Origin of the sequence: Falsiroseomonas bella (assembly GCF_003173615.1) — a bacterium.
Lineage (GTDB): Bacteria > Pseudomonadota > Alphaproteobacteria > Acetobacterales > Acetobacteraceae > Falsiroseomonas > Falsiroseomonas bella.
The window spans coordinates 1-115,343 of record NZ_QGNA01000003.1 but is presented as its reverse complement, the minus strand read 5'-3'; the positions used below and the strand labels follow the sequence as shown (position 1 = coordinate 115,343).

The following is a 115,343-nucleotide window of genomic DNA, read 5'->3' as shown; positions in this document are numbered from 1 at the left end:
GGTGAAGGCATGCGCCTTGCAGGATGGCCGGCATGACCATTGAGGCCGACCTGCCGCTCGACCGCGCCAGCCTGCACCGCGCCTATGCCGCCGGCCGGTTGCGACCCGCTGACGTCGTCGCGCTGATCCATCGCCGGATCGCCGCGGTCGACGATCCCGGAATCTTCCTGCACCTGATCCCGGAGGGCCGCGCGCGCGCCGCGGCGGAGGTGCTGCCCGCCTTCGATCCCGCGCGATACCCGCTCTGGGGCCTGCCAGTCGCGGTGAAGGACAACATCGACATCGCCGGCTTGCCGACCACCGTCGCCTGCCCCGGCTTCGCCTAAATGGCGCGCCACACCGCCCCCGCGGCGCAGCGCCTGCTCGATGCGGGCGCGGTGCTGATCGGCAAGACCAATCTCGACCAGTTCGCAACCGGGCTGGTGGGCGTCCGCACGCCCTACCCCGTGCCGCGCAACGCCTTCGATCCCACGCGCGTGCCCGGCGGATCGAGCAGCGGCTCCGCCGTCGCCGTCGCGCAGGGGCTGGCCACGCTTTCGCTCGGCACCGACACGGCGGGATCGGGCCGCGTGCCGGCGGCGCTGAACGGGCTGGTCGGGCTGAAGCCGTCGCTCGGCGTGGTCTCCACGCGCGGCGTCGTGCCGGCCTGCCGAAGCCTGGACTGCATCTCGGTCTTCGCGCGCAGCGTCGCCGATGCCTGGGCCGGCTTCGCCGCCATCGCCGCCGAGGATCCCGAGGACGCCTTCAGCCGCCCGATCGCCTGGCAGGAAATGGACGCCGCCACGCCGCCGCGCCGCATCGGCGTGCCGCTGGTGCCGGAGCTGGACGACGCGGCGGGGCGCGCCGCCTGGGATGCCGCCTGCGCGCGCCTGGCCGCGCTCGGCGTGGTTCTGGAACCGCTGGACCTCGGCGATTTCCATGCGACGGCGCGGCTGCTCTATGACGGCCCCTGGGTCGCCGAGCGCGCCGCCGCCGTCGGCGATTTCTGCGCCGCGGAGCCCGACGCGGTGCACCCGGTGACGCGCGGCATCCTGGCCGGCGCCGCACGCTTCTCGGCGGTGGACGCCTTCCGCGGCCTGTACGAGCTGGCGGAGATGCGGCGCCGCACGGCGCCCGTCTGGCAGCGCGTGGAGGCGCTGGCCGTGCCCTCCGTCCCGTGCTTCCCGACGCTGGCGGAGCTGGAGGCCGATCCGCTCGGGCCGAATGCGCGGCTCGGCGCCTACACCAACTTCGTGAACCTGCTCGACCTGGCGGCGCTGGCCGTGCCGGGGCCGATGCGGCCGGATGGGCTGCCGGCGGGGATCACGCTGATCGGCCCGCGCGGCAGCGATGCGAGCCTCGCCGCGCTGGGCGCGCGCTTCCAGGCATGACGGGCGGCATGGACGAAGCCATCGAGATCGCCGTCGTCGGCGCGCATCTGTCGGGGCTGGCGCTGAACCACGAGCTGACCGGCCGCGGCGGCGTGCTGCGGCGCGCGGTGGCCACGCAGCCCTGCTACCGCTTCTTCGCCCTCGCCGGCGGCCCGCCACGCCGGCCCGGCCTGCTGCGCGTGGCACCGAGCGCCGGGCACGCCATCGCCGCTGAGGTCTGGGCGTTGCCGCCGGACGGCTTCGGTCGCTTTGTGGCCGGCATTCCCGCGCCGCTCTGCATCGGCACGCTGCTGCTGGCGGATGGCAGCACGCCGAAAGGCTTCCTGGTGGAGCCGGAGGGGCTGGCGGGCGCCGAGGAGATCAGCCGCTTCGGCGGCTGGCGCGCCTTTCTTGATTCGCGGGCCGGCGCATGACCCGCGGCGCCGGAGTCAGGTGACCAGGCCGAGGCGGCGCGCGGCGATGGCGACGCAGCGCTCGAAGACCTGCAGGCTATCGAAGGGCAGGTCCTGGCCGGCTTCCGGCAGCAGGATCGGATGACCGCCGCTCTCGATCGCGCCCGGAATCATCAGGTTGTCGGGCAGGCCGAAACCCTCGACCGAAAGGCCCGGGATCGGGTCCGGCACGCGCGCCACCTGCGCCGCGCTGCGCTCGGCGAATGGCGTCGCGCTGTTGGAATATCCGAAGATCGGCCGGCCGCGGCCGAGGAACCAGCCGACCTCGATCAGCGTGCCGGCATCGGCGCTGGCGCCGCGGAAGGGCGTGAGGTTGGCGATCACCAGGTCCGCGCGCTCCATCATCTCGATGTCCTTGGCGTAGATGGCGCGCCAGGCGTGATGTGCCTCGAGCTCCGCGAGGCTGGCGATGTCCTCGTTCAGCGGCGGCAGGGCGGTGATGCCATGCGCAGCGCAGATCGCCGCCTTGCGGGCGGCATGGGCCTGGGCGTTCGGCAGGAAGACATCGGGACCGGCGAGATAGGCGATGGGCATGGCCGCATCTTCACCACCGCAAGGGCGGCACGCGCAAGGCGCGGTTTTCCCTTCGGGGTCGGAAGGGCATCTGCCAATCTGGCCGCGATGAGGAGTTCCGCGTGAAGCCCGCCCCCTTCGACTGGCACGCCCCGGAAAGCGTGGCGGAGGCGCTGGCGCTGAAGGCCCGGCACGGAGAGGATGCGCGCTTCCTGGCGGGCGGGCAGAGCCTGGTGCCGGCGATGAACTTTCGCATCGCCCAGCCGGCGGTGCTGGTGGACCTCAACCGCGTGGCGGGGCTGGACGCGATCGCTGTGGGCGCGGACGGGTCGCTCACCATCGGCGCGATGGCGCGCAACGCCGCCATCGAGCGGCATGCCGGTGCGGTGAAGAGCCATCCGATCCTGGCCGAGGCGCTGCATGAGGTGGCGCATCCGCAGGTGCGCAACCGCGGCACGCTGGGCGGCAACCTCAGCCATGCCGACCCGGCTTCCGAGATGCCGGCGGTGATGTTGGCGCTGGCGGCGCGCTTCCTGATCCGCAGCGCGCGCGGCGAACGGCAGGTTGCGGCGGCGGAGTTCTTCCTGGGTCCGCTGACCACCGCATTGGAACTGGACGAGATGCTGGCCGAGATCCGCCTGCCTCCCCTGCCGCCGCGCAGCGGCACCGCCTGGCTCGAGATCGCGCGGCGGCGCGGCGAATACGCGATGATGGGCGTGGCGGCGGTGGTGACGCGGGATGCAGCCGGCATTTGCACCGCGGTGCGCCTCGCCTGCTGCAGCGCCGGGCCGACGCCGATGGCGGCGCCGAAAGCCGCGGCGTCCCTGGTCGGGACGAAGCTGACCGATGCGGACCTGGCGCAAGCGGCTGCGCTGTTGAAGCAGGAGATCGCGCCGACCGGCAGCGTGCAGGCCAGCCCCGCCTATCAGCGCCACCTGGCGGGCGTCATCGCTGCGCGTGCGCTGGCGACGGCGTGGGAGCGCGCGGCATGAGGCGACGCGTCACGCTCTCCATCAACGGCGATGCCGTCACGCGGGAAGTGGAGCCGCGGCTGCTTCTCTCGGACTTCATCCGGCATGAGGCCGGGCTGACCGGCACGCATGTCGGCTGCGAGCACGGCGTCTGTGGCGCCTGCACGATACGGCTGGACGGCGCGCCGGTGCGGTCCTGCCTGATCTTCGCGGTGCAGGCGGAAGGCCATGAGGTGCGGACGGTGGAAAGCCTCGGCACGCCCGATGCGCTCTCCGTGCTGCAGCAGGCCTTCCGGGACGCGCATGGGCTGCAATGCGGCTACTGCACGCCGGGAATTCTTATGACGATGACCGCCTTCCTGGAGGAGAACCCGGACCCCGGCGAGGAGGCGGTGCGTCACGCGCTTTCGGGCAACCTCTGCCGCTGCACGGGCTACCAGCACATCGTGGACGCGGTGCTGCTGGCGGCAAAGCGCCTGCGGGAAACGGCGTGATGGAAACGCGCCAGATCGGCCGGCCGCTGACGCGCAACGAGGACCCGCGGCTGCTGACCGGCCGGGCATTGTTCGTGGACGATGTGGAACTGCCGGGGATGCTGCACGCCGCCTTCCTGCGCAGCCCGCATGCGCGCGCGGCGATCCGCTCCATCGACACGGACGCCGCGAAGGCGCGCGCCGGCGTGGTCGCGGTGATCACCGCGGAGGACCTCGGCGAGTACTGGCAGCCCGGGCCTCTGTTGGTGCCGCCGCCGCCCATCAAGGGCATGGTCTTCCGCCAGCGCTGCCAGGTGCCGCTCGCCAAGGGCGAGGTGCGGCATGTGGGCGAGCCGGTGGTGATGGTCGTCGCCGAAAGCCGCTACGTCGCGGAGGATGCGGTCGGCGACATCGTGGTCGAGTACGAGCCCCTGCCGCCGGTGATCGGGCTAGAAGCGGCCCTGTCGTCGGACAGCCCACGCGTGCATGCCGACCTGCCGGACAACATCGCCGCCGATGTCCACCAGGCCAAGGGCGACTATGCCGCGGCGCGCGCGAAGGCCGCGCACCTCATCCGCCGCCGCTTCACGTATGACCGCGGCGCGTCGAACCCGATGGAAACGCGGGGCATCGTCGCGCAATGGGACCACAAGGCGGAGAAGCTGACGGTCTGGGACACAACCCAGGCGCCGGTCTTCATCCGCAACGGGCTGGCCGCGATGCTCGGCCTGTCGGAGCGCCAGGTGCGCGTGGTCGCGCCCTTCATTGGCGGCGGCTTCGGGCCGAAGATGATGATGTTCTACCCCGAGGAAGTGCTGGTGCCCTGGATGGCGCTGCGCCTCGACCGGCCGGTGAAATGGATCGAGGATCGGCTCGAGCATTTCACGGCCACGACGCAGGAGCGCAGCCAGGTCCATGATTGCGAGCTGGCGCTGGATGCACGCGGAAAAATCCTCGGCGTGCGCGACGACTTCCTGATGGATACCGGCGCCTACAATCCCTATGGGCTGACGGTGCCGCTCAACAGCCAGTGCACGCTGCTGAACTGCTACGACGTGCCAGCTTATGACAGCCGATTCCGCGCGATCTACACGAACCGCACGCTGGTCACGCCCTATCGCGGCGCAGGACGGCAGCACGGCATCTTCGTGATGGAGCGCATGCTGGATGCTGCGGCGCGCGAACTGGGCCTCGACCGCGCGGAGATCCGGCGGCGCAACCTCATCCCCGCGGACGCCTTCCCCTACCACAACGAGCTCATCTACCAGGATTTCGCACCGCTGACCTATGACAGCGGCAACTACGCGCCGATCCTCGACAAGGCGCTGCACGCCATCGGCTACGCGGAATTCGCGGCGGAGAAGGCGAAGGCGCGTGCGGAAGGCCGGCATCTCGGCCTCGGTGTCGTCTGCTATGTCGAGGGTACGGGCATAGGCCCCTATGAGGGCGCCAAGGTACGCGTGCAGGCGAGCGGCAAGGTGACACTCGCCACTGGGGTCGGCACGCAGGGCCAGGGGCACTTCACCTCCTTTGCGCAGGTGGTCGCGGAACAACTGGGCGTGGATGTGCGCGACGTGGAGGTGACCACCGGCGACACCGACGTGTTCGACTGGGGCGCCGGCACCTTCGCCAGCCGCGGCGCGGTGGTCACCGGAAGCGCCGCGCATGGCGCCGCGGTGGAGGTGCGCACAAAAATCCTCAAGACGGCGGCCGAGCATTTCGAATGCGCCGAGGCCGATTTGGTGCTGGCGGACGGCGCGGTCTCGATCGCCGGCGTGCCGGAGAACAGGATCACGCTCGGCGAGCTGGCGCGGCTGGCAAACCCGATGCGCGGGGCGGTAAAGCCCGGGACAGTCCCTGGACTGGAGGCGACCTCCTATTTCGGGCCGCAGATGGGCGCGACCGCGGCCGGGGCGCATGCCATGGTCATCGAGATCGACGCGCAGACGATGCGGCCGACGATCCTGCGCTATGTCGTCGTGCATGATTGCGGCACGGTGCTGAACCCGCTGATCCTCTCCGGCCAGATCCAGGGCGGCGTCGCGCAGGGCATCGGCAACGCCTTCTTCGAGGAGCTGGTCTGGACGGATGACGGCCAGCTGCTGAACGCCTCGCTCGCCGACTACCTGCTGCCCACCGCCCTTGACGTGCCGCGGATGGACGTGCTGCACACCGAGACGCCCTCCCCGCTCAATCCGCTCGGCACCAAGGGCGCGGGAGAAGGCGGCGCGATTCCGGTGGGTGCGCTCTTCGCCCAGGCGATCGAGGATGCGCTGGACCTGCCGGCGCGCGGCATCGAAGTTTCCGAGATCCCGCTTTCGCCGTCGCGGCTGTGGGAGATCTGCAACCCGTCAGGCTGAACGCGCGAAGACGCAGACCAGCCCGCCGCCCGGCGGGCCCTGGTGTTCCGCGCCGCCGCTGACGAAGACGCGACCGTCGCCGGCCACCGCCGCGACGATCGCGCCCAACGCGCCGCGAAGGTGGCGCTGGGCGTCGATGTCCGTGTCGCCGAGCATGGTGTGGCGATGCCCGCGTATCGCTCCAGTCTTGTCGGGCTCGCCTTTCGCGATCACGCCGAGCACCTCGCCCGGCGCCGCGGCGAAGGCGGCCTGCACGCCGGCGAGGTCCAGCAGGTCCGCCATGGGCGCGACGCCGGCGACGATGCCCTCCGCCCAGCCATCGGCATGGCCGAACACCACCACCTCGTTGCAGGTCACCTCGACGCCGGAGGAGATCGAGACGCGGTTAGAGTAAAGTGAGAGGTCCGTCAGCAGCGCGGCCTCCGTCGCGTGGTCGGCCGGGATGTCGCCGAGCGCCACGCCGGCGCCGACCGCCGCCGCGGCGCGCGACAGCGCCATCAGGAGTTTTGCGTCCGTGCTGCGCGCGTCGGGATCGGGCGCCTGCGGTGCGGGCGCCTTCACCTGCACCAGCGCCACGTCCTCGGCGCGCGCGATCCCGGCATCGGCCATGGCAGCGCGCACGGCGGCGACTACCGCCTCGATCTGCGCGACGCGGCCGATCTCGCGCGCGGGCGTCACTGGCGAGAAGGCAGTGCCCAGCGCGAGGCCGCGTCCCGCCGCGGCTTCGTCGGAAACGCTGAAGACCATGTAGTGCGGGCTGAGCGCGCCCTCCGTCCCGCCCGACAGCACGCAGGGGATGCGCGCCGCCAGCGCCGCCGGCGTCTCACCGGTCTGCGACGCCAGCAACAGCATCAGCGTCTGGGTGAAGAAGCCGCGGGTGAAGTCGTTGAGCCCGCCATTGCCCTCGGTCTTGCCGATCACCGCGCGGATCTCGCCCGCGCGGACCTCGCCGCGCGCGATCAGCGCTTCCAGCGCCGAAAGATCGCCCGGATGGGCCATGGAAAGGCGATGGATGGCGAGGCGCGGCATGGCGCTAGCATAATGCGCCGCATGAGGATCGGCATCATCGGCACCGGCGTCGCCGGCAGCCTTCTGGCGGAGGCGCTGCTGGACGCGCCCGGCATGTCCGTCACGGCCTATGAACGGGTCGCGCGCGGCGAGCATGCCGAGGCCGGCACGGGGCTGAATGTCGGGCCGAACGCGCTGAAGGCGCTGCGCCTGCACAGGCCGGTCAGGCATGCGGCGCTGCGCGAGGCCTCCCTGCCCTGGCGGCGCTGGTTCGTGGACCTGACGGACGGCACGCGCCTGCTCGACCTCGACCTGCTGGACCTGGCCGAGGAGCCCGGCATGCGCATCCGCTGGTCGGAACTCTACCGCCTGCTGCGCGCGCCGGTGGCAGGCTGCACGCGCAGCGGGCACACGCTGGAAGCGCTGGAGGAGGATGCGGCGGGCCGGCTGGTGCCGGTGTTCCGCACCGCTTCGGGCCTGGTGCGCGACGGCGGCTTCGACCTGCTGGTCGGCGCCGATGGCCGCTACAGCCGCCTGCGCGCGCTCACCTGCGGCGAGCCGGAGGGCACGCTGCTCGGCGTGTGCATCTGGCGGCTGTTGGTCACCGAGGCCGCCGAGTGTCCCTATGACGATTACGGCCAGTGGTTTCGGGGCAATGCGCGGCTGTTGTCCTTTCGCGTGCCGGGCGGCGCCGTCTACATCGCCGGCACCTTCCCGCTCGGCCCTGATGCGCAGGTGACCGAGGCGATGAAGACCGAGGCAGCGCAGCGCGCGCTGTTCACGCCGCAGGATGCGCCGCCCTGCCCCGCTGTCGCCTGGATGCTCGACAAGGTCACGGCGCATCTGCCGGAGATCCACTGGGCGCGGTCCGCCACCGTGCCGCTGCTGCGCCACGATCCGACCGGGCGCGCGCTGTTCCTCGGAGATGCGGCGCAGGCGATGGTGCCGACCCTCGGCCAGGGTGCGACGCAGGCAGTGGAATGCGGCGTCGTGGCTGGGACGGTGCTGCGGCGCGGCGGAAGCGTGCGTGAGATTGCCGCGCGGCGCGACCCGCGCGTCGCCTTCGTGCGCGATTTCTCGCTGGAAGCGTCGGACACGCTTGTTTCCGGCACCGACGCGGTCGCGGGCGCACGCGCCAAGGCGTCGCCCGCCTTCCTTGCGAAGCTGCGACGGACCTACACCGACATCGCCTGAGCCGGCCGGGGGCTGGCCTTCGCCGCCCGGACGGGGCCATGCTGCCGCCACTCGCAAGACGGGAGGACGGCATGACCTGGCCGGCGGCCATCGCGGACGAGGCGGAACTCGAGGACGTCATGACGCGCCCGGACGCGGCGCTGCGGGAAGACCTCGCCGCCGTGCCGGGCGACCTGCTGGTGCTGGGCGCCGCGGGCAAGATGGGCCCGACGCTCTGTCGCCTGGCGAAACGCGCCGATCCCGCGCGCCGCGTCATCGCCGTCGCGCGCTGGTCCGAGCCCGGCCTGCGGGAGCGGATGGAATCCTGGGGTATCGAGTGCCTGAGCGCCGACCTGACCGACCGCGCCGCGCTGGCCGCGCTGCCGGACGCGCCGAACGTGATCTTCATGGCCGCCCGGAAATTCGGCTCGACCGGCAACGAGGCGCTGACCTGGGCGATGAACGTGTTGCTGCCGGGCATGGTGGCGGAACGCTACGCAGCGTCGCGCATCGTCTTTTTCTCCACCGGCAACGTGCTGCCGCTGGTGCCGGTGAACGGCCCGATGCCGGATGAGAGCACGACGCCCGCGCCGGTCGGCGAGTATGCCGCAAGCTGCCTGGGGCGGGAGCGGGTGTTCCAGCATGCCGGCGCGGCGCGCGGCACGCGCTGCTTCGGGATCCGCCTGAACTACGCGATCGACCTGCGCTACGGCGTGCTGCACGACGTCGCGACCAAGGTGCTGAACGGCACGCCGGTGCCGCTGGCGATGGGCCACGCGAACGTGATCTGGCAGGGCGACGCCAATGCCTGGACGCTGCGCGCGCTGCGCCACGCCGATGCGGCCTGCCCGATCATGAACGTGACGGGGCCGGAGACGGTCTCCATCCGCTGGCTCGCCTCGCGCTTCGGCGCGCTGATGGGGCGCGATCCGGTGTTTGCAGGCACGGAGGCGCCGGAGGCGCTGTTGTCCAACGCCGCCTGGGCCTTCGCGCTGTTCGGCTATCCACGCGTGCCGCTGGACCGGCTGGTGCAATGGGTGGCCGACTGGGTCTCGCGCGGCGGCCGGGCGCTCGGCAAGCCGACGAAGTTCGAAGTGCGCGACGGGAGGTTCTGACCATGCCGCTTCGCTGGGAGGATTGGCCCACCGGCATCGCCGAACGGCTGCGCGCCGGCTGCGTGATCCCGGCGCATCCGCTGGCGCTGACTGCGGAGCGCAAGCTGGATCCGCGGCGCCAGAAGGCGCTGTCGCGCTACTACCTGGATGCGGGCAGCGGCGGGCTTGCGGTGGGCGTGCACACGACGCAATTCGCCATCCGCGATGTGGGCCTCTACGAGCCGGTGCTGACGATCGCGGCGGAGGCGGCGTCCGAGCAGGCGACGACGCCGATCCTCGTCGCCGGCGTGGTCGGCCGCACGGAGCAGGCGGTGCGGGAGGCGCGGATCGCGCGCGGCCTTGGCTACCACGCCGTGCTGCTGTCGCTGGCTGCCTGGAAGGGCGCGTCGGAGGACGAGTTGGTCGCGCATTGCGCGGCTGTGGCGGCGGAGATGCCGCTCTTCGGCTTCTACCTGCAGCCCGCGGTCGGCGGGCTGCCGCTGCCCGCCAGCTTCTGGCGGCGCTTCGCCGGCATCCCGAACGCCGTCGCCATCAAGATCGCGCCCTTCAACCGCTACGCCACGCTGGACGTGCTGCGCGGCGTGCAGGATGCCTGCGCCGCGGATCGCATCGCGCTCTACACCGGCAATGACGACCACATCGTCGCCGACCTGCTGACGCCCTTCGACCTTGGCGGCGACAAGCCCTTGCGCATCGTCGGCGGGCTGCTCGGCCACTGGTCGGTCTGGACGCGCGCGGCGGTGGAACTGCACCGGCGCTGCCAGGCGGTCGGCGCGGGACCGATCCCGGCCGACCTGCTCGCGCTGGATGCGCAGGTGACGGAGATGAACGCGGCGGTCTTCGACGTCGCGCATGCTTTCCACGGCGTCATCGCCGGCTGCCACGAGATCCTGCGCCGCCAGGGCCTGCTGGACGGCATCTGGTGCCTCGATCCGCACGAAACCCTGTCGCCCGGCCAGGCGGAACTGCTGAGCGCGGTCGCCGCGCGCTATCCGCACCTGACCGACGACGCCTTCGTGCGCGACAATCTGGCGCGCTGGCTGGCCTGAGCGTGCGCACAACCTTCCGCCTTGGCGACGTCACCATCCATCGCCTCGTCGAATCCGAGCCCGCCGCCGGCCTGCGCGACATCCTCGCTTTCTTCCCCAACCTGACGCCGGAGCTGCTGGCGGAGAACCGGGACTGGCTGCGCCCCGATGCGCTCGACGAGAAGGACCGGGTCAAGCTCTGCATGCAGTCCCATGTGGTGCGCACGCCGCATCACACCGTGCTGGTGGACAGCTGCCTGGGCAATGACAAGGAGCGGCCGCTGCATCCGCAATGGCACCGCAAGCGCGACACCGCCTTCATGGATGCGCTGGCGGCGGCAGGGCTCCGCGTGGAGGACATCGACGTGGTGATGTGCACGCATCTGCACATCGATCATGTCGGCTGGAATACGCGGCTGGAGAACGGACGCTGGGTGCCGACCTTCCCGAATGCGCGCTACCTGTTCTCCGAGAAGGAGCTCGCCTTCTGGACGGAGCGCAACGCGGAGGCGGAAATCCCCTGGATCGTGGACAGCGTGCTGCCCATCGTCGCCGCCGGTCGGGCGCAGCCCGTCGCCAGCGACCACGCGCTGGACGACCATCTGCGCCTGCTGCCGACGCCCGGGCACACCATCGATCATTTCGCCGTGGAGCTTGGGCGCGGGCGCGCCGCGGGAGTGATCACCGGCGACCTGATCCATTCGCCGCTGCAGGCGCGCTACCCGCATCTGCGCATGATGCTGGACAACGACCCGGAGCAGGCGGTGACAACGCGCCGGAACTTCCTGGAGCGTGTCTGCGACACCGACACGCTCTGCTGCTTCGTGCATTTCCCCTCGCCCTCCACCGGCTACGTGCGCCGGTGGGGCGAGGGCTTTCGGTGCGAGCCCGCCGCGTAGGGGCTATCGCGCCGCAGCCAGGATGCGTCGGGCGCGGCGCAGGATCGGCTCGTCCACCATGCGCCCATCCACTTCGAAGCTGCCGCGGCCTTCGCGCTCGGCCTCCTCGGCCGCCGCGATCTGGCGGCGCGCCAGGTCGAGTTCCTTCTCGGTCGGCGCGAAGCCTTCGTTCAGCAGCGGCACCACGCCCGGATGGATGCAGGTGGCGCCGCCAAAGCCCGCGCGGCGGGACCGCGCGATCACATCGCGCAGCTTCTCGTGGTCGCGGAAATCCGCGATGGAGCCGAGGGTGCCGAGCGGCGTGACGCCGGCTGCCGCCGCCGCGATCACCATGCGGCGCTTGATCAGCGCGATCACCTCGTCATCGGCGGTGCAGCCCATCTCCGCCGCCAGATCCTCCGCGCCGCAGAGCAACGCGGCGACGCGGGACGATGCAGCGGCGATCTCCTCCATTCGCGCCACGGCCGCCGCCGTTTCGATCAGCGGCAGGATGGCGGCGCGGGGCGTGCCGCCTTCCAGCTCGTCCAGCAGCTCCGCGACCAGCCGGACATGGCCGGCATCCATCGCCTTGGTCACCAGGATGCCGTCGGCGCCGCAGGCCACCGCGGCCTCCACGTCGCGCACGGCGAGCCGCAGCGGGCGGTTGATGCGCACCAGCACCGCGGCGGGGCCTTCCCGGCAGATGCGCATGGCGTCGGCGAGCCCCTCGCGCGCCGCGTCCTTCTGCGCGACCGGCACGCTGTCCTCGAGGTCGAGGATGATCGCGTCCGCCCCCGCGCCGGGCGCCTTGGCGACGAAGCGCGGCACATTCGCCGGAACATAGAGCAAGGACCGCCAGGTCGCGGCGCGCATCGCACTCATCCTCAGTTCGCCGTCACGCCGGCGGCGCGGATCAGCTCGGTCCAGCGCGTGACCTCGGACTGGATCAGCTGGCCGAAGGCTTCCGGCGTGCCGGGCGTCGGCTCCGCGCCGTCCTGGCGCAGCCGCTCGGAGACGGCCGGGGTGTTCAGGCTCGCGTTGATCTCGGCATTCAGCCTCGCGATGATCGGCGCGGGCGTGCCGGCCGGCGCGGCGATCCCGTACCAGGGCACGGCTTCGAAGCCAGGCGCGACCGTCTCCGCGGCAGTGGGGAGGCCGGGCAGGCTGTCCACGCGCTGCGCACTGGACAGGCCGAGGGCACGCAGCCGGTTCTCGCGCACCAGCGGCATCACGGTGGGCGCACCACCCCAGGTCACGTCCACATGGCCCGCGACGAGGTCGTTCAGCGCGGGCGCCAGGCCGCGATAGGGGATGTGCTCCAGTTCCAGTCCGGTCGCGTGCAGGAAGGCGAGCATCACCGTGTGGCCGGCGCTGCCATTGCCCGCCGTGCCGTAGCGCAGCTTGCCAGGATTGGCCTTCGCATAGGCGACGAATGACTGCATGTCCTGGAAGGGCATGCGCGGGTTCACCACCAGCACGTTCGGCGTCGTCGCGATCATCGCCACCGGCGCGAAGTCGCGCACAGGGTGATAGGGCAGGCGCGGATACATCGGCACGTTCACCGCCAGCGTGCCGATATGGCCGAGCAGCAGCGTGTATCCGTCGGCCGGCGACTTCGCGACGTGGTCCGTGCCGATGGCACCGCCTGCGCCGGCGCGGTTCTCCACCACCACCGGCTGCCCGAGCCGCGGCGCGAGCTGGTCGGCCATGGCGCGGCCGAGCGTGTCGTTCGCGGCACCCGGCGGGAAGGGCACGATCAGGCGGATCGGCCGGCTCGGCCAGGCATCCTGCGCGCGTAGCGCGAAGGGGGTGAGCGTCGCCGCCGCGGCGGCGAGAAGCGTGCGCCGGTTCATGCTGCGCTCTCCTTCCCCAGGATGCGCGCGCGCTCCGCGGCGTCGTAGCCGAGCTCGGCCAGGATTTCCTCGCCATGCTCGCCCTGGCGCGGCGCCAGGCGCGATGGCGGCAGGCCGGAGCCCGAATAGCGATTGGCGTGACGCAGCCCAAGCATCCAATCCTCCCCGTCTTCCCTGGTCAGCGTGCCCGATCCGCGCAGCTGCGGATCGTCCAGCAGGCTGGTGAGCGTGTGATACGGCATGGCCGGCACGTCGTGGCGGCGCAGCAGCTCCACCCATTCGGCGGTGGTGCGCTCCTGCAGCGCCTGCGCGCGCAGGCCGAAGTAGTCCTTTACATGCGCAAGCCGTGCGGGAACGTCCTTGAAGCGCGGATCGTCCTTCAGCTCCGGCCGCCCGATCGCCTCGAAGAAGCCGCGCGCCTGCGCATCCGTGTTGGCGGAGACGCAGATGTAGCCGTCCTTCGTCCTCATCGGGCGCGCATCGGGCGTCATGATCCGCGGATCGCCCATCGTGCCCTCCGGGTCGAAGGTGCGCTGGCCGAGGTGTTCCGACAGCACGAAGGCGGCCGCGTTCTCGAACATCGGAACCTCGATCGCCTGCCCTTCCCCGCTGCGTTCCCGCGCGACCAGCGCGGCGCAGATCGCCTGGGCGGCAATGATGCCGACGATGTGGTCGGTCAGCACGAAGGGCGCGAAGCGCGGCTCGCCCAGCATCGCCTCGTTGCAGGCCGCGACGCCCGAGAGGCCCTGGATGATAGTGTCGTAGGCCGGTGCGCCGTCGTAGGGGCCGCCGGTTGCGAAGCCGGCGATGGTACAATGCACGAGCTTCGGGTTGATCGCCGACAGCGCCTCCCACGTCAGGCCCAGCGACTTCAGCGCGCGCGGGCGCATGTTGCTGACGAAGACGTCGCTCGTCGCGGCGAGGCGCAGCATCACCTCCCGCCCCTGCGGCGACTTCAGGTCCAGCATGATGGAGCGCTTGTTGCGGTTGAAATGCGTGAATTTCGGCGACATGCCCGGCTTGCCGGCCGGCGCCTTGCCGCCGAGCTTGCGCATCAGGTCGCCTTCCGGCGGCTCCACCTTGATCACGTCGGCGCCCTGCTCGGCCAGCAGCAGGGTCGAGGTGGGGCCGACGATGACGCCGGTGGCGTCCAGCACGCGAATGCCGGCGAGCGGCCCCTTCCCGCTCACGCCAGCTCTCCGGGCTCGCTCGCCGCCTCGGCCTGCGCCGTCACGCGGCCCGTCTCGTTCATCGCCCAGAGCGAGAGGCGGCCATCCTCCTCCTTCCGGCAGCGCAGCTCGCCCTGGCGGTTGACGAAGAAGGGATTCACGTTGCGGACCGAGAAGCGGCCGATGCGCCCGCCCGGCAGGTTGCGGCGCGCCATCTCGTGCAGGAACAACGCGTGCAGCCCGCCATTCACGACGAGGTCGGGATAGCCTTCCTCGCCCTTGGTGTAGGGCGCGTCGTAGTGGATGCGGTGCGCGTTGTAGGTCAGCGCGGAGTAGCGGAAGAGCGTCGTGGTCTGCGGCGCATAGGCCTGCCGCTCATGCGGCTCCGGCAGTTCGGGCGGCGCTTCGGCCTTGGGCGGTGCGCCGGCGCCGGGCTTCGCCTCCTCGCGGTAGACGATGTCGTGCAGCTCGGTCAGCACCGGCTGTCCATCCATCTCCACCACATGGTCCACGCGCACGAAGACCATCTGGCCGGTGCGCCCGACCTTCGGCGTGATCGCGGCGATGGTGGAAACACGGCGGATCTCCGCGCCGATCCGGATCGGCGCCAGGTAGCGCATGCGGCGCCCGGCGAACATGCGGCGCGGCAGCGGCACCGGCGGGAGGAAGTCGCCCTTGCGCGGATGCCCGTCCGGCCCGAGCTGCGATTGCCGCGCGATGGGCGCGAAGAACACGGCGTGCCAGCCCTCCGGCAGCGCATCGCCGCGGCGGTAGCCCATCGGGTCGAGGTCGAGCAGAGCGGCCAGGCGACGGACGATAGGCAGCGCCACTTCGTCCTCCAGCACTTCCTGGCGGCCGATCCAGCCGGCCATGGCGCTCGTGTCGAGCGTCGTATCGGGCATCGCGTTTCCTCCGTTGGCGCGCAGTCTCGGCCCGGCGTTCCGCGCGCGTCAAATGCAATGAGGTGACCGCGCGATGCATCCCATGCATCATGGCGCCGCCCATGTATCTCGACCTGCCCGGCCTCGAGGCCTTCATCGCCGTCGCCGAGCTCGGCTCCTTCCGCCGTGCCGCGAGCCGGCTCGGACTCAGCCAGCCGGCCCTGACGCGGCGGTTGCAGCGGCTGGAGGCAGTGGCGGGCACCGAGCTGCTGGACCGCCGCACCCAGCCCATCCGCCTCACCGCCGCCGGCACGGCGCTGCTGCCGGAAGCGCAGGATGCGATCGGGCGGCTGCGGGCGGCGATGCGGCGCGCCGTGGACCCGGACCGCGGCCAGCGCGTGGAGATCGGCTGCCTGCCGACGCTCGCCGTGCGCCATCTCGGCCCGCTGCTCGTCGCGCACCGCCAGCGCTGGCCGGAGGCCGAGGTGGTGGTGCATGAAAGCTCCGCCACCGAGATCCGCGCCATGCTCGACGCGAACCGCGTGGATTTCGCGCTCGCCGCGATCGGCGCTGAGCGCTGGAACGTCGAGCGCATCCCGCTTTTCGAGGAGCCCTTCTTCCTGGTGATGCGGGCCGATCATCGCCTGGCGCGGCGGGATTCCGTCGCCTGGTCGGACCTGCGCGGGGAGCCGGCCGTCTCCACCCACACGCCGAGCGAGAACCGCCGCCTGGTCGAGGCCGCGCTGACCGAGGCGCGGGTCAATGCCGATTGGCGGGTCGAGGTGCGGCACCTCGCGACCGCCGTCGCGATGGCGGCCGCGGGCGTCGGCGTCACCCCCCTGCCCGCCTCCGCCCTGCCGGAGCCCCTGCCGCCGGGCCTCGCCGCGGTGCGGCTGGTGCGCCCCGCGCTCACGCGGCGCGTCGGCCTCCTCACCCCGCGCGAGCGCCAGCTTTCGCCCTCGGCGCGACAGCTGATGGCGGAGATCGCCGCGCGGCTGCGCCGCGGCGGGGAGGAAGCGAAGCCGCTGAAAGGCCGCCGGTCTTTACGCCCCGCCGCGCCGCCGCGATGATCCGCTCCCGGCCAGTCCAGGAAGCCAGCCCCGATGCCTCTCGATCACACCGCCAAGGGCGTCTACGTCATCGCGCCCACGCCCTTCCACCCGGATGGCCGCGTGGACGAGGCCAGCACCGACCGCATGACGGATTTCTTCCTGCAGTCGGGCTGCGACGGCATGACCATACTCGGCGTGATGGGGGAGGCGCCGAAGCTCGACGGCGCCGAATCGCTGGAGATCAGCCGGCGCATCATCCGCCGCGCGGGCAAGGCGGGCATCATCGTCGGCGTCACCGCGCCCGGCTTCGCCGCGATGCGCGCGCTGGCGCATGGCGTGATGGAGGCGGGTGCCGCGGGCGTGATGATCGCGCCGCCGAGCCATCTCCGCCATGACGAGGCGATCGTCGGCTATTTCCACCAGGCGGTGGAGGCGATCGGCACCGACATCCCCTGGGTGCTGCAGGACTACCCGCAGCTGTTCCAGGTGCAGATGACGCCGGGCATCATCCGCCGCATCGTCACCGAGCTTCCCTCCTGCGTCATGTTGAAGCACGAGGACTGGCCGGGGCTCGAGAAGATCAGCGCGCTGCGGAAGTTCCAGGCCGAGGGTTCGATGCGACCGATCAGCATCCTGTGCGGCAATGGCGGCATCTTCCTCGATTTCGAGATGGAGCGCGGCGCGGACGGCGCCATGACCGGCTACGCCTTCCCGGACATGCTGGTGGAGCTGGTGCGCCTGGCGCAGGCCGGGGAGCGCGACCGCGCGCATGACCTGTTCGACGCGCATCTGCCGCTGATCCGCTACGAGTTGCAGCCGGGCGTCGGGCTCGCCGTGCGGAAATACGTGCTGATGCGCCGCGGTGTCCTCGCCTCCGACGCGCAGCGCCGCCCCGGCGCGGCCATGTCGGCCAAGGCGCGGGACGAGGTGGAATATCTGCTGGCGCGCCTGGGGCGCCACGATCCGCGGGCGCGGCTCTCGCCGCCGGCCTAGCACGGCGCTTGCCGGCGCGCCGCCGGCTCCGGCTATGATCGCGCGGCGGCGCGGCGGCCATGCCGCCAGCCCGCCGCGCCCGAGGAGACGTCGTGACAACGGAAGTCCATCCCGCCGCGCCGCACCACCTGCCCTTCTTCCTGCCGGGGCCGGACGGGTCCGATCCGCTGCTGATCGTAGCGGGGCTGACGCTGATCGCCGCCATCGTCGCCTTCGGCCTGATCTTCCTGCGCCTGCACACCCTGCCGGAACGGATGGCGCATCGCGGCCAGAAGCTGCAGTTCGAGATCGTCGCGGTGCTCGGCCTGCTCGCGCTGTTCACGCATATCCACGCCTTCTGGGTGGCCGGCCTGCTGCTGGCGCTGATCGACATCCCGGACTTCACCGGGCCGATGCGGCGCATCGCCGGATCGACGGAGAAGATCGCCGGCTTCCCGCCGGGCGCGGGGGACACGACCGAGGGACCGCCGCGGTCGCGTGGGCCAGCCCATCCCTCCGACGACGAAACGGCGCGCCGGCATGCCGCGCATCACGGCCAGGACGCCTGAACGATGCTGGAACTGCTGATCTGCGCGTTGTTCACCCTGGTTCCCGACTACCTCTACCGCCGCTTCGTGCAGGGCAAGCGGATCGGGCGGGAGATCACGCTGTTCTCCGTCTGGTTCGAGTTGCGCTGGGGGATCGTCACCTGCCTGCTGCTCACCGTGGGGCTGATCACGGCTGTCTTCTACTTCCACCCTGCGACCACCTATGTCAGCGCGGTCTATCGCAGCGTGCCGATCCTGCCCGAGACGGTCGGGCGCGTGGCCGATGTGCATGTGCGCGGCAGCGAGAGCGTGAAGGCGGGCCAGCCCCTCTTCACGCTGGACGACCGGTCCCAACGGACGGCGGTGGAGCGGGCGCAGCGCGAGGTCGCGGAGGTTGACGCAAACTTCGCCCTGGCGCGCGCCGACCTCGCCAACGCCGAGGCGCGCATGCTGGAAGCGCAATGGAACCTGCAGCAGGCCATCGACGAATTCGAGACGAAGTCGGAGCTCGCCCAGCGCGACGTGGTGGCCCGGCGCGAGGCGGAGCGCCTGCAGGTGCTGGTGCGCACGCGCGAAGCCGGCGTCGCCGCGGCGGAAGCCTCGAAGCAGGCCGTGGAGGCGCGCATCGCCGAGCAGTTGCCGGCGCAGCGCGCCAGCGCGCAGGCCGCGCTCGCCCAGGCGCAGGCCGAACTCGACAAGACGGTGGTGCGCGCCGGCATCGACGGCCGCGTCGAGCAGTTCCTGCTGCAGGTCGGCGACCTGGTGAACCCGATGCTGCGCCCCGCCGGCGTCCTGGTGCCGGAGAACCACGGGGCGACGCGGCAGGTGCTGGCTGCCGGCTTCGGCCAGATCGAGGCGCAGGTGATGCGGCCAGGGATGCTGGCGGAGGCGACCTGCGCATCCCGGCCCTGGGTCGTGATCCCCATGGTGGTCACGCATGTGCAGGGCTTCATCGCCGCGGGCCAGTTGCGCAGCACCGACCAGCTGCTGGACCTGCAGCACTTCGTTCGCCAGCCCGGCACCGTGCTGACCGTGCTGGAACCGCTTTACGAGAATGGGTTGGACGGCGTGCTGCCGGGCAGCAGTTGCATCGCCAATGCCTATACCTCGAACCATGAGGCGCTGCAGGATCCGAACCTGTCCGCCGGACGCTGGCTGGCGCTGCACGCCATCGACACGATCGGGTTCGTGCATGCCCTGCTGCTGCGGATCCAGACCGTGATGCTGCCGTTCAGGGCGCTGGTGCTCGGCAGCAGTCATTGACGCCGGTCGCCACCGGGCCGCAGGACGGGAAGAGGAACGCCATGGCCACCACCGAAGCTGCCGTGATCCACGCCGCGCGCGACCTGCGCGTGGAGGCTGTGGAGCTTGCCGAACCCGGGCCGGGCGAGGTGATGGTGGCGATCGGTGCCGGCGGGATCTGCGGCTCCGACCTGCATTACTGGCTTGATGGCGGCTTCGGCACCGTGCGCCTGCGCCAGCCGATGGTCCTTGGCCATGAGATCGCCGGAACCGTCGCCGCGCTCGGCGCCGGCGTCGAAGGCCTGCGCGAGGGCGACCGGGTGGCCGTGAACCCTTCCAGCCCCTGCGGCGCCTGCGAATACTGCGCGCGGGGCGAGCCGCAGCATTGCCTCGACATGCGCTTCTTCGGCAGCGCGATGCGGATGCCGCACGTCCAGGGCGGCTTCCGGCGGCACCTGGTCTGCGCGGCGCGGCAATGCGTGAAGATCGGCGACACCGTCTCGATCGGAGAGGCGGCGATGAGCGAGCCGCTGGCCGTCGCCCTGCACGCCGTGGCGCAGGCCGGCGAGGTCCGCGGCAAGCGCGTGCTCATCACCGGCTTCGGCCCGATCGGCGGCGTGGTGCTGCTGGCCGCGCGCCATGCGGGCGCGGCCTGGGTGACGGTGACCGAGGTGGTGGAGGAGCCGCTTGCCTTCGCGAGGCGCCTCGGCGCGGATGCGGCGGTGAATGTCGCCGCCGACCGCGCCGCCCTGGCGGCCGAGGAGGCCGACAAGGGCCGCTTCGACCTGGCTTTCGAATGCAGCGGAAACCCGCGTGCCCTGGCCCAGGCGATCGCCTGCGTGCGCCCCCGCGGCACCATCGTGCAGGTGGGCATCGGCGGCGCCTTCGACGTGCCGATGAACACGGTGGTCGCAAAGGAGCTCCGCCTGGCCGGCAGCTTCCGGTTCCACCCGGAATTCGAGATCGCCGCCGGCTTGATCTCACGGCGCGAGATCGATGTGCGGCCGCTGATCACGGCGACGCGCCCCCTGGCACAGGCGGAGGCCGCCTTCGCGCTGGCGGCCGACAGAAGGGCCGCGATGAAGGTGCAGCTCAGCTTCGGCTGACGGCAGTCGCTTCCGAACAAAGACTGACACAGTGTAAATCTTTGTTCCCGCGCACGGGCGGCGCTGCAGGACACGCTGGCCTTCGCATGCCGATATCTGCTACGGCATGCCGTTGGTCACAGCCGTCGAGGACCATGCTCCAGCTCGCCGCCATTCCGAGCATCCCGCACCTGCCCCGTCTGCGGACGGTGCTGTGTGACGTGCTGGGCGTGCCGCATGCGAAGGCGTCGCTGGACCTGGATCTCGCCGAGGCCCTCGCCTGCGACGAGCATGACCGGCACGAGGTCGTGGTCGCGATGGACGTCCATTACGGCATCGCGGTCCGTGACGACGAGGTGGAAGCCTGCGAGACCATCGCGGACATCCTGCGCCTGGTCGCCGCGAAGCACGCCCAGGAACGCCGCCTCTACAACTGACCCCGCTCAGGCGAAGCGCTCGGCCGCGAAGGGCGCGAAGTCCAGGTTGCCCGGCCGCCCCAGGATGGCCGGCGCGAGCGCCTGCGCCGTCGGCGCCGCGCCGGTCAGGCCGAGATGGCCGTGGCCGAAGGCGAGCCAAAGCCCCGCGATCCGCCGCGCCGGCCCGATCACCGGCACGGAATCCGGCAGGCAGGGCCGATGGCCCATCCAGAAGCCGGCCGCGCCGTCGCGCCGCGCCTGGGGGAACACCGCGGCGAGGTCGTCGTAGAGCAGCTTCGCCCGCGCCTCGTTCGGCGCGGCCTCAAGGCCACCGAACTCCACCGTGCCCGCGACGCGCAGCGCGCCTTCCATCGGCGTGATGAACACCTTGCGGTCGGCTGGCACCACCGGCCGCCCGATGGAAAGGCCGGCATCCGGCAGGTTCACGTGGTACCCGCGCTGGCTTTCCAGCGGGATGCGGTAGCCGAGCGGGGCCAGCAGCCGCACCGACCAGGCGCCCGCCGCCACCACGACCGCCTCGGCGGGATGCCGCCGAGCCTCACCCTCCGCGCCGGTCACCCGCCCCTCGGCGACGGTCAGCGCGCGGATGCGGTCGCGCCGGATCTCGCCGCCGGCCTGCAGGAACGCCGCCGCGACGGCCTGCGCGTAGCGATGCGGAGAGGCGCACCAGGCATGGTCGGGCAGGAAGACGCCGACCTGGTAGGCCGGGGCGACCTCCGGCTCCAGTGCCAGGACGCCGGCGCGGTCCAGCACCTCCACCCGCGCGCCATGGGCACGCCGCAGGTCCCAGGCGGCGGTGTCCTTCCGAAGCTGTTCCGGGCTGCGATAGAGGTAGAGATTGCCGGTCGGGCGGATCAGCTCGGGCACGCCGATCTCCGCCGCGAGGGCCAGATGCTGCTCCGTCGCCAGGCGCAGCAGGGAATCGAGCGCCGCGGCGGCCCGCGCGACCGCCGCCGGCCGCGCCGCGGCGACGAAGCGCAGCAGCCAGGGTGCGGCGCGCAGCCAGTAGGCGGCCGGGACATGCAGCGGCGCCGCGGGGTCGAGCAGCATGCGCGGCACCTGCTTCAGCAGCCCCGGCATGGCCAGCGGCGCCACCGAGCTGGCGCTGATCGCGCCCGCATTGCCGAAGCTCGCCCCACCCTCGCCGGGCGGCTCGGGGTCCACCAGCACCACCTGCGCGCCTTCGCGCCGCAGGCGGAAGGCGAGCGCAAGGCCGACGATGCCGGCGCCGATGACGAGGACGCTGCGCGGCGTGGCGGATATCGGATCGCCCTCGGTCATCCTGTCCGCATCCCGTCCCCCGCAGCGCCGAACCGCATCCGCGCATAACGCCGCGCCGGGGAGCGATCCGTCAACGCCGGGAGGGCGGAGGAGGACCGCTCAGCCGCGCCGCAAGCCGCTCGGGTAGAGCCTGCCGCCGGGGCTGCGCATCGCTTCAAGCACGAAGCCGCGCGGCAGCGCGATGGCCTCGGCGGCGGGCGGCGAGTCCGCCGCGGCGTCCCAAGCCTCGCGCAGGGCGCGGCCTTCCACGCCCTCCGCAGCGACCCCCAGCAGGTGCAGCACGGTCGGTGCGATGTCGGTCAGGTCGCAGGGCGCCTGAGCCACCGCACCGCGGCGCAGCGCACCGCCCTGCATAACCAGCACGGTGGCAAGTTCCGCCCGATGCAGCCCGCCATGCATCCCGCCGCCTTCCGGCACGTCCGGCGCGTCGAAGGGGGCGTGGCCGGGCAGGCCCCATTCGTCGTCCTCCTCCGAGCCCGCGAAGGTCACGACCAGGTCGGCGCTCCGGGCGTGCCCGCTGCCGAGCAGGGCGAGCGGCAGCGCCGCCCCGGCCGGCAGGATGGCCGGGTCCCGCGCCAGCAGCGGCCCGCACCAGGGCTGCGCCGCCAGCCATTCGGCGAGCTGCGGGGCCAGCGCCGGGTCGCGCAGCCAGAGCCCGGGCGCGGCCGCCGGGGCGACGACGATGTCGGTCCCCTCCCCCATGCCCGTCCCGGCGCGGAAGCCCGCCCGGTTCAGCTCCGCCCGCAGCGAGAGCTTGCCGCGGCCGGTGACATGGCCGTGGTCGGACAGCACCAGGATGGCGATCTCCGCCGCGTCGGGCTGGGCGTCACGCCAGGCCACGACCTGCCCGACGATGCGGTCCGCCTCGCGCAGCGCCCCCTGCGCATGGGCGCAGCCGAGCCCGCCCCAGTGGAAGGAGACATCGGGCTCCGACAGCCAGACCAGCGTGACGTCGGGGCGAAGCTCCGCCAGCACGTGCTCGAGCAGCACCCGCGCGGCATGGCGCAGGCGCGGGATGTTCGGCACGGCATGCGGCGGCGTCGGGCCGAAGCGCGCGCGCATGGCTGCGGCGGCGGCGCCTTCCTCCTCCTCGACATTCCAGCGGAACAGCCCGAGCCGCTCCGCGGCCGGATGCAGCAGTCGGGCGGCGCCCGCCGTGCCGGCGCTGACCAGGGCGAAGCTGCGGCCGGCCGCGGCCAGGCGTTCGCCGAGGCTCGGGCGGAGCAGCGGCGATTCCCGCCCCTGGGCCATCGCCAGCACATCCTCGACGAGCTTGGTGCGCAGCAGCCGCTCGGGCGCCGCGGCGGCGTCATAGAGCGTGTTCGCCACCATGCCGTGCCCGCCAGGCCGGCAGCCGGTGATGAGGGAGGGCGTGGCGACGCGCGTCTCCGACGGGAAGACGCTGCGCGCATTGGCGAAGCGCACGCCTTCCGCGGCCAGCGCGTGCAGATGCGGGGTCGCATCCGGCGAGACCATGTCGGGCCGCAGCCCGTCCAGCGCGAGCATCACGATGCGTGCCATGGGGCGTCCCTCAGCGCAGGGTGGGGTCCAGCCGGTCGCGCAGCCAGTCGCCGATCAGCGAGACGGAGAGCGTGGTCAGGACGATGGTGACCGCGGGCGCGAGCAGGATCCAGGGGGCCCGGGTGAGATACTCGCGCCCGTAGCCCACCATGGAGCCGAGCGAGGTCTCGGGCGGCTGCACGCCGAGGCCGAGGAAGCTGAGCCCGCTCTCCAGCAGGATGATCTCGGGGAAGGCGAGCGTCATGGAGACGATCAGCGTGGAGGCGATGTTGGGCAGGACGTGCCGCCCGTAGAGCCGCCAGGGCGAGGCGCCGAGCTGGCGCACCGCCGCGGCATATCCCTGCGCCCCCGCGCTCAGCGCCAGGCCGCGCGCGATGCGGGCATAGCGCTCCCAGGCATGCAGGCCCAGCAGGCAGACCAGCAGCACCATCGAATTGCCGAAGAAGGCCAGCACCGACAGGGCCAGGATCAGGAAGGGCAGCGAGGCCGAGAAATCCACCAGCGCGAGCACGGCCTGCTCCACCAGGCCGCGGAAATGCGCGGCGAGGAAGCCGAGCGTCGTGCCCACCACCGCGCCGATGATCGTGGCGCCGAAGGCGATCAGCAGGCTCGTGCGGATCGAGTAGATCAACCGCGCCAGCACGTCGCGCCCGAGTTCGTCGGTGCCGAGCGGATGCAGCCAGGTGCCGCCGAAGCCGATCGGCGGCGAAAGGCGGTTGCGCAGGTCGAGCGCGGTGTAGGCATAGGGGCTGATCAGGTCCGCGAGCAGCGCGACGGCGAGCATCAGCGCGAGCCAGCAGAAGCCGAAGACCACCAGCGGCGGTGGGCCGGGCCGGCGGGTGCGCGGCGGGGCGGCGGCGACGGGCAGCGGCGCTTCCGGCATCTCAGGCCCCCGCCCTGCGCGGCGCGCTGCGCAGCCGCGGATCGAGCAGGCCATAGAGCAGGTCCACCACCAGGTTCGCGCAGACCATCGTCGTCGCCACCAGCAGCAGGATGCACTGCACCACCGCGAGGTCGCGGTTCGCCACGGCGACCACCAGCAGCCGCCCGACGCCGGGCCAGGAGAAGACGCTCTCCACCACCACCGCGCCGGCGATCAGCGATCCGACCATGAAGCCGATGATCGTCACCGTCGGGATCGCCGCGTTGGGCAGGGCATGGCGCGTCACCACCGCGCGCCACGGCACGCCCTTCGCGCTTGCGGTGCGGATATAGGGCTGGCCCAGCACCTCCAGCATCGCGCTGCGGGTGAAGCGCGCCAGCACCGCCGCGCCGCCGAGGCCAAGCGTGATCACCGGCAGGATCGCGTGCCGCCACCCCTCCTGCCCGCCCGAGGGCAGCCAGCCCAGCTGCACCGCGAAGACAAGCACCAGCAGCAGGCCGAGCACGAAGGAGGGCACGGTGAAACCCGCCACCGCCACCACCATCACGATGCGGTCGGCGAGGGAGTTGCGATGCAGCGCCGCGTAGATGCCCGCCGGGATGCCGAGGCCGATCTTGATCAGCAGCGCGGGCAGCGTGAGCGCAAGCGTCGCCGGAATGCGCTCCGTCACCAGCACGAGGGCGTCGCGCCCGTCGCGCATGGAACGGCCGAGGTCGCCCGAGAGGATCGCGCCGAAATAGTGGAAGTACTGCACCCAGACCGGCTGATCGAGGCCCCACGCCGTGCGGAAGGCGTCCACCGCCTCCGGTGGCGCATCGGCGCCCATGATGATCTGCGCCGGGTCGCCCGAAAGGCGCAGCACGACGAAGGCGAAGGTGACGACCATCGCGATGGTCAGCGCCGCGCGACCGATGCGGCCAAGCAGGAAACGGAGCATGTCAGGCCGCCTTCGCCAGGATGCCTTGGCCCGGCGCCGCCTCGCCCTGCGCGACGTGGCAGGCGACCAGCCGGCCATCCGGCCGCGGCTTCAGCACGGGCGCCTCCCGCGCGCAGAGCGCGCTCGCCACCGGGCAGCGCGGATGGAAGGCGCAGCCGGAAGGACGGTCCGCCGGGTTCGGCGGGTCGCCCTGCAGCACCATCCGCTGCCCGGCCCTGCCGGGATGCGGGATGGCCGAGACCAGCGCCCGCGAATAGGGATGCGCCGGGTCGTGCAGCACCGCATCCGGCTCCCCCTCCTCCACGATCTGGCCGAGATACATCACCGCCACGCGGTGGCTCACCTGGCGCACGGCGCGGAGGTCGTGGCTGACGAAGAGAACGCCCATGCCGAACTGCGCCTGCAGGTCCACCAGCAGGTTCATCACCTGCGCCTGGATCGAGACGTCGAGCGCGCTGATCGGCTCGTCACAGACCAGCAGCGCGGGTTCGGTCGCGAGCGCGCGCGCCAGCACCGCGCGCTGGCGCTGGCCACCGGAGAGCTCATGCGGGTATCGCATCGCCTGGTCGGCGCGCAGTCCGACGGCGCCGAGCAGCGCTTCGACCCGTGCGGCGCGCTCCGCCTTGCCGCCGATGCCGTGGATCTCGAGCGGCTCTGCGATCTGGGCGCCGACCGGCAGCCGGCGGTCGAGCGCGCCGAGCGGATCCTGGAAGACCATCTGCATGCGCGCGCGCTGCGCCCGCCAGGCCGCGCTGCCGGGCGACGGAAGCGGCTTGCCCTCGAAGGCGACGCTGCCGGCATCCGGCGCTTCCATGCCGAGCACGAGCCGCCCGGTGGTGGACTTGCCGCAGCCGGACTCCCCGACGAGGCCGAGCGTGCGCCCGCGCTCGACGGTCAAGGATACGCCGGCCACGGCGCGCACCTCCACGCTGCGCCCGAAGGCGCCGCGCCGCATCGCATAGCGGCGGACCAGGCCTTCCGCCCGCAGCAGCGGCGCCGCCTCCCTCATTCCGCTGCCTCGGCCAGCAGCGGGGCGACGGTTGCGCGGATGCAGGCGGCGCGATGACCGGTCGCCAGCATGGCATCCGACGGAACAGCACCGTCGCAGGGCCCGATGCGATGCGGGCAGCGCGGGGCGAAGGCGCAGCCGGGCGGCATCGCCCAGGGCTCCGGCACGCCGCCGGGAATGGCGGAGAGACGCCGGCGCGGCCCGTCCATCGGCGGCAAAGCGCCCAGCAGGCCGCGCGTGTAGGGATGCGCCGGCGCCGCGAAGAGCCGCGCCGTCGGCGCCTCCTCCACGATGCGGCCGGCATACATCACGCAGACGCGCTCGCAGGTCTCGGCGACCACGCCGAGATCGTGGCTGATCAGCACCAGCGCCATCCCCGTCTCTCGCCGCAGCTGCTGCAGCAGCGCGAGGATCTGCGCCTGGATCGTGACGTCGAGCGCGGTGGTCGGCTCGTCCGCCACCAGCAGCTCCGGCCGTCCGGCGAGCGCGATGGCGATCATCACGCGCTGGTTCTGTCCGCCGGACAGCTCGTGCGGATAGGCGTCCAGACGGCGCCCCGCATCCGGGATGCCGACCTGGTCGAGCAGGCGCCTCGCCTCCGACCGCGCCGCCCCGCCGGTGATGCCCCTGTGCAGCGCCAGCGCCTCCGTGATCTGCCGGCCGATGCGGTGCACCGGGTTCAGGCTGCTGGCCGGATCCTGGAAGATCATCGCGACGCGTCCGCCCCGCACCTTCTCCAGCGTCGTGGCCGGCGCACCAAGCAGTTCCGTCTCGCCGAGCCGCACCTGACCCGCGATCGCGGCGCGCGCGGGCAGGAGGCCGAGCGCGGCGAGCCAGGTGACGGACTTGCCGCAGCCTGATTCACCGACCAGCCCGACCGCCTCGCCGGGCGCGACATCGAGGTCGATGCCGCGCAGCGCAGGCTGGCCATCGAAGGCGACCCGCAGACCGCGGATCGCGACGAGCGGCGCGCCCGTGACGACGCCGGCAGGCACGTCTCAGGCCCCCCAGTTGCGGCTGCGGAAATCCATAACGAAGGACTGCACCGGCTGCCAGGCGAGGTCGCGGCGCTTCGCGGTGAGGTTCACCGACTGGTGCAGCACGGTGTAGGCGGGGTCCTCGCGCTCCGCGATCTCCAGCAGGCGCCGGAACACCACGCCCCGCCGCGCCCGGTCGGTGGAAGTGTCGAGCTCCTGCGAGAGACGCCCGAACTCGTCGTTGCGCCACTCCCCGATCTGCCATTGCTGGCCCTGCGGCCCATGCTGGCTGGTGATGGAGGCGGAGGGATCGTTGAAGCTTGCGCTGTTCGACCAGTCCCGCACGCCGCGCTGCCCTTCGCGCGAGAGGACCTGCGGGAAGTTCTCCCGCATCTCGATCTGCACGTTGAGCCCCGCCTGGCGCCAGCCCTCCAACAGGATCTGCGCGGTGGCGACCTGGTTGGTGTAGTAGTTGTTCAGCAAGCGATACGGGATCGGCTCGCCGCGATACCCGGCCTCGCGCAGCAGGCGCCGCGCCTCCGCCGGATCGTGGCGCGGCGGCTCCCAGTCGCGCTGGTACATCGCTCCGTAGAACTCGAACTGCAAGCCCCGCGGCACGACGGTGCGGCCGCCCCACAGCGCCTCCACGATCGCCTGGCGGTCGATCGCATGGGTGAAGGCCCGGCGCACCAGCGGATTGGCGAGCTGCGGATGGTTCTTGTCGAACACCGTCAGGCGGTGGTTCATGATCGTCCCGCCGACCACCTGGTGGCGGGGGTTGCGCTCCACCGTGCCGATCTGGTCCGGCGGCATGTCGCAGGCGAAGTCGGCCTCGCCGGTCAGGAGCATGTTGATGCGGGAGGCGACTTCGGGCACCTCGACGAAACGCAGCCGCGCGATCGGCGGACGGCCGCCCCAGTACTCGTCGAAGGCTTCAAGCACCAACACCTGGTCGGGGCGGAACTCCGCCACGCGATAGGGGCCGGTCCCCACGGGCCGCCGCGCCCAGTCGAGCCAGGTCGGCGCCGCCTCGAAGGCGGCGCGGCTGACGATCATGCCGACGTTGCGGCTGATCCGCCCCTCCAGCGTCACGTCGGGGACGCGGTTGACGAAGCGCACCCGGCGCGCATCCACGACCTCGATCTTCTCGAAAGCCGGGAAGGTGCGGCGCGCGACAGCGAGGACTTCGGGCGGCGGCGTGCGGCCCTGGGTGCGGCCCGGCACCGTGCCGAACAGGTTGCGCGCCTGCTCGACCGTGAGGTTCCAGCCCATGCGCTCCGGGCCGAAGGAGAAGGCGACGTCCTCGGCGGTCATCACCCGCCCGTCATGGAAGCGCACGCCGTCGCGCAGCGTCAGCTCCACCGTGCGATCGTCGATGCGCCGCCAGCTCTCGGCCAGCGCGGGCTTGAGGCCGAGATCGCCGGACCAGCTCTGCTCGATCAGCGTCTCGCCATAGCTGTTCCAGGTGCGGCTGCCGACATTGGACTGCTCGCGCAGCGTCTCCAGGGTGTTGGTGTTGGCGACCTTCTGCACCGCGATGGTGATCGTCGGGCGCTGGTCAGACGTGGACGTCCCCTGGGCGACCGCGAAGCGGGGCAGGACGAGCGCGGCCGTTGCGCCGAAGGCAGCGCGGCGGGACAGGGAAATCATCGCCTCAGGCCCCCCAGTTGCCGGCGCGGAAATCCATGGCGAAGGCAGGGCTCGCCTTCCACGGCGTGTCGCGCCGCTTCGCGGTGAAGGTCGCGTTCTGGTGCAGCACGGTGAAGGCCGGATCCTCGCGCTCCGCGATCTCCAGCATGCGCCGGAACACCACGCGCCGCCGGGCGCGGTCGGTGCTGGTCTCCAGCTCGACCGAGAGGCGGTTCATCTCCTCATTGGTCCACTCGCCCACCTGCTGCTGCTGCCCGTTCGGGCCGTGCTGGTTGACGATGGAGGAAACCGGGTCATTGAAGGGCGCGCTGTTCGACCAGTCGCGGATCGCGCGCGGCGTCTCGCGGGAGAAGATCTGCGCCCAGTTCTCCACCATCTGGATCTGCACGTTCAGGCCAGCCTGCCGCCACATCTCGACCAGGATCTGCGCGGTCCCGACCTGGTTGGTGTAGTAGTTGTTCAGCAGGCGGTACGGGATCGGGTCGCCGCGGTAGCCGGCCTCCCGCAGCAGCCGCCGCGCCTCCGCCACGTCGTAGCGCGGCACGGACCAGTCGCTGACGAACATCTCGCCGTAGTAGTCCCACTGCAGCCCCTTCGGCACCACGGTGCGCCCGGCCCAGAGGCTGTCCACGATCGCCTGCCGGTCGATCGCATGCGTCAGCGCGCGGCGCACGCGCGCGTCGCGCAGCGTCGGGTGGTGCTTGTCGAACACCGTCAGGCGGTGGTTCAGGATGGTGCCGCCCTGCACCTCGAAGGCCCGGTTGCGCTCGATGCCGGTGATCTGGTCGGGCGGGATGTCGCAGGCGAAGGTGTATTCGCCGGAGAGCAGCCCGTTGATGCGGGAAGCGACCTCCGGCACCTCGACGAAGCGGATCTGGCGCAGCGGCGGGCGCCCGCCCCAGTACTGGTCATGCGCCGCCAGCGTCAGCGAGACATCGGGGCGGAACTCGGCGACCATGTAGGGGCCGGTGGTGATCGGCTTGCGCGCCCAGTCGAGCCAGGTCGCCGCCTCCTCGAAGCCGCGACGGGAATGGATGTCGCTGCCGTAGCGCGCGAGGCGCCCTTCCATCGTCACGTCCGGCGTGCGGTTGACGAAGCGGACCGTGTATTTGTCCACCGCCTCCACCCGCTCAAGCGCCGGCCAGTTGCGGCGGGCAACGGCGATGACCTCGGGCGGCAGCTCCTTGCCCTGCATGCCCTGACCCGGAATGCGCGTGAACAGGGTGCCGGAAGCGGGCGCGCCCTCGCCGGTGCCGAACATGCGCTCGCGGCCGAAGGAGAAGACGACGTCCTCGGCCGTCATCTCGTCGCCGTTGTGGAAGCGCACGCCCTGGCGGAGCGTCAGCTCCACGGTGCGGTCATCCAGGCGGCGCCATTCGGTGGCGAGACCCGGCACGCTCTCCAGCTTGCCCAGCCAGTTGCGACCGATCAGCCCCTCCCACATGGCAGTGTAGAAGACGCGCTCGCCGACATTGGACTGCTCGCGCAGCACCTCGAGCGTGTTGGAGTTCACCACCTTCTGCACGGCGACGGTGATGGCGGGGCGCTGGTCGGCCTGCGCGATGGCGAAGCGCGGCAGCGCGGCGAGGGCGGGCGTGGCGAGCAGCAGGCGGCGACGGATCATCGACGACATCCTCGTGCTGGGAGAAGCGATCTATTCGGCGGCGCGCGGCATGGCGGGCGGGGCGGCGACGCCCCGCTCCTCCAGGCCCTGCGGCGTCGCGCGGAAATGCGTCAGCGTGCGCTCGGCATGGCGCATGCGGTGCGACAGCGCCTTCTGCGCGTAGTCCTTCACCAGGCCGGCATGAGCCGTGTCCTCGGCCAGGTTCTCGAAGCCGTGGGGATCGCGCTGCAGGTCGAAGAACAGCGGCGGCAACGCGGCGAAGTGCACGTATTTGTAGCGCGCGTCCTGCACCACGCAGAGCGCGCTGTCGTCCATCCCGAGGCCGAGCTCGCCTTCCGGCCTGGAATAGTGCACGTCGCGGAAGTCGTATTCGTAGAAGAGGTGGTCGCGCCACCCTTGCGGCTCGGGCCCGTCAAGCAGCGGCAGGATGGAGCGCCCGTCGCAGGCGCGCGGGATGCTGCCGCCCAGCGCCTCGAGGATGGTCGGCATCACGTCCACGCTCTCTGTGAAGGCAGTCTCCACCGCGCCGGCCCGGTCGTTGCGGCCCGCATCCTTCACCACCAGCGGGATGCGAAAGCTCTCGTCGTGGTAGCCGACCTTGCCGAGCAGCCAATGGTCGCCGAGCTGCTCGCCATGGTCCGATGTGAAGACGATCATCGTGTCGTCCCACTGGCCGTTCTCGTCGAGCCAGGCGAAGACGCGGCCAAGGCAGTCGTCGATCTCCGTGATCAGCCCCGCATAGGTGGCGCGCATCTGGCGGATCGCGCCTTCCTGCAGCGCCGTCGCCGCGCCGCCCGCGCCGTGGAAGAAGCTGCCCTGGCTGATGCCGCGCAGGTAGAAGCGCAGCAACGGATGCTGCGCCGCTTCCTCCTCCCACCGGGCACGGCGGATGGGCGCGGGCATGTCGGAAGGCGCATACATCGCGTGATAGGGCGCAGGCGCGATGAAGGGCGGATGCGGGCGGTAGTAGCCGAGATGCAGGAACCAGGGCTTGCCGTTGCGCCCCTTCAGGTAGGTCAGCGCACGCTCGGTGAAGAAGGTGCTGTCGCTGAGTTCGGCAGGGATGCGGCAGGGACGGTCGGTCACGCCCGGCACCGCGTCCTCGCCTTCCGGCAGCCAGATGTCCTCGCGCCGCGGCGGCAGGGTGTAGCCCTGATGCGCGAGCCATCCGAAGTAGCCGTCCATGTTCGGCTCGAAGGCGCCGACGCTGCGGAAGCCGTCCATCAGGTCGCCGAGCGTGGTGAAGCGCGGATCGCGCGGCCCGCTGGTGCGCGGATCGGGCGTGGTGGTGGTGTAGCCGATCAGCGCGGGATCATAGCCGATCAGCCGCAGCTGCTTGCCGAGATTGGTGTGCCGCGCATCGAGCGGCACGGTGTTCTGCACGGCTCGGTGGTTCATCAGATAGAGGCCCGTCAGCAGGCTTGCCCGCGCCGGGCCGCAGGGCACCGCCGTGGTGACGTGATTGCGGAACGTCACGCCCTCTCGACAGAGCCGATCGAGGTTCGGCGTCTTGAGGAATCCGGCACCGAGATGCGGCACGAAGTCCGCGCGCCACTGGTCCACCACGATGAGCAACACGTTGCGGCGCTGCGGCATCCCAAGCTCCTCTACAGGGCGCCATGGGATTAGCCGCGGATGGCGACAGTCAGGTGACGATGGCGACGCGCTTCCATGACAAGCGCCGCAGCGAGCAAGGATTGCATGGACGACTTGCCGTCTTGTCCGGATCGCCGTTGCACACGGTCAGGAGGCTGCGCCGCAAGGCGCAGGTCCTGGGGCGGGAGGCCTCGCCTTGCGGAGGTGACTCGGGGCAGGCATCGTCCGATCCGGATGACGGCGGACTCGCGCACCGCCGCCTCCGACAAGACGGGTCAGCGCGCGATCACCACCTCCCTGGCCGGCGAAGAGGCAATACGATGCGCTACGATTTCGTCCCGATGCCGCACCGCAAGCCCCTGCGCTGGCCGAACGGCGCGCGCATCGCGATGCTGATCACCACCAACCTGGAGTATTGGGATCAGGTGAAGGACACGGACAAGCCCTTCTATCCGGGCGGTCCTTCCATCATCACCGACATGCTGCCGGGCAATGTCTACGACAACCCGAACTGGACCTGGCGCGAATACGGCCACCGCGTCGGCGTCTGGCGCATGTTCGAGACCTTCGAGCGCGCGGGCGTGCCGACCAGTTGCACGATGAACGCCAAGATGGGCCTGGAACGCCGCGCCGTGGTGCAGCACGCCGTGGATCGCGGCTGGGAGATCGTGGCGCACAACTACGTGCAGACGGACCTGCTCAGCAACTACCAGTTCGACATCGAGGGCGAGCGGCAGGTGATCCGCGAGACGCTGAAGGTGTATCGCGAGGTCGTCGGCAAGCCGGCGAAGGGCTGGCTCTCCTGCTCCCTGCGCTCCACGCCCAACACGCCGGACATCCTGGCCGAGGAAGGGCTGACCTTCTTCACCGACCTGCTGAACGACGACCAGCCCTACCTGATGCATTGCGAGGGCGGGCGGAGGATGGTCTCGATCCCCTACACCTCGGAGGTGAACGACTTCACCGTCTTCCTGCGCCAGGGCAAGGACGTGAACGGCGCCTTCTCGGTGTTCAAGGAACAGTTCGACGAGCTCTACCGGGAAGGCGCGAGCAGCGGGCGGCTGATGAACATCGGCCTGCATCCGCATGTCATCGGCCAGCCCTTCCGCATCCGCGCGCTGCGCGACTTCGTGGACTACGCCAAGACTTTTCGCGATGTGTGGTGGACGACGCGGGAGGAGATCGCGGCGTGGTACCTGGAGCACCACGCCGAGCATATCGGCTGACCTACGCTTTCAGCGTGTAGGCGTCCCCGTCGCGCGCGACCTGCCACAGGCGGCGGCCGCGCGCGTGATGCGGCACCAATGCAAGGCCGTCGGCAGCGGCCTCCTCCAGCAGCGCCAGGCGCGTCGCGACCGCGTCCGTGGGATCGGAGCAGAAGCGCGAGACCAGCCGCGGCGCCAGCAACTGCATCGGATGATGCACGGCGTCCGCCGCGATCAGCGCCGGGCGCTTCGCTCCCTCCAGCAGGATACCCACCTGTCCCGGCGTATGCCCCGGCAGGTGGCGGAAGCGCAGGCCGGGAACGGGCACGTGATCGAGCGGCACGCGATCGAGCAGCCCGGCCTCGGCCAGCGGCAGGACGCTGTCCTCGAAGCTGCCATGGTTTGCCGGCGCGGTGGCGTTGCGCGCTTCCCAATGGGCGTATTCGACCTCGGGCACGACATGCCGCGCCTTCGGGAAGGTCGGCACCCAGCGCCACTCCACCTTCCGCGTTGCCCAGCCGACATGGTCCGCATGCAGATGCGTGAACAGCAGCATATCCACATCCTCCGGCGCGACGCCGAGGCGATGGAGGAAATCGGTGTTGCGCCGATGCCAGGAGGCGCGGGCCGGTCGCTCCTTCCCGTCGCCGATGCCGCCATCCACCAGGATCACGCGGCCGGCATGCTCGATCACGAAGACCTGCACGCGCAGGAGGATGCTGTCGCGCGCCGGATCGACCCCGAGCGGATCGAGCGCAGCAGCGCGGTGCAGCAGCGCGGGATCGGCGCCCGGGAAGAGCAGGTCGCGCGGCAGTTCGAACGGATCCTCGTCCGCCACGCCGCGCAGCGTCATGCCGCCGAGATCGAGTGCCCAGTCGCTCACGGCATGTACGCCCCGCCATTCACCCAGAGCACCTGGCCCGTCATGTAGGCGCTGTCCGGGCCGAGCAGGAACAGCGTCGGACCCACCACGTCGTCAGGTAGCGCGATGCGCTTCAACGGGATCATCGCCGCATAGGCGGCCATGTCGAGGCGCAGCGGCTGGTCCTCCTTCGACCGGCCGGTGCCGCCGCGCAGGAAGGCGGTGTCCACGGCGCCCGGCCCGACGGCATTCACGCGGACCACGGGCGCCGCCTCCAGCGCCAGCGTCTTGGTCATGGAGACCATGGCCGCCTTGCAGGCCGCATAGGGCCCGTAGCCGGGCCGCGTGAAGGCGGCGAGGCCGGAGACCATCAGCACCATGGCCGGCGCCTCGCCCTTCGCCAGCAGCGGCAGCGCCGCGCGGGCGGAGAGGAAGGCGGTGCGCAGGTTGCCGGTGACCACCTCGTCCCAAAGCGCCGGCTCCACCTCGTCCAGCCGCTGCATGGGCGAGGCGAAGCCGGCGAGGTTCACGAAGCCGTCCAGCGCATCGCCCAGTTGCGCGAAGGCCGCGGCGACGGAGCGCTCGTCGCTGCCCTCGATGGGTATCGCGCGCACGCCCGCCGGAACCGGATGGCGTGCGAGGGAAGCCGGCAGGTCCAGCACGCTGACCTGCCAGCCCTCCCGCAGCGCGCGCGCGACCAGCGCCCGCCCGATGCCGCCGGCGCCACCCAGGACGGCAAGGTGCCTCACGAGCAGGCGTCGGCCGGGAACTGGTCGAACAACGCCCAGGCCTGGCCCTTGATCTCGACGATGAAGCCCGGCAACTCGGCGTCACGCGCGGCGTCGAAGCAGGTGTTCTCGCCGGTCACGCCGGTGAAGCGGATGCCGCGCAGCGCGTCGCGGATCGCGGTGCGCTCGGCCGCGAGTCGCGCGGGATCCCCGGTGACTTGCGCCCGCTCGATCGCCTGCTTGAGCAGGTAGGTCGCGTCATAGGCCTGCGCGTCGCTGTGATGCGGGATCTTCTTCTGCGCGAGGCCGCGGCGTGCGTTCTCCTCCCTGTACTTCGTGGTGAAGGCGCGCGTGGCGTCGTTGCGGTCCCACCAGAAGCCGGCGACGATCAGCATCCCCTCGCCTTCCGGCCCGAACAGCTCGACCGAGTTCGGATCGGCGAAGATCTGGCTGCCGATCACGCGGCCCCGAAAGCCCTGGCGGCGCAGCTCACGCAAGACCTTGCCGGCGCCGTCCGGCGTCGCGGCGAGCGCCACCACATCCGGCCCGCGCTGCAGCACCTGCGTCACCTGCGGCGCGACGTCGAAGGTGCGGTACTGGAAGGAGACAGGCTCGCCGAAGGCGATGTTCCGCTCGCGCAGCAGGCCGGGATAGAACTGCGTCGCGGTGATGGCCGAGACGCGCTCGTCCGAGATGTAGATGATCTCCGCCTTGCTCGCCGGGATGTTCTTGCGCTGCAGCGAGGTCAGCAGCCGGCCGAACTGCTTGCCCTCGTCCTCGGTCATCCGCCAGGCATAGGTGTTGTTGCCGGTCAGCCCGGGCGCGGAGGAGGAGGTCGAGACCTGCACGATCCCGAGCCGCTCGCCCACCGGGAAAGCCACCGCCGCCTCCCCGGAGGAGAACGGGCCGATCACCGCCAGCGCGTTGTCGTCGCGTGCGAATTTCTGCACCGCCGTCGCGGCCTGCCGCGGGTCGGAGCCGGTGTCGAACTTCACCAGCCGGATGGGACGGCCGGTGATGCCGCCAGCCCCGTTGATCTCCGCCACGGCAATGTCCACCGCGGTCTCGGTCGCCTCGCCCGGCGACTTCAGCGGGCCGGACTTCACCATGCTCAGCCCCAGCACGAAGTCCCGCGCCTGCGCATGCAGGGCGGGCGCGGCGACGATGCCGGCCGCTGCGGCCAAGAGTGTCCTGCGCTTCATTCCCGTGTCTCCCTCGTCCCCGTTCAGTGGCCGCCGAGATAGGCCGCGGCCAGCGCGTCGTTGTTCGCCAGCTTCTCCGCCGGACCGTCCAGCACCACCCGGCCCAGCTCCATCACATAGCCGCGCGAGGCGGCGCGCAATGCCATGCGCGTGTTCTGCTCGACCAGCAGGATCGCGAGGCCTTCGCGGTTCAGCTCCCCGATCAGCCCGAACAGCCGGGAGACCAGCAGCGGCGAGAGGCCGAGCGAGGGTTCGTCCAGCATCATCAGCTTCGGCCGCGCCAGCAGCGCGCGTGAGATGGCGAGCATCTGCTGCTCCCCGCCCGAGAGCACGCTGGCCGGCATGTCCCGCCGCGCGGCCAGGTTCGGGAAGCGGTCGTAGATCGCGTCGATGTCGCGCCCGACCTCGGCGTCGCGCCGGCAATAGGCGCCCATCAGCAGGTTCTCGCGCACGCTGAGGCTGACCAGGATCTGTCGGCCTTCCGGCACCAGCACCAGCCCCTGCCGCACCCGGTCCGGCGCGGCCAGCGCCGTGATGTCCTGCCCGGCCAGCCAGATGCGGCCGGCCGCGGGCCGCACCGCGCCGGCGAGCGCCTTGAGCAGCGACGACTTGCCTGCGCCATTGGCGCCGAGCACGGTCACCACCTCGCCCGGCGCGACGGAAAGCGAGACGCCACGCACCGCATGGGTGCGGCCGTAGCGGACTTCGAGATCGGCGACGTCAAGCAGCATCCGCCGCCTCCGCGCCCAGATAGGCCTCCCGCACCGTGGTGTCGGCACGCGCGCCGGCCATGCTCCCCTCGAAGATCTTCCGCCCGAAATTCAGCACCACGACGCGGTCGCAGACCTCGTTGACGAAGCCCATGTCGTGCTCGACCACCAGCAGCGTGGTGCCGGCAGCGGCGATCTCGCGCAGGAAGCGGGCGAGCTCGGCGGTCTCGGCCGGGTTGAGCCCGGCCGCGGGCTCGTCCAGCATCAGCAGCTTCGGCCGCGCCGCCAGCGCGCGCACCACCTCGATCTTCTTGCGGATGCCGTAGGGCAGGTTCGCCACAACCTCGCCGGGATCGATGTCGAGCCCCGCCGCCGCCAGCAGTTCCTCCGCCTCGCGCCGCCAGCGGCCGCGCGGCATCCAGGCGATCGGCGTCAGCAACGCGCCGAGCCCGGCGGCGCGCGCATGCTGGCCGAGCATCACATTCTCCACCGCCGAGAGATGCGGCATCAGCCGGATGTTCTGGAAGGACCGCGCGATGCCGGCGCGCACCCGCGCCCGCGGCGGCAGGCGGGAGATCGGCTGGCCGTCCAGCCGGATCTCGCCGGCGTCGATCGGATAGACGCCGGAGATAAGGTTGAAGACGGTCGTCTTGCCCGCGCCGTTGGGCCCGATCAGCCCGAGCCGCCCGCCGCGCGGCAGGTCGAAACCGACATCCTGCACCACCGTCAGCCCGCCGAAGGCCTTGGTGACGCCCGACAGGGCGAGCAGCGGCTCAGCCGGCATCGGGCGCCGGCCTCCGTCGGGAGAACAAGCGGTCCACCAGGCTCCGCGTCACGATGCCCTCGGGGCGGAACATCATCATCGCCACGATGATCGCGCCGAACACCACGTAGCGCCAGGAACCGCCGACGCGCAGCAGCTCCGGCACCAGGGTGAAGAAGGTCGCGCCGACCAGCGGCCCCCAGGCGGTCTGCGTGCCGCCGATCAGCACGAAGAGCAGCACGTAGATGGACAGCAGCGGATTGAAATACTGCGCCTCCACGAAGGAGAAATGGTGCGCGTAGAGGCCGCCGGCGAGGCCCGTCAGGCCGGCACCGATGGCGAAGGCGCCCACCTGCATCGCGCGCGCCGGCACGCCCATCAGTGTGGAGACCAGCTCGTCGTCGTGCAGCGCGCGCAGCGCCAGGCCGAAGCGCGTCGCCATCAGCCAGAAGGCCAGCAGCGTGGTGCCTGCCGCGGCCAGCAGCAGCACGGGCAGGTCCACATATTCCGTCACCACCAGCCCCATCGCGCCGCCGAGCGCCGGCTGCGTCAGGATGACGCCGGTGACGACCTGCGCGAAGGCGAAGGTCGCCAGCACCATGTAGACGCCGCGCGTGCGCAGCACCGGGAAGGCGATGGCGATGCCGACGCAGGCGGTTATCGCCACGGCGGCCGGCACGGTCTGCGCCGGCGTCCAGCCCAGCTGCTCGCCGAGCACGGCGGCCGCATGCGCGCCGATCGCCATGAAGCCCGCGCCGCCCAGGTTCAGCTGGCCGGCGGCCGCGGTGATGAAGATGCCGTAGGCGAAGATGATGTTGATCGCGAGGATCGCGAGGATGCCGGCCCAGTACCCCGACATCAGAGCTTCCCCTTGCCGATGCGGGAGGCGCCGAACAGACCCTGCGGCCGCAGGATCAGCACCGCCAGCAGCACGCCCCAGACCGCCACCTGCGCTGCGTCGCCGCCGAAGAAATGGATGCCGAGCGTCTCCAGCAGCCCCACCAGCAGCCCGCCCGCGATGGCGCCCCAGATCGAGCCCAGCCCGCCCAGCACCATCCCCGCGATCGCCTTGGTGCCGACATGCTCGCCCATGAAGGGCGAGACGTCGCTGTAGTTCACCACGAAGAGCGCCCCGGCCACGCCGCAGAGCAGGCCGGAGAGCAGGAACACGATCGGCACGATCCGCGCCACCTCCACGCCCAGCAGCGTCGCCGTGTCGGGGCTTTCGGCGATGGAGCGCAGCGCGCGGCCGGTGCGCGTCGATTGCAGCAGCCAGGAAAGCCAGAACACCACGCCGAGCGACAGCAGCAGCGAGGCCAGCTGCGGCAGCCCGACCACCAGCGGGCCGAGATGCAGGTCCAGCCGGAAGCGCACCGGGAAGCTCTGCGCCTCGGAGCCCAGGAAGATCAGCACCAGGTGCTCGAAGATCAGCAGGAAGCCGAGCGAGGAGACCAGCGGGATGGCGTGCTCCGTCGCGTCGCCGTGCCGGGTCTTGAGGTAGCGGAAGGTGAAGCGCTCGACGATCAGCGAGGCCAGGATCGCCACCGCCACGCCGCCCAGCAGCGCCGGCGCCCAATGCAGGCCGGGCGAGAGCCCGAAGGGCAGCCCCCAGCGCGAAAGCCCCCAGGCCACCATACCAGTCAGCATGAACAGCGTGGGGATGGTGAAGTTGAGGAAGTTCAGCACGCCGATGGTCAGCGTGAAGGCGACGGCGACGGCGACATAGATGCCGCCCAGCATCAGCCCGGACACCACCTGCTGCGCCAGGGTGCTGCCGCCGGGCAGCACCGCCAGCAGCGCGACCGCCGCGATGCCGGCCAGCGCCACGCCGATGCTGGTCAGCAGGGGATGGCGCGACGACACCGATGCGCTCATCGGCGGATCCTGCGGCGCAAGCGGCCGCGCAACGGATGAGGCACTCGCGGCACCGGCTTCTCCCGCGGCTCGCAACCGCGTGAGTCATACCAGCCCATCGAGGAAGCACAACCGACGGCGCGCTGCGCCCGCTGGCCCCGGAACTCCGCCACGAGGCCGCATCGCATGGCGATGCCCGACATCGTCCCGCCGGCATGCCGCCGCTGATCGCCCCGATCGCCAGGAACCCGTCCCGGCAGGCGTCAGGGCGAGCGGCAGGCGCTCAGGGTGCGCCGATGCCGAAGAAGCGCCGCGCCTCCGCATGGAAGGGCAGCGGCAGCGGGCCGCGCGCGGTCTCGCGACGGATCATCAACGCCGCCGGGCCGCCGGTGCCGGCCACCCCCTGCCCTTCGAACAGCTTCGCCAGCAGCGCACCGACCTCGGCGGGCGTCGGTGCATCCGCCGCGACCAGGGCGGCGGGCGTCGCCACCGTGCGGATCGGCTCGCCCTGGCCTGGATAGGTGCCCGCCGCGATGGCGAGGCGCAGCAGCGGAGCCTCAGGCCCGGTCAGCCGCGCCACCGCATCCTCCTCCAGCGGCAGGAAGCGCAGCGGCACCTTCTCCGAAAGGCGCAGAACGGCCTGGGCGGGCGCAAGGCTGGCCGTAATCGCGGCGGCGATCCGGCCGCCGGCCATGGCTTCGGCGACCTCCTCCGGCATCAGCACGACGCGCGGCGTGCCTGCCGGGTCGAGGCCATGCGCCAGCAGCACCGCCTCCGCCGTCACGCGCGCGCCCGACCCTACGGCGCCGACGCCGACAGGTCGCCCGCGCAGCGAGGCCATGTCCCGCAATGGCGAAATCGCGGGGACGACGACATGGACCGCTTCCGGGTAAAGCGCCGCCAGCGCCCGCAGCCCCGGCAGCGCCGGGATCTCCCATTGCGGCGCACCGCCGCGCAGCGCCTGCAGCGCGACATCCGCCTGTGCGATCGCCACCACCGCGGTGCCCTCCGCCAGCAGCCGCAGGTTCTCGACGCTGCCCGCCGAGGGCAGCGCGACCACCTGGCCAAGCCCCACCCCGGGCGGCAGGCGCGCAATGGCGTCGGCCAGGCGCGCATACTCCGATCCGCTGGCGCCGCCGGCCAGCGGCAGCCCCTGCCGGAGCCGCGCCTGCCGCGCCTCGATGTTGCGCCACGCCTGCGCCAGTTCCTGCTCGATCACCGGGGCGATGGGGCCGCCGGCAGCCTGCTGCCCGGCCGTGAGCGCCGTCTCGATCGCGGAGAGCAGACGCTCGGCGCGCGCGCCCTGCCCCTGGAAGGCCGTGACCGGCGTCTCCTCGGGCGCCGCGGCGAGAGGGACCCAGCGCCCACCCTCCTCCCGCAGCCGAAGCGCGCCGTTGACGCGCAGCACGTCGCCCGCGCGGTTGCCGTCGCGATTGGCGCCCGAAATGGCCCGCGGCCCGGCGCCGAGCGCGGCCGCGAGCGCCTGCAGGTTGCGCCCGTCCCAGGCGCCGAAACCGTGGTCGCGTGTCAGCCGCAGCCGTGCCGCGAAATAGGCGATGCGCGCGCCGCTCGCAGGATCCGGTGCCTGGCCCATGCGGCGGAAGACGGTGACCTCGAGCAGGCCGGGGCCGGCGGCCTCGGCGATCCGGGCCTCGACCATCGCACGCAGCGCGTCCGTCTCGGGCAGCGCATGGGCCGGCGGCGCTGCAACGAGCAGCGCGAGGAGCAGCAAAAGCCGTCGCAGCATGGCGCTTACTCCCCGAAGACCGGCAACGTGATGGCGCCGGTGAGCACGAGGGCATTGGCGAGGTCGATGAAGAAGGCGCCGGTCAGGGGCACGACCAGGAAGGCCACGGGCGCCGGTCCGTAGCGGTTCGCGACCGCCTGCATGTTGGCGATCGCGGTCGCCGTCGCGCCCATCGAGAAGCCGACGAAGCCGGCGGTCGCCACCGCCGCCTCGTAGTCGCGCCCCATCACCCGATACACGACCAGCGTCGCGAACAGCACCGCGAAGGCCGCCTGCGCCGCCACGATGGCCATCAGCGGCCCGGCCAGCGCGGCAAGCTCCCACAGCCGGATCGTCGCCATCGTGAGGGCGAGGAACAGCGCGAGCGCCGTGCTGCCCACCAGGTCGATCGAGACGTCGGACATCGGCAGGCGCAGCGCCGGCGCAACCAGGTTGCGCACCACCACGCCGACGAAGAGGCACCACAGGAAGTCCGGCAGCGCCACTGGCAGGCCCTGCGTCAGCGTGGCGAGGCGGCCGCCGAGCAGCAGGCAGAACAGCACGAGGCAGGTGGTGACGATCACCCCTTCCGTCGTGGCAGCGTCGGACTTGACCTCGGTGGTCCCGGAGGCGCGCTCCACGAGCGGCATCTGGCCGCGCAGGAGATATTGCGCCACCGGCCCGCCGACGACGCCGCCCAGCACCAGCCCGATCGTCGCCGAGGCCATGGCCAGCCCCATCACGCCGGCCAGGCTGTGCGTATCCTCGAAGATGCGGGCATAGGCCGCGCCGGTGCCGTGCCCGCCGACCAGCGTGACGGAGCCGCCGATGAGGCCGATGAGCGGGTGCTGGTCGAGCAGGATCGCGAGGCCGGTCCCCACCGCGTTCTGCAGCATCAGGAACGGCACGACGCAGCCCAGGAAGAGCGCGAGCTTCGGGCCGCCCTTGCGCAGCCGCCCGAGATCCGCGGAAAGCCCGACGGTCGCGAAGAAGGCCAGCAGAAGCGGCGGGCGCAGCGTCGCCGATGTCTCGACGACGAGGCCCGACCAGGCATGCGCGGCGGCCGCAAGCAGGGCGAAGGCGAGGCCCCCCGAGATAGGCTGCGGGATGTTGTAGCGCGCCAGCGGCGCAATTCCGGCATTGAGGAAGCGCCCTGCCAGCAGAATCGCCGCGGCGAGCGCGAGCGTTCCCGTCGAATCGAGCGTCATCGGCAGGCACCTCCGCCGCGCATCATGCAGCACGGCCCCTGCAGTCCGCCACCCGGCCTGCGTCCTGCGCAAGCCGGCGAGAGCGCGACCTCCGCCACCGCCCCGAAGCGCGCGGCGTCACGCGATGACGACGATCTCGCGGCCTGTCCAGCCGGTGGCGCCGGTGAGGTCGGCGATGAGCTCCGCCGAAGCACCGTCGCTGCCATCCGCGTCCCACCAGAGCAGCCTGGCATCGGTCTCGAACACGAACTGCCCGATACCGTGGCCCGATGTGGCGAGCCCGGTTGCGTTCGCGACGTAGCGACCCGCCTCGACCAGATCCATGCCCGCAGCCAGCCCTCCGCCGAAGCCCGCGGCGGACACCTCGATCGTGTCTTCCCACCGCCTGTAGCCGGCGATGGTGTCGCCACCCTCGGCGGCGAGGCCGTACCGGAAGATATCGAACCCCCTGCCGCCGCTCAGCCAGTCGCGCCCTTCGCCACCCAGCAAGGTGTCATCGCCTGCGCCACCCGAGAGGCTGTCGCTCCCATCCTCCCCGGCGAGACGGTTGTCCGCAGCGTTGCCGGCGAGGGTATTGTCCAGCGCATTGCCGGTGCCGTCGATCGCCGCGGTGCCGGTCAGCCGCAGCCCCTCGATCTCGGCGTCAAGCACGTAGCTGATGCCGGCGGCGACGCTGTCCATGCCCTCCGCGGGCTGCTCGACCACGAGGTCGCCGGCGTCATCGACCAGGTAGGTGTCGTCGCCCTCGCCGCCCGCCATGCTATCCGCACCGGGGCCGCCCACCAGCCAGTCGTTGCCTGCACCACCGCGGAGGGTGTCGTTCCCGGCGCCACCCGCAAGCGTGTCGTTCCCCTCCTCCCCGGCAAGCAGGTTGCCGGCCGCATTGCCTGCCAGAATGTTGCCCAGCGTGTTGCCGGTGCCATCAATCGCGGCGCTGCCGAGCAGAGTGAGCCTCTCGACCTCGAGGCCCAGCACATGGCTCACGCTAGCCCTGACGGTGTCGGTGCCGTCCGCCGCGTGCTCGACCACGGCGTCGCCGAGATCATCGACGATGTAGACATCATCGTCGGCACCGCCCAGCAGACTGTCGGCGCCGGCGCCCCCGACCATCCGGTCGCCGCCGCCGCCTCCCACCAGCGTGTCACTGCCTGCGCCGCCGGACATCGTGTCGTTGCCCGCCTCACCTGCGAGCAGGTTGGCGGCGACATTGCCGGTCAGGACGTTGTCCAGCGCGTTGCCGGTGCCGTCGACCGCGCCCGTGCCGATCAGCACCAGCCTCTCGACCTCGCCACCCAGCATGTAGCTGATGCTGGTGGCGGCGGTGTCGATGCCTTCAGCGGCGTGTTCGACCACGACATCGCCGGCATCGTCGATGAAATAGGTGTCGTTGCCGGCGCCGCCCTCCAGGCTGTCGGCGCCGGTGCCGCCATCAAGGCGATCATCGCCCTCGCCACCGAGGGCAAGGTCGTCGCCTGCACCGCCGCGGAGCAGGTCATTGCCAGCCCCGCCGACGAGGGTGTCGCCGCCCTGGACGCCGCGCAGCTCATCCGCGCCGTCACCGCCCTCGAGGACATCGTCGCCACCGCGGCCGATCAGGAGGTCGGCGCCATCGGTTCCAAGCAGCGTGTCCGCCCGCCCCGTCCCTGTCTGCGTGTCCTTCCCGTCAAGGACAGCGACCGTGATCGTCATCGAAGTCTCGAGGTCGCCATCCGAAGCGGCGACGATCACCTGGTAGTTGTTGTCCGATTCCTTGTCGGCTGGGGCTTCGAAGTCCGGGCTTCTGAGGAAGGCCAGCGCGCCGCTCGACTCGTCGATGACGAAAAGCCCCGCATCGTCGCCACCGACGATGCGATAGGCGATCGCGTCCAGCTCCACGTCACGCGCCGCCACGACAACCACGGCCGTGGTGTTCTCCACGGCTTCGACCTGCGCGGTGGCGGGCGAGAGGATCACAGGCGCATCGTTCACAGGCTGGATCACCAGCGTCGCCTCGGCCAGCACCTGGACGGTGCCGTCGCTGGCCGCGATCTCGAGCAGCAACGAGCCGCTGAAGTCGGCCGGCGGGGTGCCCGCCAACGTCCTCGTCGCACGATCGTAGCTCAGCCACCCAGGCAGAGGCGCGCCGCCCGGAGAGCGGAATTCGACGAGCACCGCGTCCCCGTCAGGATCGGTCACGAACCCTGCCGGTAAGGTGATCGAGACGGGTTCGTCCTCGCTGCCGGTCAGCACCTGCGGCACGGTGATCACCGGAGCGTCGTTCAGTGCCTCGACGGAGACGTTGACGCGGGCGACGTCGGCGATGCCGCCCGAATCCTTCAGCTCGTAGTCGAACCAAGCCTCGCCGCTGAAATGCCGCGCCGGCGTCAGGATGATCTGTCCGTCCCCCGACAACTCGACGGCCACGTTCTGGCTGCCGAGAATGCGCGTCAGGGTCCCCGCCTGGCGGTCGACATCGAAGTCGTTCCCGGTCAGCACGGTGACGAAGGTGGTAAGGACCTCGTTCTCCCGGATGGTGAGCGCATCATCGACGGCGGTCGGAGCGTCGCTCACCGGGAGGACCTCGACGGTGACCGTCGTCGGAACGGCGAAGCCGGTCTCGTTCGTCAGCGCGTAGCGAAGCGTCAATGTGCCGAAGAAGTCCGCGGCCGGCGCGACGCGATAGCGGCCGTTGTCCAGCAACGTGACGCCGGCCCCGGTGAGGCCGAGGAAGCGGACATCCGATCCGACCGGGATGTCGTCATTCGCCATCAGCGCCGCGGGATCGATGTCGATGAAGCCGTCCTCGAGCACCTCGAAGCCGGCATCGGAGACGGCGACCGGCACTTCGAATTCCGGGAAGACCAGCACCGAGACATAGCCGGTGCTGGTCGCGCCCAGATCGTCGGTGACGCGATAGTGGAAGCCGCCATCCCCGAAATAGCCCGGCCGGCCCAGGAACACGGCAGTGTTGCCGTCGCGAGCGACCGTGCCGTTGTCGCCGTCGAACACCTCGACGATCCGGAAGGCGTCGCCCTCGACGTCGCGGTCGTTGAACAGCATGTCGGCGAAGTCGATGACGAGCGGCGTGTCCTGCTCGCCGAAGAACAGCCCGTCCGGGTTCGCGATCGGCGCGTCATTCACCGCCGCGATGTCGAAGCGGATTGTGCCGCTCGTGCTCAGGCGGCCATCGGTGATGACATAGCGGAATTCGCGCGGCCCATTGATGTTTTCGTCCGGCACGAACTGGTAGCGGTTGTCGGGCAGCTCGAGGATCCGCGCGTCGGCGATGGACGACTGGATGGAGACGAACCGGATCGCGTCGCCATCCAGGTCGCTGTCATTGGCGAGCAGATCGGCGATGGTGAACTCGAAGGGCTCGTCCTCGACGGTCGCGAAGACGTCGGTGGCGGCGTTCGGCCTGCGGTTCGTGCTGCGAACGATGACATCCACGAGCCCCTGGCTGACGCCGTGCCGATCGTCCGTCACCTCGTAGCGGAAGCCCGCCAGCCCGTCGAAATCTGGCGTCGGAACGAAGGTGATCTGCCCACCCTCGAAGGAGACCGACCCGTTGACGGGCTGCAGCACGCCGAGGAAGCGGATGGGATCACCGTCGACATCGCTGTCGTTCGCGATCAGCGTCGCCGGGTCGATCACCAGCACGCCGTCTTCTCGCATTTCGACGGTATCGGTGACAGCGAGCGGTGGGTCGAGGAGCGACAGCACCTCAAGCTCCAGCCCGACCTGCACCGGACCCTCGCGGTTGTCCGTAAGGGTGTAGAGCAGCGTCTCGGTGCCGGCGAATCCGGCCTCTGGCGTGTAGGTCGCGCCGGCTCCGTCATTGCCGTCCAGCGACAGATGGCGGACCTGTTCCCGCGTGGTCACCCCGTACCTGCTGGTGAAGCGGATGGCGAAGTCAGCGAGCACGTCGAGCGGGACGGTCGCGGTGATCGCGCCCGTCACCTCGTCAAGCACCATCCAGCCTGGCAGGGCGGAGCCATCCGCCAAGGTTGCACCCCAGGCCCCTCCCGGAACGGGCTCGAACCCTTCGGGCGGGCCAATCACCACGGACGACAACTCGATCTCAAGGACGCCATGGCTCGGCGGGGCGATCGCCAGCACCCGCATCGGGTCGCCGTCATCGTCCCGGTCGTTGTCGACCAGTGTCGCGATGCGGAAGGACGTCGACCCGTTCTCGAACAGCTCGAAGCGATCCGCGACGCCGCGTGGAAGCTCGCGCTGCGGCGCCACATTGAAGACGATGATCGCGGGCTCCGCCGACCTGCCCCCCTTCTCGTCAGCGGCGTCGTAGATGAATGCGACCGAGCCGTTGAAGTCCACCGGCGTGGTCAGGTCGATGCGCTCAGGCAGGTCGGCAACCGCGAAACCGTCCGCCTCGTCGTCCACCACGAAGGTCTGGTCCACCACCGCCTCGGTGATGATCCACATCGCCGGCAGGCCATCCCCTGCGACGGCAATGCGCACCGGCACGGCGCCGACATAGCTCGACGGCGGCATGCCGGTGAAGCTCAAGCTCTCCGGGTCGAAGCCCAGCCAGCTATCGAGCGGTGCCCCGCTTTCGCGCGTAGCGACAAGGGAGCTCGCACCCGAGAGGTCGATGCCAAAAAGTCCCTGCGCGTCGAGCAGCGCGTCGTTGGCGAGAATGGCGTTGATCGCCGGATCCAGCGGCGCACTGGGATCGATCAGGAACTCGACGGTGAAGCCGCGCTGGGTTGCCCGGTAGACATGCTCAGGCAGGTCCGCCGCGCGGTCGGGAGTGAACGTGACCTGGATGCGGACCGGGTCCGCGTCCGCATCGGGCTCGAAACCGGTCAGGAAGAAGCTGCGGGTGGCGGCATCGAAGCCGAGCCACTCGGGCAGCGGACGCCCGCCGACCCGCGCCGCGGCGAAGCTGCCCTGCGAGATGTCGAAGGTGGCAACCCCGTCCCCGTCATCATCGAGCGTCCAGACATAGGGCTGCCGAAGCGTGAAGCCGCCAAGCACGACATCGGCGACCGAGAGCCCTGCCGCAAGCTCGGCCGCGTCGTCCGGGCCAAAGGCGAAGCGGAAGGGGTGCACCGCGCCGTTGGATGGATCATGGAGGAAGACCGCGACATCGACCGGCGTCGTCACCTCCTCCGGCACGGCGCCGCCGAACGTCAATGTCTCGGCATCGAAACTCAGCCAGTCCGGCAGCGCGCGGTTGTTCCCCGCCTTCGCCTCGACCATGTAGTCGGACGAGAGGAAACGGGTCGTCACAACGCCGAGCAGCTCGGTGTTCTCGAAGAAGATCACGTCACCGTCGACGTCGAGATCGTTGCCGAAGGCTTCGGCCGGGATGACGTATTGCGGTCCGTCCTCGAGGCCGCGCACCACGTCGTTCCGCAGCACCGGCCCGCTGTTGCGCGGCAGGATCGTGAGGTGAACGACGGCTGTGTCGGTTCCGCCGCGCCCGTCGCTCACCGTGTACTCGAAGCTTGCCGCGCCGTTGTAGTCCGGCTTCGCCGCAAACTCGATCATGCCATCCGCGTTGACACGGACCTTGCCGTTGACGGCAAAGCGATAGACATCGACGAAGCTCAGCGGATCGCCGTCGGGATCGGTATCGTTGAGGATCAGGCCGGCAGGATCGATGACAATGGTCTCGTCCTGCAACATCCGCAGGCCGTAGTCGTCACGTGCATCCGGCGGCAGGTTCTGCGGCCGTACGCGTATGCCGAAGGACAGGGTCGCCTCCGCACCGCGGGCATCGATCACATCGAAGGCGATCGAGGCGTCGCCCAGCGCGAACGGCGTGAAGGCGATCGTGCCAGTCGCCGCGTCGAAAGCTTCCACGCCGTTGTCGGAGGCGTTGCCGTCCGCCGCGAGGTGCAGGCCGACGAACTCGAAGGCGTCGCCCTCCACGTCGTAAACCTTCGCCATCAGCTGATCGACGGTGAAGGTTGTCGTCTCCTCGAGCTTGACCACCGCGCGACCACTCGTGATGCGGGGCGCATCGTTGACCGGGGCGAAGTAGATCTCGACATCCGCCGTGCTCGTCGCCCCGGAGGCGTCGGCGAGGGTGTAGCGGAAGCCGGCGAAACCGAAATGGTCGGGCCGCGACAGAAGCTCGATGTATTGGCCGTCAAACCTCCACGTCGCGTCCGTCGCCTCGCCCTCGTAATCCTCGTTCTTGTAGGGGCGAAGCGGTGCGCCCGCCGCATTCGTCAGCGGCGCGGCGCTGATGATCCGAAGGCCTTCCTGCTCGCGGTCGCCATCCACGTCGTAGTCGTTCGCAAGCAGGTTCTCGAGGCGGATCCGGAGCGGCACATCCTCGAGCCCGTAGACGAGCGGATCGTCAACCGCGACGGGGGCGTCATTGACGGGTGCGAGGTTCACCTCGACCCGTGCCGTCGACTCACGGCCGAGGGGATCGCGCACCGTGTAGCTGAAGAAGGCATCGCCGTAGTGGTCCTGGCTGCCCTGGAAGGCGATCCTTCCATCTTCGGCGATCCAGACGGTGCCGGAGCGCGGCTGCTGGACAGAGACGAGAACGAGCTCGTCAGTACCGGCCTCGGCGTCGTTGCGGATCAACTCCGCCGGATCGATCAGCGCGACCTCGTCCTCGACCCCCAGCCGGAAGATGTCGTCGAGCGCGTTGAAGCGGCCGATCCGCAGCCGATCCTCGATGTCGGCCCTGCTCCACGATGTCCCATCGGCGAAGGCGATGAACTCGATGCCGGACTCTTCGCCCAGGAAGTGGTGAGCTACCGTGACGGTGTCGATGAGGAATCCGTCGTCGCGCTCGATCTCCACGAAGAGATCGTCGCCGATCCGCAGCAGCGACACATCCTTGGCCGCGATCCCAGCGCCCAGCACCAGGCGGTCGATATCGGCGGCATCGCCCGTCTCCGCGATCCGGTCTTCCGCGCTGTCGAAGCCGAAGCGGTAGTCGTCGGAACCGAAGCCGCCCTGCAGAAGGTCGGCACCGAAGCCGCCCTCGAACGCCTCGTCGGCCGCCGACCCGATCAGGGTGTCCTCGAACGCCGATCCGATGAGCATCTCGATCGATGTCAGCGCGTCGCCCAACGCCTCGCCGGCGAGCCCACGCCCGAGAGCCAGGTCCACCTTCACGGCTTCCTCGGCCCGCGCATAGTCGGCCGCATCGGCTCCGCCACGGCCGTCGAGGATATCGGCGCCGCGGCTGCCGCGAAGACGGTTGTCGCCGTCGTCACCAAGTAGCGTGTCCGCGTGATAGCTCGCTTGGACAATGTCAATGCCGCTCAGGGTGTCGCCTTCCGCATCGCCGCCCCCGGCCGTGCCAGCCGCGATGTCAATGGCGATACCGTCGCTCGAGAGCGTGTAGTCGGCGATGTCCGTGCCGTCGCCGCCGATGAGCTGATCCGCACCGCGCCCGCCCGACAACACGTCGTCGCCCGTTCCGCCTATCAGCGTGTCGTCGCCGCGCTCGCCGGAGAGGGTATTGGCGTGCCCGTCGCCCTCGAGGAGATCGTCGAAGGCACTGCCGACAAGGTTCTCGACGTTCGAGAGGATGTCGCCCTCGGCCCAGCCGCCGGCCGCACTGCGGGCGGCAAGCGAAATCTGCACCGCATCATCGGAAGAGAAGAAACTTGCCGTATCGCTCCCGTCGCCACCGTCCAGAAGGTCCGCGCCCGCCCCGCCATCAAGGAGGTCGTTCCCCGACCCGCCGGCGAGCGTATCGCCGCCGCCGCGCCCTTCGAGCTCATCGTTGCCGCCGAGGCCAGCGAGACTGTTACCCGCGTCGTCTCCGCCGAGCGAGTCGCTGAACAGCGTACCCTCCAGACCCTCGACGCCCGCATAGACATCGCCCTGGGCGAAGCCACCTTGGCCGACAAGCGTCTGGAGATCGGCCCGCACCCCGACATTTGACCCTGCGAAGCGAACGAGGTCGAAGCCGTCGCCGCCGCGGATATCGTCGCCGCCGTCGCCGGCATCGATGGTGTCGTCGCCGTTGCCAGCCTCGATGCGGTCGTCCCCGGTCCCGGTCTCGATCAGGTCGTCGCCGTCCCTGGCGACCACCCAGTCATCGCGCCGATAGCCGCGGATCGTCTCGTCACGCTGGTTACCTTCGATGTAGTCGACAAGCGGCGTGCCCGAGAGCTCGTCCCCATAGTAGTCGGCCACAGTCGCGTAGGCGAAGCCGACATCCTCCAGGCCTTCGTCATCGGCGATGCGATACTCGATCGTGACCGGGCCGGTGAATCCGGGCAGGAAACGGGCGACGAGGAACTCCTCCCCGCGGAAGGCCACGATCTCGAATGAGCCGACCTCCACGCGATGACCCTGCGCAAGCTCCGCAGGATCGAGGATCGCATCCACGCTGACGAAAGTGGGGCGTGGCCGGTCGGGGTCGTCGAGGTCGGCGTCGCGCACACCATCGCCGTCGGTGTCCGCCTGCTCGATGTCGAAGTCGTTGAACACCAGGTCGGCGACGCGAATGACCAGCGGAATGTCGAAAGGGGTGACGAAGCCCGGATCATCAACAACCGTCGGATCGTCGTTCGACGGCACAATGACGAGATCGATGAAGCCCTCGGCGGTGCCGTCGGCACCATCGGAAATGATATAGACGAAGCCCGAACTGAAGGTCGCGTCGATGTTCGGGGAGAACAGCAAGTCGCCGTTTGCGTCGAGCTCGATCGTCCCGTTGACCGGCCCTGCCGCGGCGCCGCCGAACTTGAATACATCTCCAAGACCGTTGAGGCTGCGCCACCCGATGACCCGGAGCTCGTCGCCATCCGCGTCGGTGTCGTTACCAAGCAACGTCGAGAGACGGAGCGTCACCGGAATGTCCTCGGGAACGAGGAACTGATCGGCAACGGCGATCGGCGCCTCGTTCTCGTTGCCCGCGAAGAACAGCGTCACGAGAGCGCCGTCGACGAGCCCCTCCGGGTCGGTGATGGAGTAGCCGAACGTCGCTTCGCCGGAGAAATCCTGGTCCGGCGTGAAGATGATCCTGTCGTCCACGATCGCGATGTCGCCATGGACGGCGCCGGTCGCATTCTCGAAGGTGACGGCGAAGCCCTCGACGTCGCTGTCGTTCTTGAGCAACTCTGCGATGGGGATCTCGATCGGAACATCCTCGACGCCGCGGAGAAAATAGAAATCCTCGTCGCCATAGTGATCATTCCGGGCGTTCGGACGGTCGTTGACCGGCTGATAGATGATGCTCGCCACCGCGGTGTCACTGCCGCCCTGGCCATCGTCGACGCGATACTGGAAGCTCGCCACGCCGTTGAAGTTGGCCGTGGGCTCAAAGAGAACCGTCTGGTTGTCGAGCAGCCGCACGGCACCACCTACGGCAAGCCGCGCATCCGTCAGCACGAGGTCGTCACCATCTATGTCGATGTCGTTGGCGACCAGCCTGGACAGGCTGAGGACGATCGGGTTGTCCTCCATGATCGGGTCGCCGGCCTCGGTCAGTTCGAATCGGTCATCATTCGCCACCGGTGCATCATTGACAGGGCGCACCACCACCGTCGCGGTGGCGAAGGCCGAGACCGCCCCGGCTTCGTCGATCACGGCGTAGGTGAAGCTGCCCTCGCCGAAGAACTCGCCGCGCGGCGCGACGACGATGTTTCCTGCCGCATTGATCGACACGAGGATCTGGGCCGAGGACTGCACCTCATGCAGCGTCAGACGATCACCGTCGACATCATCGTCGTTGGCGATGAGAATTCCCGGGTTCACCGTGATCGCGACATTCTCGTCCGTGACGAGGCCACGGTCGTTCCGCGCAATAGGCACGTCATTGACCGGCGTGACAGTGAGATGGACTGTCGCCTCGGCCCGGCCGCCTTCCGGTGTGTTCGCGGCATAGCTGAAGCGCGCGGGGCCGACATAGTCCGCATCGGGCGTGAAGCCGATGTCACCGTCGCTCGATAGCGAGACGGTCCCGCCAACCGCCCCGAACACCTGCCCGACGATCATGCGATCGCCGTCAATGTCGTTGGAGAGGAGCCGCTCGACGCGGATGCTCGTGAAGTCATCCTCGGCGACAAGGAAGCCGTCGTCGTCGCGCGCTTCCGCGATCGGCCGGACATTGACGTAGACGGACGCCTCGGCAAAGGCGTTGCGATCGTCGGTGATACGATAGGTGAACGCGGTTGCGCCGGTGAAGCCTTCGCCCGGCGTGAAGACGATGTTGCCCGATGTGTCCAGAACCGCGGTGCCGTTCGGGCTGCCATCGACCGCGACGATCCGCAGGCTGTCATCGTCGGCATCGAAGTCGTTGCGCAGCACGTCGGATGCAAGCACCGTCAGCGCGCTGCCGGTGACGACCGAGTAGTAGCCATCGTCCCGCGCAATCGCGGGGCTGTTGTCGAGGAGCGCCAGGATGGTCTCGCGCGTCCACGCGGTGCCGCCGGCGAACAGGTAGGTCTCGATCGAGCGCGCATCGCCGGCGAGCGCGTCAACGACCGTCAGGCTGTCAGCCTCGTTCCCGGCGAAGCGGATGACGACGGTGTCGCTGCCACGGAAGAGCCGGCTGACGGTGGCATCGGCGGCATCGAGCCCGACAAACTCGACGATGTCCACCTCATGCGCACCAAGGCCACTGTCCTCGATGCGGTCGTGACCGTCCCCGGCCGAGAAGACGAAGCGATCCGCGCCGGCGAAGCCGGATGCGAAGTCGTTGCCACCCGACAGGTCGACCAGGTCCGCACCATCGAAGCCATAGATATTGTCGTCGCCCAGCCCCTCGATGTCCTCGATCGCCCTGGCACGCATGGCCGAGCGGTCCCAGGATGTGCCATCGGCGAAGTGGATGATCAGGCTGTCCTGCGCCGAACCGGGGCCGCCAAGCGCCCCGACCAGCAGCAGCCGGTCTCCGCCCTCCGCGAAGGTCACGACGAGATCCAGACTGTTCGGACCGCCGCGCACTGCGGAAGCCACGTCCGCAACGGTGTAGTCGGCAAGCGCGATGACGCTATGGCCGGTGCCGCGCGCGTCGATCCGGTCATCGCCGTCGCCGCGGGCGTAGCGGAAGAGATCATCGCCGCCTCCGCCGACGATCAGGTCGTCGCCCGGCCCGCCGGCCAGGGTTTCGGCGCCGGCCGAACCGAAGATCACGTCGTCGCCGCTGCTCACCTGCGCATCGACGAGCAGGTCGGCGATGTCGGCCGTGCTCAGGATCATATCGCCGAGGACGAACTCCTCGATCCCCCGGCCGTGGATGTCCAGGGCGTCTACGACAATGATCTGGTCGCGACTGCCGGCGAAGCCGATTGCGACGTCGGTGCTCTCTCGGCCGAGGCGCGTGACGACAAGGTCCGCCGCGCCATAGCCCGAAATCACCAGCCGATCGAGGAGCGAGGTCGCGCTGTCGCGAATGATGTCGCGACCGTCACCGGCAGCGAACCGGTACTCGTCTGAGCCGCCGCCGCCCGACATGCGATCGTCACCGAGCCCGCCGGCCAATGTCTGCGGACCGTCATCGCCAAACAGGAAGTCGTCGAGCGCCGTGGGGACGCGCAGCAGCAGGTCTGCCACGCCCCACTCGGTGCCGTCCGCGAACCGCAGGACCTCGATCCGGCCGCCTGTGAGCGCGTCCTCGATCCGTATCCGGTCGCCGTCGCCGCCGATGTGCAGTATGATCGCGCTGCCGTCGCTGCTCTGCGCGACGCGTATGTCCCCGGGCAAGATCCCGGCGGCCAGCAGAAGCACGTCGGCGCTGCCGCTGACATCCACAATGCGGTCCTGATCGTCGCCGGGCGCGAAGCGATAGATGTCGTCGCCGAGCCCACCCTCGAGCAGATCAACCCCGGCGCCGCCAGCCAGGTCATCGTCGCCGCCCTTGCCGAGCAGGCGGTCGTCGCCGACGAGGCCCGTGAGCGTCTCCGGCCCATCGGTGCCGTGGATCACATCGTCACCGGCGCTTGCGGCCAGCGCCATCGCGACAAGTGTCGCCGTGGCCCAGACCTCGCCACCATCGAACCGCACCTCGCGGATCGCCATCGCCGGATCGGCGCTCCAGCCGAGGTCGATGCGGTCGCCGGTGCCCGACAGTTCGAGCACCACCGTCTCGCGCCCGCGGACCACGCCAAGATCGGCAGGGGCGATGCCGGCGCCCAGGATGATGACGTTCGCGCCCTCCGTGTCGGCAATCACGTCCTGGCCGTCGCCGCGACGGAACACATAGGCATCGTCCCCGCCTGCGCCGCGCAGCAGATCGTCTCCGGTTCCCCCGAGGATCGTGTCGGCGCCGCTGGTCCCGGTCAGTTCGTCATTGCCGCCCAGCCCATCGATCGTGTTGCCGGCGAGGATCGCGAGCACGTCATCGTCATCGCTTCCGGCCATCGCCCGTTCGAAGAGCTTGGCGCGGTCCAAACTGGCGCCGTCAGCGAAAAGGATCGTCTCGATCCCGTCCGCCGATGCCTCCGCCGCGCCGATCAAGCGAATGCGGGTCGATCCCTCCGCGACACGAAGCTCGAGATCGCCTCCGCGCTGAATGACAGCGATGTCCTGGGCGGCGATGCCGGCCGCGAACTCGATGCGATCTCTGCCGCCCTCGTCGGAGAGCGCGTCGTGACCGTCATTCGCCCCGAACACGTAGATGTCGTTCTGGCCCCCGCCAGCCAGGACATCGTCGCCCGCGCCGCCCGAGAAGATGTCCGCGCCAGCAAACTCGGCATCCGCGTCGCCGCCTATCAGCGTGTCGTTGCCCGGACCGCCCGAGAGGATGTCGTTGCCGGCGCCGCCGGTGATGCTGTCGTGGCCGGCCTCGCCGGCAATGCGGTCGTCACCGAAGCCGCCCGAGATGAGGTCGTCGTCGGCGCCCCCCGCCAACGTGTCGCTTCCGCCGAAGCTGTTGATCGTGTCGTCGCCGCCATTGCCGAAGATCAGGTCGTGAAGCGGCTCCCCGGAAATGGCGTTGCCGTCCTCGCCGTCGCGGATGGGAGAGGAGTCGAGCTCAAGCTCGACGCCGCCGAAATTCGCGGGAACAAGCGCGTCCGCATCGACGCCGACAAGGCGCAGGACGGCGCGCCCGATCCCGGCCTCGTCGTACAGCACGACATCCGTGTCGGCTCCCGACTGGCGGAGCTGCAGGCGGCCACTGACGAACGGGTTCGGCGTGCTGGCGAAGAGGCGGATGATGTCACCCGCCTCGCCGGGGACGAAGTCGGTGATCACGTCCATCGCAATCACATCGGCGATCGCGAAGGTCGGCAGGTAGCGGTAGGTATCGCGGCCCATGCCGCCCGTCATGGGGTCGGTGCTTCCGTCCGCGGCGATATCACCGAAGACATCGTCGCCGCCACCGCCGAGCAGGGTGTCCGCGCCGTCGCCGCCCGTGATGAAGTCGGCAAGATCGCTGCCGAGAAGGACGTTGTCGTCGGCATCGCCGGAAAGGACCTGGCCGTCGATGCCGATGTCGGGCTGCACCAGCGCCTGCACTTCGGCAAGCGTCAGCATGGTGCCGCTCGCTGCGATGACGAACTGCTCGACCCTGCCCGCCTCCCCCGCGGCGAAGGCGCCGGTCACGACGATCCGGTCAGTGCTGCCGCTGAACCGGATGGTGAGGTCGCCCCCGTCGGGACCGGTCCTGCTGAAGCGCAGGGTTTCCGGATCAAAGCCCTCAATCCGCAGCGTGTCGGTCGCGGCGTCTCCAAGGTCGCTTATGGTGTCGAGGCCGTCCCCTGCAACGAAGACATAGGTGTCGGGGCCTGCGCCACCCACCAGCATGTCATTGCCGGTGCCGCCGCGAAGCTCATCCCCGCCAGCACCGCCATCGAGGCTGTCGGCGTCGGCGCCGCCATCAAGGCTGTCGCTGCCGCCGAGCGCGGTGAGCGTGTCACTCCCGCCGAGACCGACGAGCTGATCTCCGCTGTCCGTGCCAGCATAGGCATCGTCGCCGGGCGTGCCGGCGGTCGAGCGGCGCAGCAGCTCCGCCGCGTCCCAGACGGTGCCGTCCGCGAAGCTGACACTTTCGATCGTGCCGCCGCCAGTCACGGCATTGGCGATGGTCAGGCGATCCTCAACGCCGTCGAAGCGCAGTTCAAGCGCGGTGCCGATCTTGCGGACGAAGACGGCATCCGCGGACAGGCCGGTGGCGAACTCGATCGTATCGACACCGCCGCTGTCCTGGATCAGATCCTGCCCGTCGCCCGGCGCAAATCGATAGACGTCGTTCCCGGCCTCGCCGGCGAGCGTGTCGATGCCGCCGCCGCCGGAGAGCACGTCCTCGCCCGCGCCTCCGAGCAGCGAGTCATTGCCGCTCTGCCCGTGGAGGGTGTCGTTGCCCGCGAAGCCGCCGAGCACATCGTCGCCACGCGCACCTTCGAGGTCTTCGTCGAGACCCGTGCCGAAGATCACATCGGCTCCGTCGCTGGCGCGCTGGGAGATCGCAACCAGCTCGGCAAAGCTCAGCACGCTTGCGTCGGCGAGGCGCAGCGCCTCGATCACCGTGCCGGTCTCGGTGAGCGCGCGGACCAGGCGGATGCGGTCCTCCGTGCCGGCGAGCCGGATGACAAGGTCGAGATCGTTCGTCTGGCTCACCCAGACATCGCCGGCAGCGATCCCCTCACCAAGCACGATGGCATCGGTGCCGCCGAGGTCGGTAATCGCGTCCTGCCCGTCGCCAAGGGCGAAGCGATAGGTGTCGTTGCCGGACACGTCGCTGATCTGGTCGATCCCGGATCCGCCGGCGATGTCGTCGTCGCCCGCGCCGCCGATGATCGTGTCCGCGCCCGTCCCGCCGTCCACGGTGTCGTTGCCGCCTTGGGCGTCGATGGAATCGTCGCCGACGCCGCCGGCGATGTCGTTCGACAGCACGCTGCCGATGAGCGTCTGATCGTCGCCGGCACCCGCTGCCGCCAGCGTGACCAGGTCCGCATGGGCCAGCACTGTGCCGTCCGCGAACCGGATCTCCTCTACGACCGCGGCAGCGCCCGACAGCACGCCGGCAAGGATGATGCGATCCTCGCCATCGCCGATACGCAGCACGAGGTCATTGCCTCGCGCGCTGACCGCCAGCTCTCCAACAAGGATGCCGGAAGCGAGTTCGACAGCGTCCGATCCGCCGCTGTCTGAAACCACGGCGCTGACCTGACCCACGGCAAAGCGGAAGATGTCGTTCCCCAGGCCGCCGACCAGGCTGTCTCCACCGGTGCCGCCGTCGAAGGTGTCATTCCCCTCGCCGCCCAGCAGGCTGTCGGAGCCGGCACCGCCCGTCAGGCTGTCATTGCCGCCGCGTCCATCAAGGGTGTCATCGCCGCCCGCCGCATCGACGGTGTCCCCGCTTTCGCCGCCGTACAGCAGCTGTGCCGCATCGGTCCCGACATTTGCGCGGGCGAAGAGATCCGCCGGACTCCAGGATGTGCCGTCCTCGAACAGGATCTGCTCGATCACGTTCAAGGCGATGCCGATCGCGCCGAGCACCTCGATGCGGTCCTCGCCCGCGCCGATGCGCAGGATGACGTCGCTGCCGCCCCGCAGCGTGACCGTCACATCGCCGGGCGCGATGCCCGCGGCGAAGACGATCCGATCGCTGCCGCCTCGGTCGGTGATCCGGTCGTCGCCGTCGCCCGGCGCGAAGCCGTAGGTGTCGTCGCCCTCCGCGTCGGTGAACATGTCACGGCCTGCGCCGCCGGCATACAGGTCGGGCCCGGCCCCGCCATCGAGCGTGTCATGGCCCGCATCGCCGAGCAGCTGGTCGGCACCATCAGCCCCTTGGAGGCTGTCGGACCCAGCACCGCCCCTCAGGGTGTCGTTGCCGGAACTGCCGGACAGGGTGTCGTTGCCAGTTCCGCCCGGCAGCGAGTCGGGGCCTACCCCGCCGCCGACCAGGTCTCCGTCATTCGCCGCCATCGCAAGGAGCTGCGCATGGCTCAGCGTGCTGCCATCCGCGAAGCGCAGCGTCTCGATGCGGTTGTTGGCGTTGGTGATCGTGCCGGCGATCCGGATCGTGTCCTCGCCGCCGACGAAGCTCACGATCAGGTCCGTGTCGGTCGCCCGCACCCGCAGGTCGTCGCGGCTGATCCCCTCCCCGAATTCCAGCACATCCGCCGGCGATTCATTCGACCAGCCATTGTCCGAGACAATGTCCTGCCCGAAGCCGACCGCGAAGCGATACAGGTCGCTCCGATCCCCACCGCTCAGCGAATCCGCGCCCGTCCCGCCCGTCAGCGTGTCCGCGCCGTCATTGCCGAAGATCGTGTCGGTGCCCGCCCCGCCATCGAGGCTGTTCGCATCGTAGCTGCCGAACAGCCGCTGGTCGGCCGCGCTCGGCGCCCAGGCCATCGCCACAAGCTCCGCATGGCTCAGCGTGCTGCCATCCGCGAAGCGCAGCGTCTCGATCCGGTTGTTGGCGTTGGTGATCGTGCCGGCGATCCGGATCGTGTCCTCGCTGCCCACGAAGCTCACGATCAGGTCCGTGTCGGTCGCCCGCACCCGCAGGTCGTCGCGGCTGATCCCCTCCCCGAACTCCACCACATCCGCCGGCGATTCATTCGACCAGCCATTGTCCGAGACAACGTCCTGACCGAAGCCGACCGCGAAGCGATACAGGTCGCTCCGGTCCCCGCCGCTCAGCGAATCCGCGCCCGTCCCGCCCGTCAGCGTGTCCGCGCCGTCATTGCCAAGGAGCGTGTCGGTCCCCGCGCCGCCATCGAGGCTGTTCGCATCGTAGCTGCCGAACAGGCGCTGGTCCGCCGCGCTCGGCGCCCAGGCCATCGCCGCCAGCTCCGCATGGCTCAGCGTGCTGCCATCGACGAAGCGCAGCGTCTCGATGCGGTTGTTCGCGTTGGTGATCGTGCCGGCGATCCGGATCGTGTCCTCGCTGCCCACGAAGCTCACGATCAGGTCCGTGTCGGTCGCCCGAACCCGCAGGTCGTCGCGGCTGATCCCCTCCCCGAACTCCAGCACATCCGCCGGCGATTCATTCGACCAGCCATTGTCCGAGACAACGTCCTGACCGAAGCCGACCGCGAAGCGATACAGGTCGCTCCGGTCCCCGCCGCTCAGCGAGTCCGCGCCCGTCCCGCCCGTCAGCGTGTCCGCGCCGTCATTGCCAAGGAGCGTGTCGGTCCCGGCCCCGCCATCGAGGCCGTTCGCATCGTAGCTGCCGAACAGCCGCTGGTCCGCCGCGCTCGGCGCCCAGGCCATCGCCACCAGCTCCGCATGGCTCACCGTGCTGCCATCCGCGAAGCGCAGCGTCTCGATGCGGTTGTTCGCGTTGGTGATCGTGCCGGCGATCCGGATCGTGTCCTCGCCGCCGACGAAGCTCACGATCAGGTCCGTGTCTGTCGCCCGCACCCGCAGGTCGTCGCGGCTGATCCCCTCCCCGAATTCCAGCACATCCGCCGGCGATTCATTCGACCAGCCATTGTCCGAGACAACGTCCTGCCCGAAGCCGACCGCGAAGCGATACAGGTCGCTCCGATCCCCACCGCTCAGCGAATCCGCGCCCGTCCCGCCCGTCAGCGTGTCCGCGCCGTCATTGCCAAGGAGCGTGTCGGTGCCCGCGCCGCCATCGAGGCTGTTCGCATCGTAGCTGCCGAACAGCCGCTGGTCGGCCGCGCTCGGCGCCCAGGCCATCGCCACCAGCTCCGCATGGCTCACCGTGCTGCCATCCGCGAAGCGCAGCGTCTCGATGCGGTTGTTGGCGTTGGTGATCGTGCCGGCGATCCGGATCGTGTCCTCGCTGCCCACGAAGCTCACGATCAGGTCCGTGTCCGTCGCCCGAACCCGCAGGTCGTCGCGGCTGATCCCCTCCCCGAACTCCACCACATCCGCCGGTGATTCATTCGACCAGCCATTGTCCGAGACAACGTCCTGCCCGAAGCCGACCGCGAAGCGATACAGGTCGCTCCGGTCCCCGCCGCTCAGCGAATCCGCGCCCGTCCCGCCCGTCAGCGTGTCCGCGCCGTCATTGCCAAGGAGCGTGTCGGTGCCCCAACCCCCGACGAGGGACTCGGCCGCAGCCGTGCCGGGGATCGTCTGCGCGATCGCCGCGGAGAAAGGCGCTCCACTGAAGTTGCCGAGCGAAAGCGCGGAAAGACTCACGCCCTGCAGCCGGATCAGCAGGCGCCCCGCATCGAAGCTGTAGACGCCCTCGTCCATGAAGTAGACGTAGGTGTCGGCACCCTCCTGCCGCGCGACGACCTCGCCGGACAGCCCCTCGGCAAGGCGGATGTCGAGCCTGTCGCCGAGATCGCCGATCTCGAAGCCGGTGATCGTGACAAGGCGCGCCGCATCGTTGACGAGAGGCACGAAGAACTCGAAGGTATCGACTTCGCCCGGCGTGCCGGTCAGCGTGCGCGGCTGGCTGTCAGAGCCGACCCCGCTGCTGCCGCCGCCCTCGCCGCCGCCTTCCTCGCCCACGCCGCCGGCATGCTGGCGGGCGAACAGCGGATCGGTGAAGGGATCGGCATCCGGCACGCTCGGGTGGAGCAGCCGCTGCGCCTCCTGCTCCGTAACGAGCAGCCCGGCCAGGTCGCTCGCGGTCAGCGTCGTCCCGTCGCTGAAGGCGAAGCTCTCGATCGGCACGAAGGTGAAGGCGAACTGATCCCGCACCAGAACCTGGTCGTCGCTGCCGATGAAGCGCAGCAGCAGATCGTTGCCGGTTCGAATAGCAACGATCGCCGCGGCCTCGATCCCCGCGCCGAACCGGAGCGTGTCGTTGGAGAAGGCGAAGCCGCCGGCCTCGACGATCTCGTCGCGTCCGCCTCCCGCTTCGAAGACGTAGATCGTGTTGCCGCGCCCACCGGCGAGTCGGTCATTGCCCGCGTCACCGTGGAGCACCGCGTCGAAGGCGAGCTGGGTGCCGAAATCGATGCTGTCGTCGCCGGCCCCGCCGGCCCCGGCCCGCGCAAGAATCTCGGCGAGAGACCAGGCGGTGCCGTTCGCGAAGAGGAACTCCTCGATCCGTGCGTCGCGCCCTGTCGCGACGAACATGTCGCGGATGGTGATGCGGTCATCCCCGCCGCCGACACCGATCACGAGGTCCCGCGGACCGGCGGACAGGATCCGGATGTCGGCCGGCGCGATGCCGGCGGCAAAGCGGACCCGATCAACGACGCCGTCCGTGGCGAGCTCGACATCGGCGATCGTGTCCTGCCCATCGCCGAGCGCAAAGAAGTAAGTGTCGCCGCCACTGTGGCCCTGGAGCAGGTCGTGCCCGCGCCCACCGGTGAGGATGTCCGCGCCACGACCGGTCTCGAGCCAGTCATTTCCGTCGAGACCGAACACCTCGGTGCCCGCCCCGCCCCCCGTCACCGTGGCTGCCGCGGGCACGATCACATGGTCATCGCCGCTGGTCGCCGGGATCGCCCGCGAGATCGCGGCAATCGAGAGCGTGCGCCCGTCAGCAAAGGCCAGCGTGCCGACGATCGCATCCGGATCGCCCGTCGGATCCACCAGCGCCAGCCGGTCGTCCCCGCCGGCGATCGTCAGGATGAGGTTCCCCTCCGCATCGCGCTTGAAGGCGACGTCCTCCAGGGCGATGCCAATGCCGAAGCGAATCACGCCGAAGCCGTCGGCGGCGCCGCGCGTCTCGATGCGGTCCTGCCCGTCGCCGCGCGCGAAGGCGTAGACGTCGTTGCCGACGCCGTCGATGACCCGGTCGTTCCCGAAGCCCGGACGATAGGCCTCGTCTCCGCCCGTACCGATCAGGAGGTCATCCAGGTCCGAGCCCACCGCATTGACGAGGTCGAGCAGCGTGTCCCGCGTCCAGGTCGTGCCGTTGGAGAACTCGACGGCATCGATCGCGGCATTGCGGATGATCAGCGCGTCGTCGCTGTCGGTGAATGTCAGCAGCAGGTCGTCGCGCCCCGCGGCCAGCCGCTCGACCCGGACCTCGTCCGGCCGGTACCCGATCAGCTGAAGACGATCGAGGCCCTGCTCGTCCTCGATGACGTCCTGGCCGTCGCCGCGCGTGAAGCGGTAGAGGTCGTTGCCGCGCGCACCACGCAGCTGGTCGTCGCCGCGACCGCCCTCCAGCGTATCGGCCCGGTCGCTGCCGCGTGCCACGTCGTCCCCGGCGCCAAGCTGCGCGTCGATCCACGCCTGGACGAGTTCCGCCACGCCCCATGACACGCCATCGCCAAACGCGATCGTTGGCACCGCGCCTGAACCGAGCGCGCCGGCAATCACCAGCTGATCGCCGCCCAGGAAGGTGACGACGAGATCATCGCTCGCGCCATCGGCGAGCCGGGTCTTGACGGTGTTGCTCGGGGCGTCCGGCGCGAGAATGGTGGCGGTGGTCGCGCCGGCGCCCATCTCGAACCGATCGATCCCATCCCCGGTCCTGACGACGACCACGCTGCCCTGGGACAGCGTGACAAGGTCGTGCTGGGCGCCGGGCACCAGGTTCAGTCCCGCCACGAAGTCGCCGGTGTCGAGGATATCCTGGCCAGCATTCGAGCGGGCCGAGCGGATGATCTCGCGCACCGCCGCAATGGACAGGGTCGTGCCGTCCTCGAAGACGAACGCCTCGACCGCCCTTGCGCGATAGCCGCCGATCACGGCGATACGCTCTCCGGTGCCGGCGAGGGTCGCGAGGAGATCGCCGCCGATCGCCTCGAAGGTCACGAGCTCCGCGGTGACACCCGGACCGAACACCAGGCGGTCGCTGCCACCAGTGTCGACGACGCTGTCGGTACCGTCGCCGTAGCCGAAGCGGTAGGTATCGTCACCGCCGCCGCCGACAAGCGCGTCCGATCCGCCGCCGCCCCAGATCGTGTCGTTTCGCCCATCCAGCCCGAGGAGCTGCTCGTCACCGGTCCCGCCGGTCAGCATCCGGTCGATGATCTCGTCCAGCGTCAGGACCGTGGCGTCAGCGAAGCGGAAGGCCTCGACACCGGTGCCAGCGAGACCGCCAACGATGGTGAGTACGTCCGCGCCGTTGCCGAGATCGATGACGAGGTCGTCGCCGTCGCGCCCGATCCTCATCACGTCGCGCGTGACCGTGGCCCCGAACTGGACCATGTCGATCACGCCCGTCGCATCGGGGCGCTCGATGATCCTGTCGAAATCGTAGTCGGCGCCGAAGGCGTAGATGTCCGCCAGGTTGCCGCCGATGAGGGTGTCGTCGCCCTGGCGCCCGTCGAGGGTGTTGGGCCTGTCGAGACCACCGGTGATGACGTTGTCGCCGCGGTTTCCGCCTTCGATCTGCAGCGCCTCCTCGACGTCGGAGATCAGCAGGAAGCCGCCATCGGCGAACTCGAAGCGCTCGACGCCGCTGTCGGTGTCGAGGAACTGGTTCCGGATGCGCAGGGTGTCGACGCGGTCGGCCACCGAGACGACGAGGTCGTTCCCGTCCCGGGTGAAGGCGACGTTGTCCTGCGTGATGTCGTCCCCGAAGCGGACGACGTCGTCCTTGGGCACGATGATGCCGCGCCGGTCGCTCCAGGCGGCGCGGGCACGCACGTCGCTGATCGTGTCCTGGCCGTAGCCGACGTCGAACAGGTAGGTGTCGCCCCCATCCTTGCCGACGAGAAGGTCGTCGCCACCGCGGCTGTCGAGCGTCTCGGCGAAGTGCGACCCGATGATGGTCTCGCCGGCATTGGTGCCGACGAGGTCGATGTCCTCCGGATTGAAGTCGGTATAGACCAGCGTCCGGTCGCCGAACTGGAACAGCTCGACCGCGTGCTGCTGCTGGCCCTCCCGCACATACTGGTTCTCGAGCACGATGCGGTCGCCCGTGCCGCGGATCGTCATGATGAGGTCGAGCGCGGTCCGGAAGAACTCGATATCGCCCGAGAGCAGGTTTTGGAACTCGATCCGGTCGTCGCCTTCCGTGTCGAAGACGGTGTCCGTCCCGTAGCCGGCTGAGAAGACGTAGGTGTCGCTCGCGCTCATACCTTCGAGACGGTCGTTGCCGGCGCCGCCGTCGATCCGGTCGGCGATCGTCTCGAAGCCGTAGATAGTGTCGTCGGCATCCGTCCTGGCGATGTCGACGTAGTGCTGCAGCAGCTTCAGGTGGTTCCAGACGGTGCCGTCCGCGAATTCGATCGTCTCGATCAGGTTCAAGTAGCCGACGAGGAGGATCTCCTCGAGGAAGTCTGTCAGCACCAGCTGGTCGTCGGTGCCGGCGACCTGCAGGCGCAGGGTGTCGCTGCTGCCGTCGCGGAGGAACTCGATGTCGGTCCAGCGCAGGTCGTCCGTCAGCTTCAGGATGTCGAGCTTCGGACCGAACAGCGAGGAACTGAAGTCGCTGTCCAGCACGACATCCGATCCGTAGTCGCGCCCGTAGACATAGGTGTCGACGCCCTCGCGGCCTGTCAGGAAGTCGTCGCCCCGGCCGCCATCCAGGGTGTTGTCGTTGAGCATGCCGTAGATCGCGTCGTCGCCGTCCGTCCTGGCATTGGCGATCACGCGCTCCACGATTGTCGCGTAGTCGAGCGTCGAGCCCTTCTCGAAGATGATCTTCTCGATCAGGTTGGGCGCGATGAAGTCCAGCCCGTCATCGGCGCCGATCAGCTCGCTGAAGGCGCCGAGGTTCAGGCGCACGCCGCCGAACTGCCCGACGAGCTCGAGGCTGTCGCCGGTCGGGTTGCCCTCCGCGTCGAGGATGGTGATGACGAGGTTCTCGCTGGCGCCGTCGCGTGTCAGCCGGACGGTGTCCTCTGTGATGTCCCCGCGGAACATCAGGAAGTCCATGCCGGCCTGGATCGGGCCGAAGGAGAAGTTGCCGAGGTCGTCGATCACGTCCCGACCGTCGCCGGGCTGGTAGATGTAGGTGTCGCCGCCGGCGCCGCCGCTGAGATAGTCGTTCCCGCGCCCGCTGAAGAAGATGTCGCCCGAGCCCGAGCCGTAATGGGCGTCCGCCTCGTCCATGGCGGCGCGTTCGAAATCGACCACCGCGAAGGCCATGCGGTAGCGGTTCCAGACCACGCCGTCCGCGAAAACGATGTCGTCCACGCCGGTCTGCAGGCGCGTGCCGTTGTCCAGGATGGGGTTCAGCTCGCCGAGGAACTGGTCGACGATGCGAATGAAGTGCGCGCCGGAATCATAGAAGAGGATCAGGTCCTCGCCGTCGCGCACCGCCCTTACCTGATCCGAGTCGATCAGGGCGAAGCGGAGCTGATCCGTGTCGCCGAGATCGAGGTCGTAGATGTGGTCGTCGCCGCTGTCGGCGCCCACGTAGTAGATGTCCGCCTGGACGTCGCGATTGAATTCCTGCGCCCCGGGCTCATAGCTGCCGATGACCGTCTGGTCGCCTTCCGACAGCACGAAGAAGTTCGCGCCTTCGTGGCCCCGCACGACCGTGTCGGTCGGCTGGTGCTCGACGATCTTGCGCTCCTCGATGCCGAAGGCATTCGCGATGGCGGGCAGGTCGAGATCGACGGGAACGCTCTCGTAGGCCGCCAGCAGCATCTGGAACACGAAGGGCTGGTCGACGCCGAGCTTCGTGTCGAAGATGTAGTCGGGATCGCGCGGGCTGTAGTCGGGATAGACCTGGGAGAGGATGAGCGCCCAGGCGGAGAAGTAATCCTGCACCGCGTCATCCTGGTTCGTCAGCGGTGCGCCCTCGAAGATCGCCTGGAACATCGGGGCGAGCTCATGCTCACCGGTCGGGCGGTACTTGTCGGCATCCACGTCGTAGGTCAGTTCGCGCGCGAATTCGGAAAGCCCGCCCTGCAGCGCCATGCGCACCGCGAGGCGGCTGGCGGCGAGCAGGTACTGCGTCATCGAGACGCCCACCATCTCGATCATCGGCTCGATGACCGACCGGTACTCCTCCGTCGACTGAGAATAGCTCCCGCCCTCGACGACGCGGTAGTCGATGAGGCCGGTCGCGCCGTCGAGCGTCGCGGTCAGCATCGCCGGCTGGAAATCGAGGCCGGCGAGGCTGGTGGCAAAATGGAACTGGCCGGGGGTCAGGAGCTCGACGCGATAGGTGCTGTCGTCGCTCGTACCGACCTCGTCCAGCGTGTCGAAGTCGAGCGCGTAGTTGCGCAGGTTGAACTCGCGGGAATCGCCGGTCTTGAACTGAAGCTCCAGCGCGCGATCCAGGTTGCGCGCCCAGACATGGAAGCTGCCGTCCGGGTCGGTGACCTCGACCGAGTAATCAACCGTGATGCCGTCAGTGATGCGGACCGCGATGACATCAACGGGGAGATCGGCGTACGGATTGAATCCGATCTCCTCGGTGCGCCATTCCTGCCCGGCGGCGCGCGTTTGGGCGAGGATGTCGGCGACCGTCGGGGCAGGGATCGTGTTGCCGTCCGCGTCGAGGATGGCGCGACCGCTGGCCAGGCGCCAGCTGCCATCCGTATCCCGGATGCCGTAGTCGTCGATCACCGCGCGGCCATCGGCGACATGCATGAGATAGGGTGCCGGCTCGCGAAACTGCAACGCGCTGCCGCGGCTGGCCGGCGACCAGGCCTGCTCGAGCTGCCAGTGCTGTCCGCTGGCAGCGGCCTGCCCCAGCACCTGCTCGAGGGTCGGGCGGGCGATGGCGTTGCCCTCCGCGTCCCGGATCGGCGCACCGCTCGCGAGCGTCCAGAACCCGCCTGCCATGTCCTCGACGTAGATGCCGCGATCCGCCAGGGTCACCGTGCCGTCGTCCGCATGCGCGAGCAGCACTGGCATCAGTTCGCGCGTCGTCTCCAGCGTCTGGCCCCAGTAGGACAGGACCGGACCCGCCTGCTTGCGGAGCTGGAGGAAGTCAGGCTCGGTCATCGTCGCGGCCGCGTCGGCCAGGATCTCACCGAGCTCGATGTCGTTCGCGGCGGCCACGGCGAGGTTGGTGACGGAACCGATGCCCTTGGCGTCGATCTTCAGGTTGGCCTGCCATGGCGCCCGGCCCGCCTCGCCAGCGAAGCGGCTGTAGCTTTCGACCGTCTCGAAGATCGCCTCGTACATGCGGCGCGTGGCACCGCTGGCGAGTTCGATCTCGCTCGTGCCGATCAGCCGCGCGCCCTGGGGGGTGACGATGTCGAGCCCCTGGGCGTCCAGGCGGATCGACACGATGCCAAGGGAGTCGAGGGGCAGCAACTCGCCCGCATCCGTGATGCCGTCGCCGTTCCGGTCTCGCCAGACGAGCAGCTCCGACCAGATCGCATCGGCCGCCGAGATCCGCCCGTCGCCGTTGCCGCCGTTCTCGGCGGCATCATGCCGCGCGAGGTGCTGGTAGCCGCCCTCGAACTGGTTGCCGAACATCTCGCCGATGTTGTCGATGCGATCGTTGGCGTTGAGATCGCGGACGAGGAAGCCGTCGTCGCGCGAGACCCAGCCCGTGAGTGTCGAGAACAGGTCGTTGTCGAAGTCGAAGAAGACCTGGCCGTCATCGACGGCACGCGTCTCCAGCCCGTCGCCATCGAGGTCGATGACCAGCGGGTCTGCGCCGGCGGCCCAATGCATGTTCTTGGCAAGGCGCACGGCCGCGCCAGCCAGCCATGCGGCCGAATCGACAAGCGCGATCTTCTCGTAGACCTGCAGCACCATGCCGATCGCCGGCGTCAGCTTGATCAGCTCCGCGGCCGCGCCGAGGCCGCCCATGATCACGCCGAAGATGCTGGGGAAGTTGAACAGCATCCCGAAGCTGCCGGTGTCGTTGGCAAGGCTCCGCGTGAAGGTGCTGAGGCCGCTCAGCTCGTCGAAGAACAGCCCATCGCCCAGGCCGAAATTGCCGGCCTCGAAGTCGAAGTTCCGGATCACCTGCACGCCGGTCAGGGAGCTCCGGCCATCGCCGAAATCCTGCTGGGTGGGCAGCGCCTGGTCGCCTGTCGCAAGACGGAACAGCAGGTCGGTCTGGTTTATGATCGCCATCTTGACCCGGCCGTTCTGGTCGGCCGTTTCGGTCACCAGGTAGACGATGTTGGGCAGCCAGGTGTCGAAGTAGGTCTTCAGCAGTCCGAAGGTGGAGCCCATGACCGCGACGGAGAAGAAGCTGAAGCCGCTCTGGATCGCGCCGGATATCGCGCCGGTGGGCCCGGCGAGCGCCCAGGCGACGGATGTCGCGCTTGCATCGCCGCCGGTCAGCGGCACCCCGTAGAAGGACAGGATGTCGTTCTTCTGCGGGTCGAGGATGGTCGTGCCGGGTGCGAACCAGAAATGGTCCGCGTTCTCGCTGGTGTCGGGAACGGCGGTGACGGTTCCGTTCTCGTCGACGAGCGTGCCGTTGACGAGGTCGCCGTAGAGTTGCCCCCCCTCGCTGGCGTTGATGATCACGTCGCGGCCGAGACCGCCCGCGGTGACGACCGCCTGCCCGTCCGTGACGATGATGATGTCGTTGCCTTCGCCCGCGTCGAGGGTGAGGTCGCCATCGGGGACGTTGGTGACGTAGAAGACGTCGTCGCCCTTGTTGCCCTTGATCTCGCCGCTGCCGGAATGGCTGCCGTCGTCGCTGCTGTCGAGGACGAAGCGGTCGTCCTTGTCGGTCAGCTCGACGTTGTCGACGCCCTTGAACCGGACCTTGTCGCTGGGGACAAGGAACTCTTCGGCCAGCAGGAGGCCGTTCACCGCCAGGGGCTGGCCGGCGTAGAGAAGGCTGGTGGCGCCATACAGCAAGCCGGAGCCCGGGATCGCGGTCTGGATGTAGCCATTGCGGTAGAAGACGCCCTGGTCCTCGAAGAACAGCAGGTCGCGCGTGCCGAAGCGGAGGGTGTCGCCGTCGCCGCCGGCGCCGGTCGGCCCGCCGAGGTCGATGACGAGCGGATCACGGAACAGGTCGAATTGGTTCTCCTTGCGGATCAGGACATCGTCGGCGCCGTCGCCGAGCCGCAGCTCCTCCACGCCGAAGACGATGTCGTCGAGCGAATCGCCGCCGGAATTCACCCCCTGGACCTGCACCTGCACGGTGTTCTGGTCGATCAGGCCGAAGCCCTCGTCGGCGATGTCCGGGGAGATGATGATGGTCAGCACGTTGCCGACCGCGCTGCCCTCGTAGGTCAGCGTGTCGTTGCCATCGCCGCCGATCAGCAGGTTCCTGCCGCCGCCGCCGGTGATCGTGTCGGCCCCGGTGCCGGCGTTGATCAAGTCGATGCCGTCGCCGGCATCGATGCTGTCGGCGCCGCCCGAGCCGAAGATCAGGTCGTTGCCGGTCGTGCCGAGGATCGTCTCGTCCAGCGTCCCGCCGACGAACAGGTCCACGCTGGCGGCGTTGCCGGTGCCGGTGGCGGGCCCGTAGCTGCGCTCGGGCAGCATGATTGAGGTGACGTCGTCGCGCGTCCGCATGTGGTAGCGGTCGAAGATGTCGGCGGTGTCGGCCTGCCAGCCGACCTTGGCGATGTCATCGAGCGTGCGCAGCCCGGTCCAGCGCAGCAGCGTGTCGGCCCAGTCTTCGTCGGTCTGGGCGAAGTAGGTGTCGCGGAACTTCTGGATGTTGAGGGGCTTGATGCCCGGCCCCAGCAGGTCTTCCCAGAGATGCGTCGACGCGTCGAGGGCGAGGATCTGCTCGTCGTCCGAGAGGTCCAGGATGCCGCGCCTGGCTTCGGCGTTGCCCTCGATGTCCCTTATCGCCAGCGCCCCGGCGAACTGCACGAGGAGGTCGGCCAGGGTCTGCTTGACGTCCTTGAACACCTGGATCCCGGCAAGTCCGATGCTCACCTCGAACTGGACGTATTGGCCGAAGAAGGTGGCCGGACTTCCGCCCACGACGGCGCCGAGCTGATCCGCGTCGCCGAACATCGACCAGATCGCCGTGTCGCCAAAGGGTCGCTCTCCGCTGTCGAGCGCCGAGTAGGCGATGGCGGACTGCAGGACAGTGGCGAAGGCGCCGGTCGGCCCGACCAGGCTCGCCGGAATCGTGAGCGTGTCGGCGATGGCTGCGTCGAAATACGCGTTCCAGAGCTGTTTGCCGATCGGCTGCCAGTCGGTGCGGGCATTGTCCCGTGCCCAGATCAGGTCGACCAGCAGCGCCATCGAGTGCAGCGTCACCGGGCTGCGCAGACCGCCGAAGGATGGGATGCTGCCGGCGAGCGAAAGCCGCAGCGCGCTCAGCACCTCGCCCTCGGTGGACAAGACGCTGATTCCGGCGTCCGAGGCGGGCCAGCGATCCTGGCCCTGGAAGTAGCGATCCAGCAGCGTCTGGTCGAACTGCGCCTGCACGTAGAGGCTGAGAAGCGCCGCGCTGTACGGCATGTGGTCGAACAGCAGCCCGCCGCGATTGTAGGTCTCGGCCACCAGGCCAGCGAGGCCGCCACCCAAGGAGTGGCCGGTGGTGGAGATGCTTGCGGCGCGCAGGTCCGCCCCGGGCCCGGCCGCCGCGATGTACAGGTCGAGGGCAAGCGCGGCTTGTCCTGCGGTGCCGCCGGCGAAGACGCTCCAGCCGTTGACGATGTCACGCCAGCCGGCCGAGCCGAGGCCGTCCGGATCGGACGAGAAGTCGAAATTCGTGCCACGGTAGGAGATCGCGATATCGGTGCCGATCGAGGTCGCGCTGCTGTCGTACGCGACGCCGTGGAATCCCTGGCTCTTCCACGTGTCGAAGATCGCGTCCGTCAGGCCGAGGTCGGTGTCCCGCGACAGGATCCGCGCGTCGCCGATATGGGTCCCGCTGAGCTTAACGACCTGTTCGTAGTCCCTGTTGTAAGTATCCAGGGCCAGGATGGCGAGATACAGGTCGCGACCGATGGCCATGTACGAACGCCTCCCTGTACCGGCACGCCAGCGCAGCTGCCGGCAAGGCGGCCGCGCATCGATGCTCGGACGGTCGCGACCGACGGGTCGCTCACCGATACGCCCGCCGGCGAAAGCGGACGTTGCGTATCAAACCCCAGATCGCGACTGTAATTGTTCGTGACCGGACCGGTCAACGAAGCTCTGGAACAGTCGGCGAACGCACCGGCTTGACATCCCTGACCAGCCAGCGTCACCGTCCCCAGGCATCCGATCCTGTGGCGCGCAGAGGCCGTCGACGGGCTTCATGACCGTCCTGTCGCGTCTCGCCGCCACGCAGCCGTACGGGCAACGCCGATGAACGCGGGCACGAACGATTCCGCCGAGGGCTCCGCTGCCGCCGGCGCCGCGGCGGCGCAGCAGCTGGACCCTGAGGTGGCGCGCAAGATCGCCCAGGTGCGGTCGGCCGTGCGCGAGAACTTCGGCAAGGCGGTGATGGCGATGATGATGCTGCCGCGCTACCGCTCGCAGATGCTGGCCGACCTGCAGCACCTCGTGCTCGACCCGATGCTGCGCGACCGCCTGGCCATCGCCTACCCGCCGAAATCCGACGCGGCGCCCGCACCCGACATGGCCGGCTTCGCGATATGGGCGAGCGTGTCCGAAGAGGTCGATGCGCGCATCCGCGAGCAGGTGAAGGCCGGCGTCTTCCCAGTCCGGCTGAAGGGCGAGGACTGGACCAGCGGCCCGATCAACTGGCTGCTCGACGTCGTCGCGACCGACAAGGCCACCACGGCCGCGGTGATCGCCAGCTTCCGTCAGGTGGCGAAGTCGGGCGAACTGCGGCTCCATCCGCTGATCACGCGGCTGGTCGAACCCGAGCTCCTGGAAAAGATGGGGGCGCGCAAGACCGAACCTGCCGCCCAGCCCGGCTGAGCTCCCTCGCGGCGGCGGAGCGGCGGGCGGCCCGCCAGCGGCTCGGTGCGCCGGCGCGACATGCACAGCATAATCGTTTACCGCGCGGCGCGCGCCGTCGGCTGCTCGCTGGGGACCGATCCCTCGTCCCCGACCAGCCGCACAAGGTAGGATGCGTGGTCCGAAAGGGCCGCGACCTGCTCGCTCGTCTCACGCTCGTTCATCGCGATGTAGCCGGCGAGGTCGGCGGCGGAGGCGGCATCAACCATCGGGTGATGCCCCGCAGGCCGCAGCCCCTGGCCCCACATCACCTGCAGCCAGCTCGGCACGTCGAAGAGCTCCATGTTCTGCCGCACGATCCGGCCAGAGGTGCGGAACATCTCCAGCTTTTCCTGCAGGCTGTCGGGGATCGCCATGGCCCGGCAGTAGCGCCAGAACTCCGAACCGTCTCGCTCCGTGACGTGGTAGTGCAGGATCAGGAAGTCGCGCACGGCGGTGAATTCCCAGTCGAGCTGCCGGTTGAACTCCCGTACCAGCACCGGGTCGCATTGCGGATCCGGGAAGAGCGACAGAAGCCGCGCGATGCCAGCCTGAATCAGGTGGATGCTGGTCGATTCGAGAGGCTCCAGAAAGCCGCTGGCAAGCCCCAGCGCGATGCAGTTCTTCTTCCAGATCTCCCGGCGCTTGCCGGTGAGGAAGCTCAAGGGCCGCGGATCGGCGAGCCGATCGCCGGGCAGGTTCGCCAGCAGCACGCGATGCGCTTCGTCGTCGCTGGTGAAGCTGCTGGAATAGACATGTCCGTTGCCCGTGCGATGACGCAGCGGGATATGCCACTGCCAGCCTGCCTCGCGCGCCGTCGAGCGCGTGTAGGGTTCGAGCTTGCCATCGCCGGTGGAAGGCACGGCCAGGGCGCGGTCGCATGGCAGCCAGTGCGACCAGTCCTCGAACCCGGACGCCAGAGCCTGTTCGATGATCAGCCCGCGGAAGCCCGAGCAGTCGATGAAGAGGTCGCCTTCGAGCTGTCCGCCATCGGCCAGGTCGAGCCCGCGGACGAAGCCGCTCTCGCTGTCGAGGCGGACATTGACGATCTTCCCTTCGCGCCGGATCACGCCGCGTGCCTCGGCGTAGCGGCGCAGGAACGCCGCGTAGCGCGTCGCGTCGAAATGATAGGCCGAGGCAGGCAGTCGCGCCGCGAATCCACCGGCGGGCACGCCGAACCGGTTCTCCCGCGCCGCCATGGTGTTCGGGCTGAACCGGTCGAGGGGCAGCGTGCCGCCTTCCCGACGGTAGCGCAGCCAGTAATGGTGGAACGGCACCAGGCCGATGGCCCGGCCGACCTCGCCGAAGCCGTGGAAGTAGCGCATGCCGTCGCGCCGCCAGCCGACGAACTCGATGCCGAGCTTGAACGTGCCCATGGTCTCGCGCAGGAAGGCGCGCTCGTCGAGGCCAAGGCCCGCGTTGAACAGCCGGATCTGCGGGATTGTCGCCTCGCCGACACCGACGATCCCGATCTCTTCCGATTCGACGAGGCTGACCGACAGGCGCGTGCCGAAATACTGCGACAGCGCCGCCGCAGCCATCCAGCCGGCCGAGCCGCCGCCGGCAATCACCACCCGCATCGCTTCACGCATCGCTATCCGCTCGCTTGACCAGGCCGTGCCGCAGGGGCGCGCGAGGCATGGCATGAAGCTTGCGCCGTCGAAGCGAACTCGACAACCTTGCCCGTCATGGCCTTCGCGATCGCGCCGTCCCTCACGATCGACGTCGTTCCCGTGGGAGCGTCGGGTGAGCCGGTGCTGGTGATCGACGACGTGGCGGAGGGCGCCGCGGCGTTGCGCGGCGCCGCCTGCGCCGTACGGCCGTGGCAGGCGATGCCGCCGGGCAGCTTCCCGGGCCTCCGCGCCGGTCTGCCGGCGGCCTATGCCCGGGCTCTGATCGCGCGCCTGCACAATCCCATCGTGAACAGGCTGCTCGGCGGCGGCACGATGAAGGTCGTGCGCTTCGAGTGCAGCTTCTCGATGGTGACGCTATCGCCTGCCGAGCTCACGCCGCTGCAGCGCGTGCCGCATATCGATGTCGCGCGGCCGGACAGGGTGGCAATCATGCACTTCCTGTGCGGAGCGCCATTCGGCGGCACCGCGTTCTATCGCCAGGTCGAAACCGGCCTCGAACAGGTCGGCCCGGAGACGCGCGAACGCTACATCGCCGCCCGCACTGCGGGGCTGGCGAGGCTGCGGCCCGAAGATGGATACCCCGGCGCCGACGTCCCCGGGTATGCCCGCACCGCGGCGATCGCCGCCCGGTTCAACCGCGTGCTCGCCTACCGGAGCTGCACCCTCCACAGCGGCGTGATCGAGGACACGTCGCTGCTGTCGCCAGACCCGGCTCGAGGCCGACTGGTCGCCACCTTCTTCGTGGACTACGCCCCGGCTTGAGGTCGGTGGATGCGCGTGAGCCGAAGCCGCGGGTGCCCGGCACCTACGTCGGCTTCACGCCGGCATCCCGCACCACGCGCTTCCACTTCTCCACGTCGTCCCGCAGGAAGCGCGCGAACTCGGCGGGGCCGCCGCCGCCGGGCTCGGCGCCGAGCTCCGTCATGCGCTGCCGGACGGCGGGCAGAGCCAAGGCGGCGCCGGCCGTCTGCGCCAGCTTCGCCACCGCCGCCTCCGGCGTGCGCCCTGGCGCCATCAGCCCGACCCAGGAGGTGGCCTCGTAGCCCGGCAGCACCTCGGCGATCGCCGGCACTTCGGGCGCAAGCGAGGAACGTCCGGCGCTGGTGACGCCGAGCGCCCGCAATGCGCCACGCTGCACATGCGGCCACACCGTCGTCATGTTGTCGAACATCATGCTGACGCGGCCGGCGAGCAGATCGGTCACAGCGGGCGCGCTGCCGCGATAGGGCACATGAGTCATCTGCGTGCCGGTCATCAGCTTGAACAGCTCGCCCGCCAGGTGGATCGAGGACCCGATGCCGCTGCTCGCGAAGGTCAGCTGATCGGGGCGCGCGCGCAGCAGCGCGATCAACTCCTGCACGGTGCGCGCCGGAACGTCCGGATAGACCACCAGCATGTTCGGAAAGCTCGCAACCAGCACGACGGGCGCGAAGTCGGTGAGCGTGTCGTAGCCGACATCGGGGCGCACCGCCGGCAGCACGGAGTTCACGCTGGCCGTGCCCATCAGGATCGTGTGGCCGTCCGGCGTCGCGCGGGCCACGGCTGTTGCGCCGATCGCGCCGGTGGCGCCTGCGCGGTTCTCCACGATGACGGGCTGGCCGAGGTCCCGCGCCATGGGTTCGGTCAGCAGCCGCGCCATCAGATCCGTCGCGCCGCCCGGCGGGAACGGAACCACGATCTGCACCTGCCGGCTGGGGAAGGCCCCTTGCGCAGAGGCGGGAGCGGGCAGGATCCCGGCGACCACTGGCGCCAGCAGCGCGGCACGGCGCGTCAGTGCGTTCTTCATCGCGTTTCCTCTCCCAGACCGAAGTAGCGCTCGGCATTGCGGTGCAGGACCTTGGCGAGGATCTCCTCTTCGAAGCCCATGCGCTGCCAGTCCTCGATCAGCTTCGCGTGGCGCAGGACCGGGAAGTCGCAGCCGAACATGACGCGATCCTGCAGCCAAGTGGCGATCGCCTTGCGCAACTCCGGGCTGTAGCGGCGCGGCCCCCAGCCATGCAGCTCATAAGACACATTCGGCTTGTGCAGCAGCACGGCCAGCATCTCGTCCTGCCATGGCCAGGCCGGACGAGCCGCGAGGATCCGCAGTCCGGGATAGCGCGCCGCAACATGGTCGATGTGCCGCGGATGCCCGTTGTCGAGCTCGATACCGTCGCCGCCCGGCAGGCCCTGGCCGATGCCGGTCAGGCCGGTGAGGATCATCACCGGCGTGCCTGCCGCCTGCGCCGCCTGATAGAACACGTCCCAGCGCGGATCGCTGGGCGGGACGCCCGTGACCTGCCCGTTCACGCAAAGCCCGACGAAGCCGGCGCCCGCGCCGAGCGCGCGTTCGAACTCCTTGATCGACTCATAGGCGCGGCGAGGATCGAACTGCAGCCAATGACCGGCGATGGCGTCCGGACGACGACGCGCCAGGTCGAAGGCGTAGTCGTGCTCCTCCCGCATGCGTTCGATCGGCCAGAACTTCGGATAGGAAAGGTCCAGAATGGCGCGGGTGTCGTGCCGCACGAACTCGTCGCACATGCCGTCCTCGGTGAAATACTCCACCTTGGTGCGCCATATCGCTTCCTGCCGCGCCAGGGCCTCCGGCGTGCGGAACAGATAGCCGCGCTCGGTTCCCCAGTGCGAATGGCAGTCGAGGATACGCATGAAGCTTCCGCTCATGATGATGTCCGCAGGTCGAGCAGGCGCCGGATCTTGGACGTGCTGTCGAGGCCGGTGAGCGGTGCGAGGCTGCCACGCGGCACGACCTCCACCTCCAGCGTCACGGAGAGCGCCTCCTTCAGCCTCTGGCGCAGCGCCGCGGCGAAGGCCGTGTCGTCCACGCTCGCGTCGTGCATCTCGGCGCGCACCGTCATGCGCTCGCCGGGCTCGACGACGCAGATGAACTCGCCGCTGGCGCGCGGATCTGCGGCGACAAGCGCGCCGACGGCTTCCGGGAAGACGTTGACGCCGCGGAGCTTCACCATGCCGTCGGCGCGCCCGCGGATGCCGTCCAGCCGCCGATGCGTGGCGCCGCAGGCGCAGCGCCCGGGCATGAAGGCGGAGATGTCGTTGGTGTCGAAGCGGATCATCGGGGCGATGTGGCGGAACAGCGTGGTGACGATCACGCTGCCTGTCTCGCCGGGCGCTGCCGGACGCCGCGCGCCATCCGCCGCCTCGGCCAGCACCTCGACGGCGAAGCAGTCCTCGAAGACGTGCATGCCGTTCCGCTCGGCGCAGTCGCAGGCGACCGAGCCGAACTCGTTCATGCCGTAGGTGTCGTAGGCCGGCGCGCCCCACAGCGCTTCCAGCGCGCCGCGGTCCTCGACGCCGAGATGGCTGATCAGCCCGCGCAGCCCGAACTCGCGCGGATCCAGGCCCAGCTCGTCGCGCGCCACCAGCGCGACATGGCGGAGATAGGCGGGGAAGCCGATGAGGTGCGTGGTGCGCCAGGCGCGCATCAGCTCGATCTGCCGGCGCGTCGGCGTCTGCGATCCCGCGCCGGTCATGATCGGCACCGCGCCGGTGTATTTCTGGATACCCTCGCGCATCAGGATCCCGCCATTCGGCAGGCCGAGCGAGAGCATCACCTGCACGCGGTCGAAGGGCCGCACCCCCTGCATCCACAGGCGCCGGCCGCTCACGATGTTCATCACCTCGCGGTCGCGCGGCGCGAACATCATCGGCCGCGGCAGGCCGGTGGTGCCGCCCGAGGTCTGGAACACCAGCGGGATCGGATCGTCGGCTTCCGGGTCCACGCCCATGTAGTCGGGCCAGAGAGCATCCCGCGCCAGGCTCTCGCGCATGTCGTGAACCGAGAAAGTCGGGATCCGGCCGAGGTCGTCGAGCCCCTTTATGTCGCCGGGCTCCAGCCCCGCGGCGGACCAGCGCCGTCGGTAGAAGGGCACCTCCCAGGCGCGGGCGATCTGGCGCCGGAACGCTGCCTCCTGCCGGGCGCGCAACGCATCCTCGGACAGACGCCAGACGGTGTCGAAGAACTCCGGTGCGGGCGGGAACTCCTCGCACAGCGCGTGAAGGTCGATCGCCTCATGGTAGCGCGGCGGCAGTCTCACCCTGTTCCCTCCGCCCGCGCCGGCCTTGGCGCAAGAGCGTGGAGGCGCAAGGTCTTTGCGGATTGCGCGCGTCACGTGCGCTGATCGGACGGTAGGATCTGCCGTGGCGGACCGTCAAGTTCCGCACGGATCCGACGGCTATCTCGCGCGCTCGCGCGGCGCGGACGGAAGCGACCCTCACCCAGGCCACCTCCGCCGCCGGCATGCAGCAGACCATCCGCCAGATCCCTTTTCGCCACGCATCATCCGGCATCCGCGCGGCTTCCCCGTATCCGGCCGCGGCTGTGACCATGAGTCCAGCACGTTGACGTAGAGAGGCTGTTTGACAGCACGTCGGGTCGTGCGTAGCGTTCGCATCGTCAGCGCGAAGCAGAAACTCGCGGCCCGGTGCGCCGCGAAGTCGGAGGGGCGGATGGCACGAGCTGATCGCTTCGTCGGCCGTGTTGGAGTTGTCACCGGCGCTGCATCCGGGCTCGGCCGTGAAGTGGCCGTGCGGCTCGCCGCCGAGGGTGCGCGGCTTCTGCTTCTCGACAGGAATGAGACGGCGTTGTCGGACGTTGTCCGACTCTGCCCGGGGGCCGAGGGCCTCGTCGTCGACGTCTCCGTGGAGGCGGACATGGCCCGGGCAGCAGCCGCCCTGGACCGCCTGGGTTCCGTCACGCTGCTGGTCACCGCTGCCGGCATCCTCGGCCCCACCTTGCCGCTGACGGAAGTGAGCGAAGCCGCATGGGATCGCCTGTTCGCCGTCAACGTGAAGGGCACCTGGCTCGCGCTCAAGCATGTGGTGCCGCGGATGGAGGCGGCGGGCGGTGGTGCCGTGGTGACCATCGCCTCCGGCGCCGGCCTCGCCGGCAATGCCGTCTTCCCCGCCTATTCCGCGAGCAAGGGCGCGGTGGTGCTGATGACGCGCAGCCTCGCCGCCGGCCATGTCGGCAAAGGCGTGCGCGCCAACACCGTCTGCCCAGGTCCGATCGAGACGCCGATGTTGCGAGACAGCTTTGCGCAAGCCGGCGATGCGGCTTCAGCCCGCGAGGAATACACGCGCACGCGCAACCCGATGGGCCGCTTCGGCACGCCCGCCGAGGTTGCCGCGGCGGTGCTGTTCCTGCTGAGCGACGAAGCCTCCTATCTCACCGGCATCGCGCTGCCCGTGGATGGTGGGCGGCTTGCCTGACCTGGCGGGCCGCGTCGCCATCGTCACGGGCGCGGCGCGCGGGATAGGCGCCGCCATCGCCGCCCGCCTCGCCGCCGACGGCGCGCGCCTGCTGCTGGTGGATCGCGAGGAAGCGGTGGCCGAGACGGCAGCGCGCCTCGGTGCAAGGCCGTTGCCGCAGGATGTCGCATCGCCCGGAGCAGGCCAGACGATCGCGCAGGCCGCGCTCGATGCCTTCGGCGGCATCGACGTGCTGGTGAACAATGCCGGCATCGGCGGTTCGCGGGCGCTGGCGGAGTCCGACGACGATCTGATCGACCGCTTCCTCGACGTGAACCTCGCCGCGGTGCTGCGTGTCACGCGCGACGTGATGCCGCACCTCCCGCGCCCGGGCGGGCGGATCATCAATGTCAGCTCGATCTTCGGCATCGCGGGCCATCCCGGCACCACAGCCTATGCCGTGGCGAAGGCGGGCGTCGCGCAGTTCACCCGCCAGCTCGCCGGCGAGCTCGCGCCGCAGGGCATCACGGTGAATGCCGTCGCCCCCGGCGTGATCGAGACGGCGATGACAGAAGGCCATCTGCGCAACCCGTACTACCGCCGCGCGGTGCTGGACCCGACGCCGCTGCGTCGCGCCGGCAGGCCGCAGGAGGTCGCCTCCGTCGTCGCCTTCCTGGCATCCGAGGATGCCTCCTACGTGGCTGGCCAGGTGATCGCCGTGGATGGTGGTTGGCTCGCAGCCCGCCATCCGCCGCCGGAATGAGAGTGGAGAAGAACGCATGGACATGAGCGTGAAGTGGCCCGATGGGGCGCGCATCGCGGTGACGCTGACCTTCGACTTCGACGCGGAGACGCTCTGGCTCTCACGCGATCCGGCGAATGCGCAGCGTCCCGGAACGCTCAGCCAGGGCACATACGGCGCGCGCGTCGGCGTGCCGAAGATCCTGGAGACGCTGCAGGATGCCGGCGTGCCCGGCACCTTCTTCATCCCCGGCTGGACCGTGGAGAACCACGCCGACCGCGCGGAGATGATCCTTCGCGACGGTCACGAGATCGGCCACCACAGCTACTCCCACGCCTGGATCGACCCTGCCTTCCCCGAGAAGGAGACGGAGGAGATGGAGCGCGGGCTGGAGTCGCTGAAGCGCGTTCTGGGCGTGGTGCCGAAGGGCTATCGCTCGCCCGCCGGGGAGACCAGCGACAACACCATCCGCCTGCTGGCCAAGCACGGCTTCCTCTACGACAGCTCGATGATGTCGGAGATCAATCCCTACCGGATCTCCACACCGGATGGCGCGAATGTCGTCGAGCTGCCCTGGCACTGGAGCCTGGACGATGCGCCCTTCGCCCTGTTCTCCATCAAGTCGCCGCGGCCGATCTTCACCAACAGCCACATCCGCGAGGTGTGGCAGGAGGAGTTCCGCGAGATCCATCGCTGGGGCGGCTACTTCAACCTCGTCATGCACCCCCAGGTCAGCGGCCGCCCGAGCCGAATCGCGCTGCTGCGCGAGATGATCGCCTTCATGCGTGGCTTCGACGGCGTCTGGTTCGCCACCTGCTCCCAGGTCGCCGAGGCCTGGGTCGCCACGCAACGCTGAGAACCGAGGAGAAACGCCGATGATGCTCACCCGCCGACAAGGCCTTGCCGCCGGTGCCGCGCTGCTCGCCGCGCCGCGCATTCCCCTCGCGCAGTCGCGCGAGCGACCCTTCCGCTTCGTCGTGAATGTCGGGCTGCAGAACCTGGACCCGATCTCCAGCCCGTCCTTCGTGACGCGCAACTTCGGCTACCTGGTCTTCGACAACCTGGTCGGCATGGACATGAAGGGCGGGTATCGCCCGCAGATGCTGCAGGGCTGGGACGTCAGCGCGGACCGCCTCACCTGGACCTTCCGCCTGCGCCCCGGCCTCGCCTTTCATGACGGTGCGCCGGTGACGTCGGAGGACGTGGTCGCCTCGCTGAAGCGCTGGGGCGCGCGCGATTCCATCGGGCGCCGCCTGATGGCCGCCACGGCGGAGCTCACCACCGCCGGCAGCGACGGTTTCGTGCTGCGACTCTCGCGGCCCTATGGCGGCGTGATCGAGGCGCTGGGCAAGCCCTCCGTGCACACGCCCTTCATCATGCCGGCGCGCATCGCCAGCGCGACGCCGCCGACCCAGCCCGTGCGCGAGATCATGGGATCGGGCCCCTTCGTGTTCCTGCGCGACCAGTGGATCCCGGGCGAGCGCACCTTCTTCCGGAAGAACGAGCGCTACGTGCCGCGCGACGAGCCGGCGGACGGGCTTGCCGGCGGCAAGGTGCCGAAGGTGGAGCGCGTGGAGATGATCACCATGCCCGACATCGCGCTCCGCGCCGCCTCGCTGCAGCAGGGCGAGGTGGACTACCTGGAATACGCGCCGGTGGACAACCTGCCGCTGTTCCGGCGCGACCGGAACATCGTGATCTCCGAGGCCAGCGGCATCGCGGAGATGCTCTACGGCGTCAGCATCAATCACTACCAGCCGCCCTTCGACAAGGTGCTGGTGCGCCGCGCGGTGCAGCAATGCCTCGACCGCCGGGAGATCCTTGCCGGCGCCGGCTTCGCCGAACTTGGCAGGCCCGACTGCGCCTCGATGTTCATGTGCGGCACGCCGTTCGAGACCAATCGTGGCAGCGAGCCGATCGCCGACCCGAGCCTCGATCGCGCGCGGGCGCTGCTGCGGGAGGCGGGCTACAACAACGAGCGCGTGGTGCTGCTGCATCCGCTGGACTCTGCGTTGCTGAATCCCTTCGGCCTGGTGCTGATCGACCGGCTGAAGCGCGCAGGCTTCAACCTCGATGTGCAGGGGTCCGACTGGTCCTCGATTGCGCAACGCTGGGTGCAGCGCCAGCCGCTTGACCAGGGCGGCTGGAGCCTCGTGCCGGTGGTCTACACAGGCTTCGACATGTCGGACCCGCTGTCCAACATGGGGGTGGGCTTCAACTGCACGAACAACCAGCCCTGGGGCTACTGCGATGCGGAGATGACCACGCTCATCGAACGCTTCGAGGCGGAAGGCGATCCGGCGCGGCGCAAGGAACTCGCGGGGGAGTTGAACCGTGTGGCGATCGCCCAGGCGACGTTCCCGATCGCAGGCCAGTTCCGCGCGCCAGCGGCCTGGCGCCGGGAATTGCGCGGCGTGATCGACTTCGGCTTCCCGGTGGTCTGGAATCTCGAGCGGGGTGGCCGCTGACAAGCGGAGAGCAGGTCGGACGCTGACAGGGCTGAAGCCCGACGTGCCACGGGGATGCGGCTGGCGAACCTTGCCGCAGCCCTTGTGGTGCCGACGCTCTGAGTTGAAGCGGGAGTCGGAGTTACCCCGCTTCCGTGGACGGTCGGCGGGTAGGGATCAGTTGTTCTCGACCATGACGCTGGCTTCGTATTCGATGGGCGAGAGGTAGCCCAGGGCCGAGTGGCGCCTGGTCGGGTCGTAGAAGCCTTCGACGAAGGCGAACATCGCCATCCGCGCTTCGGCCGGCCTTGAAGCCGATCAGGATGCTGTCGCTGATCAGCTTCGTCAGCACACTGAGCCGCAGCGCCCAGGCCAGGAAGCAGAGCAGCGCGCAGCCGAGCCCGCCAAGCATGTGGCCATAGACGCCCATCTGCTGCGGCAGGCCGACGAGCGTGGCGTAGGCCAGCGCCACAGGCAACGCATAGGCCGCGAGCGTGACGCCCGCGACCAGGTCGCTGCGCAGGCTCGGCAGGGAACAGTCCCGGAGCCACTGCAGCGGCGGGAAGAACGCTCGCGCGCCGCCGCGGCTAGCGGATGGCCGGAGCGGTGCCTCCCGCGTCATCGGCGCGGCTCGCCCTTGCTGCCGTGTCCGCGCACTGCCGCGCGCCTTCCTCCGCGTGGTGATGCGGGCCACGGCGCGGCGTCGACACAACGGATCATGAGGCGCTTGCCTTTTCAGGCGGCGCTGCGTGCGGCCAGGACGCTTCCGCTCCCGGCGCGAGCCCTTGCTCGCTCAACAGCTCGCGCTGCAGGAAGGAGTTGAGGAAGCTGCGGATGGCGGCGACCGCTGCCGACTTGCCGATCTGTTCCCGGTCGGGGGACGGTTGCGCGGCGCTGCCCGGCGCAGCACGCGCGAGGCTTGCGGGCAGGTCGAACGGGCGCCCCATCGCCGGCGACCGCCCGTCCCTGCGCGTCAGGCGGTCCGCGGGGCGGGACGGATCCGGCGCACGGCCAGGCTGGCGGAACCGATGACTGGTCCCCCGACGAAGATGCGCTCGATCTCCTGCATGCGCCGCGCGATGTCATCCGGCACCGCGCCAGTCGCCTCCACGACGCTGCGGACCACCGCAAGCGCCTCGGCCCGCGCCTCCGGGTCGTTCGGGAGCAGGTCGGACAAGGTCTCCAGCGCCCGTCGCTCGTCGAGCAGCAGCATGAGGAACTGCCACCTGACGGCACGCTTGAAGTCGGCGAGGGACAAGGCGTCGCGCCCCACCGCCGCGCGCACGCGGCGGATGACGGCGAAGGAGCGCTCGTCCACCCCTGCCGCCGGCAGTCGCGCCCAGATCAGCGCGCGGATCAGCGCCTCGGGGACGCCGCCCTCGGTCATCGCCGCGCGAAGCCCCGCCGTCGCCAGTTCAATGAAGCGCTGATGCTCCGGACTCTGGCCAGGCCTCGCGCGCAGCGGCGCGGTTGCGGCCGCCACACCGGTCAGCGCCTGCACGGCCGGCGAGCCATAGAACGCCTGGAAGAAGCGCTCGGCCAGCTCGTCCCGTTGCCGCCCGTAGGATTCGAGCATGCGCGTGATCACTTCGGAGACCTGCCGCTCCGCCGTCCGGCCGGGATTGTCCTCCGTCACCGGCTGGCGGTTCGACCGCGCAAGCTCCGCAGCCCAGCGTACCCAGGCCATCGCCGGGTTGCGGTCGGAGAACAGCGTGTAGGACAGGCGCGCAGGGTGCAGCTGCTCGAACGCCCAGGTGAGCGGGGGCGTCGCCATGGCGCGCACCATGGGCCGGGCGAACTGCCGGTAGAGGCCGAGGTTCGTCTCCGACAGGCGCCGCACCGCGGCGAAGCGCTTCTCGTCCTCGCGGTCCGTGCCCCCATGCTGCGCCAGCTCCTGGAACCCGCGCGCCTCCATCGAGACCAGCCACTCGCTGCCGGCGAGCTCGGGCCGCGCATGCTGCTGCGCCGGGTGCAGCACCGCCTCGTAGAGGCCGGGCGGCAGCACGTCGATCATGTCCATGTTGGTGGCGAACTCGTTGTGCTCCTTCTTCGCCACGCCGCCCGAGACGAAGATGCCCAGATGCCCGATGCTGCCATGCACGGAGTAGACGATGGTCTGCCCATGCGTGCGCAGGTCATCGAGGTTCTCGTAGAGGTCCGTCACCCAGGACAGCGCCTGCGCCGGCGGGGTGATGTCGTCGCCCTCCGAGCAGAACACGATGATGGGCGACCGGATCGCGCGCAGATCCACGCGCGTGCCGTCCGAAAAGGTCAGCTCGCCCGTCGCCAGCCGGTTGCCGACGAAGAGCTGGTCCACGATGAACTGCATCTCCTCGGCGTTGAGGCGCACATGCCCGCCCCACCACTTCTCGAAGCCGAGATAGCGGTCGGCCGCCTTGTCCACATCGGCCCAGACCTCGTACTGCTTGGTCCAGTATGTGTTGGCGGGATTGCCGCTCTCGAAGTTGCTGACCAGCCAGGCGCCGTCGAACCTGCCGCCCCCCAGGTCGCCCGTCATCGCCGTGAGCCAGGAGCCGCCGAGCAGCCCGCCGAGGTAGCGCATCGGCGCCTTGCCCGGCACGCCCGCCCAGTAGGAGAGCGGCGAGCCGGCGACCATCAGCGGGCCGAAGGCCTCCGGCCGAATCGCCGCAGCCATCAGCAGCGCCCAGCCGGCCTGGCAGTTGCCGATGGCGACCGGCTTGCCCTCGGCGTCGCCATGCAGTCGTCCGACTTCCTCGACGAAGGCGACGATGGCACGGACGACGTCCTCGATCGTCTGGCCGGGCTCCGGATCGGGGCGGAAGCCGACGAAGTAGCAGGGGTAGCCGGCCTGGAGCGCGACGCCGATCTCGCTGTCGGCCTTGAAGCCGCCGATGCCGGGGCCGTGGCCGGCGCGCGGGTCGATCACGATGAAGGGCCGGGCGAGCGGATCCGTGGGCGGCGCGCCGTCGGGCGGCGCCACGCGCGCGATCCAGTAGTTCACGGGCCGCGGCAGGTTGCGCCCGTCCATCACCATCTCGAAGCCGAAGGTCAGGACGTGCCGCAGCGGATCATCCTCGCGCTCCAGGAAGGCGTTGCCGCGCTGCCGAAGCACATCGAGGAACAGCACCGAGCGCTGCCAGGCGTCGAGGCCGTAGGTCACCCAGGGAAACGGCGAAAAGACGGACATCGCGGACAGCCTCCTGGAGTGCGCGGCCGGTCGGGCTTCCAGCGGGCGAGACGAGGAGGACGCCTCGCGGCACCGACCGACGCGCACGATCGGAAGCATAGCAGGCCGAGTACGCCGCCCGGCATCTCCGTCGCCCCGACCAACGTAAGTTACTGTGACATGCGTTCTCCCGCGCAATCGCCGCCGCTAAGCGAAGCTGCATGGACGAAGCGGCCGCCTCCTGCCTCGGCGGAGCCGGACGATGGAGCGCCGCCGCCGCACTTGTCAGCCCTGTGCCCCTGCGGAGGGGAAGGAGTGACCGATGAGCAAGGCAGCCAAGCAGCGCCCGGCCGAGCCCGCCCGGCCGGCCGACGCTTCGGTCTCGCCGCCGGGGGCGACGCAGGCGCATGGCCCTTCAACCGGCGAACGGCTCGAAGCGGGAAAGGCGCTTCGCAACACGGTCCCGCGGAGTTCCCATGCCGTCTGGAAGCGGCCTGCAAATCGCAAGGACCCCATCGGTCTGCTGCAGGAATCCGACACGGATCGCCTGCCCGAACTCGTGCCGATCCGCTACGGACGGATGCTGCAGTCACCCTTCGCCTTCTATCGCGGCGCCGCCGCGGTCATGGCCGCCGACCTGGCTATGACGCCGGCGACCGGTCACCGCGTGCAGGCTTGCGGCGACTGTCACCTCATGAATTTCGGCGGCTTCGCCACGCCCGAGCGCAACATCCTGTTCGACATCAACGATTTCGACGAGACGCTGCCGGCGCCCTGGGAATGGGACGTGAAGCGGCTCGTGACCTCCTTCGTGCTCGCCGCCCGTTCCAACCGCCTGTCGGACAAGATCGGCGAGGAGGCGGCGGTCGCATGCGCGCGCAGCTACCGCAAGCGCCTGCGCGAATACGCCGAGATGCATCCGCTCGATGTCTGGTACGCGCGCATCACGGCGCAGGACGTCATGGACACGCTGCCGCAGGCGGCCCAGGACCGGTTGCAGGCGCGGCTCGCCAAGGCTGCCAATGGCAGCGGATCGGAACTCGAATTCCCGAAGCTCGCCGGCGTGGTCGGCGGGCGGACCGCGATCCGCGACACGCCGCCGCTGATCTTCCACCCGGAGGGCGCGCGCGCGAAGGAATTCGGCCAGACTCTGGACACGGTCTTCGCCGCCTACCGCGAGACGCTGAGCGAGGAGCGCCGCATGCTGCTTGACCGCTACCGGGTGGTGGATGCGGCGATCAAGGTGGTCGGCGTGGGCAGCGTCGGCCGGCGCTGCTGGATCGTGCTGATGATGTCCGCCACCAACGACCCGCTCTTCTTGCAGTTCAAGGAAGCGGTCGCCTCCGTGCTGGAACCCTTCGCCGGCCGGAGCCAGCATGAGCATCACGGCCACCGCGTGGTGGTCGGCCAGCGCCTGACGCAGCCGGCCTCCGACCTGTTCCTCGGCTGGGTCACGGCGCCGAACGGCCGGCAGTTCTACGTGCGGCAGCTGCGCGATGCGAAGATCAAGCCGCTGGTCGAGACCTTCGACGCGGAGCTGATGGTGCTCTACGGCAGGCTCTGCGGCTGGGCGCTCGCCCGAGCCCATGCGAAGAGCGCGGATGTGACGGGCATCGCAGGCTATCTCGGCTCTGGCGCGCAGTTCGACGACGCGATGGGCATCTTCGCCCTCGCCTATGCCGACCAGGCGGAGCGCGACCATGCCGCGCTCAAGGCGGCGGTGCGCAGGGGCAACGTGCAGGTGCACACCGAAGTGTAGGGGCGGCGCGCGGATTCACGTCCGCGACAGGCCGAGCCCCTGCGGGTCCTCCCTGCGGGCCGAGCCGCGGTCGAGCTCATCCAGGGTGGACGCCTCGATCGCGGCGTCCACATGGGCGAGGTAGCGCCGCACAGGCCCCGCGCGCTCATCCTCGCCCAGCATTTCCTCGAGCACGGTCAGCGCCGCGCGCAGCCGCCGCAGCACCTGGATCGAGGTGATGCCGAACATGCGAATCTCGTCGAAGGCCAGCGCGAGGTAGTCCTCCCAGCTCGGCGTCGGGAACACGACGCGCAGCACGCCGTCCTCGTCGCGCACGCGGCCGATGTCGAGCTTCTGCCGCGCAAGCCGCCGCAGCAGGTCGTCGATCTGGTCGAGCGCCTGCACGGCGGTGGTCGGATCGTTGATGGCCGGCGACAGCGCCTTGATCGCGATGTCCACCAGCAGCCGCAGCGGATATTTGGGGTCCTGCTCGAAGGTGCGTTCACGGCCCAGCCTGATCGCGCGCAGCAAGGCCGCCTCGGGGATCGCGGCCGTGCCGCCATGGACGCGCGCCAGTACCGATCCGCTCGTCACCATGTCGCCGACGGCGCAATCCAGCACGATCCGGCCACCCGCGCCGTGCGCAAGCCCGAGCAGCGCCGGGATGTTGAGGCGCTCCACGTAATGCGGCGATCCCTCGAAGCGCACCACCTGGTTCGGCAGCCCGTCCGACGCATCGGGCGAAGGGGAAGGCGCCGTGGACTGGCTTCCATGGGCGCGAGCGAAGCTATCGGCGATCACCGCGCGGCCCTGGTCGCCGATGTAGAGGAGCGTGTTGCCGATCTGCAGGTCGGACAGGCGCCGGACCAGCATGGCGAAGACGAGCAGGCTCGCCACCAGCAGGGCGATGCAGACCGACCATGAGACGATCGGCACCTGCCCCTTCCCTTCCCGGTCCACCCAGGCAGTCGCCGTCAGCGCATGGCTGAAGGTCGCGAAGAAGATGCCGAGAGCGTGGAACAGCAGCGGGTCGCGCGCGAAGCGGGTGGCGAAGCGCGGCGAGTAGGTCACGGCGCTGAACTGCAGCAGGACGAATGCGACCGAGAACACGATGCCGGTCAAGGCCATCATGCCCGAGGCGACCGCCGACAGTGCCGCAAGCGCGGAGGAGGCGGAGATGCCGATCTCGACATGGGGCAGGAATGCGTACTCAAGCCGCGGCAGCGTGGCGGCAAGCACCATGCTGACCATCATGTAGGCCACAGGGATCAGCCAGACCGGCATGACGCCTCCCCTTCCGGCGCGCTGCCGGCGAAGACCCGCGCGGCGATGATCGCGCAGACCAGCTGCACGGGCAGCGCCAGCACCACGGCGACCACCGCCAGGTCGTCCGGCGCATCCAAGGCAAGCAAGGGTGCCAAGGCCGCGCCGAGGTTCCTCGTGCACATGCCGAGGCCGAGCACGCTGCGCTCGCGCTGCGCGAGCCCACCGCCCGACCGATACGCCATGAGCGTGAGTAGCCCGAGGAACATGACCTCCGCCAGGACAACCCGCTCCCCGAAGGTCGCGGCCATGCTGCGCCCATAGACGACGAAGCACAGTGCCAGCAGCGCAAGTGCGGCGACGGCACCCAGCCACCTCGCCCAGGGATGCAGCGACGTCGCGATGCGGGGCGCCAGCGCGAAGACCGCCATCCCCGCCAGCAGCGGCAGCAGCACAAGGGCGAGTATCGGCCTGGCGATGGTCCAGGCATCGACCGCCAGATCCTCGTCGATCAGCGGCGCCGCCACGGGCAGCACGACCACGGTGCCGATCGCGGCGACCAGCATCATTGCCGCCGCATGGCGCGTGTCGCCCCTGGCGCGCCGGACAACGGTCGGTAGGAAGGGCGCGCAGGGCGTCAGCCCGACGAGAAGAAGTCCGGTGGCGTAGGAGGGATGGAGCCCAAGCACGCGGCTGATCGCCCAGGCCAGCCCCGGCCCCACCAGGAAGCCGAAGACGAGGGCGCGCAGCAGGAATGGCCGGTTGGAAAGGCCCGCCAGCGCATCCCGCAGCCGCAGTTCGAGGCCCATGTCGAGCAGCGAGCCCACCATGAACGCGACGAGGGAGATCCTCACCGCCACGGCGAGGAGCGCGTCGGTGTCCTGCATGGCGGGCCTCCCGCCCGGCCCGGGCTCAGCCGGCGCGCGGCGGCTGTCCCACCGTGTCCGGGATCACCTTCCAGGGGTAGTCCGGCTCTACATAGTCGCCGGCCTTCTGTCGCTTCGGCAGTTCGATCTTCTCGCGCTTCGGCGCCTTGTAGGGGATGTGGTGCAGCAGGTGGCGGATCACGTTCAGCCGCGCGCGCTTCTTGTCGTCCGAATGCACGACGTACCACGGCGCCCAGGAGGAGTCGGTCGCCTTGAACATCTCGTCGCGCGCGCGGGAATAGTCGTACCAGCGGCTGTAGGACTTCAGGTCCATCGGCGAGAGCTTCCAGAGCTTCCGCCCATCGTCGATCCGAGCCTCGAGCCGCCGTGTCTGCTCATCCATGCTGACCTCGAGCCAGTACTTCAGCAGGATGATGCCCGCATCGACCATGGCCTTCTCGACGGCCGGCGCCATGTTGAGGAAGTAGTGGACCTGCTCGTCATTCGCGAAGCCCATCACGCGTTCCACGCCGGCGCGGTTGTACCAGGAGCGATCGAAGATCACGATCTCGCCCGCGGCGGGGAAGTGCTGCATGTAGCGCTGGACGTACATCTGCGACTTCTCGCGCTCCGTCGGCGCCGGCAGGGCGACGACTCGGAACACGCGCGGGCTGACCCGCTCGGTGATCGCCTTGATGGTGCCGCCCTTGCCCGCGCCGTCGCGGCCTTCGAACACGATGCAGACCCGCGCGCCGGTCTCCTTCGCCCACATCTGCACCTTCACCAGCTCGACATGCAGGTCGAACAGCGCCTTCTCGTAGGCCTTGCGGCTGAGCTTCCCGTCCGGCTTGAACGGCGAAGCCGCCTTTGCATCGGCCTTGCGCTTCGCCTGGAGCAGCGCACCCGCCGGCGCCGCCGCCTCGTCGCGCCGCGACTTCCTGTCCTTACCGTTGTTCTTGGACAACCTCGCGCTCCTCACCCTGCGTGACGGGCCAACTCAGCCTTCCTCGGGATGCTTCCAGCTCAGGAACCAGCCGCAGTCACCCGGCATGCCGCCCGGCCAGTCCACGATCTCGACCTGCAACTGGAAGCCGCGCGGCTGAAGCTCCTTGAGGTAGTAGTCGTAGGCGCGCCTGGGGAAGCCTTCCAGCCGCAGGTGCCAGTTGGGGTCGTGGCTCGTGATGCCGCGCCCGGAATCCGGCAGCCATTCCGACGGGAACTGCAGCACCTGGACGCGCTTCTCGCCGTTCTCCACCGCCCGCCGCACCACCGCGGCGATGCGCTGCAGCGCCTCCGGCTGCACCTCGCGCTCGTTGAAGGCGGCGTGCAGGGCGTCGCGCTCCGCCTTGGCGGCCGCCTGCGCCGCCCGGCGCTCGTCCTCCACCTGCTGCTTCTTCTGCGCGATCGTGTCCCAGATCGCCTGGACGCTCAGATTGGATGCATCGAGTGCCATGTCGGCTGTGCCTTCCCCATCGTCTTGCCGGCGGGCGACCGGCGCGCATCACCCGCTCCGGACGCGATGATAGCGGCACCCTCGCGAAGGCGGTACGGAATCGCGCTGCGCGGGAAGGTAAGTTACGGTGACGTGCCGGTGGCGCCCATCCCCGGATCAGCCGGTACGGGCCAATGGCGGCGGCGCGCTGGCTGCTGCCGCCTTCGCCAGGCCGTCCACCACCATCCGGACCAGGCGGGGATTCAGATGGCGCTGGACCAGGTCTGCCTCGGCCCGCGAGAGGTAGCCCGGATCGACGGCCAGCAGCGCACCGATGGCGGCGGTGGCCACCTCATCGAGGCCGAGCTCCGCGGCGGCGACCGCCACAACGGCGTGGCCATAGACCACGCCCGGCGCGTCCACCTTGCGCGCCTCGGCCAGCGCCGCCTCGAAACGGCCATGCCACATGTGCCAAAGCGCCAGACCGATCCGGTACGTCGAGGGCTGCGCCGGATTCCGCGCGTAGGAGACTTCGATGCGTGGAATGGCCTTCTCCCAATCGGCGAGAATCGCGTAGCGCAGGCCCAGCTCGGCCATGATGTCGGTGTCGTTCGGATTGAGGTCGAGACCTGCCTCCAACGACGAGCGCGCGCTCTCCACATCGCCCAGGAACCACCAGGCCATGCCCAGGGCGAGATGGCTGCGGCTCGACAGCGGCGCGAGATCGACCGCCCGGCGCGCCAGCGCGAGCGCCTTCCCCAGGCAGTCCCGCCGCTCACCCGGACCTGCGTAGCCGTAGCGGTATCCGTCGACATGCAGCAGCGCCAGACAGGCGAAGGCATCGGCGAATCCCGGCTCCCGCTGCGTCGCGCGCTCGAGCTCGCCGCGCAGCACGTCGAACATGGCACGGTCATAGGTGCGCCAATACTGGTAGAAGCGGATCACGCAGTCATAGGCGGTGAGGCTGCCGCTCGGCTTGCCTTCCACCTCCCGCGCCTTTTGCGCGTACAGCGCGCCGTAGGGCTGGGCCAGGTGACGCACGACGGCCGCGGCAACCTCGTCGCGCGCCGCAACGATGCCGGCGGGATCAAGCGGCCGCGTGACCGCCTCCCCCCAGACGGAACGGCCGGTCCTGGCATCGGTCAGCAGCACGTCCACCCGGAAATGGTCATCCGAGAAGCTTGTCCCGCCGGTCAACAGGTAGTCCGGGTCGAGCGGCGCCCCACCCTCCTCGCGCGCCAGCGCGGTGTCCGCACCGAAGACAAAGAGTTCCGTATAGCGCGTCAGCCCGACGATGATCTGGCGTTCGAAGCCGCGCGTGAAGTTCGGATAGGCCGACTGGTCACCCTCCGCATCGAAGGCGCGGAGCAGGATGGCCGGCCCGCTCCGGCCCGCCACGTGCCTGGGCATGCGGGCCGGCTGATCGGCCTCGGCCTCGAAGGTGGGCACATAGCAACCGCGCGGAATGGCTATCCTGGGGCCCGAACCCGGCCCCGCCATCAGATAGAAGCGTTCGAGCGCGCGGCGCAGCCGCCCGGCCTCGATCCGCACGATGGAATCCAGCTGGGGGTCGAAGTCAGCCTGACGTCCGAAGACCGCGGTGGCCACCGTGTACGCCTTGATCCGGTCGCCGCGCCCGGCCAGGGCCTCCTCGACGACGTAGCGCAGGAATTGCCGGTTCCGGGGCGACGCGTCGAAGGCGGCTGACGCGAGGATCCGATCCAGTTCAGCGCGAACGGCGCCTGCCTCCACGCCGGCCATGTCCCTCTCCCCGCTCTATCCTGTCGCATGTCACAATAAGCATTATCGCGCATAAGTGGCTTCGCCACCACCGCCGAGTTCGTGCCGCCCCTGGCCGGACGCCATCCGCAACGGCCGGTCGCGGGCATACCTGGCCGGGGCGCGCCCGCTCCGCATTTACGGTGACGTACTACCCGGCCCGCGCGGCCACGGCGCCTACTCCGCGCACGCGATGGGACCAGGATCATGCGGCCAATGTCTGCTCCGTGCCCCGAACTGGCATGCGCGCTCGAGTCCTTTGCCGAGGAAGCCCCTCTCGTCAGGCGGCTCTTCCTCGCCGACCGGGCCTTCCGGAGCGCGTGCGAGGACTACCGCCTCGCTCTGGAGGGCCTCGCTGCCTTCAGGCGCCTGCCGGATGGAAGGCAGCGTGCCGAGTTCGACGACTACCAGAGGGTCGTCCGAGAGCTGGAGGCCGAGATGCGCGACATGATCCGGGCCGCACGCAGCCCGGCGTGCCGGCCGTGGCATGCCGACAAGGCATGACACCGAAACAGGCCGCCAGGAGAGCATGATGACGACATCGGAAGCCTGCCTGACCGGTCTCTCGCAATCCTCCGCGGCGCTTGGCCTGACGCGCAGCATGACGCACGTGCTGCGGGTGCAGGGCTTCGACCTGGCCGCCGCCCTGTTCGGCGCGCCGGATGCCGCCTTCGATCGGCTGCCCAGCCAGGCGCAGGCGTTGCTGCTGCAGGGGCTCATCCTCGATTTCACGGCGCGCGCCCTGCCCGGCCCGGGCGCCGAGTTGCGCGCCCTGGAGATGAGGCCGGGCCTGTCGCCCATCCCGGACGAGGCCGTGGAGATCACCGGCACCATCGCGGCCCGGCCGGATCCGGAGACCGCGGAGGTCGCGATCGTCGTGGAGGGGCCACGCGGACGCCTGGCCGACGCCTCGGCCCGCTTCCGCCTGCCGCCGACCGAGGTGACCTCGCCTGTCGGCACCCGGCCGGACATCCAACTCCACACCCATCGGCATCTCTCCGCATTGATGGCGCGGAGCGCCGCATTGCCGGCGCTGACCGCCGCTGTCGCCTGGCCCTGTGACCGCGACAGCCTGCTGGGCCCCGTCGAAGCCGCCCGGCGCGGCGCGCTGCGCCCCATCCTGGTCGGCCCGCGCGCGCTGATCGAGGAGACGGCCGCTGCTGCGGGCGCCGAACTGGCAGGCTGCGAGATCCTCGAGGCCGAGACACCGCACGAGGCCGCCGCCGCCGCCGTGCGGCTGTGCCGCGAGGGCCGTGCGACCAGCCTGATGAAAGGCAGCCTGCACACCGACGAGCTGATGGCCGCCGCCGTCGCGCGGGATGGCGGGCTCAGGAAAGGGCGGCGGCTCAGCCATGTCTTCGCCATGGACGTGCCGAGCTACCCCAAGGCGCTGTTCGTCACCGACGCGGCGATCAACATCGTCCCCGACCTGAAGACCAAGGCCGACATCGTGCAGAACGCGGCGGACCTGCTGCACGCGCTCGGCAACATGATGCCGAAGGTCGCGATCCTCTCCGCGGTGGAGACGGTGAACCCGGCCATCCCGAGCACGCTGGACGCCGCGGCGCTGTGCAAGATGGCCGATCGCGGCCAGATCACGGGCGCGATCCTGGACGGCCCGCTCGCCTTCGACAACGCCATCAGCAAGGCGGCGGCGGCGATCAAGAAGATCGCCTCCCCGGTCGCGGGCGAGGCTGACATCCTGCTCGCGCCCGATCTCGAAGCGGGCAACATGGTCGCCAAGCAGCTCAGCTACCTGGCAGGCGCGGACAGCGCCGGCATCGTGCTGGGCGCGCGCGTGCCGATCATCCTGACCAGCCGGGCGGACAGCGTGGAATCGCGGCTGGCCTCGGTCGCACTCGCGCAGGTGCTGGTGGCGGCGCGGCAGGGGCGCGGGGCATGAGCACGGGTGTCGTCGCCGTCGTCAATGCCGGCTCCTCCTCGCTGAAGTTCTCGCTCTACGAGGGGGATGCGCTGCTGCTCGCCGGCCAGGTGGACGGGATCGGCGTCAGGCCCGGCTTGAAGGCGCGCGACGGCGCCGGTGCGGCGCTCGCCGTGCCCGACCTCGCCGCCGCCCCGCCCGCCACGCCGGCCGAGGCGCTGCTCGCCCTGCTGCCCTGGCTTCGGGAGAGGCTGGAGGGCAGGCCGTTGCTCGCCCTCGGCCACCGTGTCGTGCATGGCGGTCCGAAGCACGACCGGCCCTGCCGCGTGACGCCGGAACTGCTGGACGAGCTTGCCACGCTGTCGCCGCTCGCGCCGCTGCACCAGCCGCACAACCTCTCGCCCATCCGTGCCGCGATGGAGCGTGCGCCGGGCGTGCCGCAGGTGGCCTGCTTCGACACCGCCTTCCACCGCACCATCCCCGAGGTCGCGCAGGTCTTCGCGCTGCCGCACGAGATGACGGCGCGCGGCATCCGCCGCTACGGCTTCCATGGCCTGTCCTACGAATACATCGCCTCGGTGCTGCCGCGCCTGGCGCCGAAGCTGGCGCAGGGGCGCGTGGTGGTGGCGCATCTCGGCAACGGCGCCTCGCTCTGCGCGCTGCAATCCGGGCGCAGCGTGGCGACGACGATGGGCTTCTCCGCGTTGGACGGCCTGCCGATGGGCACGCGCTGCGGCGAGCTCGACCCCGCCGTCGTGCTGCACCTGATGCGGGAGGACGGCCTCGACATCGCGGGGGTCGAGGCGCTGCTGTACCGCCGTTCCGGCATGCTCGGCCTGTCGGGACTCTCCTCCGACTTCCGGGACCTGCTGGACAGCGACGAGCCGCGGGCACGCTTCGCGATCGAGGTGTTCATCTATCGCGTCGCGCGCGGCATCGGCTCCCTTGCGGCGGCGCTCGGCGGGCTGGACGGGATCGTCTTCACCGCCGGCGTCGGCGAGAACGCTGCGCCGATCCGGGCCGCGGTGTGCGAGGCCTCGCGCTGGCTCGGCGTGGATCTCGACATCGCGGCGAATGCCGCCAAGGCGGAAAGGATCTCGCACGACGGCAGCCGTGTCGCGGTGCACGTCATCCCGACCGACGAGAACCTGATGATCGCGCGACACACGCGCAGGGTCCTTGCGGAGGCCGGCTGAGAACGGGCGCGGCGCGCCCGCGCGAACGACAAGCAAGCGGAGGGAAACGGCCATGGAAGGCATCAACCTCGACCCGACCGGCCTGAAGGAGGCCCGCTGCTGGCGCGGCTTCGAACAGGGGCGCTGGACGGCCACGATCGAGTTGCGCGATTTCATCATGCGCAATGTCACGCCCTATGCGGGCGACGAATCTTTCCTTGTCGGGGCCACGCAGCGCACGCGGGCGGTCTGGGAGAAGCTGCAGCCCTACTTCGCGGAGGAGCGGAAGAAGGGCGTCCTCGACGTGGACGCCGCCACCCCGTCCACCGTGCTGGCGCATGGCCCCGGCTATATCGACCGCGACAACGAGGTGATCGTTGGGCTGCAGACCGATCAGCCGTTCAAACGCGCGATATTCCCTGCCGGCGGGCTGCGCATGGTCGAGGCCGGCCTGAAAGCCGCCGGCTTCCCGGCCGATTCCGCGGTGCACGACGCCTACACGAAGTACCGGAAGACGCACAATGACGGCGTCTTCGACGCCTATACGCCCGAGATCATGCGCTGCCGGAACTCCGGCATCATCACCGGCCTGCCCGATTCCTATGGCCGCGGCCGCATCATCGGCGACTACCGCCGCGTCGCGCTGTACGGCACTGATCGCCTGCTCGCCGCCAAGCGCAAGGAGCGCGCGCAGGTGGATGAGATGTGGCCGAACGACGAGGTGATCCGCACGCGCGAGGAACTCGCCGAGCAGATGCGCGCGCTCGCCGACCTCGCGGAAATGGGCCGGCGCTACGGCTGCGACATCGCCCGGCCGGCCGAGACGGCGCAGGAAGCGGTGCAATGGACCTATCTCGCCTATCTCGGCGCCATCAAGGAAGCCAACGGCGCGGCCATGTCCATCGGCCGGATCTCCACCTTCCTCGACATCTACATCGAGCGCGACCTGAAGGAAGGCACGCTGGACGAGGCCGGCGCGCAGGAGCTGATGGACCAGCTCGTGCAGAAGCTGCGCATCGTCCGCTTCCTGCGCACGCCGGACTACGACGCGCTGTTCAGCGGCGACCCCTACTGGGCGACCGAATGCGTGGGCGGGATGGACATGGACGGACGCACGCTCGTCACGCGCAACGCCTACCGCGTGCTGCACACGCTGACCAACCTGGGCCCGGCGCCGGAGCCCAACATCACCGTTCTGTGGTCGAAGAACTTGCCGGAAGCCTTCAAGCGCTACTGCATCAAGATCAGCCGCGACACCTCCTCCCTGCAGTACGAGAATGACGACCTGATGCGGCCCTACTGGGGCGACGACTACGGCATCGCCTGCTGCGTCTCCGCCATGCGGCTCGGCAAGCAGATGCAGTTCTTCGGCGCCCGCGTGAACCTGGCCAAGGCGCTGCTCTACGCGATCAATGGCGGCCGTGACGAGGTGAGCGGGGATCAGATCGCGCCGCCGACGGCGCCCGTCACGGCCGATGTGCTGTCCTATGACGAGGTTTCGGAGAAGTTCGACGCGACGATGGAGTGGCTGGCGCGCACCTATGTGCACGCAATGAACTGCATCCACTACATGCACGACAAGTATTTCTACGAGCGCCTGGAGATGGCGCTGCACGACCGCGACATCCTGCGCACCATGGCCTTCGGGATCGCCGGCCTCTCCGTGGTTGCCGACAGCCTTTCGGCCATCAGGCATGCCAAGGTGCATGTCATCCGCGACGACACGGGGCTCGCGGTGGATTACCGGATCGAGGGCGACTTCCCGAAATTCGGCAATGCCGACAGCCGGGTGGACGATATCGCCGTCGATCTCGTCTCCCGCTTCATGGCCAAGCTGCGAAAGCACCCGACCTACCGCAATGCGGTGCATACCCAGTCGGTGCTCACCATCACCTCGAACGTTGTCTACGGCAAGGCGACCGGCAACACGCCGGACGGGCGGCGCAAGGGCGAGCCCTTCGCCCCGGGCGCGAATCCGATGCATGGCCGCGACGACCATGGCTGGCTCGCCTCCTGCATCTCGGTGGCGCGCCTGCCCTATGCGGATGCGCAGGACGGCATCAGCTACACCGTCTCGGTCGCGCCGAGCATGGCGCGGCGCGACCAGGAGGCCGCGCTCGACAACGCCGTGCGCGCCTTCGACATGTATTTCGGCCAGGGTGGCTTCCACATGAACCTCAACGTCCTCTCGAAGGAGACGCTGGAGGATGCGATGGAGCATCCGGAGAAATACCCGCAGCTCACCATCCGCGTCTCCGGCTATGCAGTGAATTTCGTGCGGCTGACGCGCGAGCAGCAGCTCGACGTGATCCGCCGCACCTTCCATTCCTCCTACTGAGGGCGCGGACATGCTGGAAGTCGAAGGCGAAGGCATGGTGAAGGTCGGCAGCCGCTTCGACCTTCGCACCAACCAGGCACCCGACGCCCCGGAGACCGAGGGCTTCGAGGGCCCGAAGGAAACGCATGGATGGGTGCATTCCTACGAGACCGGCTCGACCGTGGACGGGCCGGGCGTGCGGGTCATGCTGTTCATGTCGGGCTGCTTCCTGCGCTGCCAGTACTGCCACAACCCCGACACCTGGCATCTGAAGGACGGCACGAAGATCGAGTTGTCCCACGCCATCCGCCGCCTGCGCGACTTCGCGCCGGCGCTGCGGGCGATGGGCGGCGGGCTTACGATCTCCGGCGGCGAGCCTCTGGTGCAGATCGGCTTCACCCGCGGCCTGTTCTCCGCGGCGAAACAGATGGGACTGCACACCGCGCTCGACACCTCGGGCTTCCTCGGGCAGCGGGCCGACGACGACTACATGAAGAACGTCGACCTGGTGCTGCTCGACATCAAGAGCGGCGACCCGGACACCTACCGCAAGGTGACCGGCTTCGACCTCGCGCCGACGCTGCGCTTCGCCGAGCGCCTGAACGCCATGAACAAGGCCGTCTGGGTCCGCTTCGTGCTGGTACCCGGCCTGACCGACGCCCGCGACAACATCCGCAGGGTCGCCGAGTTCGTCGCGCCGATGAAAAACGTCCAATGGGTGGAGGTGCTGCCCTTCCACCAGATGGGCGCCTTCAAGTGGAAGTCGCTCGGCCTCGACTACAAGCTTGCCGAGACTCCGGTGCCGACCCAGGCGCAGATCCAGGCGGCGCTGGAGATCTTCCACGCCGCCGGCTGCCGGGCGCGGTGAGGGGACCGAGCAGATGATGGCCTTCGTCAGCGACCTGCTCGGCAGCCAGCCGATCCTCTCGCTGTTCCTCGCGATCGGGCTCGGCTACGCGGTCGGGCAGATCAGCATCCTCGGCTTCTCGCTCGGCATCGGGGCGGTGCTCTTCGTCGGGCTTTTCATCGGCGCCATCGCGCCGAAGGCCAACATCGCAGGGCCGATCGGGCTGATCGGCCTGATCATGTTCCTCTACGGCATCGGCATCCTCTATGGCCGGCAGTTCTTCGCCGGGCTGCGCGGCCCGGGGCGCGTCTACAACCTGCTCGCCTTCGTCGCGGTCGTGGCGGGGCTGCTGGTCGCGCTCTTCTTCGGATGGATCTTCGGCGTGCGGCTCGGCCACACGCTCGGCCTCTTCGCCGGTTCCATGACCAGCACGGCGACACTGCAGGCCGCGCTCGACGTCATGAAGAACAACGAGCCCTCGATCGGGTACTCGGTCGCCTATCCCTTCGGCGTCATCGGGCCGATCCTCTGCTTCTACTTCCTGACGCGGCGGGTGAAGCCGACCTTCCCACCCAAGCCCGCGCGCTTTCACATGGGCGAGATCACCATCGAGCGCCTGCCAGAGGCCGGCAGCACGCTCGGCAAGGTGATGTCTCTGCTGCCCGAGGGCGTGCAAGTCTCGACGGTGCGCCAGGAGCACCGTAACCGCCTGCCGGATGCGGACCTTGAACTCCGTGTCGGCGATGCGCTGATGGTCGCCGCGGACCGCGCCGAGGCCATCCAGGAGACGGCGGCGCTGCTCGGCCGGCTTGATCCGGGGCGGATCGCGAAGGACCGCGGCGACCTCTCCTACCAGCGCTTCTTCGTCTCCAAGGCCGCGCTTACCGGGCGCAAGCTGGACGAGATCCCGATGCCGGAAGGCACCGAGATCCGCATCCTGCATGTCCGCCGCTACGATGTGGACCTGGTGCCGTCTCCCGACCTGATGCTCGAGATCGGCGACCGCGTCGGGGTGCTCGTGCCGGCGGACCAGGTCGCCAAGGCGCGTGCACATTTCGGCGACACGGTGAAGTCGGCGGCCGAGTTCTCCTATGTCTCCGTCGGCTTCGGCATGGTGGCCGGCGTGCTGCTCGGGCTGTTGCCGATCCCGATCCCGGGGGTGGGCACGGTCACGCTCGGCATCGGCGGCGGGCCGCTGATCGTCGCGCTGATCCTGGGGCGGCTGCGGCGCACGGGGCCGATCTCCTGGGTCATGCCGCTGCCGGCGAACATCGTGCTGCGCAATTTCGGCCTCACGCTGTTCCTCGCGACCGTGGGAATCAACTCGGGCCAGGCCTTCGTCACCACGGTGGCCTCGCAGGGGCCGCTGCTTCTGATCATCGGCGCGCTGGTGCTGCTCACCACCGTCGCGATCGTGCTGGGCGTCGGCTACTACCTGCTGAAGCTGCCTTATGACGACCTGCTCGGCGTCGCTTCCGGCGCGACAGGCAACCCGGCCATCCTGGTCTATGCCACGCGCATGGCGCCGACCGAGCGGCCCGATATCGGCTACGCGATGATCTTCCCCTCCGCGACGATCGTGAAGGTCATCGCAGTGCAGATCATCGGCCTCGTCGCGCTTGGTGGTTGAGTGCGCGAGACGCAGCCCAGTGCCCTAGCAGGCATCGAAGGGCGATTGCCGCCCGAGATTGCCGCGAAGGCAGGGCAGGACGGCATCACGCTGGTCACCCTCGGCGCGCTGGGCGGCGCCTTCATCGCCTTCGGTGCGGTCTTCTCCAACGTCGCGCTCACGGGCGCCGAGGCGGGAATGCCCCCGCGGCCGACGTCGAAGCCGCCGTGGCGAAGGTCCGCGCGCTCCATCCGGCGTGGCCGGCCACGCTCATCCGGGAGGTCGCGCTGCGGAGCATCGGCGCCGCGCCGGTGGTGGCTCCGGCCGATCTGCCGCACTTGGTCCCGCCTCCGGGTCTGATCGCCGCACTCTCCCGTCCGGCGATGCCGGAGGCTTGCGGCGACGCCGAGATGCCGCCGCCGTGCCGACCACCAGCTCCCGGATCGTCCTTTTCCGGCTCGCGCGGGTCGGCGCCGCCGCCCCTGGAGCCGGCCGATGTCACCTGATCTCCGGCTGGCCCACACGAGCGTCGTCACGTCGACGGGCCAGCGGGTGGACGTCAGCGTGCAGCCGGAGGGCCGCCACTGCCCGGGCCGCGCGCTCCGCAGGCGCGGCAGCGTGTACGACGTCGAACTGCCCGAGGCCGAGGCGGTGAAGCTGCTGCAGGTGCTCCTCGCCCACTTCGCCGCGCCGGAGACATCGCGGCCCTCGCCCGGCCGCGTGACGCGGCTCACGATGGACGTCACTCTCGAAGCCGCGGCGGCGAACCACCCGCGCCGTACCGCAGAGGCCTGTCGCCTGTTCGGTCTCGCCCTCGCCCGTCTCTGCTCGGGCGAGGCGGAAGGTCTCGTCGCCGACGAGAGCGGCGAGCGGCGCATGGCTTGGCGGCTGACAGGACCAGCGAGACGCAGTCCGCTCAGGCGCGCAGAGAGCGGCTAGCGGGCGTGCCGACGGGCTGTCCTCCACCCCTATCGAGCGCAACCCGTGAGTTGCTGTGTTTCGGCCTCCGCATTCGTCGGAGTTGTAGAAGGGCGGAAAGCAGCCTCCCACGCGCAAGGTCGGCTGGTCACCTCAGTGCGTCGAGCGCCACGTTGAGGCGCAGCACGTTGACCCGTGGCTCGCCAAGCAGGCCGAACTGGCGCCCTTCGGTGTGCTGAGCGACCAGCTCCAGGAGGCGCTCCTCCGGCAGTCCGCGGGCCTGCGCGATGCGGCGGACCTGCCGCGCGCCGTTCTCCGGGCTGATGTGCGGGTCGAGGCCGGAGCCCGAGGCGGTGACCGCGTCGGCCGGCACGGGGCCGCCGCCATAGGCTGCGATGCGCTCCTTCACGGCGTCCAGCAGCGCCGCCGAGGTCGGGCCGAGCTGGGAGGCGGCGGAGGTGGCCGCGTTATAGGGCACCGCGCGCGGGCTGCCTTCGTTCTCCGCATCGGCCTCGGTCGTCGCGGAGGGCCGCGGCTGGAAGTAGCGCTCGGAGGCGAAGTTCTGCCCCAACAGCGCGGAGCCGACCACGCGTCCGTCGCGCTCCACCAGGCTGCCGCCGGCCTGGGTCGGGAAGACCACCCCGGCGACGCTGGTGAAGGCCAGCGGCGCCGCGAGGCCGAGCAGCAGGGTGAACAGCACGACCAACGCGATGGCCGGGCGGAGGATGGTCATCATCGTTCAGGCGAGCCCCAGCACGACGAGGATGACGTCGATGAGCTTGATGCCGATGAACGGTGCGACGATGCCGCCCAGCCCGTAGATCAGCAGGTTGCGGCGGAGCAGCGCGGCGGCGCCGACGGGCACGTAGCGCACGCCGCGGAGCGCGAGCGGCACGAGCGCCACGATGATCAGCGCGTTGAAGATCACGGCCGACAGGATCGCGCTCCCCGGCGACGCCAGCGCCATCACGTTAAGCGCCCCCAATTCCGGGTAGGACGCGACGAAGATCGCGGGCAGGATCGCGAAATACTTCGCGACATCGTTGGCGATGGAAAAGGTGGTCAGCGCGCCGCGGGTGATCAGCAGCTGCTTGCCGATCTCCACCACCTCGATGAGCTTCGTCGGATCGCTGTCGAGGTCCACCATGTTGCCGGCCTCGCGCGCCGCCTGGGTGCCGGTCTGCATGGCGAGCCCGACATCGGCCTGGGCGAGGGCGGGCGCGTCGTTGGTGCCGTCGCCGGCCATCGCCACCAGCCGGCCCTCGGCCTGCGCCCTGCGGATGTAGGCGAGCTTGTCCTCGGGCGTGGCCTCGGCGATGAAGTCGTCGACGCCGGCCTCGGCGGCGATCGCGGCGGCGGTCAGGCGGTTGTCGCCGGTGACCATCACCGTTCGGATGCCCATCCGCCGCAACGCGTCGAAGCGGGCGCGCATGCCGGTCTTGACGATGTCCTTCAGCTCGATCGCGCCGAGCAGGCGGCCATCCTTCGCGACCGCGAGCGGCGTGCCGCCGGCGCGCGCGATGCGGTCCACGGCTTCGCGCATGGCGGCCGGCGCCTCCCCGCCGAGGCTGCGGACCAGCGCGTCCACCGCGCCCTTGCGGTAGCTGCCCTGCACGAGATCCAGGCCGGAGATGCGGGTCTGCGCGGTGAAAGGGATGACGCGCGCGCCGTCGGGCAACGCCGGCGCCTCGATGCCGTGGCGCTCCTTCGCGAAGGCGAGGATCGACCGGCCTTCCGGCGTCTCGTCCGCCAGGCTGGACAGGACCGCGGCCTCTGCGACGTCGCGCTCGGTCACGCCGGGGACGGGGATGAAGCCCGCGGCCTGGCGGTTGCCGAGCGTGATCGTGCCGGTCTTGTCCAGCAGCAGCACGTCCACGTCGCCGGCCGCCTCCACCGCCCGGCCGGATGTCGCCAGGACGTTGAAGCGCACCAGCCGGTCCATGCCTGCGATGCCGATGGCGGACAGAAGGCCGCCGATCGTCGTCGGGATCAGGGTCACCAGCAACGCCGCCAGCACCGCGATCGACGGCGGCTGGCCGTTCCAGCTCGCCAGCCCGACCAGCGTCGCCACCGCGATCAGGAAGATGATCGTCATGCCGGCGAGCAGGATGTCGAGCGCGATCTCGTTCGGCGTCTTCTGCCGCGAGGCGCCCTCGACGAGCGAGATCATCCGGTCGAGGAAGGTTGAGCCGGGCGCGGCGGTGATGCGTGCCACGATCCAGTCGGAGACCACCAGAGTGCCGCCGGTGACCGCGCTGCGGTCGCCGCCGCTTTCGCGGATGACGGGCGCGCTTTCGCCGGTCACCGCCGCCTCGTTTACCGAGGCGATGCCCTCCACGACCTCGCCGTCGGAGGGGATGAGGTCGCCGGCCTCGACCAGCACCAAGTCGCCGACGCGGAGTTTGGTGGCGGCGCGGGGCTGCCACAGCGTGCGGTCGTCGGCGCGCAGCAGCAGCTTGGCTCGGGTCTCTGTCCGCGCACGGCGGAGGCTCTCTGCCTGGGCGCGACCGCGGCCTTCCGCCACGGCTTCGGCGAAGGTCGCGAAGAGCACGGTCAGCCAGAGCCAGAGCGCGATGCCGGCCTGGAAGCTCCAGGGCTGACCGAGCGCCAGGGCGCGGACCGCAAGCACCGTTACCAGGATCGCCACGACCTCGGTGACGAAGATCACGGGGTTCCGCACCAGGCGGCGCGGATCCAGCTTGGCGAAGGCGTCGAGCGCGGCGCGCCGGACGATCGGGCCGGAGAGGAGGGCGCCGCCGCGCGTGGCACGGCGGGCCTCCCCGGCCGGGATGGCGGGTGTCATGTCCATGGTGCAGGACCTCAGAAGGTCTTGCCGGCGGCGAGCACGAAGTGCTCGGCGACCGGGCCGAGGGCGAGGGCGGGCATGAACTGCAGCCCACCGAGGATCAGTATCACGCCGGCCAGAAGCCCGACGAAGAGCGGCCCATGGGTCGGGAAGGTGCCGGTGGAGGCGGCGAGCTTCGGCTTGGCCGCGATGGAGCCCGCGATCGCCATCATCGGCACGATGTAGGCGAAGCGGCCGAGCGCCATCGCAATGCCGAGGGTGGTGTTCATCCAGGGCGTGTCGGCGGTCAGCCCGCCGAAGGCCGAGCCGTTGTTCCCCGCCGCCGAGGTGTAGGCGTAGAGCATCTCCGAGAGGCCATGCGGGCCCTTGTCCTGGATCGAGGCGGTCGCCACAGGCAGCACGACCGAGACGGCGGTGAAGCCGAGGATCGCCGCCGGCAGCACCAGCACGGCGAGCATCGCGAGCTTGATCTCGCGCGCCTGCACCTTCTTGCCGAGGTATTCCGGCGTGCGGCCGACCATGAGGCCGGCGACGAAGACCGCCAGCAGCACGAAGACGATCATGCCGTAGAGGCCCGAGCCGACGCCGCCCGGCAGCACCTCGCCGAGCTGGATCAGGAACAGCGGCACCAGCCCGCCAAGCGGCATCAGGCTGTCATGCATCAGGTTCACCGCGCCGCAGCTCGCACCCGTGGTGGTCGCCACGAAGAGCGCGCCGAGCGCGAGGCCGAAGCGGACCTCCTTGCCCTCCATGTTGCCCTGCGCGGGATCGACGCCGGCGGCGATGTGCAGCGGGTTGCCCGCGGCCTCGGCGGCATAGACGATCCAGGTGCCGGCGACGACGAAGGCCAGCATCACCGCGAGCAGCGCCCAGCCCTGGCGGATGTCGCGGACGATGTGCCCGAACGTCAGCGCCAGCGCGAAGGGGATCACCTGGTGCGACCAGATCTGCAGGCTGGTCGCGAGCGCCGATGGCCCCTCGAAGGGATGCGCCGCGTTCACGCCGAAGAAGCCGCCGCCGTTGGTCCCGAGGTGCTTGATGGCGATCTGGAAGGCGGCGGGCCCGAGCGGGATCGTCTGCGTCCCGCCCTCCAGTGTCGTCGCCTCGACATAGGAAGCGAGCGTCTGCGGCATGCCCAGCGCCACGAAGGCGAGGCCGACGATGACCGCGAGTGGCACCAGCACGTAGAGGTTTACCCGCACGAAGTCGGCCCAGAAATTGCCGAGGCCCTTCAGCCCTCCGCCTGCGAAGGCGCGGCAGAGCGCGAGTGCCAGCGCGATCCCTGTCGCGGCCGAGAGGAAGTTCTGCACCGAGAGGCCGGCCATCTGGCTTAGGTAGCTCATCGCGGCCTCGCCGCTGTAGGCCTGCCAGTTGGTGTTGGTGACGAAGCTGATCGCCGTGTTGAAGGCGAGCCAAGGCGAAAGGCCGTCGAAGCCCTGCGGGTTCAAGGGCAGCACGCCCTGCAGCCGCAGCAGCGCATACAGCAGCAGGAAGCCGGCGAGGTTCGCCGCGAGCATCGCCAGCGTGTAGCCCTTCCAGCCCATCCCGCGCGCCGGGTCGATGCCGCCCGCCGCGTAGATGGCGCGCTCGACAGGCGCGAGGAAGGTGATGCGCCCGGCGGCGACCGCAGCGATGTAGCGGGCCAGCGGGATGGCGGCCGCCACGATGGCGGCGAGCACGAGCGCGATCTGCGCCCAGCCGATCAGCGTCATGGGATCAGAGGTCCTCGGGACGCAGCAGCGCCCACAGCAGGTAGAGGAGGAGGCCGGCGGCCACGGCGCCGCCGAGGATCAGCTCGGTCACGGCGGTCACACCCGCTCGCAGGCGGCCACGTAGGCGGCCATCAGGCCGAACAGGCCGACGCCGAGCGCCAGCAGGAGAAGGTCGAGCATCCGGGGCTTCTCTCCGAAGGACCGGGAGGGCGTAGGCCCGGCGCGCGTAAAGGCTCCATGCGGGATCCGGGGCGCCCGCATAAAGGCGGCGTAAAGACGCGGGCGGCGGCGCCGCGGGCCTGCTATCGGAACGGCATGGCCGAGGAGCAAGCCCGTCCCGATCCCGATGCCCTGCTCGCCCTCGCGCGGCGGGAGGGGCGCGGCCGGCTGAAGGTGTTCCTGGGCGCCGCGCCGGGCGTGGGCAAGACGATGGAGATGCTCGCCGAGGCGCGTCGGCGCCTCGCCGGCGGGGCGGACGTGCTGATCGGCATCGTCGAGACGCACGGCCGTGCCGAGACCGGGGCGGCGATCGGCGACCTGCCGGTGCTGCCGCGCGCGCGGATCGCCTATCGCGGCCAGGCGCTGGAGGAGTTCGACCTGGACGGCGCGCTGGCCCGCCGTCCGACGATCCTGCTGCTCGACGAACTCGCGCACAGCAACGTGCCCGGCAGCCGCCATCCGAAGCGCTGGCAGGACGTCGAGGAACTGCGCGAAGCCGGCATCGAGGTCTGGACGACGATGAACGTCCAGCACCTCGAGAGCCTGTCTGACGCGGTCGCCCGCATCACCGGCGTGCGCGTCGCGGAGACGGTGCCCGACCGCGTGCTGGCCGAGGCCGACGCGGTGGAGCTGATCGACATCCCCCCCGCCGAGCTGATCGAGCGGATGCGCCAGGGCCGCATCTACCGCCCCGACCAGGCGAGCCGGGCACTGCGCGGCTTCTTCCGCGAGGGCAACCTCGCGGCGCTGCGCGAGATGGCGCTGCGCCGCACGGCCGAGCGCGTGGACGCCGACGTCACGGGCTACATGCGCGCCAACGCCATCGCCGGGCCCTGGCCCGCCGGCGACCGCGTGATGGCCCTCGTCGGCGCCGATCCCTCGGCCGAGACAGTGGTGCGGGAGGCGCGGCGCGTCGCGGATGCGCTGAAGGCCCCGCTGGTCGCCCTGCATATCGAGCAGCCCACCGCCGCCCCGGGCGGCGACCCCGGCCCGGCACTGCGGCTGGCGGAGCGGCTGGGCGCGACGGCGGAGACGGTGGTCGCCGCCGACCTACCCTCGACGATCCTGCGCGAGGCGCGGGCCCGCAACGCGACCCACCTCGTCATCGGCCGCGGCCGGCCGGGCCGGTGGCGGCGGCTGACGGGCCGCACGCTGTCCGCGGCGCTGCTGCGGCAAGCGACCGACTTCACGCTGCACCTCGTCCCGGAGCCGGCCGGCGCACCGCGCGCCCTTCCGCCCGAGCGCCGCGGTCCCCCGTCCTGGGCCGGTTGGGCCGCCACCCCCGCCCTCGTTGCAAGTGCGACCGCGGTCGGCCTTGCGTTCGACGGCGTGGTGCCGGAAGGCGCGCTCGGCATGGTCTACCTCGTGCCGATCGTGGCGGCGGCGGTGGGTTTCGGGCCGGTGCAGGGCGCCCTGACGGCGGCGCTGTCCTTCCTGGCCTGGAACTTGCTGTTCTTGCCGCCGCGCTACACCCTGACCATCGCCGGACCGCAGGACATCGTCGGCGTCGTCGTCTTCGCCCTCGTCGCGCTGCTGCTGGCCGGCACCACCGGTGGCCTCGGGCGGTCCGTGCGCGCCGCCCGCGCCCGCATGCTCGGCCTGCGACGCCTCGTCGAGTTCAGCCGCCGGCTCGGAGCACCTGGCGACAAGGGCGACCTGGTGCAAGCGATCGCCGAGGAGGCGTCGCGCATCGCCGCCGGGCCGGCCTGCGTGCTGCTGCTGCTGCCCCCCCTGCCAGGCGAGACCGCGCCGGAGCCGGTGCTCAGGGCCAGCGTGCCGGTCGAAGCCGAGCCCGACGTGGCGAGCATGGCCGCGGCGCGCTGGGCGGTGGCGAATGGCCGCCCGTCCGGGCGCGGCACCGACACGCTCCCCTCCGCCGGCTGGCAGTTCCGTCCGATGCGGACGGCGCGCGGCCTTGCCGGCCTCGTCGGCCTGCGCCCCGGCGAGCCCCCTTTGGACGGCGAGGCCGACCGGGCGCTCGACGCGCTGCTCGATCAGGCGGCCGTCGCGCTGGAGCGGGCCGACCTGATGGAGGAACGCGCCCGCGGCGAAGCACGCGCCGAGACCGAGGCGCTGCGCACCGCGCTACTCACCTCGCTCGGGCACGACCTGAAAACGCCGCTGACCTCCATCCGCGGCGCCATCGCGACGCTCAGGACCTCCGGCCCGGCGCTCTCGGAGGCGACGCGCGCCGACCTGTTGGCCACAGCGGAGGAGGAGACCGAGCGGCTCACCCGCTGGATCGCGAACATCCTCGACATGGTGCGCATCGAGAACGGCCAGGTTGCGCCGCGGCGCGAGCCGGTGGACCTCGCCGAGGCACTGGAAACCGCTGCCGCGCGCGCCGCCCGCGCCCATGGGCGGGAGATCGCGCTCGACCCCGGCCCACGCCCGGTCGCGCCGCGCCTCGATCCCGCGCTGCTCGACCAGGTGCTGGCGAACCTGCTCGACAACGCGCTGAAGTTCTCGGCGCCGCACGGGCGTGTCGCGGCACGGGTCTGGCGCGAGGGGCCGGAAGTGGCGATCGCCATCGAGGACGACGGGCCTGGCATCCCACGCGAGGACCTGCACCGAGTCTTCGACCCGTTCTTCCGCGCCACGCGCACCGACCGCATCGCGGCCGGCAGCGGCCTCGGCCTCGCGATCTGCCGTGGCCTCGTCCAGGCCATGGGGGGACGCATCGCCGCCGAGAGCCCGGCGATACCGGACGGGAGCGGAACGCGGGTGGTGGTGAGGTTCCCCGGCGCATGAGCGCGGTCGCTCCACCCCACATCCTCGTCGTTGACGACGAGCCGCAGATTCACCGCTTCCTGGGCCCGGCGCTGGAGGCGGCGGGCTACGCGCCGATGCGCGCGGCGACGATGGCCGAGGGGCTGCGGCTGGCGGCCGAGCGGTCGCCGGCGCTCGTCCTGCTCGACTTGGGCCTGCCCGACGGCGACGGCAAGCTGGCGATTCCAAAGCTGCGGCGCTTCACCGACGCCCCTGTGGTTGTGCTCTCCGCCCGCGACCAGGAGGCCGAGAAGGTCGCCTCGCTGGATGCCGGCGCGGACGACTACGTCGAGAAGCCCTTCGCGCTGGGCGAGTTGCTGGCACGCATCCGCGCCGCGCTGCGCCGCGCCGGGGCTGCGTCCCGATCTCCGACGGAGACCGTGATCCGGGCTGGCGCGCTGGAGGTGGATCTAGGACGCCGGACCGCGCGGGTGGAAGGCCGTGAGCCGCTGAAGCTGACACCGCGTGAGTGGGACCTGCTCGCCGCGCTGGTGCGAGGCGGCGAGGGCCGCGTGGTGACGCAACGCCAGCTCCTGACGGCGGTCTGGGGCCCGGCGCATGTCGAGGATGCGCAGTACCTGCGCGTCTATGTCGGGCATCTGCGGCAGAAGCTGGGCCCGGCGGCGGGGCTGATCCGGACGGAGCCCGGAGTGGGCTACCGGTTCGGCGCCGAGTAGCGGGGCGCCGCTCATGGACTTCCGCGAAGTACTGGTTTCGGTTGGACTTCCCGGTCGCCGCGCGTCCGCCGTGGCTGTGGCGCGGTTGGGCGGGAGCAAACTCTATCCGACGGGCCGGCTTCCTACCGCCCCGCGCGCACGTTCTGGATCCTCGCCGCTGGCCCAGCTGCGGCCAGCGACGTTGCAGGTTGCGGCGCTCCGAGCGCCGCTTCGGCAAGTCGGAGCGTCGTCTCGCGCGCAAGCGTCTCGTCGCCCGCTGGCGGGGCCGCATCGCCGGGGCGGCGCATCGCCATCCAGGCCATCATCTCGAGGACGGCACGCGCCATCATGGAAGGATCCAGGTCGGGCCTGACCACGCCGGTTCCTGCCAAGCGCGCGACGGCCGCGGTGAAGTCGGCGAGCGCACGGTCGCGCAGCCCCGCCGTGTAGGCGTCGCGGATCTCCGGGACCTCGGCGCCAAGCCGGTCGAGCAGCAGGATCAGCCGAGCCTCCCGCGTCATCAGGTCATAGAGGTCCGCGAGCAAGGCCCGGGGCGTGACCGCTTCGCCGCCATCGCCGGCCGCCGCCGCCTCGATGCGCGGCAGGGCGAGCCTCGGCCCCAGCGCCTCGGCCAGCGTGGCGGCCAGGTCGGGCTGGACAGGCCCATCGCCATCCTGTGGCAGCCGAAGCCCGGCCGCCGCCCGGATGGCGAGGTCGAGCAGCGCGGCCTTGTCGGTCGCGTAGAGATAGACCGTGCCCGCCGCCACCCCTGCCTCGCGCGCGACGTCGGCGACCGGGGAGAGCCGGAAGCCCTGGCGGGTGAAGACGCGGGCCGCGGCGTCTGCGATGGCCGCAAGCCTGCCCGGCGCCGCACGCGGGCCCCGGCGCGTTGCATCCCTGGCAGATTTACTGAATGATCTATTCATTCATTAATACTAGGTGCCACATGCTCCCGCTGTCCAGCCCGCGCCGCCACGATGTGGACAACCTGCGCAGCCTCGCCGTCCTGATGCTGGTGCCGTTCCACACCGCGCGGCTGTTCGACGCCACGCCTTGGCACATGAAGGATGCCGCCGCGCCCTACGGCGCCGCAGCCGCGCTGCTGCGCGCGATCGATCTCTGGCAGATGCCGCTGCTCTTCCTGCTGGCCGGGATCGCCGCGGCCCTTGCGCTGGAAAGGCGTGGCGCGCTGGCCTTCCTGCGCGAGCGGGTGGCGCGCCTGCTCCTGCCGCTCGGCTTCGGCATCCTCGTCCTCGTCCCGCCGCAGGTCTGGGTGGAGCGGGTGACGCCGGCGGCGCCGCTCCGGCAGAGCGCGCCCGTCTTCGAGGGCGGGTTCGTCGAGTTCCTGCCGCAGGCCTTCGTCTGCTGCTACCCGGCGGCCAGCTTCTCCTGGCACCATCTCTGGTTCCTCCCCTACCTGTTCCTCTACGCGGCGCTGCTGGCGCTCGTCTCGCGTGCCGGGGATGGCGCAGGACTGGCGCGCTGGACGGCGGCGCGGCCCTGGCGGCTATTGCTGCCCATCGCGCCGCTCGTTGCCGGCGAAGTCGCGCTCCGGCCTGTCTTCCCGGGCAGCCACGACCTGGTCATGGACTGGGCGAACCACGCGCATTACGGGCTGCTGGTGGTCCTCGGCTGGTGGTTCGGCCGGAATCCGGTGTTGGGCGCCGCGGTGGCGCGGCACCTGCCGCTGTTCGCGGGCCTTGCGGCCTGCGCCGCGGCATCGTGGTTCGCCGCCCTGCCGGCCGCGCGCGGCGGGCTGGGCGTCTTGGAGGTCGCGCTGCCGGGCCGGCTCGCGCTCCGGGCGGTGGCGGAGTGGCTTGTGCTGCTCGCACTGCTCGGCGCCGCGGCGCGCTGGCTCGCCCTGCCGATCCGGCCTCTCGCGGCCTTCGCGCCGCTGTCCATGCCCTTCTACATGCTCCACCAGACCGTCATCGTCCTGCTCGGCTGGGCGCTGTTCGGCTGGCTGGATGCGCCGGTCTGGAAGGGGCTCACGATCGCGGGCGCGACCGTGGCGCTCAGCCTGGCCGGTGCGGCAATGGCGACCCGCTCGCCGTTCCTGCGCCCCCTGTTCGGACTTGGCGCATCGCGCCGTGCCGCGGCCGCGAGACCGGCGCGGTCGGTGCCACACGTCCCAGCGTCGCAGTTCGAGCCGCCCTTCGCCGCCTCCATCCTAGGTGTCGGCCTGCTCGACATGAGACCGGCGCACCGTGACCGTTGATCCGAAAGCTGCTCCTCGCCTGCGCTGCGTCTGGTTGTCGCAGCCTTCGCGGGCAGCTGGCCGCCCGTGCCCGCCTGGGTCTTGCCGACCGCTCCCCCGTAGCCCGGCGGACAGTCCAGGTGGCGACGGGCGTCGTGCGCGGCCTTGCCATCGCGGCGGCCGACCACAGCCTGTGCGGCACCTGGCAGGCCCCGCCGGGCCTGCCGCCCAGCATCGTCCAGGCATGGAGCGCCGGTGGGCTCATCGTCGGGCTGCTCTATGGCGGCGTGGTCGAGGAGGTGCTGTTCCGTTGGTTGAGCCGATGTCTGGTGGGCTGCGAAGACACCGCTTCGGGTCGGACCCGGCGGTCGCCCCAGCACCGATAGCGCTACCGCGGAAGTGGGCGGAAGCGAGACATTCAGCCACGAGCCGACCTGACCAGGAGAGCGCAGGTCAGGTGAGCAGGGCGAAGCGATCGACGTCCACCATGCCACGGTCGGTGATCTTCAGGTGCGGGATCACGGGCAGGGCGAGGAAGGCCAGCTGGAGGAAGGGCTCGTCCAGGGTCACGCCGAGCGAGCGCGCGGCGGCGCGCAGGGCGAAGAGCTCCTTCTGCACGTCCTCGAAGCTTTTCAGGCTCATCAGGCCGGCGATGGGCAGGGCGACCTCCGCCAGCACCTGGCCGCCGGCGGCGACCACGAAGCCGCCCTCGATTTCGCCCAGCCGGTTGCAGGCAAGCGCCATGTCGTCCTCGCTGGCGCCGAGCACGGCGATGTTGTGGTGGTCGTGGCAGACGGTGGAGGCGATGGCGCCGTGCTGCAGCCCGAAACCTTTCACGAAGCCGACGGCGCGGTTGCCGTTCACGCCGTGCCGCTCGACGATGGCGATCTTCGCCAGGTCGGCAGCGGGGTCGGCGACCGAGGCGCCGTGCTCCACGGGGAGTGTCGCCTCCAGCCGCTCCGTGATGATGCGGCCGGGAATGATGCCGATCACCGGGCTCGGCGCATTGGGTGCGGGGCGGCGGAAATCGGCCGCGGAGACACGCGGCGCCCGCACTGTGCCGCGGGCGATGGGTGGGATCGTCTCGCGCCGGGCGAAGGCGGCGTCATCCGCCACCACGCCGCCGCAGAGCACGAGCCGGGCGCGGCAAGTCTCCAGCGCATCGATGGCGACGATGTCGGCGCGCCAGCCCGGGGCGATCAGGCCGCGGTCGGACAGCCCGAAGATCCGTGCCGCGGAGTGGCTGGCGGCGCGGTAGACGGCCAGCGGCTCGGCGCCGAGGGCGATGGCCGTGCGGATCATGTGGTCCAGGTGGCCGTGCTCGGCGATGTCGAGCGGGTTGCGGTCATCCGTGCAGAAGGCGAGGAAGGGCGAGTGCCGCTCCGTGATGATCGACGCCAGGGCGTGCAGGTCCTTGGAGACCGAGCCCTCCCGCACCAGGATCGCCATGCCCTTGGAGAGCTTCTCCAGGGCTTCGGCGGCGCTCGTCGCCTCGTGGTCGGTGCGGATGCCGGCGGCGAGGTAGCCGTTCAGCTCCATCCCGCGCAGCAGCGGCGCGTGGCCGTCAATGTGCCGGCCCTGGAAGGCGCGCAGCTTGGCGAGGCATTCCGGATCGCCGTGCAGCACGCCGGGATAGTTCATGAACTCGGCCAGACCGATCACCTTGGGATGCCGCGCGAGCGGCAGCAGGTCCGCGGCGGAAAGCCGCGCGCCGGAGGTCTCCATCTCGGTCGCCGGCACGCAGCTGGAGAGCTGCACGCGCAGGTCCATCACGGTGCGTTCGGCCGCCTGCAGGAAGTAGCGGAGGCCGCCGATGCCGGCGACGTTGGCGATCTCGTGCGGGTCGCAGATCGCCGTCGTCACGCCGCGCGGGGTGACGCAGCGATCGAATTCGAAGGGCGTGACAAGGGAGGATTCGATGTGCAGGTGCGTGTCGATGAAGCCGGGCACCAGGACCAGGCCGGCGACGTCGATCTCCTGCCGGCCGTGGTAGGTGCCATGCGTGCCGACTATGCGGTCAGCACAGATCGCGACGTCGGTCTGCGTCAGCGCGCCCGTCACCAGGTCGAAAACGCGCCCGCCCTTCAGCACCAGATCGGCGGGCGTGGCGCCCCGACCTTGTTCGATGGCCGCGGCGATGTCAGCTGCGAACCTCTCCATGGCGGTTCCCGTTCCGGAGCCAGTCGCGCAGAGTTGCCCGGATGGCGGTAGTTCCCCCTGCGTTCGGGGAGCTTGCCAAGCCTCAGCTCATCAGTCGAGCGCCGAGACTTGGCGGCGAGGTATCTGCACGTCCGCAGTGAGTCGATTCCGACGGCGACCACGGTCGGAGTGATTATCGACAGCGCTGAACGGCCCCCGGTGGATACCTGCAGGACATGTCGGCCAACGGCGGCGGTGGAGGCACGATCCCGCCCGAGGGAGGCGTCCTCCCTTCGATTTTCGCCAGGGAGCCAGCCTCGGGATGCTGCGTGCAGTGACCTACAGCCGGTATTCGAGCGACCAGCAGAACCCGCGCTCGGCGGCGGATCAGACGCGGCTGTGCCGGGTCCATGCCGAGGCGCAGGGCTGGCGGGTGGTGGACAGCTACGAGGACCTGGCGGTGAGCGGGGCCAGCCGGTTCCGGCCGGAGTTCCAGCGGCTACTCGGCGACGCACGGGCTCGGAAATTCGACGTGGTGGTCTGTGAGGCGCTGGACCGGCTGGGCCGCAAACTGGCCGACATCGCCGAGCTGTTCGACCAGCTGAGCTTCCTCGGCATCGCCATCCACACCGTGCAGCAGGGCCCGGTCACGCAGCTGCATATCGGGCTGTCGGGGACGATGTCGCAGCTCTTCCTGGCGGACCTCAAGGCCAAGACCCATCGCGGGCTGCGCGCCGTGGCCGAGGACGGGCGGAGCGCGGGCGGGATCTCCTACGGCTATCGGATCGCGCCGGCCCCCGATGGGCGCGCCGGCCGCGGACATCGCGAAATCGACGAGGCTCAGGCGGCGGTGGTGCGACGGATCTTCCGCGACTACGCCGCCGGGCTCTCGCCCAAGCGGATCGCGCTGGCGCTGAACGCGGAGGGCATTGCAGGCCCACGCGGCGGGGCCTGGGCGCCGAGCGCGATCAACGGCGACCGCGGCAAGGGCACCGGGATCCTGAACAACGCGCTCTACATCGGCCAGCAGGTCTGGGGCCGGCGGGCCTGGACCAAGGACCCGAGCACCGGGCGCAGGGTGGCCCGCAAGGCCGCTCCGGAGACGCGGGTGGTCACCGAGGTGCCGGAGCTGCGCATCGTGCCCGACGAGCTGTGGGAGGCCGCCAAGGCCCGGCAGGCCTCGCTGGACCGCAAGGGCGCGGCGCAGGGGACAGAGGCTAAGGCCAGCGCCTTCTGGACCAAGCAGCGGCCGCGCTACCTGTTCTCGGGGCTGATGGTCTGCGGCGCCTGCGGCGGGGGCTTCTCGAAAATGTCGGTCGAGCACTTCGGCTGCTCGACGGCGCGGAACAAGGGCCCGACGGCCTGCGGCAACCGGCTGACGGTGCGACGCGACGTGCTGGAGGAGACGGTGCTGAGCGCCTTGCGCGAACGGCTGATGGACCCCGAGCTGTTCCGGGAGTTCGTGTCCGAGTTCACGGCGACCTGGAACCGGCTGCAGGCGGAGGCCTCGGCGGGGCTGACCGCGCAACGCGCCGAGCTGGCGCGGATCGATGGGCAGATCGAGCGCGCTGTGGATGCGATCGTGGCGGGTATGGCGTCGCCGGCGCTCAAGGGCCGGCTCGAGGAGCTGGAGCGTCGCAAGGCGCATCTGGAGGCCGAGCTGGCCGGGGCCGAGGCCCCTGCCCCGCGGCTGCACCCGAACCTGGCGGAGCTCTACCGCACCCGCGTGGCCGAACTCGCGCGGGTTCTGGCGGCCGAGGACGGCATCGAGGCGCGGGAGGTGGTGCGGGGCCTGGTGGAGGCGATCCGGCTCACCCCCGAGGGCGAGCGGCTGCGGATCGAGGTTCGCGGCGAGTTGGGCGCGATCCTGCGGCTGGCGGAGGGTGCTCGGAATCAGAAACGCCCCGGCGGAGTTGCCGAGGCGTTCGTTGGGCAAATCAAGCTGGATGCGGGGACAGGATTTGAACCTGTGACCTTCAGGTTATGAGCCTGACGAGCTACCGGGCTGCTCCACCCCGCGGTGGTGTGGTGTCTGTCGTTGTGGTGAGGATCCGGCGTGGTGGCCCGGCG

The 115,343-nt window shown here is 70.2% G+C and carries 76 protein-coding genes, 1 tRNA gene and 2 pseudogenes; 34 read left to right on the top strand and 45 right to left on the bottom strand.

Annotation, left to right across the window (positions count from 1 at the left end):
* Positions 1-23: 23 nt before the first annotated feature.
* Positions 24-1,370 (top strand): annotated as a pseudogene (gene atzF / locus DFH01_RS13060) (allophanate hydrolase).
* Between the two features lie 8 nt (positions 1,371-1,378).
* Entirely contained in the window at positions 1,379-1,783 is a 405-nt protein-coding gene (locus tag DFH01_RS28755) for an allophanate hydrolase-related protein (RefSeq protein WP_233256093.1), read from the top strand.
* 15 nt (positions 1,784-1,798) lie between these two features.
* Here the strand turns inward: DFH01_RS28755 and DFH01_RS13055 are convergent, their stop codons facing one another.
* Entirely contained in the window at positions 1,799-2,356 is a 558-nt protein-coding gene (locus DFH01_RS13055) for a nucleoside 2-deoxyribosyltransferase (protein WP_109870924.1), read from the bottom strand.
* Between the two features lie 101 nt (positions 2,357-2,457).
* Here DFH01_RS13055 and DFH01_RS13050 point away from each other — a divergent pair, with 101 nt between their 5' ends.
* The 3 genes from DFH01_RS13050 to DFH01_RS13040 are packed head-to-tail and all read left to right on the top strand — an operon-like array spanning position 2,458 to position 6,139.
* On the top strand, positions 2,458-3,327 hold the full coding sequence (locus DFH01_RS13050; RefSeq protein WP_109870923.1) for an FAD binding domain-containing protein: 870 nt from the start codon (positions 2,458-2,460) through the stop codon (positions 3,325-3,327).
* Complete coding sequence (locus DFH01_RS13045; RefSeq protein WP_109870922.1) at positions 3,324-3,800, top strand: (2Fe-2S)-binding protein; 477 nt, start codon at positions 3,324-3,326, stop codon at positions 3,798-3,800. Before DFH01_RS13050 ends, DFH01_RS13045 begins: the two co-directional genes overlap by 4 nt.
* Positions 3,800-6,139 carry a xanthine dehydrogenase family protein molybdopterin-binding subunit gene (locus tag DFH01_RS13040; protein ID WP_109870921.1) on the top strand — a complete coding sequence of 780 codons (2,340 nt, stop codon included), beginning with the start codon at positions 3,800-3,802 and terminating at the stop codon, positions 6,137-6,139. The genes DFH01_RS13045 and DFH01_RS13040 overlap by 1 nt, the downstream gene beginning before the upstream one ends.
* Here DFH01_RS13040 and atzD read toward each other — a convergent pair.
* Complete coding sequence (gene atzD / locus DFH01_RS13035) at positions 6,131-7,168, bottom strand: cyanuric acid amidohydrolase (protein WP_109870920.1); 1,038 nt, start codon at positions 7,166-7,168, stop codon at positions 6,131-6,133. The two genes, DFH01_RS13040 and atzD, sit on opposite strands and share 9 nt — an antisense overlap.
* A gap of 21 nt (positions 7,169-7,189) precedes the next feature.
* On the opposite strand from atzD, the gene DFH01_RS13030 reads away from it, so the two are divergent.
* The 4 genes from DFH01_RS13030 (at position 7,190) to DFH01_RS13015 (ending at position 11,362) form a co-directional block, all read left to right on the top strand.
* A complete protein-coding gene (locus DFH01_RS13030) occupies positions 7,190-8,341 on the top strand; it encodes an FAD-dependent oxidoreductase (RefSeq protein ID WP_109870919.1) in 1,152 nt (383 codons plus the stop codon).
* A gap of 71 nt (positions 8,342-8,412) precedes the next feature.
* The gene (locus DFH01_RS13025) at positions 8,413-9,435 is read left to right on the top strand and encodes an NAD-dependent epimerase/dehydratase family protein (protein WP_109870918.1); all 1,023 of its coding nucleotides are present in this window, start codon (positions 8,413-8,415) and stop codon (positions 9,433-9,435) included.
* Positions 9,436-9,437: 2 nt separating this feature from the next.
* The gene (locus DFH01_RS13020) at positions 9,438-10,484 is read left to right on the top strand and encodes a dihydrodipicolinate synthase family protein (RefSeq protein WP_109870917.1); all 1,047 of its coding nucleotides are present in this window, start codon (positions 9,438-9,440) and stop codon (positions 10,482-10,484) included.
* A gap of 2 nt (positions 10,485-10,486) precedes the next feature.
* Entirely contained in the window at positions 10,487-11,362 is an 876-nt protein-coding gene (locus tag DFH01_RS13015; protein ID WP_109870916.1) for an MBL fold metallo-hydrolase, read from the top strand.
* 3 nt (positions 11,363-11,365) lie between these two features.
* Here DFH01_RS13015 and DFH01_RS13010 read toward each other — a convergent pair whose 3' ends face one another.
* Genes DFH01_RS13010 through DFH01_RS12995 form a run of 4 tightly spaced genes read right to left on the bottom strand, consistent with a single transcriptional unit; the run spans position 11,366 to position 15,265 of the window.
* Positions 11,366-12,214 (bottom strand): HpcH/HpaI aldolase/citrate lyase family protein, encoded by an 849-nt coding sequence (locus tag DFH01_RS13010; RefSeq protein WP_158287744.1) that lies wholly within the window; start codon positions 12,212-12,214, stop codon positions 11,366-11,368.
* Between the two features lie 11 nt (positions 12,215-12,225).
* On the bottom strand, positions 12,226-13,194 hold the full coding sequence (locus tag DFH01_RS13005; RefSeq protein WP_109870914.1) for a Bug family tripartite tricarboxylate transporter substrate binding protein: 969 nt from the start codon (positions 13,192-13,194) through the stop codon (positions 12,226-12,228).
* A complete protein-coding gene (locus DFH01_RS13000; protein WP_109870913.1) occupies positions 13,191-14,384 on the bottom strand; it encodes a CaiB/BaiF CoA transferase family protein in 1,194 nt (397 codons plus the stop codon). The genes DFH01_RS13005 and DFH01_RS13000 overlap by 4 nt, the downstream gene beginning before the upstream one ends.
* The gene (locus DFH01_RS12995; RefSeq protein WP_109870912.1) at positions 14,381-15,265 is read right to left on the bottom strand and encodes an HTD2 family dehydratase; all 885 of its coding nucleotides are present in this window, start codon (positions 15,263-15,265) and stop codon (positions 14,381-14,383) included. Before DFH01_RS12995 ends, DFH01_RS13000 begins: the two co-directional genes overlap by 4 nt.
* Positions 15,266-15,354: 89 nt before the next feature.
* Between DFH01_RS12995 and DFH01_RS12990 the strand changes: the two genes are divergently transcribed.
* From DFH01_RS12990 to DFH01_RS12965, 6 genes are all read left to right on the top strand, one after another.
* On the top strand, positions 15,355-16,314 hold the full coding sequence (locus tag DFH01_RS12990; RefSeq protein ID WP_109870911.1) for a LysR family transcriptional regulator: 960 nt from the start codon (positions 15,355-15,357) through the stop codon (positions 16,312-16,314).
* Positions 16,315-16,347: 33 nt separating this feature from the next.
* Positions 16,348-17,289: a dihydrodipicolinate synthase family protein gene (locus DFH01_RS12985; RefSeq protein ID WP_109870910.1), complete on the top strand. Its 942-nt coding sequence runs from the start codon at positions 16,348-16,350 to the stop codon at positions 17,287-17,289.
* A gap of 92 nt (positions 17,290-17,381) precedes the next feature.
* Positions 17,382-17,837 (top strand): hypothetical protein, encoded by a 456-nt coding sequence (locus DFH01_RS12980; protein WP_109870909.1) that lies wholly within the window; start codon positions 17,382-17,384, stop codon positions 17,835-17,837.
* Positions 17,838-17,840: 3 nt separating this feature from the next.
* The gene (locus DFH01_RS12975) at positions 17,841-19,079 is read left to right on the top strand and encodes an HlyD family secretion protein (protein ID WP_109870908.1); all 1,239 of its coding nucleotides are present in this window, start codon (positions 17,841-17,843) and stop codon (positions 19,077-19,079) included.
* Positions 19,080-19,120: 41 nt separating this feature from the next.
* Positions 19,121-20,164 (top strand): L-idonate 5-dehydrogenase, encoded by a 1,044-nt coding sequence (locus DFH01_RS12970; RefSeq protein WP_109870907.1) that lies wholly within the window; start codon positions 19,121-19,123, stop codon positions 20,162-20,164.
* Between the two features lie 134 nt (positions 20,165-20,298).
* Positions 20,299-20,580 (top strand): acyl carrier protein, encoded by a 282-nt coding sequence (locus DFH01_RS12965; RefSeq protein WP_109870906.1) that lies wholly within the window; start codon positions 20,299-20,301, stop codon positions 20,578-20,580.
* A gap of 6 nt (positions 20,581-20,586) precedes the next feature.
* Here DFH01_RS12965 and DFH01_RS12960 read toward each other — a convergent pair whose 3' ends face one another.
* The 9 genes from DFH01_RS12960 to pehA form a co-directional block, all read right to left on the bottom strand.
* Positions 20,587-21,861 carry an NAD(P)/FAD-dependent oxidoreductase gene (locus DFH01_RS12960; RefSeq protein WP_109870905.1) on the bottom strand — a complete coding sequence of 425 codons (1,275 nt, stop codon included), beginning with the start codon at positions 21,859-21,861 and terminating at the stop codon, positions 20,587-20,589.
* Positions 21,862-21,960: 99 nt separating this feature from the next.
* Complete coding sequence (locus DFH01_RS12955; RefSeq protein WP_109870904.1) at positions 21,961-23,382, bottom strand: alkaline phosphatase family protein; 1,422 nt, start codon at positions 23,380-23,382, stop codon at positions 21,961-21,963.
* A gap of 10 nt (positions 23,383-23,392) precedes the next feature.
* Positions 23,393-24,265, bottom strand: a complete 873-nt coding sequence (locus DFH01_RS12950) for an ABC transporter permease (RefSeq protein ID WP_109871598.1) — start codon at positions 24,263-24,265, stop codon at positions 23,393-23,395.
* A gap of 1 nt (position 24,266) precedes the next feature.
* Complete coding sequence (locus tag DFH01_RS12945; RefSeq protein ID WP_109870903.1) at positions 24,267-25,202, bottom strand: ABC transporter permease; 936 nt, start codon at positions 25,200-25,202, stop codon at positions 24,267-24,269.
* 1 nt (position 25,203) lies between these two features.
* Positions 25,204-26,211, bottom strand: a complete 1,008-nt coding sequence (locus DFH01_RS28995; protein ID WP_109870902.1) for an ABC transporter ATP-binding protein — start codon at positions 26,209-26,211, stop codon at positions 25,204-25,206.
* Positions 26,208-27,206: an ABC transporter ATP-binding protein gene (locus tag DFH01_RS12935; protein WP_109870901.1), complete on the bottom strand. Its 999-nt coding sequence runs from the start codon at positions 27,204-27,206 to the stop codon at positions 26,208-26,210. Before DFH01_RS12935 ends, DFH01_RS28995 begins: the two co-directional genes overlap by 4 nt.
* 3 nt (positions 27,207-27,209) lie before the next feature.
* Positions 27,210-28,838: an ABC transporter substrate-binding protein gene (locus tag DFH01_RS12930; protein WP_109870900.1), complete on the bottom strand. Its 1,629-nt coding sequence runs from the start codon at positions 28,836-28,838 to the stop codon at positions 27,210-27,212.
* A 4-nt stretch (positions 28,839-28,842) separates the two neighbouring features.
* Positions 28,843-30,471, bottom strand: coding sequence for an ABC transporter substrate-binding protein (locus DFH01_RS12925; protein WP_109870899.1), 1,629 nt, complete (start codon positions 30,469-30,471; stop codon positions 28,843-28,845).
* A 21-nt stretch (positions 30,472-30,492) separates the two neighbouring features.
* Positions 30,493-32,058 carry a phosphoric/sulfuric ester hydrolase PehA gene (gene pehA / locus DFH01_RS12920; RefSeq protein ID WP_109870898.1) on the bottom strand — a complete coding sequence of 522 codons (1,566 nt, stop codon included), beginning with the start codon at positions 32,056-32,058 and terminating at the stop codon, positions 30,493-30,495.
* Between the two features lie 320 nt (positions 32,059-32,378).
* Between pehA and DFH01_RS12915 the strand changes: the two genes are divergently transcribed.
* A complete protein-coding gene (locus DFH01_RS12915; protein WP_109870897.1) occupies positions 32,379-33,284 on the top strand; it encodes a polysaccharide deacetylase family protein in 906 nt (301 codons plus the stop codon).
* 1 nt (position 33,285) lies between these two features.
* Here DFH01_RS12915 and DFH01_RS12910 read toward each other — a convergent pair whose 3' ends face one another.
* The 10 genes from DFH01_RS12910 to DFH01_RS28990 form a co-directional block, all read right to left on the bottom strand.
* Positions 33,286-34,146, bottom strand: coding sequence for an MBL fold metallo-hydrolase (locus DFH01_RS12910; protein WP_109870896.1), 861 nt, complete (start codon positions 34,144-34,146; stop codon positions 33,286-33,288).
* Complete coding sequence (locus DFH01_RS12905) at positions 34,143-34,874, bottom strand: SDR family NAD(P)-dependent oxidoreductase (RefSeq protein WP_158287743.1); 732 nt, start codon at positions 34,872-34,874, stop codon at positions 34,143-34,145. Before DFH01_RS12905 ends, DFH01_RS12910 begins: the two co-directional genes overlap by 4 nt.
* Positions 34,871-36,055 carry an ABC transporter substrate-binding protein gene (locus DFH01_RS12900; RefSeq protein ID WP_109870894.1) on the bottom strand — a complete coding sequence of 395 codons (1,185 nt, stop codon included), beginning with the start codon at positions 36,053-36,055 and terminating at the stop codon, positions 34,871-34,873. Before DFH01_RS12900 ends, DFH01_RS12905 begins: the two co-directional genes overlap by 4 nt.
* A gap of 23 nt (positions 36,056-36,078) precedes the next feature.
* Positions 36,079-36,786: an ABC transporter ATP-binding protein gene (locus tag DFH01_RS12895; RefSeq protein ID WP_109870893.1), complete on the bottom strand. Its 708-nt coding sequence runs from the start codon at positions 36,784-36,786 to the stop codon at positions 36,079-36,081.
* Complete coding sequence (locus DFH01_RS12890) at positions 36,776-37,549, bottom strand: ABC transporter ATP-binding protein (protein ID WP_109870892.1); 774 nt, start codon at positions 37,547-37,549, stop codon at positions 36,776-36,778. The genes DFH01_RS12895 and DFH01_RS12890 overlap by 11 nt, the downstream gene beginning before the upstream one ends.
* Complete coding sequence (locus DFH01_RS12885; RefSeq protein ID WP_109870891.1) at positions 37,539-38,387, bottom strand: branched-chain amino acid ABC transporter permease; 849 nt, start codon at positions 38,385-38,387, stop codon at positions 37,539-37,541. Before DFH01_RS12885 ends, DFH01_RS12890 begins: the two co-directional genes overlap by 11 nt.
* On the bottom strand, positions 38,387-39,403 hold the full coding sequence (locus DFH01_RS12880) for a branched-chain amino acid ABC transporter permease (RefSeq protein WP_109870890.1): 1,017 nt from the start codon (positions 39,401-39,403) through the stop codon (positions 38,387-38,389). Before DFH01_RS12880 ends, DFH01_RS12885 begins: the two co-directional genes overlap by 1 nt.
* Positions 39,404-39,665: 262 nt before the next feature.
* A complete protein-coding gene (locus tag DFH01_RS12875; protein ID WP_109870889.1) occupies positions 39,666-41,129 on the bottom strand; it encodes a TAXI family TRAP transporter solute-binding subunit in 1,464 nt (487 codons plus the stop codon).
* 5 nt (positions 41,130-41,134) lie between these two features.
* Positions 41,135-42,316 carry a sodium/glutamate symporter gene (gene gltS, locus DFH01_RS12870; RefSeq protein WP_109870888.1) on the bottom strand — a complete coding sequence of 394 codons (1,182 nt, stop codon included), beginning with the start codon at positions 42,314-42,316 and terminating at the stop codon, positions 41,135-41,137.
* A 117-nt stretch (positions 42,317-42,433) separates the two neighbouring features.
* Entirely contained in the window at positions 42,434-70,837 is a 28,404-nt protein-coding gene (locus DFH01_RS28990) for a tandem-95 repeat protein (protein WP_109870887.1), read from the bottom strand.
* Between the two features lie 336 nt (positions 70,838-71,173).
* Here DFH01_RS28990 and DFH01_RS12860 point away from each other — a divergent pair, with 336 nt between their 5' ends.
* A complete protein-coding gene (locus tag DFH01_RS12860; RefSeq protein WP_109870886.1) occupies positions 71,174-71,752 on the top strand; it encodes a toxin-activating lysine-acyltransferase in 579 nt (192 codons plus the stop codon).
* 77 nt (positions 71,753-71,829) lie between these two features.
* On the opposite strand, the gene DFH01_RS12855 is transcribed toward DFH01_RS12860, so the two are convergent.
* Positions 71,830-73,362 carry a tryptophan halogenase family protein gene (locus DFH01_RS12855; protein WP_199231226.1) on the bottom strand — a complete coding sequence of 511 codons (1,533 nt, stop codon included), beginning with the start codon at positions 73,360-73,362 and terminating at the stop codon, positions 71,830-71,832.
* Between the two features lie 96 nt (positions 73,363-73,458).
* Between DFH01_RS12855 and DFH01_RS12850 the strand changes: the two genes are divergently transcribed.
* Positions 73,459-74,166 carry a DUF6445 family protein gene (locus DFH01_RS12850; RefSeq protein WP_146217053.1) on the top strand — a complete coding sequence of 236 codons (708 nt, stop codon included), beginning with the start codon at positions 73,459-73,461 and terminating at the stop codon, positions 74,164-74,166.
* Positions 74,167-74,209: 43 nt separating this feature from the next.
* Here DFH01_RS12850 and DFH01_RS12845 read toward each other — a convergent pair whose 3' ends face one another.
* The 3 genes from DFH01_RS12845 to DFH01_RS12835 are packed head-to-tail and all read right to left on the bottom strand — an operon-like array spanning position 74,210 to position 77,459.
* Entirely contained in the window at positions 74,210-75,190 is a 981-nt protein-coding gene (locus tag DFH01_RS12845) for a Bug family tripartite tricarboxylate transporter substrate binding protein (protein WP_109870884.1), read from the bottom strand.
* Entirely contained in the window at positions 75,187-76,068 is an 882-nt protein-coding gene (locus tag DFH01_RS12840; protein ID WP_109870883.1) for an amidohydrolase family protein, read from the bottom strand. The genes DFH01_RS12845 and DFH01_RS12840 overlap by 4 nt, the downstream gene beginning before the upstream one ends.
* The gene (locus DFH01_RS12835; RefSeq protein ID WP_109870882.1) at positions 76,065-77,459 is read right to left on the bottom strand and encodes a phenylacetate--CoA ligase family protein; all 1,395 of its coding nucleotides are present in this window, start codon (positions 77,457-77,459) and stop codon (positions 76,065-76,067) included. The genes DFH01_RS12840 and DFH01_RS12835 overlap by 4 nt, the downstream gene beginning before the upstream one ends.
* 412 nt (positions 77,460-77,871) lie before the next feature.
* Between DFH01_RS12835 and DFH01_RS12830 the strand changes: the two genes are divergently transcribed.
* The 4 genes from DFH01_RS12830 to DFH01_RS12815 are packed head-to-tail and all read left to right on the top strand — an operon-like array spanning position 77,872 to position 81,822.
* Positions 77,872-78,633 carry an SDR family NAD(P)-dependent oxidoreductase gene (locus DFH01_RS12830; RefSeq protein ID WP_109870881.1) on the top strand — a complete coding sequence of 254 codons (762 nt, stop codon included), beginning with the start codon at positions 77,872-77,874 and terminating at the stop codon, positions 78,631-78,633.
* Positions 78,626-79,375 carry an SDR family NAD(P)-dependent oxidoreductase gene (locus DFH01_RS12825; RefSeq protein WP_233256092.1) on the top strand — a complete coding sequence of 250 codons (750 nt, stop codon included), beginning with the start codon at positions 78,626-78,628 and terminating at the stop codon, positions 79,373-79,375. The genes DFH01_RS12830 and DFH01_RS12825 overlap by 8 nt, the downstream gene beginning before the upstream one ends.
* Before the next feature lie 16 nt (positions 79,376-79,391).
* A complete protein-coding gene (locus DFH01_RS12820; RefSeq protein ID WP_109870879.1) occupies positions 79,392-80,210 on the top strand; it encodes a polysaccharide deacetylase family protein in 819 nt (272 codons plus the stop codon).
* A gap of 19 nt (positions 80,211-80,229) precedes the next feature.
* Entirely contained in the window at positions 80,230-81,822 is a 1,593-nt protein-coding gene (locus DFH01_RS12815) for an ABC transporter substrate-binding protein (RefSeq protein WP_109870878.1), read from the top strand.
* Positions 81,823-82,198: 376 nt separating this feature from the next.
* On the opposite strand, the pseudogene DFH01_RS29140 reads toward DFH01_RS12815, so the two are convergent.
* From DFH01_RS29140 to DFH01_RS12805, 3 genes and pseudogenes are all read right to left on the bottom strand, one after another.
* Positions 82,199-82,423: pseudogene (locus DFH01_RS29140) on the bottom strand (SulP family inorganic anion transporter); the annotation flags it as partial.
* 94 nt (positions 82,424-82,517) lie between these two features.
* Positions 82,518-82,748, bottom strand: coding sequence for a DUF1622 domain-containing protein (locus tag DFH01_RS27815; protein ID WP_146217052.1), 231 nt, complete (start codon positions 82,746-82,748; stop codon positions 82,518-82,520).
* A 26-nt stretch (positions 82,749-82,774) separates the two neighbouring features.
* Positions 82,775-84,970, bottom strand: a complete 2,196-nt coding sequence (locus DFH01_RS12805) for a DUF3141 domain-containing protein (RefSeq protein WP_158287742.1) — start codon at positions 84,968-84,970, stop codon at positions 82,775-82,777.
* 301 nt (positions 84,971-85,271) lie between these two features.
* On the opposite strand from DFH01_RS12805, the gene DFH01_RS12800 reads away from it, so the two are divergent.
* Positions 85,272-86,708, top strand: a complete 1,437-nt coding sequence (locus DFH01_RS12800) for a DUF2252 domain-containing protein (protein ID WP_109870875.1) — start codon at positions 85,272-85,274, stop codon at positions 86,706-86,708.
* A 15-nt stretch (positions 86,709-86,723) separates the two neighbouring features.
* Here the strand turns inward: DFH01_RS12800 and DFH01_RS12795 are convergent, their stop codons facing one another.
* The 5 genes from DFH01_RS12795 to DFH01_RS12775 all read right to left on the bottom strand — a co-directional run bounded on the left by DFH01_RS12795 (position 86,724) and on the right by DFH01_RS12775 (position 92,009).
* Positions 86,724-87,971: a DUF2254 domain-containing protein gene (locus DFH01_RS12795; protein WP_109870874.1), complete on the bottom strand. Its 1,248-nt coding sequence runs from the start codon at positions 87,969-87,971 to the stop codon at positions 86,724-86,726.
* Positions 87,956-88,837, bottom strand: a complete 882-nt coding sequence (locus DFH01_RS12790) for a hypothetical protein (RefSeq protein ID WP_109870873.1) — start codon at positions 88,835-88,837, stop codon at positions 87,956-87,958. Before DFH01_RS12790 ends, DFH01_RS12795 begins: the two co-directional genes overlap by 16 nt.
* A gap of 25 nt (positions 88,838-88,862) precedes the next feature.
* Positions 88,863-89,780: a polyphosphate kinase 2 gene (gene ppk2, locus DFH01_RS12785; protein ID WP_233256091.1), complete on the bottom strand. Its 918-nt coding sequence runs from the start codon at positions 89,778-89,780 to the stop codon at positions 88,863-88,865.
* Positions 89,781-89,813: 33 nt separating this feature from the next.
* Positions 89,814-90,269, bottom strand: a complete 456-nt coding sequence (locus DFH01_RS12780) for a hypothetical protein (RefSeq protein WP_109870872.1) — start codon at positions 90,267-90,269, stop codon at positions 89,814-89,816.
* 156 nt (positions 90,270-90,425) lie between these two features.
* Entirely contained in the window at positions 90,426-92,009 is a 1,584-nt protein-coding gene (locus tag DFH01_RS12775; protein WP_109870871.1) for a tetratricopeptide repeat protein, read from the bottom strand.
* 505 nt (positions 92,010-92,514) lie between these two features.
* Here DFH01_RS12775 and DFH01_RS12765 point away from each other — a divergent pair.
* The 6 genes from DFH01_RS12765 to DFH01_RS12740 all read left to right on the top strand — a co-directional run bounded on the left by DFH01_RS12765 (position 92,515) and on the right by DFH01_RS12740 (position 100,796).
* Complete coding sequence (locus tag DFH01_RS12765; RefSeq protein WP_442899699.1) at positions 92,515-93,930, top strand: bifunctional enoyl-CoA hydratase/phosphate acetyltransferase; 1,416 nt, start codon at positions 92,515-92,517, stop codon at positions 93,928-93,930.
* Positions 93,927-95,105 (top strand): acetate/propionate family kinase, encoded by a 1,179-nt coding sequence (locus DFH01_RS12760; protein WP_109870868.1) that lies wholly within the window; start codon positions 93,927-93,929, stop codon positions 95,103-95,105. The genes DFH01_RS12765 and DFH01_RS12760 overlap by 4 nt, the downstream gene beginning before the upstream one ends.
* Positions 95,106-95,157: 52 nt before the next feature.
* Positions 95,158-97,422, top strand: coding sequence for a formate C-acetyltransferase (gene pflB, locus DFH01_RS12755; protein WP_109870867.1), 2,265 nt, complete (start codon positions 95,158-95,160; stop codon positions 97,420-97,422).
* Between the two features lie 10 nt (positions 97,423-97,432).
* The gene (gene pflA, locus DFH01_RS12750) at positions 97,433-98,269 is read left to right on the top strand and encodes a pyruvate formate-lyase-activating protein (protein ID WP_233256089.1); all 837 of its coding nucleotides are present in this window, start codon (positions 97,433-97,435) and stop codon (positions 98,267-98,269) included.
* Between the two features lie 13 nt (positions 98,270-98,282).
* Positions 98,283-99,878 (top strand): aspartate:alanine exchanger family transporter, encoded by a 1,596-nt coding sequence (locus DFH01_RS12745; protein ID WP_109870866.1) that lies wholly within the window; start codon positions 98,283-98,285, stop codon positions 99,876-99,878.
* 474 nt (positions 99,879-100,352) lie between these two features.
* Entirely contained in the window at positions 100,353-100,796 is a 444-nt protein-coding gene (locus DFH01_RS12740; protein WP_109870865.1) for a hypothetical protein, read from the top strand.
* A gap of 127 nt (positions 100,797-100,923) precedes the next feature.
* On the opposite strand, the gene kdpC is transcribed toward DFH01_RS12740, so the two are convergent.
* The 5 genes from kdpC to DFH01_RS28205 are packed head-to-tail and all read right to left on the bottom strand — an operon-like array spanning position 100,924 to position 105,554.
* The gene (kdpC, locus tag DFH01_RS12735) at positions 100,924-101,511 is read right to left on the bottom strand and encodes a potassium-transporting ATPase subunit KdpC (RefSeq protein WP_109870864.1); all 588 of its coding nucleotides are present in this window, start codon (positions 101,509-101,511) and stop codon (positions 100,924-100,926) included.
* A 3-nt stretch (positions 101,512-101,514) separates the two neighbouring features.
* Positions 101,515-103,584, bottom strand: coding sequence for a potassium-transporting ATPase subunit KdpB (gene kdpB, locus DFH01_RS12730; protein WP_199231225.1), 2,070 nt, complete (start codon positions 103,582-103,584; stop codon positions 101,515-101,517).
* Between the two features lie 11 nt (positions 103,585-103,595).
* Positions 103,596-105,293 carry a potassium-transporting ATPase subunit KdpA gene (gene kdpA / locus DFH01_RS12725; RefSeq protein ID WP_109870863.1) on the bottom strand — a complete coding sequence of 566 codons (1,698 nt, stop codon included), beginning with the start codon at positions 105,291-105,293 and terminating at the stop codon, positions 103,596-103,598.
* A gap of 4 nt (positions 105,294-105,297) precedes the next feature.
* A complete protein-coding gene (gene kdpF, locus DFH01_RS12720; protein ID WP_158287741.1) occupies positions 105,298-105,393 on the bottom strand; it encodes a K(+)-transporting ATPase subunit F in 96 nt (31 codons plus the stop codon).
* Positions 105,390-105,554, bottom strand: coding sequence for a hypothetical protein (locus tag DFH01_RS28205; RefSeq protein ID WP_158287740.1), 165 nt, complete (start codon positions 105,552-105,554; stop codon positions 105,390-105,392). Before DFH01_RS28205 ends, kdpF begins: the two co-directional genes overlap by 4 nt.
* A 54-nt stretch (positions 105,555-105,608) precedes the next feature.
* Between DFH01_RS28205 and DFH01_RS12715 the strand changes: the two genes are divergently transcribed.
* Positions 105,609-108,263 carry an ATP-binding protein gene (locus tag DFH01_RS12715; protein ID WP_109870861.1) on the top strand — a complete coding sequence of 885 codons (2,655 nt, stop codon included), beginning with the start codon at positions 105,609-105,611 and terminating at the stop codon, positions 108,261-108,263.
* Positions 108,260-108,958, top strand: coding sequence for a response regulator (locus DFH01_RS12710; RefSeq protein WP_109870860.1), 699 nt, complete (start codon positions 108,260-108,262; stop codon positions 108,956-108,958). The genes DFH01_RS12715 and DFH01_RS12710 overlap by 4 nt, the downstream gene beginning before the upstream one ends.
* A 122-nt stretch (positions 108,959-109,080) precedes the next feature.
* Here the strand turns inward: DFH01_RS12710 and DFH01_RS27810 are convergent, their stop codons facing one another.
* Complete coding sequence (locus DFH01_RS27810; protein WP_146217051.1) at positions 109,081-109,863, bottom strand: TetR/AcrR family transcriptional regulator; 783 nt, start codon at positions 109,861-109,863, stop codon at positions 109,081-109,083.
* 20 nt (positions 109,864-109,883) lie between these two features.
* Here DFH01_RS27810 and DFH01_RS12700 point away from each other — a divergent pair, with 20 nt between their 5' ends.
* Both DFH01_RS12700 and DFH01_RS12695 read left to right on the top strand, forming a co-directional pair.
* The gene (locus DFH01_RS12700; RefSeq protein WP_158287739.1) at positions 109,884-111,155 is read left to right on the top strand and encodes an acyltransferase family protein; all 1,272 of its coding nucleotides are present in this window, start codon (positions 109,884-109,886) and stop codon (positions 111,153-111,155) included.
* 119 nt (positions 111,156-111,274) lie between these two features.
* Positions 111,275-111,520 (top strand): hypothetical protein, encoded by a 246-nt coding sequence (locus DFH01_RS12695; protein WP_109870858.1) that lies wholly within the window; start codon positions 111,275-111,277, stop codon positions 111,518-111,520.
* A 67-nt stretch (positions 111,521-111,587) separates the two neighbouring features.
* Here DFH01_RS12695 and ade read toward each other — a convergent pair whose 3' ends face one another.
* Positions 111,588-113,294, bottom strand: coding sequence for an adenine deaminase (gene ade / locus DFH01_RS12690; RefSeq protein ID WP_109870857.1), 1,707 nt, complete (start codon positions 113,292-113,294; stop codon positions 111,588-111,590).
* A gap of 301 nt (positions 113,295-113,595) precedes the next feature.
* Between ade and DFH01_RS12685 the strand changes: the two genes are divergently transcribed.
* Positions 113,596-115,260, top strand: a complete 1,665-nt coding sequence (locus DFH01_RS12685; RefSeq protein ID WP_233256137.1) for a recombinase family protein — start codon at positions 113,596-113,598, stop codon at positions 115,258-115,260.
* Here DFH01_RS12685 and DFH01_RS12680 read toward each other — a convergent pair.
* Positions 115,217-115,293: transfer RNA gene (locus tag DFH01_RS12680), tRNA-Met, on the bottom strand. The genes DFH01_RS12685 and DFH01_RS12680 overlap by 44 nt on opposite strands.
* Positions 115,294-115,343: the final 50 nt, after the last annotated feature.

What these genes read in the sequence shown, in the direction of transcription:
- pflA (WP_233256089.1), top strand. Translation starts at nt 97,433, where the DNA reads ATGCTGGAAGTCGAAGGCGAAGGCATGGTGAAGGTCGGCAGCCGCTTC.
- gltS (WP_109870888.1), bottom strand. Translation starts at nt 42,316, where the DNA reads ATGACGCTCGATTCGACGGGAACGCTCGCGCTCGCCGCGGCGATTCTG.
- DFH01_RS12925 (WP_109870899.1), bottom strand. Translation starts at nt 30,471, where the DNA reads ATGTCGTCGATGATCCGTCGCCGCCTGCTGCTCGCCACGCCCGCCCTC.
- DFH01_RS12950 (WP_109871598.1), bottom strand. Translation starts at nt 24,265, where the DNA reads ATGCCGGAAGCGCCGCTGCCCGTCGCCGCCGCCCCGCCGCGCACCCGC.
- DFH01_RS12700 (WP_158287739.1), top strand. Translation starts at nt 109,884, where the DNA reads ATGCTCCCGCTGTCCAGCCCGCGCCGCCACGATGTGGACAACCTGCGC.
- DFH01_RS12880 (WP_109870890.1), bottom strand. Translation starts at nt 39,403, where the DNA reads ATGAGCGCATCGGTGTCGTCGCGCCATCCCCTGCTGACCAGCATCGGC.
- DFH01_RS12745 (WP_109870866.1), top strand. Translation starts at nt 98,283, where the DNA reads ATGATGGCCTTCGTCAGCGACCTGCTCGGCAGCCAGCCGATCCTCTCG.
- DFH01_RS12970 (WP_109870907.1), top strand. Translation starts at nt 19,121, where the DNA reads ATGGCCACCACCGAAGCTGCCGTGATCCACGCCGCGCGCGACCTGCGC.
- DFH01_RS12820 (WP_109870879.1), top strand. Translation starts at nt 79,392, where the DNA reads ATGGACATGAGCGTGAAGTGGCCCGATGGGGCGCGCATCGCGGTGACG.
- DFH01_RS12890 (WP_109870892.1), bottom strand. Translation starts at nt 37,549, where the DNA reads ATGCCGGCTGAGCCGCTGCTCGCCCTGTCGGGCGTCACCAAGGCCTTC.
- DFH01_RS12895 (WP_109870893.1), bottom strand. Translation starts at nt 36,786, where the DNA reads ATGCTGCTTGACGTCGCCGATCTCGAAGTCCGCTACGGCCGCACCCAT.
- DFH01_RS12830 (WP_109870881.1), top strand. Translation starts at nt 77,872, where the DNA reads ATGGCACGAGCTGATCGCTTCGTCGGCCGTGTTGGAGTTGTCACCGGC.
- DFH01_RS12860 (WP_109870886.1), top strand. Translation starts at nt 71,174, where the DNA reads ATGAACGCGGGCACGAACGATTCCGCCGAGGGCTCCGCTGCCGCCGGC.
- DFH01_RS12985 (WP_109870910.1), top strand. Translation starts at nt 16,348, where the DNA reads ATGCCTCTCGATCACACCGCCAAGGGCGTCTACGTCATCGCGCCCACG.
- DFH01_RS12845 (WP_109870884.1), bottom strand. Translation starts at nt 75,190, where the DNA reads ATGAAGAACGCACTGACGCGCCGTGCCGCGCTGCTGGCGCCAGTGGTC.
- DFH01_RS13010 (WP_158287744.1), bottom strand. Translation starts at nt 12,214, where the DNA reads ATGCGCGCCGCGACCTGGCGGTCCTTGCTCTATGTTCCGGCGAATGTG.
- DFH01_RS12900 (WP_109870894.1), bottom strand. Translation starts at nt 36,055, where the DNA reads ATGAAGCGCAGGACACTCTTGGCCGCAGCGGCCGGCATCGTCGCCGCG.
- DFH01_RS12840 (WP_109870883.1), bottom strand. Translation starts at nt 76,068, where the DNA reads ATGAGCGGAAGCTTCATGCGTATCCTCGACTGCCATTCGCACTGGGGA.
- DFH01_RS13040 (WP_109870921.1), top strand. Translation starts at nt 3,800, where the DNA reads ATGGAAACGCGCCAGATCGGCCGGCCGCTGACGCGCAACGAGGACCCG.
- DFH01_RS12710 (WP_109870860.1), top strand. Translation starts at nt 108,260, where the DNA reads ATGAGCGCGGTCGCTCCACCCCACATCCTCGTCGTTGACGACGAGCCG.
- DFH01_RS12775 (WP_109870871.1), bottom strand. Translation starts at nt 92,009, where the DNA reads ATGGCCGGCGTGGAGGCAGGCGCCGTTCGCGCTGAACTGGATCGGATC.
- DFH01_RS12795 (WP_109870874.1), bottom strand. Translation starts at nt 87,971, where the DNA reads ATGCCGGTCTGGCTGATCCCTGTGGCCTACATGATGGTCAGCATGGTG.
- DFH01_RS12960 (WP_109870905.1), bottom strand. Translation starts at nt 21,861, where the DNA reads ATGACCGAGGGCGATCCGATATCCGCCACGCCGCGCAGCGTCCTCGTC.
- DFH01_RS13030 (WP_109870919.1), top strand. Translation starts at nt 7,190, where the DNA reads ATGAGGATCGGCATCATCGGCACCGGCGTCGCCGGCAGCCTTCTGGCG.
- DFH01_RS13020 (WP_109870917.1), top strand. Translation starts at nt 9,438, where the DNA reads ATGCCGCTTCGCTGGGAGGATTGGCCCACCGGCATCGCCGAACGGCTG.
- DFH01_RS27815 (WP_146217052.1), bottom strand. Translation starts at nt 82,748, where the DNA reads ATGGGGCGCCCGTTCGACCTGCCCGCAAGCCTCGCGCGTGCTGCGCCG.
- DFH01_RS12975 (WP_109870908.1), top strand. Translation starts at nt 17,841, where the DNA reads ATGCTGGAACTGCTGATCTGCGCGTTGTTCACCCTGGTTCCCGACTAC.
- DFH01_RS12800 (WP_109870875.1), top strand. Translation starts at nt 85,272, where the DNA reads ATGAGCAAGGCAGCCAAGCAGCGCCCGGCCGAGCCCGCCCGGCCGGCC.
- kdpA (WP_109870863.1), bottom strand. Translation starts at nt 105,293, where the DNA reads ATGACGCTGATCGGCTGGGCGCAGATCGCGCTCGTGCTCGCCGCCATC.
- DFH01_RS12790 (WP_109870873.1), bottom strand. Translation starts at nt 88,837, where the DNA reads ATGCAGGACACCGACGCGCTCCTCGCCGTGGCGGTGAGGATCTCCCTC.
- kdpB (WP_199231225.1), bottom strand. Translation starts at nt 103,584, where the DNA reads ATGGACATGACACCCGCCATCCCGGCCGGGGAGGCCCGCCGTGCCACG.
- DFH01_RS27810 (WP_146217051.1), bottom strand. Translation starts at nt 109,863, where the DNA reads ATGAATAGATCATTCAGTAAATCTGCCAGGGATGCAACGCGCCGGGGC.
- pflB (WP_109870867.1), top strand. Translation starts at nt 95,158, where the DNA reads ATGGAAGGCATCAACCTCGACCCGACCGGCCTGAAGGAGGCCCGCTGC.
- DFH01_RS12850 (WP_146217053.1), top strand. Translation starts at nt 73,459, where the DNA reads ATGGCCTTCGCGATCGCGCCGTCCCTCACGATCGACGTCGTTCCCGTG.
- DFH01_RS12995 (WP_109870912.1), bottom strand. Translation starts at nt 15,265, where the DNA reads ATGCCCGATACGACGCTCGACACGAGCGCCATGGCCGGCTGGATCGGC.
- DFH01_RS28755 (WP_233256093.1), top strand. Translation starts at nt 1,379, where the DNA reads ATGGACGAAGCCATCGAGATCGCCGTCGTCGGCGCGCATCTGTCGGGG.
- DFH01_RS12685 (WP_233256137.1), top strand. Translation starts at nt 113,596, where the DNA reads ATGCTGCGTGCAGTGACCTACAGCCGGTATTCGAGCGACCAGCAGAAC.
- DFH01_RS12930 (WP_109870900.1), bottom strand. Translation starts at nt 28,838, where the DNA reads ATGATTTCCCTGTCCCGCCGCGCTGCCTTCGGCGCAACGGCCGCGCTC.
- DFH01_RS12760 (WP_109870868.1), top strand. Translation starts at nt 93,927, where the DNA reads ATGAGCACGGGTGTCGTCGCCGTCGTCAATGCCGGCTCCTCCTCGCTG.
- DFH01_RS12780 (WP_109870872.1), bottom strand. Translation starts at nt 90,269, where the DNA reads ATGGCACTCGATGCATCCAATCTGAGCGTCCAGGCGATCTGGGACACG.
- DFH01_RS28995 (WP_109870902.1), bottom strand. Translation starts at nt 26,211, where the DNA reads ATGAGGGAGGCGGCGCCGCTGCTGCGGGCGGAAGGCCTGGTCCGCCGC.
- DFH01_RS12885 (WP_109870891.1), bottom strand. Translation starts at nt 38,387, where the DNA reads ATGTCGGGGTACTGGGCCGGCATCCTCGCGATCCTCGCGATCAACATC.
- DFH01_RS12990 (WP_109870911.1), top strand. Translation starts at nt 15,355, where the DNA reads ATGGCGCCGCCCATGTATCTCGACCTGCCCGGCCTCGAGGCCTTCATC.
- DFH01_RS28205 (WP_158287740.1), bottom strand. Translation starts at nt 105,554, where the DNA reads ATGCGGGCGCCCCGGATCCCGCATGGAGCCTTTACGCGCGCCGGGCCT.
- DFH01_RS12740 (WP_109870865.1), top strand. Translation starts at nt 100,353, where the DNA reads ATGTCACCTGATCTCCGGCTGGCCCACACGAGCGTCGTCACGTCGACG.
- DFH01_RS12945 (WP_109870903.1), bottom strand. Translation starts at nt 25,202, where the DNA reads ATGCTCCGTTTCCTGCTTGGCCGCATCGGTCGCGCGGCGCTGACCATC.
- DFH01_RS12955 (WP_109870904.1), bottom strand. Translation starts at nt 23,382, where the DNA reads ATGGCACGCATCGTGATGCTCGCGCTGGACGGGCTGCGGCCCGACATG.
- DFH01_RS12965 (WP_109870906.1), top strand. Translation starts at nt 20,299, where the DNA reads ATGCTCCAGCTCGCCGCCATTCCGAGCATCCCGCACCTGCCCCGTCTG.
- pehA (WP_109870898.1), bottom strand. Translation starts at nt 32,058, where the DNA reads ATGCCGCAGCGCCGCAACGTGTTGCTCATCGTGGTGGACCAGTGGCGC.
- DFH01_RS12855 (WP_199231226.1), bottom strand. Translation starts at nt 73,362, where the DNA reads ATGCGTGAAGCGATGCGGGTGGTGATTGCCGGCGGCGGCTCGGCCGGC.
- DFH01_RS12915 (WP_109870897.1), top strand. Translation starts at nt 32,379, where the DNA reads ATGCGCTACGATTTCGTCCCGATGCCGCACCGCAAGCCCCTGCGCTGG.
- DFH01_RS12765 (WP_442899699.1), top strand. Translation starts at nt 92,515, where the DNA reads ATGCCGACAAGGCATGACACCGAAACAGGCCGCCAGGAGAGCATGATG.
- DFH01_RS12715 (WP_109870861.1), top strand. Translation starts at nt 105,609, where the DNA reads ATGGCCGAGGAGCAAGCCCGTCCCGATCCCGATGCCCTGCTCGCCCTC.
- DFH01_RS12875 (WP_109870889.1), bottom strand. Translation starts at nt 41,129, where the DNA reads ATGCTGCGACGGCTTTTGCTGCTCCTCGCGCTGCTCGTTGCAGCGCCG.
- DFH01_RS13045 (WP_109870922.1), top strand. Translation starts at nt 3,324, where the DNA reads ATGAGGCGACGCGTCACGCTCTCCATCAACGGCGATGCCGTCACGCGG.
- DFH01_RS28990 (WP_109870887.1), bottom strand. Translation starts at nt 70,837, where the DNA reads ATGGCCATCGGTCGCGACCTGTATCTCGCCATCCTGGCCCTGGATACT.
- DFH01_RS12815 (WP_109870878.1), top strand. Translation starts at nt 80,230, where the DNA reads ATGATGCTCACCCGCCGACAAGGCCTTGCCGCCGGTGCCGCGCTGCTC.
- DFH01_RS12805 (WP_158287742.1), bottom strand. Translation starts at nt 84,970, where the DNA reads ATGTCCGTCTTTTCGCCGTTTCCCTGGGTGACCTACGGCCTCGACGCC.
- DFH01_RS13055 (WP_109870924.1), bottom strand. Translation starts at nt 2,356, where the DNA reads ATGCCCATCGCCTATCTCGCCGGTCCCGATGTCTTCCTGCCGAACGCC.
- kdpC (WP_109870864.1), bottom strand. Translation starts at nt 101,511, where the DNA reads ATGATGACCATCCTCCGCCCGGCCATCGCGTTGGTCGTGCTGTTCACC.
- atzD (WP_109870920.1), bottom strand. Translation starts at nt 7,168, where the DNA reads ATGCCGCGCCTCGCCATCCATCGCCTTTCCATGGCCCATCCGGGCGAT.
- DFH01_RS13005 (WP_109870914.1), bottom strand. Translation starts at nt 13,194, where the DNA reads ATGAACCGGCGCACGCTTCTCGCCGCCGCGGCGGCGACGCTCACCCCC.
- DFH01_RS13025 (WP_109870918.1), top strand. Translation starts at nt 8,413, where the DNA reads ATGACCTGGCCGGCGGCCATCGCGGACGAGGCGGAACTCGAGGACGTC.
- ade (WP_109870857.1), bottom strand. Translation starts at nt 113,294, where the DNA reads ATGGAGAGGTTCGCAGCTGACATCGCCGCGGCCATCGAACAAGGTCGG.